Source organism: Gelidibacter salicanalis, from assembly GCF_007997285.1.
Lineage (GTDB): Bacteria > Bacteroidota > Bacteroidia > Flavobacteriales > Flavobacteriaceae > Gelidibacter > Gelidibacter salicanalis.
This window is the reverse complement of record NZ_VORX01000007.1, coordinates 57,672-173,014: the sequence shown is the minus strand read 5'-3', so window position 1 is coordinate 173,014 and position 115,343 is coordinate 57,672. Positions and strand designations below refer to the sequence as shown.

96 protein-coding genes and 1 other RNA gene (2 of these 97 cut by a window edge) are annotated in these 115,343 nt (G+C 38.0%); 50 read left to right on the top strand and 47 right to left on the bottom strand.

The annotated features are described in order from the left end of the window. The 4 genes in view from ES711_RS13975 to ES711_RS13960 are tightly spaced (at most 21 nt apart) and all read left to right on the top strand, a layout consistent with a single transcriptional unit that may run on beyond the window. Positions 1 to 282, top strand: partial view of a sensor histidine kinase gene (locus ES711_RS13975; protein WP_146893917.1) — the final stretch only. Its footprint begins 855 nt before the window's first position; the window shows 282 of its 1,137 coding nt (coding positions 856–1,137); the start codon falls outside the window, past its left edge; the stop codon is at positions 280 to 282. Positions 283 to 284: 2 nt separating this feature from the next. Continuing rightward, complete coding sequence (locus ES711_RS13970) at positions 285 to 725, top strand: response regulator (protein WP_146893916.1); 441 nt, start codon at positions 285 to 287, stop codon at positions 723 to 725. Positions 726 to 746: 21 nt separating this feature from the next. Beyond that, on the top strand, positions 747 to 4,532 hold the full coding sequence (locus ES711_RS13965; RefSeq protein WP_146893915.1) for a PAS domain S-box protein: 3,786 nt from the start codon (positions 747 to 749) through the stop codon (positions 4,530 to 4,532). Beyond that, entirely contained in the window at positions 4,519 to 4,920 is a 402-nt protein-coding gene (locus ES711_RS13960; protein WP_146893914.1) for a response regulator, read from the top strand. The genes ES711_RS13965 and ES711_RS13960 overlap by 14 nt, the downstream gene beginning before the upstream one ends. Positions 4,921 to 5,801: 881 nt before the next feature. Here ES711_RS13960 and ES711_RS13955 read toward each other — a convergent pair. The 5 genes from ES711_RS13955 to ES711_RS13935 form a co-directional block, all read right to left on the bottom strand. Next, positions 5,802 to 6,257 carry an FKBP-type peptidyl-prolyl cis-trans isomerase gene (locus ES711_RS13955; RefSeq protein ID WP_146893913.1) on the bottom strand — a complete coding sequence of 152 codons (456 nt, stop codon included), beginning with the start codon at positions 6,255 to 6,257 and terminating at the stop codon, positions 5,802 to 5,804. A gap of 288 nt (positions 6,258 to 6,545) precedes the next feature. Then, positions 6,546 to 8,252: a potassium channel family protein gene (locus tag ES711_RS13950; protein WP_146893912.1), complete on the bottom strand. Its 1,707-nt coding sequence runs from the start codon at positions 8,250 to 8,252 to the stop codon at positions 6,546 to 6,548. 649 nt (positions 8,253 to 8,901) lie between these two features. Next, positions 8,902 to 9,459, bottom strand: a complete 558-nt coding sequence (locus tag ES711_RS13945; RefSeq protein ID WP_146893911.1) for a DUF4256 domain-containing protein — start codon at positions 9,457 to 9,459, stop codon at positions 8,902 to 8,904. A 155-nt stretch (positions 9,460 to 9,614) separates the two neighbouring features. Then, positions 9,615 to 11,387: an ABC transporter ATP-binding protein gene (locus tag ES711_RS13940; RefSeq protein ID WP_146893910.1), complete on the bottom strand. Its 1,773-nt coding sequence runs from the start codon at positions 11,385 to 11,387 to the stop codon at positions 9,615 to 9,617. A 753-nt stretch (positions 11,388 to 12,140) separates the two neighbouring features. Next, on the bottom strand, positions 12,141 to 13,121 hold the full coding sequence (locus ES711_RS13935) for a helix-turn-helix transcriptional regulator (RefSeq protein ID WP_146893909.1): 981 nt from the start codon (positions 13,119 to 13,121) through the stop codon (positions 12,141 to 12,143). Between the two features lie 89 nt (positions 13,122 to 13,210). On the opposite strand from ES711_RS13935, the gene ES711_RS13930 reads away from it, so the two are divergent. After that, on the top strand, positions 13,211 to 14,476 hold the full coding sequence (locus tag ES711_RS13930; RefSeq protein ID WP_146893908.1) for a flippase: 1,266 nt from the start codon (positions 13,211 to 13,213) through the stop codon (positions 14,474 to 14,476). Positions 14,477 to 14,489: 13 nt separating this feature from the next. Here ES711_RS13930 and ES711_RS13925 read toward each other — a convergent pair whose 3' ends face one another. Then, positions 14,490 to 15,224, bottom strand: a complete 735-nt coding sequence (locus tag ES711_RS13925; RefSeq protein ID WP_317129876.1) for a LytR/AlgR family response regulator transcription factor — start codon at positions 15,222 to 15,224, stop codon at positions 14,490 to 14,492. 56 nt (positions 15,225 to 15,280) lie between these two features. After that, positions 15,281 to 16,273: a sensor histidine kinase gene (locus ES711_RS13920; RefSeq protein WP_146893907.1), complete on the bottom strand. Its 993-nt coding sequence runs from the start codon at positions 16,271 to 16,273 to the stop codon at positions 15,281 to 15,283. Between the two features lie 279 nt (positions 16,274 to 16,552). On the opposite strand from ES711_RS13920, the gene ES711_RS13915 reads away from it, so the two are divergent. From ES711_RS13915 to ES711_RS13905, 3 genes are all read left to right on the top strand, one after another. After that, the gene (locus tag ES711_RS13915) at positions 16,553 to 19,645 is read left to right on the top strand and encodes a SusC/RagA family TonB-linked outer membrane protein (RefSeq protein ID WP_146893906.1); all 3,093 of its coding nucleotides are present in this window, start codon (positions 16,553 to 16,555) and stop codon (positions 19,643 to 19,645) included. Between the two features lie 6 nt (positions 19,646 to 19,651). Beyond that, positions 19,652 to 21,247 carry a RagB/SusD family nutrient uptake outer membrane protein gene (locus ES711_RS13910; RefSeq protein ID WP_146893905.1) on the top strand — a complete coding sequence of 532 codons (1,596 nt, stop codon included), beginning with the start codon at positions 19,652 to 19,654 and terminating at the stop codon, positions 21,245 to 21,247. A 513-nt stretch (positions 21,248 to 21,760) separates the two neighbouring features. Next, positions 21,761 to 23,803 carry a beta-N-acetylhexosaminidase gene (locus ES711_RS13905; protein ID WP_146893904.1) on the top strand — a complete coding sequence of 681 codons (2,043 nt, stop codon included), beginning with the start codon at positions 21,761 to 21,763 and terminating at the stop codon, positions 23,801 to 23,803. Between the two features lie 77 nt (positions 23,804 to 23,880). Here the strand turns inward: ES711_RS13905 and ES711_RS13900 are convergent, their stop codons facing one another. The 3 genes from ES711_RS13900 to ES711_RS13890 all read right to left on the bottom strand — a co-directional run bounded on the left by ES711_RS13900 (position 23,881) and on the right by ES711_RS13890 (position 26,549). Continuing rightward, positions 23,881 to 24,339, bottom strand: coding sequence for a COG2426 family protein (locus ES711_RS13900; RefSeq protein WP_146893903.1), 459 nt, complete (start codon positions 24,337 to 24,339; stop codon positions 23,881 to 23,883). Between the two features lie 367 nt (positions 24,340 to 24,706). Beyond that, entirely contained in the window at positions 24,707 to 25,510 is an 804-nt protein-coding gene (locus ES711_RS13895) for an SDR family oxidoreductase (protein ID WP_146893902.1), read from the bottom strand. Between the two features lie 289 nt (positions 25,511 to 25,799). Next, positions 25,800 to 26,549 (bottom strand): DeoR/GlpR family DNA-binding transcription regulator, encoded by a 750-nt coding sequence (locus ES711_RS13890; protein ID WP_146893901.1) that lies wholly within the window; start codon positions 26,547 to 26,549, stop codon positions 25,800 to 25,802. Between the two features lie 157 nt (positions 26,550 to 26,706). Between ES711_RS13890 and ES711_RS13885 the strand changes: the two genes are divergently transcribed. From ES711_RS13885 to ES711_RS13845, 9 genes are all read left to right on the top strand, one after another. Continuing rightward, on the top strand, positions 26,707 to 27,813 hold the full coding sequence (locus tag ES711_RS13885; protein WP_146893900.1) for an acyltransferase family protein: 1,107 nt from the start codon (positions 26,707 to 26,709) through the stop codon (positions 27,811 to 27,813). Between the two features lie 136 nt (positions 27,814 to 27,949). Continuing rightward, positions 27,950 to 31,141, top strand: a complete 3,192-nt coding sequence (locus ES711_RS13880; protein WP_146893899.1) for a SusC/RagA family TonB-linked outer membrane protein — start codon at positions 27,950 to 27,952, stop codon at positions 31,139 to 31,141. Positions 31,142 to 31,152: 11 nt separating this feature from the next. Next, a complete protein-coding gene (locus ES711_RS13875; protein WP_146893898.1) occupies positions 31,153 to 32,640 on the top strand; it encodes a SusD/RagB family nutrient-binding outer membrane lipoprotein in 1,488 nt (495 codons plus the stop codon). 298 nt (positions 32,641 to 32,938) lie between these two features. Beyond that, positions 32,939 to 34,399, top strand: coding sequence for a sodium:solute symporter (locus tag ES711_RS13870; protein ID WP_146893897.1), 1,461 nt, complete (start codon positions 32,939 to 32,941; stop codon positions 34,397 to 34,399). A gap of 27 nt (positions 34,400 to 34,426) precedes the next feature. Then, positions 34,427 to 35,245, top strand: coding sequence for an N-acetylmuramic acid 6-phosphate etherase (gene murQ, locus ES711_RS13865; RefSeq protein ID WP_146893896.1), 819 nt, complete (start codon positions 34,427 to 34,429; stop codon positions 35,243 to 35,245). Then, a complete protein-coding gene (locus ES711_RS13860) occupies positions 35,245 to 36,936 on the top strand; it encodes a glycoside hydrolase family 3 protein (protein WP_146893895.1) in 1,692 nt (563 codons plus the stop codon). The genes murQ and ES711_RS13860 overlap by 1 nt, the downstream gene beginning before the upstream one ends. A 66-nt stretch (positions 36,937 to 37,002) precedes the next feature. Beyond that, positions 37,003 to 38,220, top strand: a complete 1,218-nt coding sequence (locus ES711_RS13855; RefSeq protein ID WP_246139202.1) for an exo-beta-N-acetylmuramidase NamZ family protein — start codon at positions 37,003 to 37,005, stop codon at positions 38,218 to 38,220. A gap of 156 nt (positions 38,221 to 38,376) precedes the next feature. Further along, positions 38,377 to 40,890, top strand: coding sequence for a glycoside hydrolase family 9 protein (locus ES711_RS13850; protein ID WP_146893894.1), 2,514 nt, complete (start codon positions 38,377 to 38,379; stop codon positions 40,888 to 40,890). 206 nt (positions 40,891 to 41,096) lie between these two features. Continuing rightward, positions 41,097 to 41,420, top strand: coding sequence for a hypothetical protein (locus ES711_RS13845; RefSeq protein ID WP_146893893.1), 324 nt, complete (start codon positions 41,097 to 41,099; stop codon positions 41,418 to 41,420). Between the two features lie 114 nt (positions 41,421 to 41,534). Here the strand turns inward: ES711_RS13845 and ES711_RS13840 are convergent, their stop codons facing one another. Together ES711_RS13840 and ES711_RS13835 are read right to left on the bottom strand one after the other, a co-directional pair. Next, complete coding sequence (locus ES711_RS13840) at positions 41,535 to 42,371, bottom strand: universal stress protein (RefSeq protein WP_146893892.1); 837 nt, start codon at positions 42,369 to 42,371, stop codon at positions 41,535 to 41,537. Between the two features lie 228 nt (positions 42,372 to 42,599). Then, a complete protein-coding gene (locus tag ES711_RS13835; RefSeq protein WP_146893891.1) occupies positions 42,600 to 43,598 on the bottom strand; it encodes a metal-dependent hydrolase in 999 nt (332 codons plus the stop codon). Between the two features lie 256 nt (positions 43,599 to 43,854). On the opposite strand from ES711_RS13835, the gene ES711_RS13830 reads away from it, so the two are divergent. From ES711_RS13830 to ES711_RS13810, 5 genes are all read left to right on the top strand, one after another. Next, positions 43,855 to 44,742 carry an alpha/beta hydrolase gene (locus tag ES711_RS13830; protein ID WP_146893890.1) on the top strand — a complete coding sequence of 296 codons (888 nt, stop codon included), beginning with the start codon at positions 43,855 to 43,857 and terminating at the stop codon, positions 44,740 to 44,742. Between the two features lie 100 nt (positions 44,743 to 44,842). After that, a complete protein-coding gene (locus ES711_RS13825) occupies positions 44,843 to 45,850 on the top strand; it encodes a LacI family DNA-binding transcriptional regulator (RefSeq protein ID WP_146893889.1) in 1,008 nt (335 codons plus the stop codon). A 127-nt stretch (positions 45,851 to 45,977) separates the two neighbouring features. Continuing rightward, a complete protein-coding gene (locus ES711_RS13820) occupies positions 45,978 to 47,270 on the top strand; it encodes a PQQ-dependent sugar dehydrogenase (protein WP_146893888.1) in 1,293 nt (430 codons plus the stop codon). A gap of 6 nt (positions 47,271 to 47,276) precedes the next feature. After that, positions 47,277 to 49,565 carry a TonB-dependent receptor family protein gene (locus ES711_RS13815; protein ID WP_146893887.1) on the top strand — a complete coding sequence of 763 codons (2,289 nt, stop codon included), beginning with the start codon at positions 47,277 to 47,279 and terminating at the stop codon, positions 49,563 to 49,565. A gap of 65 nt (positions 49,566 to 49,630) precedes the next feature. Continuing rightward, positions 49,631 to 49,969 carry a DUF4870 domain-containing protein gene (locus tag ES711_RS13810; protein ID WP_146893886.1) on the top strand — a complete coding sequence of 113 codons (339 nt, stop codon included), beginning with the start codon at positions 49,631 to 49,633 and terminating at the stop codon, positions 49,967 to 49,969. 301 nt (positions 49,970 to 50,270) lie between these two features. On the opposite strand, the gene dnaN is transcribed toward ES711_RS13810, so the two are convergent. From dnaN to ES711_RS13780, 6 genes are all read right to left on the bottom strand, one after another. Then, positions 50,271 to 51,389, bottom strand: a complete 1,119-nt coding sequence (gene dnaN / locus ES711_RS13805; RefSeq protein ID WP_146893885.1) for a DNA polymerase III subunit beta — start codon at positions 51,387 to 51,389, stop codon at positions 50,271 to 50,273. Between the two features lie 232 nt (positions 51,390 to 51,621). Next, on the bottom strand, positions 51,622 to 53,292 hold the full coding sequence (gldG, locus tag ES711_RS13800; RefSeq protein WP_146893884.1) for a gliding motility-associated ABC transporter substrate-binding protein GldG: 1,671 nt from the start codon (positions 53,290 to 53,292) through the stop codon (positions 51,622 to 51,624). Next, positions 53,279 to 53,773: a hypothetical protein gene (locus ES711_RS13795; protein WP_146893883.1), complete on the bottom strand. Its 495-nt coding sequence runs from the start codon at positions 53,771 to 53,773 to the stop codon at positions 53,279 to 53,281. Before ES711_RS13795 ends, gldG begins: the two co-directional genes overlap by 14 nt. A 1-nt stretch (position 53,774) precedes the next feature. Further along, positions 53,775 to 54,485: a gliding motility-associated ABC transporter permease subunit GldF gene (gene gldF, locus ES711_RS13790; RefSeq protein WP_146893882.1), complete on the bottom strand. Its 711-nt coding sequence runs from the start codon at positions 54,483 to 54,485 to the stop codon at positions 53,775 to 53,777. Positions 54,486 to 54,501: 16 nt separating this feature from the next. Beyond that, positions 54,502 to 54,798: a putative quinol monooxygenase gene (locus tag ES711_RS13785; RefSeq protein ID WP_146893881.1), complete on the bottom strand. Its 297-nt coding sequence runs from the start codon at positions 54,796 to 54,798 to the stop codon at positions 54,502 to 54,504. A 153-nt stretch (positions 54,799 to 54,951) separates the two neighbouring features. Then, positions 54,952 to 55,785 (bottom strand): SAM hydrolase/SAM-dependent halogenase family protein, encoded by an 834-nt coding sequence (locus ES711_RS13780; protein WP_146893880.1) that lies wholly within the window; start codon positions 55,783 to 55,785, stop codon positions 54,952 to 54,954. A gap of 210 nt (positions 55,786 to 55,995) precedes the next feature. Between ES711_RS13780 and ES711_RS13775 the strand changes: the two genes are divergently transcribed. From ES711_RS13775 to ES711_RS13765, 3 genes are all read left to right on the top strand, one after another. Then, entirely contained in the window at positions 55,996 to 56,952 is a 957-nt protein-coding gene (locus ES711_RS13775) for a PhoH family protein (RefSeq protein ID WP_146893879.1), read from the top strand. Positions 56,953 to 57,144: 192 nt separating this feature from the next. Then, positions 57,145 to 57,657: a hypothetical protein gene (locus ES711_RS13770; protein WP_146893878.1), complete on the top strand. Its 513-nt coding sequence runs from the start codon at positions 57,145 to 57,147 to the stop codon at positions 57,655 to 57,657. Positions 57,658 to 57,771: 114 nt separating this feature from the next. After that, positions 57,772 to 58,725 (top strand): phosphoribosylaminoimidazolesuccinocarboxamide synthase, encoded by a 954-nt coding sequence (locus ES711_RS13765; RefSeq protein WP_146893877.1) that lies wholly within the window; start codon positions 57,772 to 57,774, stop codon positions 58,723 to 58,725. On the opposite strand, the gene ES711_RS13760 is transcribed toward ES711_RS13765, so the two are convergent. Continuing rightward, positions 58,722 to 59,870, bottom strand: coding sequence for a heparan-alpha-glucosaminide N-acetyltransferase domain-containing protein (locus ES711_RS13760; protein WP_246139201.1), 1,149 nt, complete (start codon positions 59,868 to 59,870; stop codon positions 58,722 to 58,724). The two genes, ES711_RS13765 and ES711_RS13760, sit on opposite strands and share 4 nt — an antisense overlap. A 119-nt stretch (positions 59,871 to 59,989) precedes the next feature. On the opposite strand from ES711_RS13760, the gene ES711_RS13755 reads away from it, so the two are divergent. The 9 genes from ES711_RS13755 (at position 59,990) to ES711_RS13715 (ending at position 69,352) form a co-directional block, all read left to right on the top strand. After that, positions 59,990 to 61,360 (top strand): alanine/glycine:cation symporter family protein, encoded by a 1,371-nt coding sequence (locus ES711_RS13755; protein WP_146893876.1) that lies wholly within the window; start codon positions 59,990 to 59,992, stop codon positions 61,358 to 61,360. 186 nt (positions 61,361 to 61,546) lie between these two features. Beyond that, the gene (acs, locus tag ES711_RS13750; protein WP_146893875.1) at positions 61,547 to 63,451 is read left to right on the top strand and encodes an acetate--CoA ligase; all 1,905 of its coding nucleotides are present in this window, start codon (positions 61,547 to 61,549) and stop codon (positions 63,449 to 63,451) included. Positions 63,452 to 63,459: 8 nt separating this feature from the next. Then, entirely contained in the window at positions 63,460 to 64,560 is a 1,101-nt protein-coding gene (locus ES711_RS13745; RefSeq protein WP_146893874.1) for a sensor histidine kinase, read from the top strand. Positions 64,561 to 64,562: 2 nt separating this feature from the next. Then, the gene (locus ES711_RS13740; protein ID WP_146893873.1) at positions 64,563 to 65,888 is read left to right on the top strand and encodes a sigma-54-dependent transcriptional regulator; all 1,326 of its coding nucleotides are present in this window, start codon (positions 64,563 to 64,565) and stop codon (positions 65,886 to 65,888) included. 176 nt (positions 65,889 to 66,064) lie between these two features. Further along, positions 66,065 to 66,262: a hypothetical protein gene (locus ES711_RS13735; protein ID WP_146893872.1), complete on the top strand. Its 198-nt coding sequence runs from the start codon at positions 66,065 to 66,067 to the stop codon at positions 66,260 to 66,262. Between the two features lie 10 nt (positions 66,263 to 66,272). Further along, entirely contained in the window at positions 66,273 to 67,568 is a 1,296-nt protein-coding gene (locus ES711_RS13730; RefSeq protein ID WP_146893871.1) for a Glu/Leu/Phe/Val family dehydrogenase, read from the top strand. A gap of 20 nt (positions 67,569 to 67,588) precedes the next feature. Beyond that, positions 67,589 to 68,002 carry a GreA/GreB family elongation factor gene (locus ES711_RS13725; protein WP_146893870.1) on the top strand — a complete coding sequence of 138 codons (414 nt, stop codon included), beginning with the start codon at positions 67,589 to 67,591 and terminating at the stop codon, positions 68,000 to 68,002. Then, positions 68,002 to 68,379 (top strand): hypothetical protein, encoded by a 378-nt coding sequence (locus tag ES711_RS13720; protein ID WP_146893869.1) that lies wholly within the window; start codon positions 68,002 to 68,004, stop codon positions 68,377 to 68,379. Before ES711_RS13725 ends, ES711_RS13720 begins: the two co-directional genes overlap by 1 nt. Before the next feature lie 178 nt (positions 68,380 to 68,557). Continuing rightward, the gene (locus ES711_RS13715; protein WP_146893868.1) at positions 68,558 to 69,352 is read left to right on the top strand and encodes an NYN domain-containing protein; all 795 of its coding nucleotides are present in this window, start codon (positions 68,558 to 68,560) and stop codon (positions 69,350 to 69,352) included. 310 nt (positions 69,353 to 69,662) lie between these two features. On the opposite strand, the gene ES711_RS13710 is transcribed toward ES711_RS13715, so the two are convergent. The 9 genes from ES711_RS13710 to ES711_RS13670 all read right to left on the bottom strand — a co-directional run bounded on the left by ES711_RS13710 (position 69,663) and on the right by ES711_RS13670 (position 79,530). Beyond that, positions 69,663 to 71,204 (bottom strand): acyl-CoA carboxylase subunit beta, encoded by a 1,542-nt coding sequence (locus ES711_RS13710; protein ID WP_146893867.1) that lies wholly within the window; start codon positions 71,202 to 71,204, stop codon positions 69,663 to 69,665. A gap of 118 nt (positions 71,205 to 71,322) precedes the next feature. Further along, the gene (accC, locus tag ES711_RS13705) at positions 71,323 to 72,768 is read right to left on the bottom strand and encodes an acetyl-CoA carboxylase biotin carboxylase subunit (RefSeq protein WP_146893866.1); all 1,446 of its coding nucleotides are present in this window, start codon (positions 72,766 to 72,768) and stop codon (positions 71,323 to 71,325) included. Positions 72,769 to 72,876: 108 nt separating this feature from the next. Further along, on the bottom strand, positions 72,877 to 73,362 hold the full coding sequence (locus ES711_RS13700; protein ID WP_146893865.1) for an acetyl-CoA carboxylase biotin carboxyl carrier protein subunit: 486 nt from the start codon (positions 73,360 to 73,362) through the stop codon (positions 72,877 to 72,879). A gap of 48 nt (positions 73,363 to 73,410) precedes the next feature. Further along, positions 73,411 to 74,082, bottom strand: coding sequence for a 3'-5' exonuclease (locus tag ES711_RS13695; RefSeq protein WP_146893864.1), 672 nt, complete (start codon positions 74,080 to 74,082; stop codon positions 73,411 to 73,413). Beyond that, positions 74,079 to 75,998 (bottom strand): DUF294 nucleotidyltransferase-like domain-containing protein, encoded by a 1,920-nt coding sequence (locus ES711_RS13690; RefSeq protein ID WP_146893863.1) that lies wholly within the window; start codon positions 75,996 to 75,998, stop codon positions 74,079 to 74,081. The genes ES711_RS13695 and ES711_RS13690 overlap by 4 nt, the downstream gene beginning before the upstream one ends. Positions 75,999 to 76,026: 28 nt before the next feature. Continuing rightward, positions 76,027 to 76,713: a PrsW family intramembrane metalloprotease gene (locus ES711_RS13685; RefSeq protein ID WP_146893862.1), complete on the bottom strand. Its 687-nt coding sequence runs from the start codon at positions 76,711 to 76,713 to the stop codon at positions 76,027 to 76,029. After that, a complete protein-coding gene (locus tag ES711_RS13680) occupies positions 76,710 to 77,279 on the bottom strand; it encodes an NUDIX hydrolase (protein WP_146893861.1) in 570 nt (189 codons plus the stop codon). The genes ES711_RS13685 and ES711_RS13680 overlap by 4 nt, the downstream gene beginning before the upstream one ends. Next, positions 77,279 to 78,439, bottom strand: coding sequence for an aminotransferase class V-fold PLP-dependent enzyme (locus ES711_RS13675; protein WP_146893860.1), 1,161 nt, complete (start codon positions 78,437 to 78,439; stop codon positions 77,279 to 77,281). Before ES711_RS13675 ends, ES711_RS13680 begins: the two co-directional genes overlap by 1 nt. After that, on the bottom strand, positions 78,439 to 79,530 hold the full coding sequence (locus ES711_RS13670; RefSeq protein ID WP_146893859.1) for a M42 family metallopeptidase: 1,092 nt from the start codon (positions 79,528 to 79,530) through the stop codon (positions 78,439 to 78,441). Before ES711_RS13670 ends, ES711_RS13675 begins: the two co-directional genes overlap by 1 nt. 101 nt (positions 79,531 to 79,631) lie before the next feature. On the opposite strand from ES711_RS13670, the gene ES711_RS13665 reads away from it, so the two are divergent. After that, positions 79,632 to 80,309: a DUF4294 domain-containing protein gene (locus tag ES711_RS13665; protein ID WP_146893931.1), complete on the top strand. Its 678-nt coding sequence runs from the start codon at positions 79,632 to 79,634 to the stop codon at positions 80,307 to 80,309. Then, a complete protein-coding gene (trhA, locus tag ES711_RS13660) occupies positions 80,309 to 80,935 on the top strand; it encodes a PAQR family membrane homeostasis protein TrhA (protein WP_146893858.1) in 627 nt (208 codons plus the stop codon). Before ES711_RS13665 ends, trhA begins: the two co-directional genes overlap by 1 nt. A gap of 2 nt (positions 80,936 to 80,937) precedes the next feature. Here trhA and ES711_RS13655 read toward each other — a convergent pair whose 3' ends face one another. From ES711_RS13655 to ES711_RS13640, 4 genes are all read right to left on the bottom strand, one after another. Next, positions 80,938 to 81,753, bottom strand: a complete 816-nt coding sequence (locus ES711_RS13655; protein ID WP_146893857.1) for an amidohydrolase family protein — start codon at positions 81,751 to 81,753, stop codon at positions 80,938 to 80,940. A 259-nt stretch (positions 81,754 to 82,012) separates the two neighbouring features. Then, positions 82,013 to 82,441 carry a DUF4268 domain-containing protein gene (locus tag ES711_RS13650; protein WP_146893856.1) on the bottom strand — a complete coding sequence of 143 codons (429 nt, stop codon included), beginning with the start codon at positions 82,439 to 82,441 and terminating at the stop codon, positions 82,013 to 82,015. Between the two features lie 83 nt (positions 82,442 to 82,524). Beyond that, entirely contained in the window at positions 82,525 to 83,199 is a 675-nt protein-coding gene (locus ES711_RS13645) for a ZIP family metal transporter (protein WP_146893855.1), read from the bottom strand. Continuing rightward, a complete protein-coding gene (locus tag ES711_RS13640; RefSeq protein ID WP_146893854.1) occupies positions 83,196 to 83,927 on the bottom strand; it encodes a class I SAM-dependent methyltransferase in 732 nt (243 codons plus the stop codon). The genes ES711_RS13645 and ES711_RS13640 overlap by 4 nt, the downstream gene beginning before the upstream one ends. A gap of 57 nt (positions 83,928 to 83,984) precedes the next feature. On the opposite strand from ES711_RS13640, the gene ES711_RS13635 reads away from it, so the two are divergent. Further along, complete coding sequence (locus ES711_RS13635; RefSeq protein WP_146893853.1) at positions 83,985 to 85,142, top strand: THUMP domain-containing class I SAM-dependent RNA methyltransferase; 1,158 nt, start codon at positions 83,985 to 83,987, stop codon at positions 85,140 to 85,142. Positions 85,143 to 85,189: 47 nt separating this feature from the next. On the opposite strand, the gene ES711_RS13630 is transcribed toward ES711_RS13635, so the two are convergent. From ES711_RS13630 to rlmD, 4 genes are all read right to left on the bottom strand, one after another. Further along, positions 85,190 to 85,714, bottom strand: a complete 525-nt coding sequence (locus ES711_RS13630) for a DinB family protein (protein ID WP_146893852.1) — start codon at positions 85,712 to 85,714, stop codon at positions 85,190 to 85,192. A 76-nt stretch (positions 85,715 to 85,790) separates the two neighbouring features. Beyond that, entirely contained in the window at positions 85,791 to 86,528 is a 738-nt protein-coding gene (locus tag ES711_RS13625; RefSeq protein ID WP_246139200.1) for a DUF6048 family protein, read from the bottom strand. Beyond that, the gene (locus ES711_RS13620; protein ID WP_146893851.1) at positions 86,500 to 87,036 is read right to left on the bottom strand and encodes a DUF6452 family protein; all 537 of its coding nucleotides are present in this window, start codon (positions 87,034 to 87,036) and stop codon (positions 86,500 to 86,502) included. Before ES711_RS13620 ends, ES711_RS13625 begins: the two co-directional genes overlap by 29 nt. 90 nt (positions 87,037 to 87,126) lie before the next feature. Continuing rightward, entirely contained in the window at positions 87,127 to 88,536 is a 1,410-nt protein-coding gene (gene rlmD, locus ES711_RS13615) for a 23S rRNA (uracil(1939)-C(5))-methyltransferase RlmD (protein WP_146893850.1), read from the bottom strand. A gap of 485 nt (positions 88,537 to 89,021) precedes the next feature. Between rlmD and rocD the strand changes: the two genes are divergently transcribed. After that, positions 89,022 to 90,272, top strand: coding sequence for an ornithine--oxo-acid transaminase (rocD, locus tag ES711_RS13610; protein WP_146893849.1), 1,251 nt, complete (start codon positions 89,022 to 89,024; stop codon positions 90,270 to 90,272). Continuing rightward, positions 90,272 to 90,727 carry a DUF5362 family protein gene (locus tag ES711_RS13605; protein WP_246139199.1) on the top strand — a complete coding sequence of 152 codons (456 nt, stop codon included), beginning with the start codon at positions 90,272 to 90,274 and terminating at the stop codon, positions 90,725 to 90,727. Before rocD ends, ES711_RS13605 begins: the two co-directional genes overlap by 1 nt. Before the next feature lie 85 nt (positions 90,728 to 90,812). Here the strand turns inward: ES711_RS13605 and ES711_RS13600 are convergent, their stop codons facing one another. Both ES711_RS13600 and ES711_RS13595 read right to left on the bottom strand, forming a co-directional pair. Further along, entirely contained in the window at positions 90,813 to 91,142 is a 330-nt protein-coding gene (locus tag ES711_RS13600; protein ID WP_146893848.1) for a CCC motif membrane protein, read from the bottom strand. 13 nt (positions 91,143 to 91,155) lie between these two features. Beyond that, positions 91,156 to 91,455, bottom strand: coding sequence for a DUF2752 domain-containing protein (locus ES711_RS13595; protein WP_246139198.1), 300 nt, complete (start codon positions 91,453 to 91,455; stop codon positions 91,156 to 91,158). Between the two features lie 123 nt (positions 91,456 to 91,578). On the opposite strand from ES711_RS13595, the gene ES711_RS13590 reads away from it, so the two are divergent. Continuing rightward, positions 91,579 to 91,782 (top strand): hypothetical protein, encoded by a 204-nt coding sequence (locus tag ES711_RS13590; protein ID WP_146893847.1) that lies wholly within the window; start codon positions 91,579 to 91,581, stop codon positions 91,780 to 91,782. After that, a complete protein-coding gene (locus ES711_RS13585; protein ID WP_146893846.1) occupies positions 91,779 to 92,333 on the top strand; it encodes a Smr/MutS family protein in 555 nt (184 codons plus the stop codon). The genes ES711_RS13590 and ES711_RS13585 overlap by 4 nt, the downstream gene beginning before the upstream one ends. A 73-nt stretch (positions 92,334 to 92,406) precedes the next feature. Here the strand turns inward: ES711_RS13585 and ES711_RS13580 are convergent, their stop codons facing one another. Beyond that, positions 92,407 to 93,318: a hypothetical protein gene (locus ES711_RS13580; protein WP_146893845.1), complete on the bottom strand. Its 912-nt coding sequence runs from the start codon at positions 93,316 to 93,318 to the stop codon at positions 92,407 to 92,409. Positions 93,319 to 93,538: 220 nt separating this feature from the next. On the opposite strand from ES711_RS13580, the gene ES711_RS13575 reads away from it, so the two are divergent. Beyond that, positions 93,539 to 94,678, top strand: coding sequence for a cysteine desulfurase family protein (locus tag ES711_RS13575; protein ID WP_146893844.1), 1,140 nt, complete (start codon positions 93,539 to 93,541; stop codon positions 94,676 to 94,678). Positions 94,679 to 94,726: 48 nt separating this feature from the next. On the opposite strand, the gene ES711_RS13570 is transcribed toward ES711_RS13575, so the two are convergent. Next, positions 94,727 to 97,189: a TonB-dependent receptor plug domain-containing protein gene (locus ES711_RS13570; protein ID WP_146893843.1), complete on the bottom strand. Its 2,463-nt coding sequence runs from the start codon at positions 97,187 to 97,189 to the stop codon at positions 94,727 to 94,729. 10 nt (positions 97,190 to 97,199) lie between these two features. Next, complete coding sequence (locus tag ES711_RS13565; protein ID WP_146893842.1) at positions 97,200 to 98,885, bottom strand: M23 family metallopeptidase; 1,686 nt, start codon at positions 98,883 to 98,885, stop codon at positions 97,200 to 97,202. Between the two features lie 344 nt (positions 98,886 to 99,229). Here ES711_RS13565 and ES711_RS13560 point away from each other — a divergent pair, with 344 nt between their 5' ends. The 4 genes from ES711_RS13560 (at position 99,230) to rny (ending at position 101,699) form a co-directional block, all read left to right on the top strand. Next, positions 99,230 to 99,520, top strand: coding sequence for a hypothetical protein (locus ES711_RS13560; RefSeq protein WP_146893841.1), 291 nt, complete (start codon positions 99,230 to 99,232; stop codon positions 99,518 to 99,520). Between the two features lie 17 nt (positions 99,521 to 99,537). Then, the gene (locus ES711_RS13555; RefSeq protein ID WP_146893840.1) at positions 99,538 to 99,831 is read left to right on the top strand and encodes a cell division protein ZapA; all 294 of its coding nucleotides are present in this window, start codon (positions 99,538 to 99,540) and stop codon (positions 99,829 to 99,831) included. 52 nt (positions 99,832 to 99,883) lie between these two features. Continuing rightward, positions 99,884 to 99,991: non-coding RNA, 6S RNA (ssrS, locus tag ES711_RS13550), on the top strand. Positions 99,992 to 100,124: 133 nt separating this feature from the next. Beyond that, positions 100,125 to 101,699, top strand: a complete 1,575-nt coding sequence (gene rny, locus ES711_RS13545) for a ribonuclease Y (RefSeq protein WP_146893839.1) — start codon at positions 100,125 to 100,127, stop codon at positions 101,697 to 101,699. A gap of 39 nt (positions 101,700 to 101,738) precedes the next feature. Here the strand turns inward: rny and ES711_RS13540 are convergent, their stop codons facing one another. After that, entirely contained in the window at positions 101,739 to 102,848 is a 1,110-nt protein-coding gene (locus tag ES711_RS13540; protein ID WP_146893838.1) for a sensor histidine kinase, read from the bottom strand. Positions 102,849 to 103,087: 239 nt separating this feature from the next. Further along, positions 103,088 to 103,999, bottom strand: a complete 912-nt coding sequence (gene xerA / locus ES711_RS13535) for a site-specific tyrosine recombinase/integron integrase (protein ID WP_146893837.1) — start codon at positions 103,997 to 103,999, stop codon at positions 103,088 to 103,090. Between the two features lie 413 nt (positions 104,000 to 104,412). Here xerA and ES711_RS13530 point away from each other — a divergent pair, with 413 nt between their 5' ends. Further along, entirely contained in the window at positions 104,413 to 105,036 is a 624-nt protein-coding gene (locus ES711_RS13530; RefSeq protein WP_146893836.1) for a porin family protein, read from the top strand. A 99-nt stretch (positions 105,037 to 105,135) separates the two neighbouring features. Then, complete coding sequence (gene aroQ / locus ES711_RS13525; RefSeq protein WP_146893835.1) at positions 105,136 to 105,558, top strand: type II 3-dehydroquinate dehydratase; 423 nt, start codon at positions 105,136 to 105,138, stop codon at positions 105,556 to 105,558. Between the two features lie 636 nt (positions 105,559 to 106,194). Here aroQ and ES711_RS13520 read toward each other — a convergent pair. From ES711_RS13520 to msrB, 4 genes are all read right to left on the bottom strand, one after another. Beyond that, complete coding sequence (locus tag ES711_RS13520) at positions 106,195 to 107,397, bottom strand: GAF domain-containing sensor histidine kinase (protein WP_170245275.1); 1,203 nt, start codon at positions 107,395 to 107,397, stop codon at positions 106,195 to 106,197. Positions 107,398 to 107,437: 40 nt separating this feature from the next. Continuing rightward, the gene (locus tag ES711_RS16295) at positions 107,438 to 108,136 is read right to left on the bottom strand and encodes a PAS domain-containing protein (protein WP_211363078.1); all 699 of its coding nucleotides are present in this window, start codon (positions 108,134 to 108,136) and stop codon (positions 107,438 to 107,440) included. A 744-nt stretch (positions 108,137 to 108,880) separates the two neighbouring features. Continuing rightward, entirely contained in the window at positions 108,881 to 110,257 is a 1,377-nt protein-coding gene (gene lpdA, locus ES711_RS13510) for a dihydrolipoyl dehydrogenase (RefSeq protein ID WP_146893833.1), read from the bottom strand. Positions 110,258 to 110,558: 301 nt separating this feature from the next. Beyond that, positions 110,559 to 111,050: a peptide-methionine (R)-S-oxide reductase MsrB gene (gene msrB, locus ES711_RS13505; RefSeq protein ID WP_146893832.1), complete on the bottom strand. Its 492-nt coding sequence runs from the start codon at positions 111,048 to 111,050 to the stop codon at positions 110,559 to 110,561. A gap of 183 nt (positions 111,051 to 111,233) precedes the next feature. Between msrB and glgB the strand changes: the two genes are divergently transcribed. Further along, on the top strand, positions 111,234 to 113,339 hold the full coding sequence (gene glgB / locus ES711_RS13500; RefSeq protein ID WP_146893831.1) for a 1,4-alpha-glucan branching protein GlgB: 2,106 nt from the start codon (positions 111,234 to 111,236) through the stop codon (positions 113,337 to 113,339). Between the two features lie 120 nt (positions 113,340 to 113,459). Beyond that, positions 113,460 to 115,343, top strand: partial view of a glycoside hydrolase family 31 protein gene (locus ES711_RS13495; protein WP_146893830.1) — the 5' portion only. The gene runs 522 nt beyond the window's last position; 1,884 of the gene's 2,406 nt are visible here — the first part of the coding sequence; its start codon is at positions 113,460 to 113,462; the stop codon falls past the right edge of the window.

The window sequence follows — 115,343 nt, the reverse complement described above, 5'->3', positions numbered from 1 at the left end:
TCGGTTCGCAAAAATGGAACTCTTATATATTGTGTTAAGGACAATGGCGCAGGCTTTGATATGCAATATGCACATAAATTATTCGGTGTGTTTCAGCGGCTTCATTCCGTTGAGGAATTTTCAGGCACGGGGGTGGGTCTTGCTATTGTTCACCGGATTATTAACAAACACGGAGGAAAAGTTTGGGCCAAAGGAAAAGAAGGAGAAGGTGCCGATTTCTTTTTTAGCTTAGCATGTAATGAAGCGGAAATAGTAGAAAATAATATGTTTAAACTAAACTAAATATGGACGTTAACAAGGTCGAAATCCTGCTGATAGAAGATAATATGAACGATGCAGAGCTTGCAATTCGTGCATTTAAAAAAGGCAATATTAACAACACTCTTGTTCATCTTAAAGACGGCGCCCAGGCACTCGAATTTCTTTATGGAACTGGAAAATTTGAAGGTAGAGACACGACCAACAAGCCCAAGGTAATTCTGTTAGATTTAAAAATGCCAAAAATGGATGGTCTGGAAGTATTAACACATATCAAGGCACATGAACTTACAAAAGCGATTCCAGTTGTAGTGCTTACGTCTTCTAAAGAACATCCTGATATTGAACGTGCCTATTCCCTGGGTGCAAATAGCTATATTGTAAAGCCCGTTGAGCTCGATGAGTTTACCAAAGTAGTTACAGATCTCGGTTTCTATTGGTTACTGAAAAATCAATCCCCTGTGTAAAGTAATAAAAATCCCTACAAATTGAAGAATAAACTAAGAATACTACATCTCGAAGACGTTTCTACTGATGCTGAATTAGTAGAAAGAGAATTGAAAAAAGGACATTTTCGCTTTGAGAGTTTGGTTGTTGCTAATAAAATAGCTTTCGAACGCGCACTCATAGAATTTGAACCAGACCTGATTATTGCAGACCACACGCTACCTTCTTTTGATTCCGTAGAAGCAATGGGAATTATGAAACAGAGAGGAATAGAGATTCCTATTATATTGGTTACCGCCACAATATCTGATGAATATGCTGTTGAAATAATGAAAGCGGGAGCAGATGATTATATTCTAAAAGACCGCATGCATAGGCTGCCACAAGCAGTATTGAATGCTATGGAAAAATACCGCTTAAAAAAAGCAAAGCAACTTATAATAGATGATTTAATAAACAGTCAGTTACATTTAAAAGAAGCCCAGGAAATTGCTAAGTTAGGAAGCTGGGAAATAGACTTACAAACCTATGAAATAACCTGGTCTGAAGAAACACATGGTATCTTTGAAACCGATCCAAGTACTTATCAAGTAACCTTTGAGGGCTTTCTTTCTTTTGTGCCAGCAGAGTATCGAATACAACTTGACACAGCTTTAGAAAATTCATTAAACAGTACATCTAATGGTTTTATTGAGCACAAGATCATTTTACAAAATGGAAAATTAAAATATATTACACATAATTGGAAAACTTTTAAAGATCTGGATGGCAAGCCTTTACGAGCAGTAGGAACGAGTCAAGATATCACAGAAAAAAAGCTGGCAGAAAAAGAAATAACGAAGTTATCCCTTGTTGCAAGAAAAACGAGCAATGCTGTAATAATCACTGATGCCGAAGAAAAAATTCAATGGGTGAATGATGCCTTTATCAGAATGACAGGATTTGAAATAAATGAAATTCTTGGCAAAACACCTGGTAGTTTTTTACAAGGACCAGAAACAGATCCTGAGGTAGTTCGTTTTATGCACGAAAAAATCAGCAACAAAGAACCATTCAAGTGTGATATAATTAATTATACAAAATCGGGCGACAAGTTTTGGACAAATATAGAATGCCAGCCAAAGTTTGATTCCACTGGCAAACTTACCGGATTCTTTTCTATTCAAACGGATATCACAAAGGAAAAAGAAGCGGAACAAGCCATCTATACATTGACCGAAAGGATGACCCTAGCTACTAAAGCAGCAAAGTTAGGAATTTGGGACTGGGATATTGTAAAGGATACCATGACTTGGGATGATAGAATGTATGAGTTATACGGAATAGAAAGGAAAGAATTTTTCAGTGCGTTAAGTGATTGGGGAAATTGTATACATCCTGATGATTATGAAAAAGCCAACAAAGATTCTAAAGATGCCTTGGCAGGAATCCGTGATTATGAGCCAGAATTCAGGGTTGTTTGGCCAGATAAATCTGTTCACTACCTAAAAGGAAATGCGGTGGTAATATGCGATGCCACAGGGAAACCTGTGCGAATGATTGGACTGAATTTTGATATCACCGAGAAAAAAAGATTAGAGGGCGCAGTAGAAACTGAAAGAAATCAATTTTTCGAAATGTTTTCAAGAGCGCCGGCGGCTATAGGAATGCTCAAAGGACCAAACCATATTGTTGAAATGGCCAATCCATCCTATTTACGATTTATTGGGAAAAGGAATATCGTTGGAAAAACAATGTTAGAACTGCTACCAGGTTTATTACCAAAAGGATTTGATGAGAGCTTTATAGATTTATTAGATAAAGTATACAATACCGGTGAGACCTATTTTGGGACAGAAAGATTTATACAGATAAACAATGAAGGCAAAGGTGAAATGACCGATTTGTATATCAACTATATTTACCAAGCCTTTAGAAATGGTAAGGGAGATATAGCAGGCGTTTTCTTTTTTATAAATGATATTACTGAACAAATTCTATCGCGACAAGATTTAGAAAGGAGCGAACAACAATACCGCCAGATTGTAGAAACAACTCAGGAGGGAATTTGGCAACTCGATGAAAACAACAAAATCACTTTTGTAAATAAAAATATTTGCGAAATTCTTGAATACTCTGAAGAGGAAATGCTGGGGAAAGAGCATTTGTCCTTTATGGAGGAGAGTGAAAAGCAAAAAGCCATTAAGGCAATTGAACGAAGAAAAGAGGGAATACCAGAAAGTTATAAACTTACTTTTATTTCTAAAAGTGGAAAACATATTCTTACTAACGTCTCTGCGACTCCCATTTTTGATGAAAAAGGAAATTATTCAGGGGCTTTAGGAATGGTATCAGACATTACTGATAAAAAGAAATTGGAAGAGCTTTTAGAAGAAGCTTCAAAGTTGGCGAGGATAGGAAGTTTTGAACTAGATTGTAGAAAAGATATCATGTATTGGTCTCTGGTGACTAAAGAAATTCACGAAGTAGCTTTAGATTATATTCCTACGCTTAAAGATGGAATTGCATTTTATAAAGAAGGAGATAGTAGAGATAAAATGAATAAGGCATACAAGAACGCCGTTAATGATAACATCTCATATGATTTGGAATTGCAGATAATCACGGCAAATGGAAATGAACGCTGGATTAGAAAAATAGGCCGACCAACTTTTGTAGATGGAAAGTGCGCTAGAATTAACGGGAGTTTTCAGGATATCACCCCAATTAAGAACTCAGAAATAGAAGCTTTGAAGGCTTCAGAAGAAAAAGAGATTGTTTTGGAAAGTATTGGGGACGCTTTTATTATGGTAGATACTAACTGGAACGTGACCTATTGGAATCAGCATGCAGCCAACTTTTTACAATGCAGTAGGGCAGAAATTATTAACAAAAATATTTGGGAGCGATTTCCAGATGCCATCCAAACAAAATTCTTTAGCAATTATCATAAAGCTGTTTTAGAACAATCCGTAGTAAATTTTGAGGAATACTATGAAGGTGTAAGTAAATGGTTTGAGGTTACTGCTTATCCTTCAAACAGCGGCCTTTCAATATATTTTAGAGATGTTACTTCAAGAAAAGAGACGCAGCTGCAAGTTATTGAGCTCAATAAAAATTTAAAGGGACATACTGAGGAGCTTGTACAGAGAAATAGCGATTTGGAACAATTTTCTTATATTGTTTCGCACAACCTTCGCGCGCCAGTAGCAAATATTCTTGGCCTTGGAGATTTATTAGGGCAGGAAGATTATACTCAGGAGATGAAAAATGATTTCCAGAATGCCCTGCTGGACAATGTAAAGCGTTTGGACCTTGTAATAACCGATCTTAATTCGATTTTACAAGTAAAAGGAAAGATTAATGCCAAGAAACAATCTGTAGTTCTCAATGATCTGGTTGACGCTATTAAAAACAGCATTCAAAATTTAGTTGATAAGGAAAATGTGAACATCACAACAGATTTCAGAATGCCGGTAATACATACTGTGCAAAGTTATATGCATAGTATATTCTATAACCTGATCGCGAACAGTATTAAATACCACCAACCGGAAATTCCAGCCGAAATTGCGATTAGTTCTGAATTGAAAGATGGATTTGTGGTTATCACTTTTAAAGATAATGGCTTAGGAATAGATCTCGATAAAAAACGCGGACAGGTCTTTATTCTATATAAAAGATTTCATCACCATGTGGAAGGGAAAGGGATGGGATTATTCCTTGTAAAAACGCAAGTCGAATTGCTTGGTGGTAAAATCGCAATTGAGAGCAAAGTGAATGATGGTACAACATTTACCGTGACGTTTGAGGAACGAATTTTTAATACTATTAATGAAGATGATTAAAAGACAGCGCTATATGGTTGTAGATGATGACCCTACTAATAATATGATTTGTGAATTTACAATTAAACGTTTTAATAAAGATGCAGAAATAAAAATTTTTACTGAAGCTGAAAAAGCGCTAATTTTTATAAAAGAAAATTACGGCACAAGCGTTGAACCAATGTCCACCTTTCTTTTTCTAGATATTAATATGCCTACCATGACGGGATGGGAATTTTTAGATGCCTTTTCAGAATTTGAAGAATCATTGAAGAAACAATTTAGCATTTATATTTTATCATCTTCTATAGAGGATTTTACTAAAGAAGCAGAGAGTTATACGAGTGTTCAAGGATTCCTTTCAAAACCGTTAAAAGTGAGCAATCTTGAACCATTGGCGAATATTTAAAAGATCAAATTCGTTTGATTGGTTGCCACAGTTCCGATACTTAAACATATAATTGTCCATCCTCAAATAGGGCGAAACTTATCATGACTTTGCAACCTAAACAGCCATTTTAACCGGATAGCCGCTTATGAATAGGTTTGAGATTGAACTCTTATTAAAGCGTTTAAACTTGAGGTCTAATAGAACTGTGCAGTTGATTGACAAGGTCAAAGAAGGGTGATTTATAGGTGGAAATAAAAATAAATTTGGAGGCTGTATTCTTGGAGGAATCGGTCTGTTGTTAGGGATAACACTTCTGATTTTAAAAGATGTTGGAAAAATAAAGTAATAAACGTCAGGTAACAGCTAAGTGTTCGGCTCGCTGCTAATTATTGCTTTCATTATCGGAATCCCATTTCCCGGTTCGCTTTATTTCATATTAGAAGTATGTTATGAGCACATTTTAATATCCCATAAGCAATAGACCAACAATGTAAGATTATCATGTTTGGTATAATGGCATTGATCAGAAAAACGTCTAGACCAGTTGAAAAGAACATTTTTTTAGAGGGATAGTGCATTCAAGTTTTGCCAATTCCGTAGAAATGCTAAAATACCTTTAATTGATAGTTCTACCTTTGCTCTCGTTCATATCTCACATTTCGGATTGATTTTTATAAACCAGCAATGGGAATGCTTGATTGCACCATCTTTACTTTTGAAATATGTTGAGTGTGAGTGTTCTATTTTTTGTATACAGAAAACGTTCAGGTTCAATTTAAGAATGATTTAATGCATTTTTTTGCAATCAGCGGGAATAGAACAACACTACTACTGGTTACCGTTGCACCACGTCATAAAAACACATAGAACAAACTGATTTAAGTGCTTTTGATCTCCAACTAATTAACAGAGATTAAATGAATATCAAAAATAAGTACAGCTCCACCAGGAATACCAGGACGTCCCTGATTACCATAGCCTAAATGCGAAGGAATCAATAGTTTACCTTTACCACCTTCTTTAAAATAGGGAATGCCCTCTGTCCATCCTTTAATGACTTGTTGTAGACCAAACGAAATCCCGTTAGCATCACTTTCATCAAAAGTTTTTCCGTCTAAAAAATAACCTTTATAGGCTACGGTAACATTGGAGGTAGTGGATGGCTGCCCACCAGAGCCAGGCTTATTAATGACATAATAAAGGCCAGAATCAGTTTTTTGGGCATCTAAATTATTCTCGTCAATATATGCTAAAATATCTTCATTATTTTTCGCTTTGTAGTCTACATTGTCATCATTATTATTACATGCTGTTAAGAATGCGATTACCAAAACAAATACTAGGTATTTTTTCATAAAAATCTAATTTTTTAAGGAATCAAATATAGGCCAAATGCTATTATAAACGGTAATAAATTAGTTTGCAATTTTCGACTAATGATATAGCATAAATAGTTGGTCTTTATGATCATCAAGATCTCATTTCGTGTAAAGCTCTGAGATTAGGGAATGCTTAATTATTACAATCGAATAAATCATATTCAATTTCTTATAAATAACAGTTGATAGGATGAATTGGTGCTTTATGGCATCTAACTTCAATTTTTCATTGTCTCCAAACCATAATAGAAATATAAACGACAATCAATTTCCCTTGACATAAATCTTGTTGAATTTATGTTTCATCTCCACGTTCCCTAACATGACTATTTCAGCCCCATGAGGCAGTATAGTTTCTGATGAGAGTAAGGTCATAACCTTTGAGTTTTCTTTAATAGCAATTACCGACAAGCCGGTTTTAGCACCAATATTAGAGGCTGCTAGGGTTTTTCCTTCTAATGATTTTGGTATCGGAATGATAAACAAGGTAAAACCTTCTCCAAGAACGGTCAGTTCCTGCCCTTTAGAAATCGATAATACGGCTTCAGAACCTAATGTAGAGTAGCTCAAAACAAAATTAGCACCTGCTTTTTGTATAATATCCACATTTCGAGCTTCGGATATTCGACTCACTATTCGTACATCGTTGTTTAATTGACGGCAATAGGAGGCGAGATAAATATTCATGGTGTCATCATGGGTAGACAATAAGACGGATGGGGCATCTAAAATTCCAGCACTTTTTAGCAATTGGTAATCGGAGGCATCCCCCAAAAATACTTTATTGCAGAAAGGGGTTACTTTTTTACACACTTCCGGATCTTTATCCACAACATTCACCAAGACGCCATTTTTGTGCAAAGATTTTGCCGCCGCCAAGCCTACTCGGCCCGCTCCGATTAACAATACGGGATGGGGGTTAACTTCGTAATCGTGAAAGAGTTCGTCAATATTTTGAAGTTGCTTTTTATGTCCAATAACGACTAAAATACTTTCCTGGGTGAGCGTTTCAATACCAGCTATAGGTTGCAACCTGCCGCGCTCCCAAATGCCCACAATACTCACCCCAAAACGTTGTCTTAAATCCATCTCTCGGATGCGTTGTGACACAAATGGCGTGTTATAGATTGGTAATTCGGCAATCAAAAGATCTTCATATTGCCCTATGGCATGAGACTCTGCGTGTTGGGTATTGACTCTATTTGCCAACTGCTCACCTAACCACTTTTTTACCGGCAATACGTGGTCCGCTCCACTTAATTGTTGTACATCTACAGATTCAATAAGAGTTGCAATGGCAACAATGGGAACAGTAGGGGCAAGTTCTCTAATGGTGAGTATGATTTTGGTGTTTAAGAAGTCATCTCTATTGATCAGCACCATCTTTGCATCTTCAATATTACCTAGGATAAAGGTTCCCTGGTCGTCCAATTCCCCAAGCAATACGGGCACATTGTCATCATGCATTTTCATCGCTTTTTCCAGATCGTTTTCAATGACAAAATAGGGCGTGTTTTCCTGTTCCAATCGCTCTGTGAGATCTCTAGCGATAACATCATAAGCACATATCAAGATGTGATTTTTAGTTCCTGCAGGAACCTGACGCAGTACCTTGTTTTTCTTTTTTGATTCTAAAAGGGGGATGTAAAAGTGCCTTATAAAGGCAAACGGTAATACAATCATTAACATGACAATTCCAGAAAGTAAGACCACTATGCTGAAAAAACGACCGAGATCAGAAGCAAAGGTAATATCTCCAAAGCCCAGCGTGCTCATGACGGTCAGGGTCCAATAGAAGCCTGTGATCCAAGAGTGGTTTTGACCTTCAGAGGCCATTATAAAATGAAAAAGAACGGAATAGATCACGATGACAATTCCGAGAAGGATTAGATATTTTAGTAAAAGTTTAGAGTTTTTTTTAAAGTCTTTATCGCCTAAATAATACGCTAACTGACTGCCGATAAATTTCATACGTTGTTATTCTTGAAAAATTGCAATGTGTTCATTCCGATTCTTAATCTAATGATTTAATTTGTGTTTTGCGGTTTGTTTAAGAAAAATTGTAAACCTCCAAATGTAAAGATACATATGTGTTTTAGGAATAAAAAAAAGAAAGCGATACCATGAGGCAATCTAAGGATAGCTTATGAAACATAACTATTAAAGGTGAATTATAGCAAACACACATTAATCCACACCATAGGGGCAAGTTGTTAAGGGGTTTATTTCGTGTTTTGTTCGGAATTTAAGTGGCATTAAGGCGTTGTCTCTTCCAAATTATAATGCAGTATTCAACACTACAGCTTTTAAATTTATTATTTTTAGGTTAGACCATTCCAAATGCTCATAGTTTTAGTGGTTATAAATTGCGTTGTGCTAGATTATTAATGGAGGACTGAGCAGATTGTTTTTCTTTGACCAAACTTCATTTATGATAGCACTACGTTATTGAATAGGAGATTATAATCAACTCAGGAATTTAATGACGTAAAATGAAGAAACACCTATTCAAAGTACTAATTGACGTAGGCCTAACCAATGTCAATTCATGGAATATTTCATAATAGGCTGGTGTTTGCTTTATAGTATGTTAAACAGGTTGACCAGGATGGGTTCAAAATCACACCCTTAAGCAGCCTCGGAATCCACGAGAAGCATAGTAGGATTCTGCGCCATTATGATAGACAAAAACAGTATCATAACGCCGGTCACAAAAAATTGCGCCGCCTAATTTTCTAATGGCCTCAGAAGTCTTGACCCAGCTTGAGGTTTTTAAATCAAAATGTTCTGTGTTCTGGATGTCGCGATAGGCGTCTTCGGTTAAGATTTCGATACCCATTGTGGTCGCCAGGTGTATCGCGCTGTTTTTGGGTTTATTTGTCTTCCTTGAGTTTAGGGCTTCATGATCATAACATAAACTTCTGCGACCGGCTGGACTCTCGGGCGCGCAATCATAAAACACATACTCGTCTGTGTTGTTATCATAGCGCAGCACATCTGGTTCGCCTCCGGTAGTTTCCATCTCATTTAGGGACCATAGTTTTCCCGAATTAGACTCCAATCTGGCTTGCACATTTACCCATACCATATTCTTATATCGCTCCATATGGTCTTCAAAACGTTTTTTTAATAGTGCGAGTAATGCAGCGCTCTGTAATTGCGATAACTCCTTTGCCATACAAATAAATTAATGTTTTAGGTGAGGTGCAATCCATTTAATACCCAAAAGTCTTTCTGTTTTAAATAATTAATTACTCGTAAACATTGATGGAATTATATGATTTAACACTCTTAAAAGTAATTAAGATTTGCATATGAACAAGTTTTAACCGCTTATATTTTGGCCTGATAGGTGTAAAGTTCAAAGTAGCGACCTTCTTTGGCAATCAATTGGTCGTGGGTGCCACGTTCTACAATGTGCCCGGCTTCTATAACCAAAATTTGATCTGCTTTTCTGATTGTGCTCAAACGATGCGCAATGACGATTGTGGTTCGGTCTTTGATCAATTCGGCCAAACTCTTCTGAATTAAGGCTTCACTCTGGGTGTCTAAACTTGATGTGGCTTCGTCTAAAATTATGATTTTTGGGTTGGCTAAAATTGCGCGGGCAATCGCTAAACGTTGGCGTTGTCCGCCAGAGAGTTTGACGCCTCGTTCTCCAATTAAGGTGTTTAGACCATCATCAAACCGATCCGTAAATTCATTGACGTAGGCCGCATTGACGGCATTTTGCAATTCTGCTTCCGTCGCATTTGGTCTTGGGAACATGATATTTTTGCGAATAGTCCCTTCAAATAAAAATTCATCTTGTAATACGACGCCTAAATATTGTCGGTAACTGCTTAGCTTCACCTTAGATAAATCTTGATTGTCGATAGTGACCTTTCCAGATTGTGGGGTTAAGAATGTAGCAGAAAGACCCGCAATGGTCGATTTTCCAGAACCGGAACTTCCTACCAACGCGGTAACCGAACCAGCAGGCGCTTTAAAGTTGATGTTGTGCAAAATTTGCTTGCCCTCTTCATATGAAAAGGATACATCGGTGAATTCAATGTCACCTTTAAGTTGCTTTAAGGCAATGGTTCTGTCCTGATTATCTTCTTCCGCGGTGATGTTCATCAGCTCTTCGGTTCTGTCCAAACCGGCTAAAGCCTCAGTCAACTGACTCCCGATATTACTCATTTGCACGATAGGCGCAATCATAAACCCTAGAATAAGCGTAAAAAATAGAAAATCGCCCGTGGTCATTTCTCCAATCATCATATAATAGCCACCCATGCCCATAATACCGGTGGTAGCCACGCCGATTAAAAATGTTGAAGAACTAGTCATCAATGCTGTTGCCGTTAAACTCTTTTTTACATTCTGATATAGTCGTTCTACACCGTTTTCAAAAACAACATTTTCCTGTTCCTCAGCATTAAAAGCTTTAATCACTCGGACGCCAGCAAGGGTTTCAGTTAAACGACCTGTCACTTCAGCATTGATTTTACCTCGGGTTCTAAAAATTGGACGGATATATTTAAAAGCTTTTAAGGCTATATACCCGAAGATTGACAAGGGTACAAACACAAAAAGCGTCATCCATGCATTTATTTTAATCAAAATAACTAAAGATACGATGGCCGTAAATGAGCCACCTACCAATTGTACCAGTCCCGTGCCTATCAGATTTCTGACACCTTCCACATCGGTCATAATTCTTGAAACTAGAGCCCCAGATTTGGTGTTGTCAAAAAAGCTAATAGGAAGTGACAACACTTTTTTCTGCACTTTAGAGCGTAATTCGCTAATTAAAAATTGGGCTTGAACGCTTAAGATTCGAGTGAGTAAAAAGGAAGTTAGCGCTTGTACGGTAATGGCGCCGATCACGATCGCAATCAAGGTATAGAGTTGGGATAAATCTTTATTAGGCACCACTTCATCCAAGAGCACTTTACTCTGCCAAGGCAGAATCAATCCGGATATGCTTTTAATCACAATCAAGATGAGCCCGATAAAAACTAAATTTCGTCGAGGCCAAATAATGGTTTTGAAAGCTTGGACCATCGTCACCTTTGGTTGTGAGTGATCTTTGCGTTTTGGTGTTTCTTTAAAATGCTGCATAATTTATAATCAATAATAGAGATGGCAAAAATACTCATTAAAGTAGGGTTTATGAGATTCTGCCGGCCTAAAGTAGAATATGAAGCTATAGAGGAGTGAAGAATAATGTGATGATGTGATTTGAATGATACCAATAGTAAACTAATTAATCTTAATGGATAAAAAAACCAGAGTTTTTCAACTATGGTTTTAGTTCTATTTTTATAAACGCTCTGTATATCTTGTCTACTTCGTCAAAAGGATTGGAAAACACAGAACTAATTTGCGCACTTAGGCCGGCGTCAATTTACTCACCTTGTACATTTATGCGACGTTTAGAACAAGTCTCAAAACTTGCCATAGTACTTTTTTTCAGAAGTTTTACAAATTAAATCTTCCTCTGAAACCATCTGCCAACTATGAAAAACTACGTCCGTGTCTTTTTCTAAAGCCGTGCAAGTAATGGGTGTATTTAATTGGGAATTTAGGGTGTCGTTTTTATGAATGCCGCATTTGCGACATTTGTAAGTAGCCATAGGGTGGTAGATTTGGGGTTTCTTTTTTACTTCAGTTTCAAAACTAGGTTCCAAACGGACAAAATATGACCATTTGAAAAAACATTTTTGTTAAATTTTAATACCTTAATTCCAAGGAGTTGAGAGAAGACATTGAGAAATATAGTAACCGTGATTTAACAATTTAATCGAAGCGAAGGTGGCGATGTATAAAATTTGAATAAGATAGTAGGGTATAGGCAATGAATGAGCTCTGTGGTTATTCGTAGTAATTCAAGATTCTCACCAAGTGCTCCTTAACATAGTTTTTAACATGCAGTGGACTTTCAATCCGTACCCATAAATTATACCTTAAAATTTCCATGAGAAACTCGTAATTGGGCTCAATAAAAATCTTTAGCTCCCCCCAAATGTCTGGATTGCTATAATCTAATTCATCTGTATCTAATCTTAGTGGTGGGGCAACAATGTGTTGGGAATGGTGCAAGGGATTATTTAATATATATTTAAAATGATGGTTGGACACTTTAATATGAATCCATTCCGGTTTCATTCCGGTTTTTAAAATTCCTATGGCATTTTCAAAATAATCAAATGCATTGAACAGAATGGGGTGCTTAATGTGCTGCTTATTAATTTTAAAAGATTTTATTCTGTCGTCCAAACAAAACGTATAGGTGCCATACTGCTGATTATGGGCAATTAAATACCACGACTTATTAATCTCTTTAAGATGCAGCGGTTGAAAAAAGCCTGACACATTTTGAAAGCCGTTATCATCATACCAACCCTGATAGTCTAATTCTACCATAAACTGCTGTTCAATGGCGTGAATTAAAGGGACCAAATCTACTTGAGCACTTAGCGAGTTTCGCGAAGTACTCACGTACGACTTCCATTTATGGGCGTGATGGTGTAGAAGGTAAATCTCCGTTTTTTCATACACCACCTTTAAAGATTCAGTGACCTCGGTTTCTTCAACGAAATACCCGTAATTACGTTTGTGTAAAATGATGGTTTGGTAATAGGATTTTATTTTTTCTAAATCACGTTTAATCGTTTTTTGCCCATTTTGACTCAACTTATCGTATAACGGATCATCAATATTATTGACTCTTAATTGGTGAAGAGCGTTTTGTAAATCCGTAAGCGGCACAAATCCATTTTTTTCAATGCCGTATACTTTAGGATTTGAAATGATGCGTAAAATATAATAGCGGCGTAGAAACTCTGGAGTCATAGAATGGTTTAGAAAAACGAATGTAATAATTAACTTTCAAACCTCTAAAGGGAATCTCTTTTATATATTTACCCACCCAAATCCAGTTCATGACATCGGTTTTTAGTAAAAGAGATTTTAGCGCGACCAAATGGTTTACGCTCGAAAAAATACTACAACTTATTACGGGTGTTTTTATAATTCCAAAAATATTTAGCGCGCTAGGCACTGTAGATATAGGAAAACTCAAATTTGTAGAATCGGTATTAGGGATGTTCACCCCACTATTTTTTCTTGGCTTATCGGCCATTTGTATCCGCGAGATTGTGTTTCATCCTGAGCGCTATCACCGCATTCTAGCCACGGCATTCTATCTCCGATTAATGAGTTGGGGAGTAATTTTTTTGGGCATTATAATTTATTTTGGTGTGGTTGAGAACAGCGCCTTAAAGGGCTTATATCTTATGATTGCTTTTGGCTATTTGTTTAAGCTCACTGACGTATTCGAATACTATTTGCTGGCCAAGAAATGGACAAAAATTATATTTATAAGTAAAATCACCAGTTTAGGCATTATTGTTGGTCTGCAATATTATGGCGTTACCCAAGAGTTTGATATGTATTACTTTGCGCTATTGATTATTCTTGATTTCTTAATACAGGGGCTCATTTACATCATCATTTTAAAGCACAAAAAACTATTGTTTTTTAAACAGTGGAAATTTTCTAAACGCTTGGCAGCAGCTTTACTACGGATGTCATTTCCTCTGATCATTTCCAATAGTCTGATCATGTTTTACATTACGATTGATGAGCTATTTCTTAAATATTACCACGGAGATCACGCCAACGGAATTTTTGCCACTGTGCAATTTTTGGTGATCATTTTAAGTTGGAATATCGGCTTTTCCATCATTAATGCGCTGTACCCTTCCTTAGCAGAATCCTACCAAACGCATACAGGTCTGTACCATCAGAAACTTAAAGTACTTTTTAAGATCATGTTTATTTTAGGATTGAGTATTGCGGTGTTTTACAACTTATTCGGCGATTTTATTTTAGATGCTTTTTTTAGCGAAGCCTATGCCGAAGCAAAAGATCCGTTGCTTATTTTTTGTTGGGCCCCACTGATCATTTTTATTGGAATGATCTATGAAAAGCATTTAATCAACACTAATAATTTGCAAAAAAATGTTTACCGCTTTGGTTTAGGCTGTGTAACTAATCTAGCGTTGTGCTATCTTTTAATTCCAATCTGGCAAGTAAATGGCGCTGCAATTGCTGTGTTGATCAGCCATTTTATGACCAATATTGCGTATATGTTGATGGATTCTACAGGGAGAAGTGATTTGCGTTTAATTTTAAAAGTAAAGTGATACGGCTTAAGATTTAATCTTCATCTTCGTCATTAATATTAAAGATGCGCTCTTTTGCTTGCTTGGAATAATTACGTCCTATAGGTATTTTTCTATTAGATATTTCTACGTTGTTGCCCTCAAGAGCATTTATTTTATTAATTGAAACTGTATACGATCGATGAATGCGCATAAAATTAAATTGTGGCAACTCTTCAGTGATGGCCGTCAGGGACTTATGAACCACATAATCTCCTAAAACAGTAATAACTTTAATATAGTCCTTCAAACTTTCAATGTAGAGGATGTCATTAAGGTTGGTTTTGATCAGCTTTTTATTAACTCTTAAAAAAATATGAGGTTCTTGCTGTAAATTGGCATCAACTTTAGAGGTGTTTTGATACACGTGTTGGTACACTTTATTTATGGTTTTTAAAAACCGATCAAACGGAATGGGTTTTACCAAATAGTCTAAAATATTCAGTTCAAAACTTTTTACGGCATATTCACGATACGCCGTAGTAATAACGATTAAAGGTCTGTAATTGAGATTTTCAATGAATGCAAATCCAGTAAGTTGGGGCATGTTAATGTCTAAAAAAATGAGATCAATTTTTTCTTTTTCTAAAATGCGATAGGCGTTTAACGGATTGGTAAACGTCTCTACGATCTCAATATAATCAAAATCCTTTAAATGATTTTCAATTACTGAGATTGCTAGAGCTTCGTCATCTATGATAATGCATTTAATTTTCATTTGATCTTTCATTTTTTTAGTATTTGATGGGGGCTCTCAAGTACGATACTTTATACCGTGTTAAAATTTTAAATTGGGATTTTTAAAAATAGGTGATATAGTTTTCCATCAACTTTAGATTCTAATATAAAATTATTGGAAAATAATAGTTTTAAACGTCGTTTCGCATTTTCTAAACCGATACCGCTACTTATGTTTTTAGTTGCCTCCGGATTAAAGTTATTAATAAAAATAACTTCTAAATAGCCTTTGGTGCTTACATTAAAACTCATACTGATTTTTAATTTGTCATTATCCTTCATCCCGTGTTTAAAACAATTTTCAGCAAATGACAGTAAGAGTAGAGGGGGCACATCAACATCTTCAATATTACCAGTAATATCCATTTCAGCTTCTACGCGATCTTCAAATCTTAGGCGTTCAATATCTATAAAATTGTTGATGTGGGTGATCTCTTCCAATAAACTGGCTTTAGAACTTTTAACTTCGTACAGAATATATTGCATCATATCGGACAATTTGATGACCAAGCGTGGAGCATTATCGGATTTGCACAAGGTGAGTGCGTATAAATTATTCAGCGTGTTAAAGAAAAAATGCGGCTGAATTTGGGTGCGCAAATATTTAAGCTCGGTACTCATTTGCAGTTGGGCCAAATCTTCGTTTCTTCTTTTTTCTACAGACCAATCAATCACTAATTTGATTGCGGTTACAAAACCAATCACGTACAACTCTCCTAAACTGACCGCTACAATGTGATTAAGTTCCATAAACTGGCCCGTATCTCCAGCCTCTGGCCAAATATTTTTAGTAACCAAAACATAATTTAAACCTGTTCTTACCAAATAGACTACAGCGAGCATAACAGCTAAGGACGCGATGTAGATGCCGTATCTTTTCCGAAGGATAAACTTAGGGATCAAATAGAAAATGTTAATGTACACAATGATGATATGCAGCGGGAATTCAACCAGATTTGATTTTAAAGAATACCAATAATCACCAAAATAACTACCCCATCGTACCACGTTGAAGAGGAAGTAACCTAGCCAAAATAACACATGATATTGGATAGGAATGGTGTCGCCTATTTTTTTATTGAATAATGAGATGATCTTATGATTTAGATGGAATTTTTAAAAAAACCGTGTTATTATCTCGCAATTTTAATGATATATTCATTAATTAACAATTAATTTACCAAATGTTTATTTGTACGAAAACCTTATCGGCTTTTATCTGTCGTCTGTGTGTAAAATCATGTCGTTCAGATAAATTTTTTTTAATATCTCTTTATAATAAATAGATTGGCTTAATTAAAAAAACGAAATAATCAAATTATGAAACAACATTTACGATCATTTTTCTTGTTTTCTTTTTTATTATGTTCTGCACAAATGCTTTTTGCGCAAGAAAAGGAAATTAAAGGAACAGTAACTTCCAAGGCAGAAGGGATTCCGCTTCCAGGGGTTAATGTGACAATTAAAGGGACTTCAATTGGGACACAAACCAATTTTGACGGTGAGTTTACCTTAATGGCATCCGTAGGTGATGTGTTACACTTTTCTTATATTGGGATGAGTACTACTGAAATGACCGTAGGTCAGGCTTCCGTAGTTAACGTGCAAATGGCTGAAGATGCCGAGCAGCTCAGTGAAGTTGTCATCACCGCGTTAGGAATAAAAAAGGAAAAGAAAGCCTTAACCTATTCAGCCCAAGAAGTGGGTGGTGATGAACTGACCAGAGTAAAACAAACCAACCCTATTAACAGTTTATCTGGAAAATCGGCAGGGGTGACCATTACTAAAAGTTCTTCAGGATTGGGAGGCGCAGCTAAAGTAGTGCTTCGTGGTAATTCATCTACCACCAATAATGATCCGTTATATGTTATCGACGGGATTCCGATGTTGAATAATGGGAATGGCTCTAACGGAAACGAGCCAGGAACCGATATTTTTGGAAGTCAAACCGGAAATCGCGATGGCGGGGATATTCTGTCCTTGATCAATCCTGACGATATTGAAAGTATGACAGTATTAAAAGGAGCATCCGCATCAGCCTTATACGGAAGTCAAGGCGCCAATGGTGTTATCTTAATAACTACTAAAAGAGGTAAAGATGGCGTGTTGACAGTCAATTACAATTCTAGCTTTACGGTAGATAATGTCATGTCCCTGCCAAAATTACAATCGGAATACCAAAGCAGCTCCGTTGGTGAAGCAATTGCTGAGAATGGTAATGTGATAGATCCTTATTCTTGGGGTGCTATAACAAACGGTTTAAGTAATAATCCTAAAGATTTTTTTAACACCGGATATACGTCAATCAATTCCATGTCTTTAACCACAGGAACTCAGAAAGCACAAACCTATTTATCCTATGCCAATACTATAGGAGAGGGAGTTATTCCTGAAAATAGATTAACCCGCAACAACATTACTTTAAGACAAACCGCTAAATTTTTAAAAGATAAGATTGACGTTTCTGCAAGTGTCAACCTTTCTGATCAACGCATTTGGAACCGTCCAACCAATGGTTTATATTCCAACCCGCTTACTGGGTTATACTTACATCCCGTAGGAATTGATAGAGGTATTTATAAAAATCAGTTTGAGTATTTTAACCCGGTTCTCAACCAAATGGATCAGTACGAAGCATCAGGATTCTCTGAAAATATTGAACAAAATCCATATTGGTTAATTTACCGCAGTCCGAGTAAAGATGTCGTGCAACGTGCGTATGCCAATGTCTCCTTAAATTATCAAATTACTGAATCGTTTTCTTTACAATCGAGAGGAAGTTTTGATAAATCATTTTTTACTTTTGATAAACGACAATTTGCCGGAACAGATCCTGTAAATTCTGGCAATAATGGGCGCTATACTTTAGAAAAAACAGAAAACACCCAACAATACGTCGATTTGATTGCTAACTACACTAAAGACTTTTCTGAAGATTGGGCATTTACCGGAATTTTGGGGACGAGTTTAACCAAATACAAATTGGGAGATCAAACCTTTTTAGATTCTGGTAGGGATGGTGACGGATTAATTTATCCGAACATATTTAACATTGCAAATTTTGAAACCACTAATAATATTCGTCAATCTATTGCCAATAGAGAGGTTCAAGCTTTGTTCGGATCAGTAAATTTTGGCTATAAAAACAGAATATTTTTAGATCTTACGGGACGTACGGACTGGTCTTCCACTTTGGTCAATACCAATTCTCAATCGTTCTTTTATCCGTCTATCGGCCTCACAACAATTTTATCAGAAATGTGGGACATGCCAGAAAGCATTTCGTTCGCCAAGATAAGAGCGTCCTATGCTGAAGTAGGGAAAGATATTCCTGTGTATGCAACCATGCCGCTTAACGGAATTAACAATACAAACACAGGGATTGGAACTGCTCCATTTGCACCAATTGAAGGCGAAACCTTAGAGCCAGAACGTCAAAAATCTTTTGAGATAGGAACTGAATGGCGTTTCTTCGGTAATCGTTTAGGAATAGATCTGACGTATTATGATACTAAAACCGTCAATCAGATTTTCTATATTCAGGCTGAGCCAAATCCAAATGGCTATTCACAAAACATAGTGAATGCGGGAGAAATTTCTAATAAAGGGATTGAGCTCGTGTTACACGCAAAACCAGTCTTAACTGATAATGTAACTTGGAATACGGCCTTTAATTTTGCCCAAAATAAAAACAAGGTGGTTGCAGTTCACCCATCATTACAGGACGGAGAAGCTATTATCACCCCAAGAGGAGTCAATGGCTACGAGTTTTCATTGATTGAAGGAGAAGATTTTGGAAGCATCAAAGCCAGAAGCTTGGTTAGAAATGAGAATGGCACCCCGGTTATCAATGAATCAGGAACTTTAGAGTCTACCGGTTTTGAAACTGTTGCGCACGCACAGCCAGATTTCACTTTAGGCTGGAACAATACATTAACCTTTGGAAAAGTGACTTTAAACGTCCTTGTTGATGGAAAATTTGGTGGTGATGTAGTGAGCGTTACAGAAGCTGTAAACGATAAATACGGAGTGTCACAAAACACTGCAGATGCCAGAAACACTAACGGCGGAATGATTGACGTGGTTAATGCTTCAGGAACGGCATCCCAACTAAGCGCTAAGGAGTTTTATAATGCTGTAGGCGGGCGTGATGGTATGTTGGGCGAATATGTTTATGATGCCACCAACGTAAGTTTAAGAGAATTGTCTATCGGTTACAAAATGGATATTAAAAGCAAATTTATCGACAATCTGAATCTGTCATTAATTGCCAATAATTTATTCTTCTTTTATAAAGATGCACCATTTGATCCTAATGTCGCGGCCAGTACAGGTTTGGGCTTACAAGGCGTAGATATCTATAACCAACCTTCTACAAGAAGCATAGGGTTTAACATTAATGTAAATTTTTAAGAAAAAATGAAAACATCTATAATCAAATATGCATTAGCCTCTTTTGCGGCTGTGAGTTTAACAAATTGTACGGACAATTTTGAAGCCATCAACACCAATCCCTATGGCATTTCACAAGAAAGTCTTGAACAACAAAATAACCATATTGGCTCTCGTTTTGCCCCGCTATTTTCAAACATTATCAGAGCGGAACCGGCGTGGAATTACCAATTGCAACAAAACTTAAATGCTGACGTATTTTCAGGGTACATGGCCTCAGCGACGCCGTTTGCAGGAAACATCAACAATCAAACCTATAGCTTGGTAAACGGCTGGAACGGCTTTATTTGGTCAGATGCTTATGATGCCAATGATGGGAACGGGGTCATGCCTTACGCTCGGGAAATCTTTCAGCAAGTAGAATTGTCAGGAGATGAAAACGGACGAAAATTTGTGCACCTGGCAAATATCATTCGCGTGATGGCCATGCATCGGGTTTCTGATGTGTTTGGACCAATCCGCTATTCAAAATATAATGACTACGCCACCACAGGGCAATACGATTCCCAACAAGAAGCGTATACCGCATTTTTTGCGGACTTAGATAGCGCCATCAACGGATTAGAGCCTTTTATTGGGGATCCGCAGTTTGTAGCTTTTGACCAATCCAGCTTTGGGGGTGATATTGCTAAATGGCGCACATTTGCCAATTCGTTAAGATTGCGATTGGCGATTAGGGTTTCAAAAGTAGATCCAGCTATGGCACGGTTAGAAGGTGAAAAAGCCTTGGCCAGCAACGCCGGCTTGCTTGATGCTCAAAACATGACTGTAGATATGGGCGGCTTTGTGCATCCTATTTTAACGATTAGCACAGTTTGGGGTGATATATCCATGAGTGCTGAAATGGAGTCAATTTTAGAGGGTTTCAATGATGGTAGAATTGATGTGTTTTTTAACGAACCATCAAATCCGGCATTGGGCGCCTATAAAGGTATCCGTCAGGGAGTAGAAATAGAATCTAAATCGCAATACGGAAGTCATTCCAGTGTTGGTAAAGTAGTGGAAGGACCTTCAAAAATTTGGATGACTGCCGCTGAAATTCATTTTCTGAAAGCTGAAGCTGCATTGCGTAATTGGGCTGGAGCGGGAGATGCAAAGTCTAATTACGAAAATGGAGTTAAAGCGTCGTTCGCACAATTTGGTGTGGGAGGTGTTGATGCTTATTTGGCTGATAAAACTAGCACGCCTAATGATTTTGTGGACGCTCTTAATAGTAAAAACAACTATGCTTACCCAAGTAATGTGACCATAGCTTTTAAAGAGTCAGGCACCAATGAAGAAAAGCTGGAGCAGATTATCACTCAAAAATGGATTGCCATGTTTCCTGACGGTCAGGAAGCTTGGAGTGAATTCAGACGTACAGGCTATCCAAAAATTTTCCCAGTGGTAGTAAATAATAGTGGTGGTACTATTGACACTAACATTCAAATACGTCGTATCAATTTTGTTGATAATGAAAAGAATACCAACGGCGCCAATGTGTCAACTGCAGTGGGTTATCTTAATGGCCCTGATACTGGTGGCACACGATTATGGTGGGATACGGGAGCAGAAAATTTTTAATTTACATACTTTAGTTTAACGTTATTCTGGCAAGCGGGAAATTCAGGTTTCCCGTTTGTTTTTTGCAAACTTCAGTAAGGTAAAGCAGTTGCCCTTCAAAGTTTTTATACGTAGGCATTGTTGTTCGATAGGGAATTCGCACTTCAGCGCTTCTAGTTTCGATAGTTATCTGGAAAACGATTAAGACGTGCTTACAGCGTACTTACAAATGGCCATCCTAAAAATTAAAATTACCTTAATAATTTCAGAAATAACATTAGAAACAATCTGTCAATTCAAGAATTTCTTAAGGTCTCTTGTCTTGTAAGGATGTGTACATCGATAATTTGTTTTATCTAGAAATCAATGCAACGAGAATTTAAAAAATCAAGCAGGCCAATGTATTAACTATTAAATCTTAATAATTCTATTCATATAGGCATGCTGTTGCCTATATCCAAAGTAGTAATCCGTACAATATTATAGAATGCCAGAAGCGTCATTGACATGCTGCTTTCCTAAACTCTTACTTACATGAACAAATTTATAATTATACTTTCAATTTTTGGCTTTACCCTCGGTAATGCAATTGGTCAAAATCAGGTCACTTCAAATCTAAATGTAATGCCTTGGCCAAAGGAACTGTCAGAGCAACCTGGACGTTTTCATATTGATAGCACGATGACCATTTCAATTACTTCTGAAACTCACGGACGGGTGCACATGGCAGCGACTAACTTTTTAAGACGTCTGAGTATGAGAACCGGCGTATTTTTAGAAGAAGGGTTTCCCTTGCCAGGTAAGTCGGCAAACATTCAAATTGCATTTAATAAGGTAGCAACCCTAGGTGTTGAAACGGATGAATCTTATACTTTAGAAGTTACTGATGATTTGGTGACTATTAGTTCTAACACAGATGTGGGCGCTATGAACGGCTTACAAACCTTATTACAACTAACCCAAAACACGGCAGATTCCTATTACTTTCCTGGAATAAAAATCACTGATGCACCACGATTTGTTTGGAGAGGGCTGATGATTGATGTAGCAAGACATTTTCAGCCAGTTGGGGTGTTAAAGCGGAACTTAGAAGCTATGGCTGCAGTGAAACTGAATGTTTTTCACTGGCATTTAACTGATGATCAAGGGTTTCGAGTCGAATCTAAAGTGTATCCAAAACTTCATGAATTGGCTTCGGATGGTTTATATTATACCCAAGAGCAAATCAAAGATGTCGTAGCCTACGCAGACGCATTGGGCATCCGTGTCATTCCAGAATTTGATGTGCCCGGGCATGCCTCAGCAATTTTAACCGCTTACCCAGAATTGGGCAGTAAGGATGGCTATGAGTATGCAATAGAGCGATATTCTGGTGTTTTTGATCCTACCTTAAATCCCACTAAAGCTATCACCTACGAGTTTTTACAAAACTTATTTTCAGAAATGGTTCCGTTATTTCCAGATGTTTATTTCCACATTGGAGGCGATGAAAATGAAGGGAAACATTGGGATGAAAATCAGGATATACAAGCATTTAAAAATAAACATCATTTAAAAACCAATCACGAGCTACAAACATATTTTAATATCAAGGTTGAAAAAATCCTGAATAATTTAGACAAAAAGATGATGGGTTGGGATGAAATTATGACTCCAAATATGCCTACCACTACAGTTATCCATTCCTGGCGTGGTGCCAATGAAGGATTAGGACAAGGAGGGAGTTTAATTGATGCAGCGAAAAAAGGCTATCAAACGGTGCTTTCAAATGGGTTTTATATTGACAGACTGCAATCGGTGGAGAGTCACTATTTAGTAGATCCTATAGGTGAGGTCACCTTAACGGATGCAGAGCGTCGTCGAATTTTAGGAGGTGAGGCCACCATGTGGAGTGAATTGGTTACCCCGATGACCATCGATTCTAGAATTTGGCCCAGAACTGCCGCCATTGCCGAACGCTTTTGGTCGCAACCCGAAATTACTGATGTGGCAAATATGAAAAAAAGACTCCAACAGGTCTCATTTACCTTAGAAGAATTGGGATTGACGCACATTAAGAACAGAGATGTTATCTTGAGGAGCATGACCAATAATCAGGACATCTCAGCATTGATTACCTTGTCAAAAATTTGTGAGCCTTTAAAAGTATATTCAAGAAATAAAGACGGTATTGAATATAAAACTTATTCGTCGTTCACCTTGTTTGCGGATGCTTGTGTGGTGGACGCGGAAGATGCAGAACCCTTTAACAAAGCAGTTGATAGCTACATTTCAAATTCCAATGGAACTACTGACAAAAACGTTTTAATGTATTTAAATAAATGGGCAACAAATCACGAGGGCTTTAAAACCTTGTCAAAAAACCCGAAGATTTCGCCATTGTACGAAATGTCAGAAAATTTATCTGAAATCGCTGGTTTATTGTCTAAAGCGCTCGAAGCAAAAACCTTCTCAAAAGTGGAATTGGAAACAATTAAAAAGAATTTAGATGTTTTGAATCAACCAATCGCAGATGTTGAGATCGTCATTGTGGAAGCTCTAATAAAATTAAGCAGATTTGTTGAAAACAGGTATTAAAAAGAAGGAGTAGTGAACTCAGTTATAAGCCTACAGTAGGTAATTGTGGGCGTATTGCGACATCAATTTTATACGTGTTAGTTAAACCCCTTCATAGCCAATAGCGTAGTGGTCCATACTATAGCGCAAGAAATGAAAATCCCGATGGTATTGGCTAAAAAAGCGCGTTTGCGTTCCAATCCAAAAAGATACCCCGCGATAGTGCCGGCGTAAACCCCCGTGCCTGGAAGCGGAATCAAGACAAAAACAATCAATCCCCAAAAACCGTATTTTCTGACATTATCGCCTGCGCCAATTTTAGCACGTCGGGCAACAAAAATCGCCGCTTTTTTATAATAGTAATATTTAAAAAAGTAAATATTAATCACTTTCAGAAAAAACATCATGATCGGAAATACCAATACGTTCGCCAAAAAGCAGAACAAAAAAGCTATATAAATATTGACACCATTCAACAGGGCATAGGGAATACCTACTTTAGCCTCTCCCAAAGGGGAAATGCTCCAAAGCACCGCAATGAATAAATCAGAAATCATCTTTTTGTAATTTGATCGGCAAAATTAATCTATTTTAAGAGTGTTTGTTAACGCGGATGTATTAAAGTTTAGCTAAAAAGTGCTACAAGAGTTAGTGGCGGTTAATCAGGTAAAGGCTATTTGTACTCAGATTTTTAATCTGAGAATCTTTAAAAGGTAGGGACAGGTGAAGTATTATTTTGAAATGGTAATGGTAAGGAGGAGATGAACATTTTTCCGCGTTAGATGATAATCGGCGGAGGTATTATAAACGAGCATAAGAGATCACTATTAACCTTAAAACATCATGATGTTACCTTCTTAAGTGCATAAGTGGCTACGCAACGGCTATTTTTCACCGAAAATTTTATAAAATGCTGAAAACCCCTTATTTTTTCCGACCCGTAAAATGTTCCATGGTGCTGTAAATGCCCATAATGCTGCCGGTAAACCAATCGAAGACATTAATAGACATGATGGCTTGACCGAAGCGGGTCAGTCGGTAAATATATCCGGGAATAGTGATCATTTTTTTGTTTTGCTCAATAGCTTTTACAATGGTTAAAGACGCTGCCTCCGGTTCTAGGATCGGAATTTTAGATTGCACACCGTCAAACATGCCAGTATTGATATAATAAGGCATAACGGTAGTCACATGGATGTCCTTTTTCAGCTTCCGCATTTCCAATCGCAAACTATCTGACCATCCGATTAGCGACCACTTACTTGCAGCATATACAGACATTTTAGGGTTAGAAATAAGGCCTCCAGAAGAGGCAATATTGCAAATATGACCAGAGTTGCGTTGCAACATGTCGTTTAAAAATTCGGCTGTAATGAGCATGGGAGCGTTAGCATTTATGTCCATCGTCTTGATAATATCTTCAGTGGAATGCTCATGAAAATATTTGCCTACAATGATTCCTGCATTATTGATCAGGACGTCTACACCGCGAAAATCATGTTTTAGTTTTAGGGCTGTTGCTTTAATTTGTTTAGGATCGGAAACATCAACGTGATAACCCACAATGTCGCCAAGAGTGGAAAACTCGGCAATAGTAGCATCAATACTGGCTTGATTGATATCCCAAATAATGACTTTGGCTTGACGCTCAAGCATTAGTCGTCCCATTATTTTACCTATGCCGGAAGCACCCCCGGTTATTAAAACTGTTTTATTTTGTAACTGCATGTTTTCTATTGATCTGTTATTTAAAAGTTAGGGCGTAGAGATCCTCATAATTATAGCCTAATGTTTCTGTTGTCTCCTGCTCTAAATATAGGGGTAATCCTATAAGTTCTCTAACTTTTAAAATGATTTCACAGCACGTTCGGATAATCATTAAGGGCTGCCCTAAGGAAAAAACTATTGAAGATTTGCAAGTAGATGAGCGCTAAAATAGATCCTGTGGAAATTGGATTCATAAGAAATGCCGCTCCTTACGGTCCTAAATTACAAAAATAAAAATATCAATAGCAGTCTACAGTAACCTTAATCCTGCTTTTGTATAGGTTTTAAACAATGGATTTTCAGAATCTAAATCAGTAACTACAGTGCCAATATTGTTTATGGGCGACACATCATAATTTAGGATGGCATTGAATTTATTAGGGGTGACGAGAAATACCGTTTTCTGAGCGGCATTGATCATTGCCTTCTTGATCATGGCAACTTCATAACCTTCATCCGTCACACCCTGTTCTAAACATAGGGCACTTACCCCTATAAAACAGATATTTGCTCTGACGTTGGAGAGATATTGAATCACATCAATCCCGGTGGTCACCATCGAGTTTCTTTGAATTTTTCCGCCAATAAAAATAGTCTCAATCAAAGGGTGTTCCGTAAGCTGCATGGCAATAGGTAGGCTATAGGTGTACACCGTTGCTTTCAATTTTTTAGGCAGCAATTTGGCCAATATTAAATTGGTAGTACCGCCGCTCATGATAATCACCATCCCATCCTCGAGCAGTTTGATGGCTTTTAGAGCAATTCTAACTTTACTTTCCCTATTGTAAATGACATCTTCATTATAATGATAAAGTTTCTGAACGGTTGAAATCGCGCCACCGTGTACCTTTGCCAATAAACCTTGATCGTGTAACTCTTTAATATCCCGCCTAATGGTGTCTTCAGATACGTCTAATTTTTCAGACAAATACGTGGAACTGACTTTTCTATTGATGCTGACTTCATCAACTATTTTTTGTTGGCGCTCTTTTTTCTTCATATTATTTTTCACTTTAAGACTAGTGCGAAACTCAATGCGATCATTTTAAAAAATGTATGCAGTGTTTTGCATGATTGATCCTTAAATAATGCAATTTATCATAAAAAAGTCTACATTTGAGGGAGTCAATATAGAATTTCGCTAAAACTAATAAATTATGGGCACTTCTCAGAGATTAATTTCGTTAGATGTCTTAAGAGGTATCACCATCTCTTTCATGATTTTAGTAAATACTCCAGGGAGCTGGAGCTACATTTACGCCCCATTAAGACATGCCGCTTGGCACGGATGTACGCCTACGGATTTGGTATTTCCTTTTTTCTTATTTATTGTGGGCCTCTCGCTATTCTTTTCCTTTAAAAAATATAATGCAGTAGCGTCTAAAGCTGCAACCTTTAAAATTTTGAAAAGGACCTTGATTATTTTTCTTATTGGTTTACTGCTCAATCTCTATCCATATTTCAATTTTGAAGGCGTCCGCATTATGGGGGTTTTGCAACGTATCGCTTTAGCCTACGGTGCAGGAGCCTTACTTTGCGTAAATTTTAAAAGACAGAAGTTGCTCCTTATTGCAGCACTTTTATTGCTAGGCTATTGGGCGCTCTTATACTTTGGAGGCAATGCCAACCCGTATTCCTTAGAAGGAAATATCGTGAGACAATTTGATCTCTTCCTATTTGGAGAACAGCATGTATATAAAGGTTTTGGAATTCCCTTCGATCCAGAAGGGGTGCTATCGTCAATTCCCGCGGTGGGCACGGTAATTATTGGTTATCTTATTGGGGATCTGATGGACAGTACAACCTCCATACCCCTCAAAATGAAGAAGCTCTTACTTTATGGGGCGGTAATGACCATCATTGGCTACCTTTGGGGTCTAGTTTTTCCAATCAATAAGCCCTTATGGACCAGTTCTTATGTATTGTATACGGCAGGGTTAGCGACCTTAGTGTTGGCTCTATTAATTTTTATTATTGATTATAAAAAATTCAGTACCTGGTCTAAACCATTCGTGCATTTTGGTTCTAATCCGTTATTTATTTTTGTGTTCTCAGGGGTGTATGCTAAAACCATCAGTTATCTGATCAAAATTCCGGTTTCAGACGGGGAGTCTGTGTCATTATATAGGTATCTCTTTGCGGAGGTGCTTGCACCGCTATTTGGGAATATGAATGGCTCCCTAGCGTTTGCGATCAGCCATATCATTGTATTTTGGTTAATTTGTTACATCCTCTACAGAAATAAAATCTTCATTAAGATTTAAATTCTTTGTCAACAAATTTAAATTTTTAGGCTACAATTCGAGTTTTTGCTAATAAAAGCGCATTATTGTGCTCAATAAGTGCAAGATTTCTAATATTATTACTACATTTATTCCAAATTAACTAAATATTAACTGTATGAAAAATTATTGTTGTCAAGTAATTGCCATATTTTTTCTGTTTGTTGGGCAAATTTCGTTTGCGCAGTCGTCATCAGTTTCTGGTGTCGTCACAGAATTGAATACCGGTATGCCTTTAATGGGTGTAAATGTGGTAGTAGAGGGAACATCAAATGGGAGTGTGACAGATTTTGATGGAAAATATACCATTAGCAGCGCTAGTGATTTACAAGGAAAAAAACTTGTATTTAGCTTTGTAGGGTATAAAACAGTCACTTTAACCATTGGTAGTAATAATCAAGTATTGAATGCTACGATGGAAGAGGATGCGACAAGTTTAGACGAGGTGGTCGTGACTGCCTTAGGAATTAAACGTGAGGCCAAGGCGTTAGGTTATTCGTTGACTACTGTTGACGGAGAAGATATTTCTCAAGTTAAAACTACAAGTGCGGTTAATTCGTTACAAGGTAGAGTAGCAGGGGTAAATGTTTCTACGACCAGTTCAGGAGCTTCCGGGTCTAGCAGGATTGTCATTCGTGGCGCAAGTTCATTAACGGGTAATAACCAACCATTGTATGTGGTAGACGGAATTCCCGTAATTAACAACACAAAAAGTTCTGTAGTGGGACCTACAAATGACGGTACCGGAGATGGGGGTGATGATATTTCATCCATTAATCCTGATGATATCGAATCGATTTCCGTATTAAAAGGAAGTTCAGCCGCGGCATTGTACGGGTCGTTAGCTTCCAATGGGGTCATTATGATTACCACCAAATCCGGAAAAGGGAAGCAGAGTTTAGGGATTGAATACTCAACCTCTTACACTTTTGATCGGGTCAATACAGATCTTCAAGATTTTCAAACCACCTATGGTCAGGGTAACAACAGGTTAAAACCTGGGTATATGTATGATGACGCTAACAATGCGGTAGAAATACCGAACATGGAGAATGCAGTTGATGATTCTTTTGTCAGCACCTTACAATCTTGGGGTGCCAAAATGGATGGGGCAATGGTCTACAATTGGGATGGCGTAAGAAGACCCTATTCCTATACCGGAAATAATTTGGATAAATTCTATAAAACAGGAACTACTGCCATCAACACCCTGGCGCTTTCAAAAGGAGGTGACGATTACGCTTACCGTTTTTCGATGTCTAATTTAGAAAACAGCGATATTTTTCCTAATTCCACATTAAACAGAAAATCGCTTTCGCTGAATGCATCCGCTAAGATCAATCCAAAATTGACTTCAACAGTTAATGCCAAGTACGTCATCGAAAAGGTACACAACCGTATCAATATTGGCGATACCCCGGGGAATGCAAATACCGTAGCCAACGTGCTGCCAAGCAGTTTGGATATTAATGACCTGAGACCAGGATCGAACGAGCAGGGCACAGAGCTCAGATTTCAGCCGAGTGAATTTATCTCCAATCCATATTGGGCCGTCAATAATTTTAATAATGACGACAAAAAAAACAGATTGACCGCGTCTACAACCCTGCGTTATGATATCACCGATTGGTTGTACGCTACGGGTAGAGCGGGAATTGACACTTATGATTTTGCTAGAAGAGCGGTAACGCCTTATGGTACCACCTACCGCCCTGGTGGTGAGCTATCCCAAGCAAAATCGACATATACCTCTTTTGATGCTGATTTTATGTTGGGAGTTTCTAAAAACATCACCAGTAAAATTGGGACAAATTCTATTATTGGTGCCAATACACGTTCTTCGTCTTTTGAACAGTTGAGCGCTATCGGTCGCGGATTTATTGTGATTGGTTTAGAAGACTTGAACAATACCACCTTGCCAGAACCGAAAAATGATTATTTCAAGACCAAAACGAATTCTTTATATGGGTCTTTTGAGGTGGATTACAGCAAGTTCCTATACGTAACCTTTACGGGTAGAAATGACTGGTTCTCCACGCTGTCTTATCCGGGAAAAACAACCCCAAACAATGATTTCTATTGGTCTTTAAGTGGGAGTTTACTGCTGAGCGAAGCCTTTAATTTACCGGAATCTATTGATTATTTAAAACTGCGTACAAGTTACGCTCAAGTAGCGGGTGGTGCTCAAAATGCTTATGCTCTTAACTTAGACTATGCGGTTACGGGTAGTTTTCAGGGACAATCTTTTGGTCAGTTAAATGGCAACTCCATTCCTAACCCTAACTTAATTCCGTTTCAAAAGGATGAAATTGAATTTGGTTTAGAAGGCCGTTTCTTTCAAAACCGGATGAATGTGGATGTGGCTTTTTACCGCAATAAAACCACCAATGATATCGTCAGGGCAGCTGCTTCCCAATCGTCAGGGTTTACGTCGTCCATATTAAATATTGGAGCCTTAGAGAATAAAGGTGTGGAATTATTGATAGGTGGATCCCCAATCCAAACAGAAGATTTTTCATGGAACACCTCCATCAATGTAGGCTATAACGACAGTGAAATTCTTCAGACTGATGATGAAAACACGCCAATTAATGTGGATGGTAGTCAAACACGTTCGAGAACAGCAATTATTTCTCACATCGTTGGAGAACATTATGGTGTAATTTACGGATCATCATACAAGCGGGATGATGCAGGTACTATTATGTATGACGTTTCTGGTAGCATTCCGAAACCAATCCAAGGAGAAAATAAAATATTAGGACAAGGAGTAGCACCGTACACCATTGGGTTTTACAACTCATTTAAATATAAAAATGTGTCCTTAGGATTTTTGATTGATGCCAAATATGGTGGAAGTGTTCACTCTGGTACCAACAGAGAGTTGTTGTTAAGAGGCTTACACAAGAAGACCTTGGAAGGCCGTGAAAATGGTTTGGAAGTATCCGGAATTGATAACGCTACTGGAAATCCATTCACCATGACCGTTGCACCCGAAAATTTAAGAACCTATTACGGTGTTATTTTAGAAGAAAGTAGAGGCATCTCTGAAGAAGTGGTATACAGTACGGATTTTATTAAATTCCGTGAGTTGAGTTTATCCTATAGTCTTCCAAGTGAAATCTTGAAAAACATCTTTATTAACGATTTAAGAATTTCTGTAATTGGTAGAAACTTGTTCTTTATTCAAAAGGATATTGACAACGTCGATCCAGAAGCTGCACTTAACAACTTGAATTCTCAAGGGATTGAACGCTTCGGAATTCCGTCCACCAAAAGCTATGGTTTTTCTGTAAACATGAAATTTTAAAACATATACAAATGAAAAAAATACTAATATTACTAGGCATAGTGGTGATGTTTGGATCCTGTGATGAAGGCTTTGAAGAGCTTAACGTCAACCCAACAAAACCAACGCAACTAGAACCAGCAACAAAGTTGACCTTCATCCAATTGTATACGGGTGGCAGCAGCTATGTGGCAACATTATTTTATAATGTGATCCATATGATGCAGAATGTTCAGCACCTCAACAATACGTCTTATGCTTCTTTTTTATATAAAGAAGGGAATACACACCAGCTATTTGAGGAGCAATTTTCCAATACGGTAAAGAATATTGTCGATTTAGAGGAACAATTGAAAGCGAGTACGAGTCCAACAGCTGAAACGGATTTAGCAATCGCCCGTATACAAAAGGTGCTCATTTTTAGCAGACTGACTGACGCCTACGGTGATATTCCTTATAGCGAAGTTGGGAAAGGCTTTATAGAAGGCATCCGATTCCCGAAATATGACAAGCAAAGTGATATCTATCAAGGCATGTTGGAAACTTTAGAAAGTTCAGCCGCAACTTTGAGTACGGGAACGCCAAGCTCTTACGGCACGGCTGATTTATTATTTGCAGGGGATACCCAAAAATGGAGAAAATTTGCGAATTCTTTAATGTTACGTTTGGCCATGCGCATGGTTAATGTAGACGATGCTGCGGCAAAAACATGGGCAGCGAAAGCTATTGAAGGTGGTGTGATGACCAGCAATGCGGACATTGCATTTACAAAATACGAAAACTCTGCTAGTGATGGTGGCCCTAACGTCAATCCGTTGACTAAAAGTTTCACTTCAAGAGCAGCTACGCAAGTTAAAATTTCTAAAACCTTAATGGATTATATGAAGGATAGAAATGACCCTCGTGTATCCGTTCTATTCTCTACAGTAGATGGCAATACAGATTTTGCCTTACAATCTGGTCAGGACATTAATGACGAATCACGTGGAAACGCCAATTCTAAACCGAATATCAATATTTTTGGAGGTTCTGGAAATGTAGTGTATGATGCGCCTTTATTTTTCCAAACCTATGCTGAAGTAGAGTTTATGTTGGCCGAAGCTGCGGAACGCTGGGGATTAGCCGGTGGCGATGTACAAGCCCATTACAATGCCGGTGTCAGAGCAGCCATGCAGTATCTCTCACTTTATGGGGAGGGTGCTGAAATTACAAACGCTCAAATTGATGCCTATTTAGCCGCAAACCCATTTAAGCCCGCTGAAGCTTTAAAAATGATCAATGAACAGTATTGGGTAGCCACATTTGGGAACGGTTTGGAAACATTTTCAAATTGGAAGAGATCAGGATATCCTGTATTAGTCCCAGCAAATGTTGCCAATCTCCTTACGGATGGCCAAATTCCGAGACGTTTACCGTATCCAGGTTCAGAGAAATTAAACAATCCGGACATGCTTGCTGCCGCAATTGAACAACAAGGTGGCGACGGACTTTTAACCAGAATGTGGTGGGATAAAAAATAAAAAGAGATCAGTCAGTTTAATTTGTTAGCTGAGGTGAGGGGATTAAAAAGGTCACACTGATTAAGACGCTCACCTTTTTTATAATATGACGCTGAAGTCCTATTGTAACATAAAACTCAAAAAGACATAATACATAATTTTAGCAGATGTAGAATTTTGTTGATGTTTTATAAGAATCCTTCAATTTTATAAGGCAGTGAACACACCAAACCATTTAAATATATTACAGTATTTTTGGAAATTCAAAATTTTACAAACCACCAAATCAACCGATTTACATTAAAACCTAAACACACAAATGAGCGCCACCTTAATTCTAATCATCATCGCCTGCTATTTTGGAGTATTGATGCTGATCTCCCACATCGTTTCTAAAAACACGAGTGAGGACTCTTATTATACTGGAGACCGCAAATCGCCTTGGCAAATAGTAGCATTTGGAATGATTGGTGCCGTTTTATCTGGGGTGACGTTTGTATCCATTCCGGGAATGGTAGGAAACAACTATTTCTATTATCTACAGTTCGTTTTTGGTAATGTTGTAGGCTACGTTTTTATTACCTATGTCTTGGTACCCATCTATTATGATTTGAAATTGGTCTCCATCTACACTTATTTAGAAACACGTTTTGGAATAAAAACCTATAAAACGGGTTCGATGTTTTTCTTGATTTCTCAGTCTTTTGGAGCAGCCCTTCGTTTGATGTTGGCGGCAAAGATCCTGCAGTATGCTGTTTTTGATGCCTTTAATATTCCGTTTTTCGTAACGGTGATCCTTATTCTGCTATTGATTTGGTTATATACCAACAAATCAGGAATTAAAACCATAGTGTGGACAGATACTTTGCAGACCTTTTTCCTACTATTAGCCGTTGGCGTATCCATTTACGTGGTTAAAACATCGCTTAATTTGAGTGTTTCGGAAACCATCACGTCAGTGACCAATCACGAGTATTTCAGAGTATTTGATTGGGATTTTAAATCGGGTAACAACTTTTATAAGCAATTTATTTCTGGAGTACTCATTGCCGTAGCGATGGTGGGTCTAGATCAGAATATGATGCAAAAAACCTTAACCTGTAAAACGAAAAAAGAAGCACAGAAAAATATTTTAACCTTCAGTATCTTTTTAGCTGTAACGCAATTCTTGTTTTTAGGTCTTGGAGTAATGCTCTATTTATATGCTGAGAAATTTGGGATTCAATTGGATGTAGAAAATGGCAGTTTCATTAATACCGATAATTTATTCCCTATGTTGTCTTTAAATCATTTTGGAATGATTGCCGGAATCAGTTTTATTTTGGGGATAACGGCAGCTTCATTTTCTAGTGCCGACTCTGCTCTAACTGCGTTGACCACGTCTTTTACCCACGATTTTTTGAACATTAAATCGAAATCTTCAAAGAAAAAAATACAGCTTAAAAATCGTACTTTATTTGGATTCTCAGCCTTTATTTTTTTAATCATCATGGCATTTTCTGAAAGTAAGGGCGATGTGATATCTACCATTTTTAAGGTGGCGGGATATACGTATGGCCCTTTATTGGGCTTGTACCTCTTAGGAATTTTCACAAAAATAAAAGTCTATGACGCCGCAGTGCCGTATATCTGTATTGCCATGCCTCTGGTGACCTATTTCTTAAACTACTTCTTTATAAACTGGTATAACTTCGATTTTGGATTCATGAATATTTTCGTGAATGCTCTTTTAACTATCGTGTGTTTGATACTTGTCAAGAAGAAACCTCTCAAATCTTAATATAATAGTAATTAAAAATAAAATCCTATGGAACGTAAATTGACCACAGAACAGGCGTCGGATTATAATAATCTTGAAAAAATGGACACGTTTGAGTTGCTCTCAAATATGAATACGGAAGATAGAACAGTGCCCTTAGCGCTAGAAAAAGCCATTCCCCAAATTGAAAATTTAGTAGATGCCATATATTCTAAAATGAAAGACGGTGGCCGCTTATTTTATATTGGTGCAGGGACCAGTGGCCGATTAGGTGTGTTGGACGCTTCAGAATGTCCACCAACCTATGGCGTGCCAGATACTATGGTCGTTGGTATTATTGCCGGAGGTGATGGCGCTTTGAGAAAGGCGGTTGAGAATGCTGAAGACAATGCAGAACTGGCTTGGGAAGATTTAAAAAAACACAATATTAGTTCCAAAGATGCCTTAGTTGGTATTGCCGCTTCGGGCACAACACCATACGTAATTGGAGGTGTAAAGGCTGCACGAGACCAAAGCATTATCACGGGCTGTATCACCTGTAATGCCGATTCGCCGTTATCTCATGAAGTAGATTTCCCTATAGAATTGGTAGTAGGTCCGGAATTTGTTACCGGAAGCACTAGAATGAAAGCAGGAACTGCCCAAAAGCTTGCCTTAAACATGATTTCGACCACGGTTATGATCAAATTAGGAAGGGTAAGGGGCAATAAAATGGTGGACATGCAATTGTCCAACAAAAAATTGGTGACTAGAGGTGTGCAGATGATTATGAATGAAACCCATGTGGATGAAGCCACAGCAAAATTGCTTTTAAACGAACATAAAAGCATCCGTAAAGCAATTGATACCTATAATTTTAGCAAGTAATGAGAAAGATTTTACCGATAGTTAGTATTGCCATGCTCATGCTGGCGTCCTGTGCAAAAACGCCTACGAAGCGTATTGTGGAAGTTGATTATAGAGGTCAGTGGGTAGATAGTGTATACGCACAAATGTCGCTTAAAGAAAAAGTAGGGCAGTTATTTATGGTGAGTGCATATTCCAACCGAAACGATGGGCATACAGACTCCATTCAAAAACTCATCAATGACTACCAAATTGGCGGTTTAATATTTTTTCAGGGCGGACCAATTCGTCAAGCAAATCAAACCAATACCTATCAAGCCTTGTCTAAAGTGCCAATGTTTATTGGAGTTGATGGGGAGTGGGGGTTAAATATGCGGTTGGACAGTACGGCACGCTACCCATACAACATGACGCTAGGAGCCATTACGAACAACAAAATCCTGGAAAAGATTGGCCATCAAATAGGAGAAGATTGTAACCGCATGGGCATCCATATCAATTTTGCCCCGGTAGTGGATATCAACACAAATTCAAAAAACCCAGTGATTGGCGTGCGCTCTTACGGCGAAGATAAATATAACGTCGCAAAAAAAGCTTGGGCTTTTACCAAAGGTATGGAAGGCACTGGTGTGATTGGTTCTGCCAAACATTTTCCAGGACATGGAGATACGGATACGGATTCGCACAAAACATTGCCTACGGTTGGCTTTACAGAAAAAAGAATCGACTCGGTAGAATTGTATCCGTATAAAGAATTGTTCAGCAAAGGTGTGGGTGGCGTCATGGTGGCGCATTTAAACGTACCAAGTTTGGAACCTCAAGCGGGTTTGCCATCGTCGTTATCCTATAAAATTGTCACGGAACTTCTTAAGGAACAATTAGGCTTTAAAGGGCTTATTTTTACCGATGCATTGAATATGAAAGGTGCGGCAGATTATGGTCAACCTGGCGATATTGATCTGGCCGCATTTAAAGCCGGAAATGATGTGCTTTTATTTTCTGAAGACGCCCCTAAAGCCATCACGAAAATTGTTGAAGCTTATAATGCCAAGGAGGTTTCGGAGGAACGTCTGGCCCATTCTGTAAAGAAAATCCTTGCGGCCAAATTTGATACGGGATTGAATAACTTTCAACCTATTGAAACAAAAAATCTGATTACCGATTTAAACGGCGAGGTAAACGCTAATCTATATGCAGAAGCGATCAGAAATGCCATTACCGTCATTAAAAATGACAATCAAATGATGCCGTTGAAAACTAACAAAAACGAAAAAATCGCTTTTGTAAAATTAGGAGAAGGCCCTTCTGAGGCGTTTCTAAAGGCATTAAAATCCAGAGCAGAAGTGACGGAAATCTCGAATACATTTGCTAAAACGATGTTGGAAGATCTTAAAATGTACGATAAGGTCATCATCGGCTATCACCGAAAAAATAGTCGTTTAACCTACGCGCTCTCTGACGCCGATAAAAAGTTGATTGAATCCATCGCAAAAGACCATCAAACCCTATTGACGGTTTTTGCCAGTCAGTATAGCTTAAAGGAAACACATCTTGACAATCTAGAAGGAATTCTGATTTCTTATGAAAATTCAGAAATAGCTAACACCGTTTCGGCAGAAATCATTTTTGGCGAAGTTGAAGCGAAAGGGACTTTGCCAGCGTCAATTTCCGCAACCTATCCCGTACATACAGGACTTGTAAATCCTTTATAATTTGAATACAAAGTGCCGGCTATTTAGCCTGTAGATTTTATATGAACCACTTAAAAAATTGACCTTATGAAATATGCTTTTATATGTTTTATGACCCTTTTAGCTTGTAATTCTTCGCCCAAGAAAAATCAAGCTCATAATGACACTGCAGCACATACGCAGATTGAAAATGCTGCGATTGTTACAGGCGCCAATCAAACAGAAGCCTACCTCAAATTGTTAAAAGGCAAAAAAGTGGGGGTTGTAGCCAATCAAACGAGTGTCATCTTTAAAGATGCGAGTGAAGAAACCCATACTCATATTGTCGATTCGTTAATAGCCATGAACGTCAACGTGACTACCGTCTTTGCTCCTGAGCATGGCTTTCGTGGTACTGCGGATGCTGGCGAATATATTAAAGATGATGTGGATGAAAAAACCGGTCTTCCTGTTTTCTCATTATATGGAAAGAACAGAAAACCACCCGCTGAATTTTTAGAAAATATTGAGGTCATGTTGTTTGATGTACAAGATGTTGGGGTCCGATTTTACACCTATATTTCTACCTTACACTATGTGATGGAAATTGCGGCTGAACTGGGCGTACCTGTAATCATCCTCGACCGACCAAATCCTAACGGACATTACATAGATGGACCCATCTTAGAAGAAGATGTAAAGAGTTTTGTAGGGATGCATCCGGTGCCCATTGTGTACGGTATGACCATCGGCGAATACGGAAAAATGATTAATGGCGAGAAATGGTTAGCGAATAACATCCAGTGCGATCTTACCGTGGTGCCTTTACAAAACTACACCTATACGTCGGAATACAATTTGCCAATTTTACCGTCGCCAAACCTTCCTAACGCTAAGTCCATTAATTTATACCCAAGTGTGTGCTTTTTTGAAGGTACAACCGTTAGCTGTGGTCGGGGTACGGAAATGCAGTTCCAAATATTTGGAGCGCCGTATTTACCAAAAGAAGACTTCGATTTCAGCTTCACCCCACAACCCAATTTTGGAGCAAAATCTCCAAAACATGAAGGTGAAGTTTGCTACGGCAAAGATTTGAGAACTGTTGATTCTCTAGACGAAATTCGTTTAGATTGGTTGATTGATGCCTATACTGCCACTGCAGATAAGAAAACATTCTTTAATGACTTTTTTAAGAAATTAGCCGGCACAACTAAATTACAAGAACAAATAGAACAAGGAATGTCAATTGAAGCGATAAAAGCAACTTGGCAACCAGGATTGGAAGATTTTAAAACCACGCGCGCAAAATACCTGATGTACAACTAATAGGTGTGAATAATGACGTTGATGTACTTTAATGAGACATCTAATAAGGGTTACAGCCGATAACAACTACCAATTATCAATGGATGCTACTGCTCAGTAAATTTATGTTTAGCAGCTTAGCATCCATTTTTTTTTAACTAAAAACTCCATAAAAAGATGAAAAAAGTGTTCTTATGTCTTAGCCTGATCATATGCGCTTCAATTACGACCTCATATGCGTCGCCAACCGAAGACAATGCGGTCATCAGAATCAATCAATTGGGATACACACCAGACGCCATTAAAGTAGCTGTTTTTGGTGCTTTGGAGGCGGAGACCCTGAAAGCCTTTTCTTTACACGATGCCAAAACGCACAATCTTGTGTTCAGTTCAAGATCACCAGAAGCCAAGGGTGCATACGGTCCTTTTGCATCATCCTACCGATTAAATTTTAGTGCGTTTCATACCCCAGGTAGCTATTACCTTTTGGCCAATGGTGTAAAATCACCTGTCTTTCGGATTAATGCAGATGTATATGACCATACCGCCGACTTTCTACTGGAATATATGCGTCAACAACGGTGTGGTTACAATCCCTTTTTAACGGCCTCTTGTCATTTGGATGATGGTTATGTTCTTTATAATCCTGACAAAGTAGGGCAGCGTATCGATGCCACGGGTGGATGGCACGATGCCTCTGATTATTTACAATACACGGCCACATCGGCGAATGCTGTGTTCCAATTATTGTTTGCTTACCGCGATAATCCTGAAGCCTTTGGCGATGCTTATGAAGCAGCGGGATTGCCAGGTCCGAATGGGATTCCAGACGTCATTGATGAAGCCAAATTTGGAATGGATTGGCTCAAGCAAATGAATCCATCGTCTATCGAATATTATAATCAAATTGCAGATGATCGTGATCACGCCGGATACCGTTTACCACATAAGGACACGGTAGTTTACGATCCTAATCACAAAGGTCGTCCCGTGTATTTGGCAAGTGGTGAGAAACAAGGTATTCTTAAGTATAAAAATAGATCGACAGGAGCTGCATCAACTGCGGGAAAATTTGCCTCAGCATTTGCTATTGGGGCAGAAGTTTTGGGTGAATTTTATCCTGAATATGCTAAACATCTAGGCAAGCGTGCCGAAGAAGCATATATCTATGGCGAATTACATCCGGGAGTAAGCCAAACGGCACCAGGGCGTTCGCCATATTTTTACGAAGAGGACAATTGGGTGGATGATTTGGAATTGGCAGCAAGTAGTCTATATAAATTGACCGGAAATGAAAACTATAAAAAGAGCGCCTTAAAATATGCGGCTGAAGAAAAAATTACGCCTTGGATTGGCCGAGATACCATCTTACATTACCAGTACTACCCATTCTTGAACGCTGGACATCATGAGTTGGCCACGTCGCTGGTAGCAGATGAGAAAAAGGAAGTGTCTTCCTACTATCAAGAAGGTTTACAGCTGTTGCACGAACGCGGCAAGGATAATCCATTTTACATCGGCATCCCGTTTGTGTGGTGTTCCAATAACTTCGTTACCGCTGCCGTCACCCAAAGTAAATTGTATCATAATCTGACCGCAGATGACACGTATTTAGAAATGGAAGCAGCATTGCGCGATTGGTTGTTTGGCTGTAATATTTGGGGAACCTCCATGATCGTAGGACTTCCAAGTTTTGGTGACACGCCGGTTGATCCGCATTCTTCCTTGACCCTTTTGGAAGGGTATCCAACTAACGGCGGATTGATAGACGGGCCAGTTTATGCGTCTATCGCCAACAGTTTAATAGGTGTAGAACTTCACAATGCCGATGAATACGCTCGTTTTCAATCGGATTTGGTCGTGTATCAGGATGATGTAGGAAGCTATGCTACCAATGAACCTACCATGGATGGAACGGCTTCTTTAGTCTATTATCTAGCGTCACTTGAAAGTGAAAGTAGGGCAAAAGGGCATCAAAAAAAGAGCTATAGCTATGATGAAACCGGAGCTATTGTTAGAGGTGATATATCAAAAAAATCAATAAGCTTACTGTTTTCTGCTGACGAACATGCCGATGGGGCAGAGATGATATTACGCGTTTTAGAAAAGCACGGTATCAAAGGAGCATTCTTTTTAACCGGAGATTTCTACCGAAATGAGACCTTTTCACCTTTTATTAAAAAGGCAAAACAAGCCGGACATTACTTGGGCGCACATTCTGATAAACACTTGTTATATAACGATTGGACAGGAGATAAAAAACGTTTGGTAAGTCAAGAGGAGTTTCAAAACGATCTCAAGGCCAACTATTCTGAAATGAAAACATTTGGAATCCTAAAAGAAGAGGCGCCCTACTTTTTACCACTATTTGAGTGGAACGACAACATCATCACCCAATGGGCAGATCAAATGGGAATCACCATGATTAATTACACTAAAGGCACCTTGTCTCATGCTGACTACACAACCCCAGAACTTAAGAATTACAGGAGTTCAGAGGACATTTTCAACTCTGTATTAAGTTATGAAAAAACCAATGGTATGAATGGGTTTTTATTGCTCTCCCATGTGGGGACGCATCCGGATCGTACCGATAAATTTTATAAAAAATTGGATGAGTTGATTATGACTTTAAAAGAACGGGGCTATGAGTTTGAAAGTTTAGTTGATCTTTTGGAGTTAAAGAAATAACCCCAAATCAATCACTATAACCAAAACCTTGACATACTAAGGAGTCGAAATTCATTTAGTAATGTCAGGGATTATTTAAATTGGTCTTAAAAAATATAAAACTTCTCACTATCTTTGCCGTCTTCCTAATAATCAAAATACAAGGCGTTATATAAGCGCTAACGGTTATAGTAAGTAATCAAAAACATGGTGAAATCACCTTAATTATGAGTCAAAGAATCTATTCCAATACTGAAATCCAAGAGAAAATTTCCAACGCACTTCAAAATTTATCTGATGCTGATTTAGACAAGTTCTGCAAAAAATCGCATTCAAAAGTAGTGTTTGATATTAAAACCCCATTACTTTTAAAAGTACCAACCCATTTTACTGAAGCTGAGAAGGCTGAAGCGATTAAAGATGAAAAAGGTATGGACCGCTACACTTGGGCTTATGAATTTGAGAGAAACGGATTTTTATATGCCATCCATACGCAATGGCATGCAAGGAATGATGTCTTTGTACAACGTTGGTTAACTGAAGTAGCTTAGTTGCACTTATATGACTAACCATTTTATAATATTAAAGCGACCCTTTTGGAGTCGCTTTTTGTATTTTTTAAAAGGGTGTACACCAATTATAATTATTAAAATATTAATATTTCCTTAATCGATTCTTGGAATCACCATAAATGGGATTTTTGAATGGAAGCCTAGTTTTTTGATGATTGGCTCCTTAACTAAATTCTCAATAAAACTATGCTCATAATTAATCATGGTCAGAATGTTGATGTCGTTATCCTTAATGAAATCCGTAATGGCAATCGCTTTCGAGTTGTAATCTGGTAACCAATTAAAATTAAATTCAAAGTCTGCTAATTCGGCCTTTAAACTTTCTAAATTAGAATTTTGCAGATCAGATAACGTATCCTTCTTGTTAATATGAAGAATGTCAATAGACGATCCGTGTAGTTGGGCTAATTGTTTCACGCGCTTAATTTCCTCCCCAAAAAATCTGCTGAACGCATTTGGAAATAAAATCTTTTTAGGCGTTTCAAACTTACTCTTCTTAGGTACAAGCAAAACTGGTGCACGTCTTACTTTATTAATGACGGTTACGGCATTACTTCCTAAAAATATCTTTTTTGCCCCCGTAGCACCTTTAGTGCCCATCACCACTAAATCAATATTGTGTTCTTTATTGGCAAATTCTACAGAGTCCATCAGAGAACCATAACTAAAAATTGTTTCAAACTGATGGTCGCTATTGGTACTTTCCAGTTTTGCTCTATCCTTTAAAGCTTCTAGCTGTTCCTTTGCATTCTCAATCAAAGGCTCTATATAACTTGACGAAATGTGACCTCGTGATCCTGAGTTCAAAAACGTCCAAGCATGCGAAAAATAAAACGTGCAAGGTGTATTGGCATACAATTTTAAAGCGTAAAGCGCGGCACTCCATGCGTTGTCTGAAAAATCTGTTGGTACTAGAATTTGATGTCTCATGCTATTATTTAATTATTTCTATGAAATAAAGTTAAGGTTTTTTAGAGATGTAAATTTAGAGTTTTAAATGTAATGGCAAAATGACATATATCAGCTTAAAAATCGCCTTTTACAATTCTGATTGATATGTTGAACACACAGAAAGGAATCATGATTTTCAATATATATAATGGTTACTAAGCAAAATAGAATCATTTTTTGAAATATGAAGTGTGTGATAGGCCTTAGTTAATTTCCTTTAATCCTAGACCACAAATCGGACATCAACTTTTTGACGTCACGAGGCGATTTTTCCTGTTCAACAAAATGCACCTTGCCTTGATCGTCCGTAGCAATTTCGTATTGAAACACAAAATCTTGAGATCCTGGCGTCATACTCAAGACGCCAAATCGCAAATCGTTATATAAAAGTTTTCCATCCTTTTCAAAAATAGTGTACCATCCTTTTGAAATACCAGTCATCTGCTGCACTTTGGGGTCATTCCTAAGGTCCCCCAAAAGCTGATGATTTTTTTGATACGTTTCAAAAGTGATAGGTTGGGAATCGAAAAAGGAATAATACCCTAATACATAACTGTCTTTCGTTTCAACATTAGCACTCCATAAAATCGTGTTGAGCGGTGCTGGACGGGTGTCTATTTGCTGATACGCAATTTGCTGGGCTTCTAAAGCCGATTCAAATTTTGCAACCGCTATCCATTTCAATAAGAAGGTCAAGAGCAAATAGCAACCACTTAATATCAAACCCGCGTTATTATAAAATCGTCTTTTTTTGGAGCTGTGATTCTGAAGCATCGCCAGAATTAAAAACACTAAAAAAGGTAAGGTGTACAACGGATCAATCACGAAAATGGTTTTAAAAGCAAGGCGTTCTTCTAAAGGCCAAAACAATTGCGTCCCCCAAGTGGTGTGTGCATCTAAAATAGGATGGGTCACGAAAGCCCAGAAGAACAACCACGCCCAACCTTTAAAATCTTTATAGCGTTCATAGCGGGACACCAACCAGCCGAAGACAGGAGCGAAGAGTACAGAAAACACGATGGAATGGGTAAAACCTCTATGGATTTGCAACGCCGTTACAGTATCGGTAAAATAAGATGAAAAGATATCCAAATCTGGAATGGTTCCGGCAATAGCGCCATAGAGCATCGCCTTATTACCAACTTTTTTTCCTAAAACAGCCTCGCCAACAGCGGCGCCCAAAATAATTTGTGTAAGTGAATCCATAATGGCTGCAAAAGTAAGTCAAATAATACAGTTTTTCATTTCAAAATCAGTCCGGATTCGTCTTTCAAAAGAATAGGGTTCCATTATTTTTACATTCGAAATATCAACGGACTGCCACTTATATTACAGCGTCTTGCAATGGTTATAATTAAACTTTAATTGATATTTTTACGCGTTACATTTAGAAGCCCATTGGGGCATGACATTTTATATTGTCACCCACGTTTAAATGAGATATCAAAAGTCCCCAAACATTATGAAGAACTATATATTTTACGTTTTTATTGCTATAACAAGTTTTGTCAGCGCTCAGTCCAACGTTACCACCTATACCTATGCCGTTAAAGGGATAGATACTCTTAAAATGGATGTCTACAAACCTAAAGACATGAAAAAAAATGATTCATTGCCGGTAATGCTCTGGATGCATGGTGGCGGCTTTGTTGGGGGAGCGCGAAATTATCCGAGTGAAGTAAAATTAGGTGAAATGGCGGCCGAAAGGGGATATTTAGCCGTATTTATTTCTTACCGATTAACCCGTAAAGGTCAAGCAACAGGATTTGGTTGTGATTGCCCTAAAGCTGATAAACTGTCCACCTTTAAAAGTGCAACCATCGATTTTTTAGATGCCGCAAAATTTATTTCCGAAAACAAAAAAATATTAGGCGCTGACGTAAGCAAAATAATTGCAGGAGGAAGTAGTGCTGGTGCTGAGGGCATGTTGAATGCCGTATATATGCGCGAGTATTTTGTTGACGATTTAAAAAAGTATAATGATGTCAAATTTGCCGGCGTATTCTCTTTAGCGGGTGCGATGGTCAATGCTGATTATGTAACCAAGGAAAACGCTTTGCCGTCCGTATTTTTTCACGGCACCGCTGACACTATTGTACCATTTGCTAGTGCCGCACATCATATGTGTAAGCCGGAGAGGAAGGGCTACATTATGCTAGATGGTTCAGCAACCATTGTGGATAGATTATTGGAATTGCAAATGCCTTATTACTTATATAAAGTGGTTGGTGGCAAGCATGAGTTGTCTTCTATTCCTTTTGATCAGATGGATGGTGTGTTTGATTTTTTTAAACAAACCATCTCTAAAAAAGAGATTGTACAGACCGTAAGAATAATTAAAAAGTCTTAATGAAAGTAATATCACTCATACTCAATAAATTTAGGGACATAGCAGTAATCTCTTGAAAAGACTGTACATTTAGCAAACATTTTCTTAATTATAATTATCCATGGTAACGCTCAAACAATTAGCAGAACAATTAAATGTTTCTGTATCAACAGTTTCTAAAGCTTTACATAATAGCGAAGAAATCAGTAAAGATACCATTCAACGTGTTCAAGAATTAGCAAAACACCTTGATTATCAGCCCAATCGCATGGCTTTGAGTTTGAAAAGCAATAAGACGAAAACTTTGGGGGTGATCATTCCAAACGTGCTCAACCATTTTTTCGCCAAAGCCTTATACGCTATTGAGATGGAAGCCACCAAGCAAGGTTATAACCTTATCACTTGTGTGTCTAATGAATTACTTTCAAAAGAAATGAGCAGTCTCCAATTGCTGTCTAATGGCAGTGTTGATGGCTTTATTATGTCGATTGCAGAAGAAACTCAAGTAAAAAATAGTATGGATCATATAACCACGATCTTAAAAAAAGATATTCCTGTTGTATTATTTGATCGAGTGGCTGAAGATATTGAATGTGATAAAGTGATTATAGACGATTTTGGCGCTTCTTATGAAGCCACCAAACATTTGTTAAGTGAAGGGCGTAAATATATTGTACTCGTAAGTGAGATTGAAGAGTTGAGTGTTGGTAAACTTAGAACCAATGGCTATCTTAAAGCTTTTGAAGAAAATATCGATTATAAGCAACCGCCAATCGTTATCCATGTTAATAAAGATAATGATGTGGAAGCAAGCATTAAAAACCTTTTTATGTCAAATCCAAAAGTTGACGGCATCCTTTCCATCGACAATACTTCTGGGGTAGTCGCCTTACATAAAGCTTTAAAAAAAGGCTTTAAGGTTCCAGAAGACCTATCGATTATTGGTTTTTCTGATGAGAATGTGCTTGTCTTTACGGATCCCAAACTGTCTACAATATCTCAACATACCATGGATATTGGCAAGGCTACCGTCGAGCTCTTGATTGATCGATTAAATAAAAAAAACACCACTACACACGTTACCAAAACCATTAAAACAAATTTGATTCTAAGGGGGACGACAAAATAATCTTCAACGACTTATGAACTGAAGTTATAAAACTTCAAATAAAAAAAAAGATCATCTCTGCTACAATTTTATCTAATGGAGTTCAGAACTTATACCAGTATTCCTAACTTTATGAAAAACTAATTTTATGAGAATATACATTCAAACATTTAGTATTATTGGCCTGTTCCTTCTGGCGTCCTGTAAATCGGACACAGAAAAAAATATGGAAAAGACCAATGAGGTTCAGCAACAAAAAGTGCACACCGGCGATACTGTTATGACTGCAGTTGGAGAATTAATTCTCGCCGCGCCCTACGCAACGGAATCTGTAGCGAAACAAAACACCTTGGTAGATTGGCCTGAAAACACCCTACCAACCGCACCTGAAGGCTTTACCGTGACTAAATATGCTGACGGTTTTGATAATCCGCGTTGGTCTTATTTTGGTCCCAATGGCGACTTATTTGTGAGTGAAGCTTCTACAGGAAAATCATCCGGTAAAATTTCCGTACTCCGCGATAAAAATAATGACGGTAAATTTGAGGTTAGGGAAACCTTTCTCGACGATTTGAATCAACCTTTTGGTATGTTGATTATTGATAATTTTTTCTACGTAGCTAATACGGATGGACTTTATAAATACCCCTATAAAACCAATCAGACGTCATTGAAAGATGTAAAGGGCGAGAAAATTGTGTCGCTACCGGCGGGTGGGTATAACAACCATTGGACCCGAAACATCATTACTAATGCTGCTCAAGATAAAATTTATATTTCAGTAGGTTCGGCCAGTAATGTGAGCGAACATGGTATGGAGGAGGAAATTAGACGCGCCAATATTTTGGTGGTTAATTTAGATGGTTCTGATGAAAAAATATATGCTAGCGGATTAAGAAATCCGGTTGGTATGGACTGGAATCCTGTCAATGGCGAATTGTGGTCCGCCATTAACGAACGTGATGAACTTGGGGACGAATTGGTACCTGATTATGCCACCAGTGTTAAAGAAGGCGGATTTTATGGATGGCCTTATGCCTATTTTGGTCAAATTGAGGATCCAAGATTAGAAGGAAAAGCTCCGGAAATGGTGGCAAAATCAATTATTCCTGATGTGCCTTTAGGCCCACACACTGCTTCGTTAGGGTTCACCTTTTACGACGCTAAAGCCTTCCCAGAAAAGTATAGAAATGGCGCCTTTGTTGGACAACATGGCTCCTGGAACCGTTCAATACTGTCAGGGTACAAAGTGGTTTTTATTCCTTTTGAAAATGGCGCACCAAAACAGCCTGAAGATTTTTTAACTGGGTTTATCGCGGATAAAAATGGGACAGATGTTTACGGACGCCCCGTAGCCGTAACCGTAACGCCACAAGGTGATTTGCTGGTGAACGATGATTCAGGAAATGCACTATGGAAAGTAAGTTACAAGCGTAAATAGAAAAAGATGAAATTTTTTAAGCTACAAGCGGTTATGTTCTTCATAACCGTTTTTTTTAATGTATTACAAGCACAACAATTAAGGGGCGTCGTCGTATCTGAACGACAGGGTCCCATCCCAGAGGTGGTTGTTATTTATGAAAATCAGATAATTTCAAAAACCAATAGTGAAGGTGTGTTTTATATACCAACGGAGTTGCGTCTGCCGTTACAGATTCGTTTGGAGCATCCTAAATATCAAACCGAAACCTTTCAGTTTACTGAACTTGAGCAAACCTTTTTTCTCAAACAGTTAATTCCGACCGAAGAACTCAGTACTGTGGTGGTCATGGCGCCTTCAGAAACCAAGAGTGAGGTCATTATTCCAACGCAATTTATTACGAATGCAGCCATAGATCAGCAAAGTCCGGTGGCGCTGGTAGATGCCATAAATCAAACTGCCGGCGTTTATATACAAAGCGGCGCCATTAACACCAATCGAATTACCATAAGGGGCGTGGGGTCGCGGACACTCTACGGCACCAATAAAATTAAGGCCTATTTTAATGGGATTCCCATTACCAATGGGGTGGGCGAAACCGCTTTTGATATTTATGACGCTGAAGATTTACAATCTGTTGAAGTTATCAAAGGTCCAAAAGCAACTTTGTACGGCACCAATTTGGGCGGAACGATATTGTTGAATTCCAAAAATGCCAAAACGCAAGGACTTTCGGTTAAAAACAGCATTACAGTAGGCTCTTACGGACTGTTTAAAAACAGCATGTCAGCTGACTATTCTGATAAAAACATCACCCTGCATGTAGCCTATGATCACTTAGAGTTAGATGGCTATCGCGATAACAGTCAATATAATAAAAACTCCTATTTTGTAAATTCCAGTTATAAAATAAACGACAAAACTCAATTGTCTATCGTGCTTAATCATACCAATTATGAAGCACAAATTCCGAGTTCCATTGGAAAGACTGATTTCATGGAAAACCCATCGAAAGCAGCTTTTACTTGGTCTAAAGCTCAAGGTTATGAAGCAGACAAACAAAATTTAGCCGGATTGAGTCTCCAGCATAAATTCTCTAACTCTTTTGAAAACACCACAAGCATATTTTATACCTATACAGATCATTATGAGCCTAGACCTTTTAATATTCTAGATGAGACTACTGAGGGTGTTGGGTTGCGCTCTGTTTTTACAAACACGTTTAAATTTTTAGGACGACCAGCAACTTGGGATTTTGGTACTGAACTTTTTAAAGATGACTATCAATGGAGCACCATTGAGAATCTGTACGCCAGCAACAATGGAAATGGCAGTTTGGAAGGTGACCTATTGAATAAAAACGAAGAGCAGAGGAAAAAGATCAATTTATTTTCTAGCTTGACCTTGCCCGTAGTAGAAAAATTGAATATTCAGTTTGGAGTGAATTACAATAAAGCCACCTACGATTATAAAGACACCTTCAATTTATCCGATACCAATACCACTGCTTCTAGAAGTTTTGATCCCATTGTGGCCCCCAATATCAATCTCTCCTATCAGTTTATCCCGCAGCAACAACTCTTTGCGAATGTGAGTTATGGCTTTAATTATCCGAGTTTAGAAGAGACTTTAACTCCGGAAGGCCTGGTCAATCCTGAAATAGCTCCCGAAAAAGGCTTTAATTATGAATTGGGTACGGAAGCCTACTTTTTTAACCGCCGTTTACACGTCTTAGCCTCTTATTATATTTTAGATATCAAGGATTTATTGGTAGCCCAATGCGTAGGAGACGATCAATATATTGGAAGAAATGCAGGACGGACTTTACACCAAGGTTTGGAAGTGTCAACCGATGTCAACTTTTCAGTGTCAAAAGACTTTAGCGTGTCGCCATTTGTCAATGCGGCCTTTAACTGGCACGAGTTTAAAGAATTTATAAACGAAGATGTCGACTATTCAGGTAAAGCGCTCACGGGCGTTCCGAATATAACAGTAGCTTCCGGAATCGCTTTTAAACTGCAGCAACTGGCCTTGTTTGTAAACCATTTATATGTAGGAGAAATGCCAATGAACGATGCCAATAGTCTGTTTAGTGACGCCTACAGTGTATTGAATTTAAAGCTGCATTATACGGGTAGATTAGTAAAGTCATTGAATTACAAAGTGAATTTTGGTGTTAATAACTTGGCTGATACGGCATACGCATCTTCAATTCTCATTAATGCTACAGGATTTAACAATTCTGAACCGCGCTATTATTACCCAGGAAATCCAAGAAACTATTACGGTGGCTTTACATTGAACTATCACTTTTAAGGTATTGTAACTTTTTTGAGGGTTGTACGTCATATAGGCACATCAATCATCAAAAAATAATCACCATGAGAGAAGACCGACAATTACTCGTTATTACGCATTTAAGTCAATTGGTAACCCTTGTTGCTGGGTTTGGAAGTTTAATTCTGCCCTTAATTATTTGGCTCACCCAAAAAGAAAAAGTCTACGAGATGGACGCACACGGAAAGCAGATTATCAATTTTCAATTGAGCTTAATCATCTATTGTATTATTTGCGTTCCGCTAATCTTATTTTGTGGAATAGGACTCATCGGCTTTCTAGTTTTGGGACTTTTTTCCATTGTATTTCCTATTTTAAATGCCATTAAAGCGAGCAATGGCGAACCAACAAAATACCCTTTATCTTTTAATTTTATTAATTAACAATCATTAGTGTCGGATAAAAATAAATAATAAATTAACAAACTCATTTAAAGCAAGGGAGATTAGAAGATTTCCGAAATGAGACCTTGCATTTTAGAAACTGTTTCTACCGAGAGGGAATGTGCGATTTTAATTTAAATGATCGTTGTTTGTCAGTTAGTTGCAAACAAGTCTTAATTCTTTATTCTAACAGCGCAGCGGTCTTGATTCTTTATCGGACAACAATGATTAACAATCATTAAATAAAGCAAAAACGCCTACTGTATTGGAGTAGGCGTTTTTTATATAAAATAAGGTGGTTCTAATTATTTAACATTACTGGCATTACTAGCATAGTTACGCGCTCACCTTCATCTAAACCATCAATAGGAGTCAAAATTCCAGCGCGGTTTGGTAAACTCATTTCTAATTGTACTTCACTAGCACCAAGATTGTTCAACATTTCTGTTAAGAAGCGCGAATTGAAGCCAATTTGCATGTCGTCACCTTGGTAATCGCAAGTGAGACGTTCTTCTGCCTTATTGCTGTAATCAATATCTTCTGCAGAAATATTTAATTCAGCACCCGCAATTTTTAAACGGATCTGATGTGTGGTTTTATTGGAGAAAATACTCACACGCTTAACAGAATTCAAAAATTGATTTCTGTCAATGGTCAATTTATTAGGATTCTCCTTAGGAATTACCGCCTCGTAGTTAGGATATTTTCCGTCAATAAGGCGACACACCAATACCGAGTTTTCAAACGTGAATTTCGCATTGGAATCGTTATATTCAATAGTCACCGCATCATCATTTCCTGCTAATATTCCCTTTAATAAATTTAAAGGTTTTTTAGGCATGATGAACTCGGCTACCTGATTAGCGGTAACGTCCTCACGCGTATATTTTACCAATTTATGAGCATCTGTTGCCACAAAGGTTAATCCTTCTGTAGAGAATTGAAAAAAGACGCCACTCATCACCGGACGTAAATCGTCATTACCTGCAGCAAAAATGGTTTTACTGATTGCTGTCGCTAAAATATCACCCATGACCATAGTAGTACTAGGATCTTCTAACGCGACTGCTTTAGGAAATTCGTTGCCATCTACATAAGCCAAGGCATATTTACCGTGGTTAGAGCTGATTTCAACAGTATTATTATCTTCAACCACAAAGGTTAGTGGTTGCTCTGGAAACGTTTTAAGAGTGTCCAATAACAAACGTGCCGGCAAGGCGATGCTTCCAACACTTGTACTTTCAACATCAATTATTGAAGACATTGTGGTCTCTAAATCACTTGCAGAAACGGTGAGTTTTGAATCATTCAATTCAAACAGGAAATTATCCAAGATAGGTAAGGTGTTTGAGTTGTTGATGACCCCTCCCAACACTTGCAATTGTTTGAGTAAATAGGTACTTGATACGATAAACTTCATGTATGTGTTTATTTTGTATGTTAGATATTAGACAAAGCAAATATATTTGTTTAAACTGATACTCGTAGGGCTAACTTATACAATTTTATTAACAGTTTGTGCATATGTTTGGCCCTTTAATGGCATTTTTTTGAAGCAATTATTGGCAATAAAAACAGTAAATATTCGGACTTCATTTTTAAAACTAATCAGGTCCATTCACTAATATTCGACAGCTTAACAAGATGTAATACTAAGCGTATTTCTTACGTCGGATATAGTTGAAGACGACTCCAAAAATAGCCAGAAGCACTAAAGGTAGTGCGATTGTAATCAATTGCCATTGCGTTTTATGGTCTGCTGTTGCTTCCGCATCTAAAAAGGCGATTTTGATATCTTTGGTGCGGACATCCAACAATCCGTCATCGTTTAAAAGATAATTTACGGCATTGACTAAAAACTCTTTGTTGCCAAAACTTTGACCCGTCCAACGGTCAAAACCTAATTCTTGAGGTTTGTTTTTGATAACGTCATTTTTAATTACATCACCATCTGCAATTACAATCATTTTGGTCTGGGGGCTGCTGTCTTTGTGCGCTGCCATTTTAAAAGGTTTGATCCGATTTTCGTAAGCCGATGTAAATTGGCCTTCCAACAACACCGCCAAGGTTTGCGGGCCTTTGGTAAAGGAGGCAGGGTCTTGATCTTGAGTGACAATTTCTAAAGAAATTTCCTTGGGCACCCCTTCCAGTTTTGTCAATTTAGAACTTTGTAAAAGGATCGTTTTTTTGGTACTACTCTTTAAAGTGTCCAATTGGCTCGCAAAGTCAAATTTCACCAAATTTAAATTGCTTGTAATAGGGTGTTTCGGATTGCCAGCTGCTAATGGCGAATAGGGCCATTTTAAAGGTTGAAATTGCGCATTGCTGCCTTCGCCCATAGCAATAGTGATAGGAGCGGAGTACAGGTCGTTCACAATAACTGGATTGATACGCACGCCATAGGAGAAGAAGAAGTCATTTAAATTGAGCTCATTTCTCATGGCAATACCACGACCTTCTTCATTGTACAGGCTGTCTTTATCCATTAGGATACTTTCCGTAAGCCATAAACTTTTGCCACCGTTCATGGTGTACTGGTCCAAAACCAATTTTTCCTCTTCTGTAAAGGCTTGGGTTGGTTTTGCAGATATGATCAAATCAAATGCCTTCAATTTATGTAACGTGCCTTCTGCATTCGTAGCAACACTGTCTAAAGTAAACGGCGCCAGAAAGTAATGCTCTTTTATAGTTTGGAGAAAATCGGCGATATACGCGTCGCCTAATTGACCATTCCCTTTTAAGATAGCGATCTTTTTACTCTTTGGGGTTACCAATTTTTGAAAGCCTTCCGCAAAGGCATATTCTAAATGTTGAACGGAATTGGTAACCAGTTCTTGTTGTGAAGCGCCTATCTGATTCTTAATCAGCGGAATTTTTACAGTTTGGTCATTATAGCTCGCCAAAGCCCACGGAAAAATCAATTCTTGTGAAGTTTTGCCATTACTATTCACGCTGAGTTGCAAAGGTGCCAATCCGCGTTGCACCAACTGCTCAATATTGGCATCACGCGATTGCTCATCTTCTAGCGGATTGATGAAATTCACAATAATCTGATCGTTGTTTAAGGCAAACTCGGCTAACAATTGCTTCGTTTCATTCCTTAAGCGTCTAAATTCAGATGGGAAATTCCCTTCCAAAAACACATCGACAATTATGGGTGACTTTACCCCGTCTACCGTAGCCAAAGCGGACTGAGATAACGTGTATCTCTTGTTTTGGGTGAGGTCAAAACGTTGATACACCTTTGTGCCTAGCCAATTAAGAGCGAGAAGCGCCACAAAGAAAACAACAATTTTAATCAGATTTGATTTATTTTTTAGCATCTACTTTGAGGGTAATTTTATAGGTGTTTATTTGGCTGACGGTGTCATTAGTAAATACCACTTCCATCGCTTCAGATTTGCTATTAAAGGCACCAGGTAAAATTCCAAGACCGTAATTCCATCGGTTTTCATCATGTCCTTTTTTGGCGTCATCCCAAGTTAGCCACTCATAGGTTCCTAAAAGTTCTTTAATCTGTGGCTTAGAAACGCCAACTAAAGTATCGGTATCAGTGATATTATCGTACATTTCATAACGAAAAGACGGGTTTTTATGCCAAACTTCTGAATCGAAATATTTTTCGTGATGATAGCTGCTAAAAATATTAATCAACGGATAAAACGCGTAAAAATAAATGAACGGCGTTAAAATGAGGCTCAACGGAATGGTGATCCATTGGCGCTTATCAATTGTATTCACAAACATATAGGTCAGAACAAATACAATAATTAAAAGGACAACAAGGAATGGCGTGATGATCATATTATTTTTTTTGGATGTTGAATTGGGTCAAAGCAATAAAAAAGACGGAAATGCTAACAAAGAAAAGAAGATCTCTAGTATCTAAAACGCCTCGGCTGATACTGTTATAATGGGCTTCCATTCCTAAGGTTTCTAAAGGCCAAGCGCTTAAATTGGACAATCCTTCAAACCCGAAGTAAAAGAAAAAGCAGAGAAATACGGCACTTAAAAAAGCCACTATTTGGTTGTCTGAAAGGGTAGAAGCGAATAGCCCGATGGCAGTATAAGCCGCCACTAAGAAGAACAGACCAAGGTAAGAACCCATGATGCTCCCGTAATCTAAATCATTTGCAGGCATTTTTAAATTGTCGAGCGCAAGGATATACAGTAAGGTGGGCAGTAAGGCAAAAATAATCAACACCAATGCGCCCATATATTTTCCTAATACAATTTCTAAATGGGAGAGTGGTTTGGTTACCAACAGCTCTAAGGTGCCTTGCTTTTTTTCATCAGAAAAGCTGCGCATGGTAACGGCAGGCACCAGAAAGACTAAGATCCAAGGCGCTAAAAGAAAAAACGGAGTTAATTCAGCAAAGCCACTTTCTAAGATGTTAAAATCACCTTTAAAAAGCCATAAAAAGAGACCATTAAGTACCAAAAATAACCCGATGACCAAGTAGCCTATTGGAGACGCAAAGAAGGAATTGATTTCTTTTTTAAGTATTGCAAACATGTATATCTGTTGTAAATTATTTAAGTGATACTATTTTATCAACGCTCCACGCTTCTGGTTTGTCATTAAAAGACTGCTTGGTAGTAGCCCAAACACTTTTAAAGAGATCAGAATTTCTGTAGTTTTCCAAATCCGATTCCGCATTCCAATAACTATAGGTGAAAAAAATGTTGGTGTTCTGCTTGTCTCTATAGAGTTCTAAAAAATTACAGCCTTCAAATCCTCTAATTAGCATTTTTTTAGTTTCAAAATATTCTAAAAACGCTTCAATTTTTGAAGGTTCAAAACTCATTTTCACAATTCGTATAAACATTTTTTTTTCTTAGTATTAAGTTTGAAATAGTGAGTCTTCAGTTTGCAGTTTTCAGTCTTCAGTTTTCAGTTTTCAGTCCTCAGTCCTCAGTCCTCAATAATCAGTCATTCATCAATCACAAATCAACAATCCTCAATTATCAATCAAATCCGGCTACTTCAAAAAATTCACCGTCACCGTGTCCCGCATCTCCAGACCCATAAGGCTCGACGCGCTGCCCACCGTGGCTAAATCACTTTTATAAATGGCGATTTCCAAATAATCGGACGAATTGAAAACCACCAGTCCGCGGCCTTCATCCTGCCGATCTTCTTCGGGCATGTCATAATTGACAATATCGCTATATTTTTTGTGAATTTCCTTAAACTTATAACTGCGCGCTGATACTTCAAAGAACCGTCCTTTTTGGGTCAGTTCAAAAAACTTACGACGAATGTTCGTCACTACATTCCCATAATTATCAATATAGATGACGCTGCCAATAATTTGAGTTTTGTCTTCATTTACAAACGGATTCAAATTTTTGATTGGCTTAATTTCTGGAATGATCTTCCCTACAACTTCTAAGGTGCCGCCACGGGCAATATGACAAGCGACTCTGACAAAAACGTCCAAAACAGGAAAATTAGTCTCTATTTTATCGTGAATGTTGATTTCCACAATTTTCTCAGGAGTTACTTCATTACAAATCATACTCATAATGCCATTATTGGCACAGATAAAGTAATGATCGTTCAATTTAACTGCTATATGTTTGTTTTCAGGATTTAGTTCTGAATCAATTCCAATGAGGTGTATGGAGCCTTTAGGAAAACTGTTGTAAGCGTTTTGTATAATATATGCAGCTTCCAAAACATTGAAAGGCGAGATGGCGTGAGAGATATCAACAATCTTTACATCTTCCAACTCGCTATAAATGGATCCTTTTATGGCCCCTACAAAATGGTCCTTTTCTCCAAAATCAGTAGTTAATGTGATGATTGCCATGTACTTGTGAGGGTTCTTTTTTAGGTTGGATTAAACGGTTTTGATACTTTTAATTCGTAATTCAAAAAAAATCTATTTATTCTATGTTTTAATCAAACATTTGTATATTTTTCAATTAGATTTGAATAGTAGACTGAAATTTGAGCGACTTTTTTTGTCCACACAAAACTAATAAAACTTAAGAGATTAATTTATTAAATCCGACAGCTTTTGAATGAACTTATATTAGAATTAGAAGAAATTGCGCCAAAAGAATTTTTTGGACCCCATAACGTTAATATTGAACTACTTAAAAAATATTTCCCAAAAATTAAAATCGTAGCAAGAGGTAATAAAATTAAAGCCTACGGTGATGAGGATTTGTTGGAAGAATTTGACAAGCGTATGACCATGCTGTTAAAGCATTACGCAAAATATAATAAAATTGACGAAAATGCCATAGAACAAGTGCTGACAAGCGTTTCGAGCGAAGACTATACTACAACCGAGAAAAGTAGTGAAGCCATTCTTCATGGGGTTGGAGGTAAAGTGATCAAAGCCCAAACCGTCAACCAACGCAAGTTGGTGGAGAGCATGCGAAAACATGACATGGTATTTGCCATTGGCCCTGCGGGGACAGGAAAAACTTACACGGGTGTTGCTTTGGCGGTAAAAGCTTTGAAGAATAAAGAGGTTAAGCGTATTATTTTGACGCGACCTGCGGTTGAAGCCGGCGAAAACTTAGGATTTCTTCCTGGAGATTTAAAGGAAAAATTAGATCCGTATATGCAACCTTTATATGATGCCCTTAGAGACATGATTCCAGCGGAGAAATTGGCGCAATTTATTGAGAATGGTACTATTCAAATTGCTCCATTGGCCTTTATGCGTGGACGTACTTTAGATAATGCATTTGTCATTTTGGATGAAGGACAAAATACTACACATAATCAAATGAAGATGTTTTTAACCAGGATGGGTAAAAATGCAAAATTTTTGCTGACGGGAGATCCTGGACAAATTGATTTGCCGAGGCGTACCACTTCCGGATTAAAAGAAGCCCTTTTAATTTTGAAAGATGTTGAAGGCGTGGGGATTGTCTTTTTGGACGAAACCGATGTCATTCGACACAAACTGGTTCGAAAAATTATTGAAGCCTATAAGACTATTGACAGTCGCGAATTATAGCAGCGTAAAATTTAAAAAAAGCTTCATCTGACATGTCTGGCCTAGCCTGACAACAGTGAAGCTTTTTTTTTAAGAGGTAATATTATCACTGTCAATCCTTTAATTTTTTTTTCATATCGTACGTCATTTTAAATGCATTTGTGGTACAGGTTTTGACATTCGCTCATCATTAACTTAAAACTATTTTAAATAATGAAGAAGCTTGTTTTAGTGTTTGCGATGTTCGTGGGGTTGTCCACGTTCGCACAAGAAGTAAAAGTAAAAGATATTACTTCTAAAAATTCGTGGTTAAAATTAGGATTGAATGCTGGTGTTCCAATGGGAGACGCTGATGATTTTGCTTCATTTGCTCTCGGTCTGGATGTCAAAGGCCAATTTTTGGTGACGCCTAATTTCGGAATCGGTCTGGCCACGGGGTACAGCCATTTGTTTGGTAAAGATGGTGCAGATGATTTTGGAATTATTCCTGCCGCTGGTTTTGCTAGATATTATTTCCAAAAGACAGGTTTATTTATTGGTGCCGATTTAGGTTACGGATTCTTAATGAATGTCGAAAATAATGAAGGCGGACTATACGTCAACCCTCAAATTGGCTATCATAATGAAGATTGGAATATTTTTGCCTTTTACCAAAACACCTTTGCTGAAAATGATTTCGATATTCGCGTCCTTGGGATTGGCGCAACCTACAATTTAAGATTTTAGTCCCCTAAAATTAAAAGATTTTAAAAGAGCAGTTTTTACTGCTCTTTTTTTTTGCATTCTAAAGTCCATAACCCTTATTTTTGTGGGAGAGTTAACTGCTAAAATTTCTGCTACATGAACACCATCATAGATACCAATTTTAATTTCCCCGGACAAAAAGGACTTTACAAAGGCAAGGTCAGAGAAGTTTATAACATCAACGACAATTTGTTAGTTATGGTTGCTACTGATCGCTTAAGTGCGTTTGATGTGGTGATGCCTAAAGGAATTCCTTACAAAGGTCAAATCCTTAATCAGATTGCGACTAAGTTTATGAAGCAAACGGAAGATTTGGTGCCTAATTGGTTAATTGCAACGCCAGATCCTAACGTTGCTGTGGGGCATTTATGTGAACCTTTTAAGGTGGAAATGGTGATTCGTGGGTATATGTCCGGACATGCGGCTCGCGAATATAAAGTTGGAAAACGCATCTTATGTGGCGTTCCACTTCCTGAAGGCTTGAAAGAAAATGACAAATTTCCACAACCCATTATTACGCCGGCCACCAAAGCTGAAATGGGAGATCATGATGAAGATATATCTCGGAAAGATATAATAGCACGGGGCATTGTCAGCGAAGCAGACTATCTGGTTTTAGAAGATTACACTAGAAAACTTTTTCAAAGAGGTTCAGAAATTGCCGCAAGTAGAGGCTTGATTTTAGTGGATACGAAATACGAATTTGGAAAAACAAAGGATGATAAAATTGTTTTAATTGACGAAATTCATACTCCAGATTCTTCTAGATATTTCTATGCAGATGGCTACCAAGACCGTCAGGAGGCAGGTGAGCAACAAAAACAATTGTCTAAAGAATTCGTACGCCAGTGGTTAATTTCGAATGGTTTTCAAGGTTTGGAAGGTCAAACTGTCCCTCAAATGACAGATGATTATATTGAGACCGTTTCTGATCGCTATATTGAACTCTATGAAAAAATAATGGGAGAAGATTTTGTAAAGGCTGATGTGGTGCACATACAAGAGCGCATCCAGAAAAACGTAGAGCGTTATCTAGCTGAGCAGGCTTAAACTTGGTCGTTAGTTTCATTCAGATTCTTATCTGAAGGTCTAATTAAATGCAATAATTTTCGGAGGTATTTGTATATAAACGCGTTGGTCTTCCCAATGTGAAATACAATAACGCACACGGCTATTATAAATGCTAAGGCGCCAAATACGGCTTCCCAAGGTTCTAAGGATTTGTAATAAAAGTGCTTAAGACCAATGCCTGTAAAGCTTCCGTAAATGATGATGAAATGCACCACATAAATATTCAGTGTGGTTTCTCCAATGCGGGTCACAATGGATTGCTTCATGAAACGTTCCAACAGGTAAAAGAATCCAAAGTACAACAACACATTACCCAATCTTAAGAAGAGGTAATTGTAGTTTGCCGCTCGTTCAAACAATTCAATATTGGTCATCACAAACAATTGCTGTAGGATTTGTGTCGAGTAGAGCAGGAGAATAATCCCCAACACAAAAAAAGAGCTTACAGTAATCTGTTTAAAATATTTTTTTTGGGAATAGGTAAAGAATAAAGTAGCTAAGAAGCCGCCAAACGCCACATAGCCAAACCAGGGTAAAATGGTAAAGACACTCCCGTTAGATTTACTCAAATAGTTCGCAAATACAGCGGGCACGTTTTCTAAGGTCAAATTTCGATACAGAGGTTCAGTCACAAAAATAACACAGCCAATAGTCAGTAATACGATAGATAGGATGGTGCTATTTCGTCGGCATAATAAATAGAGACCAATCAACATCAATAAGGACAGACCGATGCACTGCAGCACATCAATGACCAAGAAATAGGAATCAAAATCGCCTTTTAGCCACGAGAAAAACGGGATCCGTAGGGCGTACCCAATGCCAATCAGCATCACCCCTCGGGTAGCACCTTTTCGCAAACGCTGTTTATCACTGCCTTTTGCGTGGGCTTTTAAAAGTAAATAGAGAAAGACAACTCCTGAAATAGTAAAAAACGTAGGTGCGGTAATCCCTCTAAAATAGGACCAAACCGTATAGGCCGTATAAGAATCGTCTCTGTAAATAGGGTTGAGTAGTGTGTCCACGAAGTGACCCTGAAGCATCATTAAAATGGCAAACGCGCGTACAGCGTCAATAAAATAAAGTCGGTTTGCTTTCAATGAGGTTTTGGCTAGTAAATGCAAATATAATGTTAAAACTCAAAATTAATAACTTTTAGGTGTAAACGGGATTTTTTATAGGACATTCTTAAAATTTGTAAACCGAAAACTATATCTTTAAAATCGCTAACCAGATTTCACAAATGAACACTTTAGATTCAATCTTTCAAACCTTTGCTGACTACGCATGGGGATTACCTTTATTGATTATTTTAATTGGAGGCGGCCTGTATTTATTGGTACGCTCTGGGTTTTTACCCTTTCGCTATTTTTTTCATGCTCTAAACGTGTTAAGAGGTAAATATGATGACCCAAATGCCCCTGGTGAAATCACTCATTTTCAAGCCCTTTCTACAGCTTTGGCTTCAACCATCGGCATGGGGAATATTGCCGGTGTAGCAGTTGCCATTCATATTGGTGGACCTGGCGCCATGTTTTGGATGTGGATCAGTGCCATTATTGGAATGTCGACCAAATTTTTCACCTGCACCTTAGCCATTATGTATAGAGGTAAAGATAGCAATGGCGATATTCAAGGAGGCCCGATGTATTTTATCATAGAAGGCTTGGGCAAATCATGGAAACCTTTGGCTATATTTTTCAGTATTTGCGGACTTATTGGCGCATTGCCCGTTTTTAACGTGAATCAGTTAAAGCAGGCCATCAATTTTATATTATTAGAACCCAACGGTGTTGAAGTAACTACCACCTCTAACATCATCATTGGGATTATCCTTGTAGCCATTACGGCAGTGGTTATCTTAGGTGGATTGGACCGGATCAGTAAAACCGCTTCAAAGTTGGTGCCTAGTATGGTGGTGCTTTATTTTGTATTGGTCCTGATTATTTTGGGAGTCTATATTGAAGAAGTTCCTCGTTATCTTGCTTTAATGTTTACCGATGCTTTTGCTGGCGATTATTTTAAAGGCGATTCCTTCTTAGGAGGCATTGTTGGTGGACTGATTCTATTGGGCGTAAGACGTGGTGCATTTTCAAATGAAGCGGGTATCGGTACAGCACCTATGGCTCACGGCGCGTCAAAAACCAATGAACCTGTGCGTGAAGGCTTGGTGGCTATGTTAGGGCCTGCCATTGATACTTTGGTGGTATGTACCTTAACCGCACTCGCTATTTTGGTAACCGGCGTGTGGCAAACCAGTGAGGCTAATGGGGTGAGCTTAACGGCAGCAGCTTTTAATAATGCCATTCCCGGATACGGTAATTACTTGCTATTAATTTGTATTGCTACATTTAGTATTTCGTCTTTATTTACCTATTCCTATTACGGAACAAAATGCATGTCCTTCTTGTTTGGCGCACACAACCAGCATTATTACAATTATTTCTATATCGCCAGTATTATATTTGGGGCAGTTACGCCATTAAGTATGATGTTGAATCTGATTGATGGCACATTTGCGTTGATGGCCATTCCAACCATGACGGCAACTATTATATTGGCACCAAAAGTAATTAAGGAGATGAAGGCGTACGCAAAGCGGATGAAATTGTAATTTAAAGCTAAGATATTTTGAACACCATAGACTAGACCGAATGGTGCGAGCTAAATAGATATTTCTTCAGCTATTGTTAACATGAGGGCAAATTTTAAAAATAAATTGATATTTTTGAGAAACAAGCATTTTGCTTAGAGTAACTAGCAAGCAGCGGCATCACTAATAACACAACAAACAAAATATATGAGTCATTATAGTATCAAAAACTTAGAGGAGTATTACCAAGTGTATCGGAAATCCGTCAGGGAGCCTGAAAATTTTTGGGAAGAGATTGCAGAAGAACATTTCCTATGGCGCAAAAAGTGGGATAAAGTTCTTAGCTGGGATTTTAGCTCCCCAGAAGTCAAATGGTTTGAAGGCGCAAAATTAAATATTACAGAAAATTGTCTAGATCGCCATTTACTCAGCCGTGGTCATAAGACTGCCATCATTTTTGAACCTAATAATCCTGAAGAGGAAGCACAACATATCACTTACAAACAATTGCATGAACGGGTTTGTAAAATGGCCAACGTGCTCAGGGATCAAGGCATCAAAAAGGGTGATCGGGTTTGTGTGTATTTACCAATGATTCCGGAATTAGCAGTTACTTTATTGGCCTGTGCTAGAGTTGGTGCCATTCACAATGTGGTATTTGCGGGATTTTCATCTAAAGCGCTCTCTACAAGAATCGTTGATAGCGATTGTAAAATTGTCATTACGGCAGATGGCTCTTACCGAGGCAGTAAAAGTATTGACCTAAAAGGGATTGTCGATGAGGCGCTGCAGGACTGTGACATTGAAAAAGTATTGGTGGTTAAACGCACCAATTCTGATATTACCATGGTAGAGGATAGAGATGTGTGGTTGCAACCATTACTCGATGAGGCTTCTTCAGATTTTGAAGCAGAACTTATGGATGCTGAAGATCCATTATTTATTTTATACACTTCCGGTTCTACAGGAAAACCGAAGGGCATGGTGCATACCACCGGTGGATATATGGTGTACACGGCCTATACGTTTAAGAACGTTTTTCAATATAAGGAAAACGATGTCTATTGGTGTACTGCGGATATTGGATGGATTACGGGTCATAGCTATATTGTTTATGGACCGTTGGCCAACGGTGCAACGACATTAATGTTTGAAGGCGTGCCGCATTATCCCGATTTTGGAAGGTTCTGGCAAATTGTTGAAAAACATAAAGTCAATCAGTTCTATACCGCTCCAACTGCTATCCGCGCCTTGGCGAAACAAAACTTGTCCTTTGCTGAAAATGTCGATTTATCCTCAATTAAAGTCTTGGGTTCTGTTGGAGAACCGATTAACGAAGAAGCTTGGCATTGGTATAATGATATCATCGGGAAAGGTAAAAATCCGATTGTGGATACCTGGTGGCAAACCGAAACTGGAGGCATTATGATTTCTCCCTTGCCATACGTAACCCCTACCAAACCTACCTACGCTACCTTGCCATTTTTAGGGGTACAACCGGCTTTGATGGATGAATCCGGAGAAGAGTTAAAAGGCAACCAAGTAGAAGGACGCTTGTGTATCAAATTTCCTTGGCCAGGCATGGCGCGTACCATTTGGAACAACCACGAACGCTATAAAGAAACCTATTTTTCTACTTACAAAAATATGTATTTTACTGGGGATGGCGCGTTAAGAGACGAAGTGGGCTATTACAGAATTACCGGTAGGGTAGATGATGTGGTCATCGTATCCGGCCATAATTTGGGCACGGGACCTTTAGAAGATGCTATTAATGAGCATCCTGCGGTTTCTGAGAGTGCCATTGTTGGTTTTCCTCATGAGATCAAAGGAAATGCTCTTTATGGCTATGTGTCCTTAAAAGAAACAGGCGAAAGTAGGGTACACGACAATTTACGTAAAGAAATTAATCAGTTGATTTCTGAACGGATCGGACCCATTGCAAAACTCGATAAAATACAATTTACCGAAGCCTTGCCAAAAACAAGAAGCGGAAAGATTATGCGTCGTATTTTGCGCAAAATTGCCGAAAATGATATGTCCAATTTAGGCGATACCAGTACATTATTGAATCCTGAAGTGGTTCAGGACATCATCGATCATAGGATTTAAATAACAATATGGGAGCTTTAGTTTCAACAGAAGATCAATTAAAAGAACGCATTAAGGAACTGACCTGTCTATACAATGTCAGCTCCTATATTGCCAATTGTAATTTGTATGATTTAGACCCCACATTTAAAGCAATAGCTGCCAGTCTTAAGGCAGCTATCCTTTATAATGAGGAAGCTTTTGTTGAAATGAAATTGGGAGATGAGTTGGTGTGTTCTGGGGTAAGGCTACTTGATCAGGTATTTATTTTATCGGCTATAAAAGTTTTTAATTTGCCTTATGGCTCTATAAAAATAGGATATTCTAAAGCTAAGTATAATGAAAATGCATTTTTGGAGGAAGAGCGACAGCTTTTAAAAACTATTGCTGCCGAAATAGGTAATCTGATTGAGCGCAAGCAAATTATTGATAAGGAAGAACTGACCAAGCGTCAAATGGAACGTGCAGACCGCATGGCCATTTTGGGAGAAATTACGGCCGGAATTGCACATGAACTCAACACCCCGTTAGCAAGTATTTTAGGTTTTTCTGAATTATTGCAGGAACGCTTTATACACGATAAAGACGCTTTAAAAGATTTGGATAAAATCATGAACAGTGCCATTTTTTCTCGAGAAGTGGTTAAAAAATTGATGTTCTTTTCTTGCGAAATGCCTCATCATATGGAGCTGGTCAATATCAACCCAATTATTACGGATGCCATACATTTATTACAACCGAGTTTTAATAAAAAGAATCTTGAATGTGTTTTAGAATTTAGTGAGGCGGATATTACCCTTAGAGTTGATGCTATCCAACTGACCCAAGTTATTTTTAATCTGGTTATTAATGCCATCTATTTTTCGCCAGAGGGCGGCAAAATTGTGGTGAATGTCAGCAATCAATTTAAAGAGGTTGTTTTGCTTATCAGCGATGAAGGTAAAGGCATTTCTAAAGACATTGCCGAGTTTATTTTTAATCCGTTTTATACCACAAAACCCGTTGGTGATGGCTCCGGATTAGGTTTGAGCGTTGTACACGGCATCATGAAGAGCCATCGCGGGACCATTTCGCATAGTAGCAATAAACCAAACGGAACCTTATTTACTCTCACATTTCCTAAACTATAAATATGCCGTTGGAAAAGGAAAACATATTAATTGTTGATGATGACGTGCAGATCTTGGAGTTGATTCAGAGGCATCTGAAATCGTTGAACTATCACACCTATAAAGCCATTTCGGTAAAGGAGGCGATCTGTATTTTACAGGACCAAACCATTGATCTTTTGATTACGGATCTTCAGATGCCAGGTGTTGACGGCTTACAGTTGGTGAAATATGTGTCCGAGCACTTTCCTGAAATCCCCAAATTGGCGGTTACGGGTTATCCCTCAATTGACGGCGCATTAAAAGCGATGAAGTCTGGGGTAATGGATTATCTTACCAAACCATTCACCAAAGAGGAACTCAAAAATGCCGTCGAAAAATCCATTGCATTACGCCCGATATCCCATTCAAAACCCGGAGCTGCCTCCTTACGCAATCCAGTTTTTGGAGAATTAATTGGGCAATCTGAAGCTTTTAAACACGTATCGAATATCATTGAAAGAGTTAAAGAAAACAAAGCCACCGTTTTTATTCAAGGCGAAAGCGGGACAGGGAAAGAATTGGTAGCACGCGCTATCCATTATATGGGGAAATTTGCGGCAGCACCTTTTGTTGCAGTCAATTGTGGGGCGATTCCGGAGAACCTGTTGGAAGCTGAATTGTTTGGCTACACTAAAGGGTCTTTTACCGGAGCCAATGACGATCGGAGCGGATTTTTTCAAGCGGCAAATAAAGGCACTCTGTTTTTAGATGAAATCGGAAATGCTTCCATGGCTACCCAATTGAGTCTGTTAAGGGTTTTGCAAGAAAAAGAAATTATGAGGGTGGGCTCACAAAAAGTTGAAAAAATTGATGTTCGGGTAATTGCTGCGACCAACGTCGATTTAAAAGAGCTTATCAAAAACGGTCGTTTCAGGGAAGATTTATATTACCGTCTTACCGTGGTTCAGATTGATGTGCCCCCGTTGAGAGATCGGAAATCTGACATTCCGCTCTTAGTGGATAAATTTTTATTTAAGTATGGGGTGGAATATAAGGACCGTATTGTTAAAATATCAGACGATGCCTTATTGGCATTAGAACGTTATGATTGGCCTGGAAATATCAGGGAACTGGAAAACAGCATCCAACGCGCGGTGATTATGTGCGATAAGCAAGTGGAAATTGAAAATTTACCATCTTATTTAAAGTATCAAATAGAATTTCCAAAACAAGATGTTTTTTTACCCCTCAAGGAAGTTGAAAAACGACATATTTTAAAGGTTTTGGAGGCTATGGATAACAATAAAACCAAAGCTGCTGAAATTCTGCAGATCGACCGAAAGACTTTGCGGGAAAAAATAAAATAACCCATATATGGGTGTAATTTACCCGGTGAGTAAAAGCACCCCAGGTATATGGTGACCATACAATAATAATAATTTTATAACTTACTGATTTCCAGTTAATTATTTAAAGTGACGGATCTATTTCTGTTTAACGGCACAGCTATTGCACTAACATGCTAAGCTTTAAATATTTAATTATGAACACTCTCGAAAATAGTTTATGTGGCTCGTGTGAGCATCTGATCTATTGCTGTTTGACCAATGATAAAAGCGCGATTTGGTCTTGTAGTGAATACGAGGTGTCTGGGGATCATGATCAAATTTTTCAAGAAAAATTATTGAATCAATCCAAAGATATATCTGCTTCCAGCACAACGGAAGAGGTGTTCTTTTAAATATAAACCCATGACCTTAACAAAAAAGATAATTAAAAAAGAAGCTCCCAAACAAGGGATGCTTCAAAACGTGATGCAACAATTTGAAGCTGCTGCTGAACGGATGAACCTGAATCCAAACATCAAAAAAATCCTTGCGGTCACCAACAATGAATTGATTATTCATTTTCCGGTGCGTATGGACAATGGCGAAGTTGAGATTTTTAAAGGCTACCGTGTACAACATAACAATGCGTTAGGACCTTATAAAGGAGGCTTGCGCTATCACCCGACAATTGATATTGATTCAGTAAAAGCATTGGCCATGTGGATGACCTGGAAAACATCATTGGCAGGTTTGCCTTACGGTGGTGCCAAGGGAGGAATAGAAATGGATCCTAAAAATTATTCTATTTCAGAATTGGAACGCATTACCAGACGTTTCACTTATGCATTGGGAGATAACATTGGTCCTGAACACGATATTCCAGCACCTGATGTCAATACCAATGCGCAAACCATGGCTTGGATTGCAGACACGTATATGTCTACAAAAGCGCCATCTGAGCGTTCTAAAAACCAACACGTGGTTACTGGGAAACCTGTAGGATCTGGAGGTTTGGAAGGGCGTGATAGAGCAACAGGATTTGGTGTGTTTTTGACCATTAAATATTGGTCTGAATATAAAAATATCGATTTAAACGGTAAATCGTTTATTGTTCAAGGTTTTGGAAATGTAGGGTATTGGGCGTCCCATTTCTTACAAGAGGTAGGAGCGAAGTTAGTGGGAGTACAAGATGCCTTTGGAACAATCGTCAACCCAAATGGCTTGGAAGTAGAATCCCTATTTAATTATACAACTACGAATGATGGTAGTATTTTAGGATTTCCTGGATCTGAGGTTTTAGATAAGGATCTCTTTTTTGAATTGGATTGCGACATCTGCATCCCAGCCGCCTTGGGCAATCAAATAACCGAAGATCGGGCAGGTAAGATAAAAGCCTTTTTAATTGCTGAAGGTGCCAATGGGCCAACCACAGTAGAGGCGGAAGCGATTTTGAAGGAACGCGGTATTGAAATTATACCGGATATTCTATGTAACTCAGGTGGTGTTGTAGGGAGTTATTTTGAATGGTTACAAAATCGGAATGGCGAACTATGGGCTCTTGATGAGATCATGGTTAGAATAGACAAAAGAATTAAAGAGGTGTTTAAAAAAGTATATGAAACCTCTCAAATAAAAGATCTTGATATGCGCTCAACGGCGTATATAATTGCGATTGAGCGTATTGAAAGAGCGTATATACAACGTGGTATTTTTCCTTAATTATTAATAAATATGTAAACATGAAGTACGGTAATTTGATATTAGAAAAGAAAGAGTATGTGATGATCAAACGTTTGTTGACCCTCACAAATGATTATAAAGATTCCACCCAAAAGGTCTCGCTCACCAAATTCGCCAAGGAAATGGAAAGTGCAGAAATTTTGGATGACGATAAAATGCCAGATGATGTGGTCAGAATTAATTCTGAAATAACCATAGCAACCAATGATGGCTGGTCTTACACGTTTCAGGTGGTTTTGCCTGCAGAAAGTAATAATTCTCAAAAGAAAATTTCTTTGTTATTACCAATGGGTGCGGCAGTTTTAGGCTACGCTAAAAACGACAGCATCAGTTGGACGTTTCCAGGTGGCGACAAGGACATTACAATTTTAGATGTCAAACAGAATAACATAACAAAATTAAATATTGCGTAATGGAATCTTTAGTTAATTACGGTCATGAGACGGATGATGAAATTGTGAAAAGACACATGCATCGTGAGCTTCATACGTGGATTTCCCATTTGGATGCCATGAACGTTGAGGCTGACCAACTCGCAAAAATTGTCACCCATCGCATTGGGGATAAAGAATTGCGGAATGCCTTGTTGGATGATATTAATGAAAATATCAACCTGTTGAATGAGTTTTACACCTATAGAAACTTATTTAATAATGTTAGGGAATGTGATGAAACGGAATGTGATCAATTTTACATTCAAAAGCACGACTTCATTTTTGAAAAATATGTGGCTTGTGTGTCCCAAAACCAAGCAATAAAAAACAGTGTTTATAAAAAATTGCTCGTTTAGTTGTTCTTATTAGTTGAATACTATAATATTTGGTTGAGCAAGAAACCATAGTCGATTCGGCTATGGTTTCATTTTTTTTAACGCCCTCTTAAATCAGGTTTGACGCGAAATTTCCTATTTAAATAGTATCTTTAACTTTTTAATTCAATTTTATTTTTTAACAATTACAATATCACAGATGGATATAAAACTTGCAGTATTAATAGATGGGGATAACATCCCTTCAGCCTATGTAAAAGAGATGATGGAGGAAATTGCCAAATACGGCAACCCGACAATTAAGCGTATTTATGGAGATTGGACCAAGCCGCACCTTTCAAAATGGAAGAATATGCTCTTGGAAAATGCCATTACGCCAATTCAGCAATATGGATATACCGTAGGTAAAAATGCTACAGATTCGGCCATGATTATTGATGCGATGGATATTTTATATACCGCTAAAGTAGATGGCTTTTGTATTGTATCCAGCGACAGTGACTTTACACGTTTGGCAACACGTTTACGTGAAGCAGGTATGAAAGTTTACGGGATTGGCGAAAAGAAAACACCAAATCCATTTATCGTGGCTTGTGACAAGTTCATTTATATTGAAATTCTTAAAAACCAGAGTTCAGACGAGGAAGTGGTGTCTACGGAAGAGTCAAAAACGGCGAAGAGCAACGTGGATAAAATCACCCAAAAGGAAATAAAGTTTATTGCCGCAACCATTGAAGATGTGGCGGATGAAGATGGCTGGGCTTTCTTGGGAGATGTTGGTGGACTGATGCAAAAGAAACAGCCTAACTTTGATTCCCGTAATTATGGCTTTCAAAAATTGACCCCATTAATCAAGTCGCTAAAAGAATTTGAAATCGACCGAAGAGAAGATTCCAAAGGGCATTTTAAGCTAATTTATGTACGTATTAAAGAAGCACAAATAAAACCTAAAAAGCAAACCCGAAATAAAAGAAAATTGATCTCTAAAACCTAATAGGGTTTAAAACGTAATTCTAATAAAAATGCCTTCAATAGTTTTCATTGAAGGCATTTTTTTGATTATAAATCATTAGTGTCGGATAAAAATAAATAATAAATTAACAAACTCATTTTAAGCAAGGGACATTAGAAGATTTCCGAAATGAGACCTTGCATTTTAGAAGCTGTTTCTACCGAGAGGGAATGTGCGATTTTAATTTAAATGATCGTTGTTTGTCAGTTAGTTGCAAACAAGTCTTAATTCTTTATTCTAACAGCGCAGCGGTCTTGATTCTTGATCGGACAACAATGATTATAAATAACAATTATAACGGAATATTCCCGTGCTTGCGTTTTGGTGCATCTACCTTTTTGTCTTTCAACATGGCAAAAGCTCTAATCAATTTGCGTCGTGTATCTTTAGGTAGGATCACTTCGTCAATAAAACCGCGTTCTGCCGCACTATACGGATTGGCAAAAAGTCGCGCGTATTCCTCCTCTTTTTCCTTCAATTTGGCATCTTTATCTTCAGCCTTATTGATTTCTTTCTTAAAAATAATTTCAGCCGCTCCTTTAGCACCCATCACGGCAATCTCAGCACTTGGCCAAGCAAAATTCATATCCGCACCAATGTGTTTTGAATTCATAACATCATAGGCGCCACCGTACGCTTTTCTGGTAATTACTGTTACTCTCGGAACAGTAGCTTCACTAAACGCATAAAGCAACTTGGCGCCGTGAACGATAATCCCACGCCATTCCTGATCAGTTCCTGGTAAGAAGCCCGGAACATCTTCTAAAACTAATAATGGAATGTTGAAACAATCACAAAAACGTACAAATCGCGCTGCTTTTTTGGAACTATTCACATCTAACACTCCTGCTAAATACATCGGTTGGTTGGCCACAATTCCAATACTTCTGCCGCCTAATCTGGCAAATCCGACAATAATATTTTCGGCATAATCTTTATGGATTTCGTAAAACGAATCGGTGTCAATAATCCCATTGATCACGCTGTGCATGTCATAAGGCTTGTTAGCGTTGTCTGGAATAATATCAGAGAGCACATCTCTCACTTCATCCTTTAATTCAAAAGGTAAAAGGGGCGTGGTTTCTGTATTGTTTTGAGGTAAATAACTGATCAACTTTTTAATATCCTCCAAACATTCGATATCATTGGAAGCAGTAATATGGGCAACACCAGATTTTGTGGAGTGCGTACTGGCGCCACCCAGTTCTTCAGAAGTCACATTCTCATTGGTTACCGTTTTTACTACGTTAGGCCCCGTTACAAACATATAGCTTGTGTCTTGTACCATAATTGTAAAATCAGTCATGGCAGGGCTGTATACGGCGCCACCAGCGCAAGGCCCCATGATGGCTGAAATTTGCGGAATCACACCAGAGGCTTGCACATTGCGGTAAAAAATATCCGCATAGCCGCCTAAACTTCTCACGCCTTCTTGAATCCGTGCCCCGCCCGAATCATTAAGTCCGATAATTGGAGCCCCAACTTTCACGGCCAAATCCATCACCTTACATATTTTCTCCGCGTGGGTTTCTGATAAAGAGCCTCCAAATACGGTAAAATCCTGAGCAAAGACATATACCAATTTGCCGTGCACCGTGCCGTAGCCCGTAACCACACCATCGCCGTAGAATTGCTGATCGGCCATTCCGAAATCCTTGGCCCGATGGGTGACTAAGGCACCAATTTCTTCAAAAGAACCTTCGTCCATTAAATAGAGCACACGTTCTCGCGCCGTTAGTTTCTTTTTTTCGTGTTGTTTGTCAATACGATCTTGACCACCGCCAAGATAAGCGAGCGCTAGTTTTTCGTTAAGGTCTTTTATTTTTGATTCCATAGTATTCAATTTCACTTACAGAGGCAATTTATGTGTATTGCGTGTTATTATTTGTAATTTTTGATGCTGGCGTAGCATCGCTTTGCGGTCAATCGTAGGCACTCAATTCCTACTTTTTTTAATCAGCTTTCGGGATGCGCAATACTTTTTGATCTTCTAGATACTGTTTTACAGCAATAAGGGCCGCCAAGTGCGCTTCTTCCTCGCGATGTGCTTTAATTTTTTCCGGTGAAAAATACTTCTTTACAAAGTGCGTGTCAAAATTGCCAGAACGGAAGGCTTCATGTTCAAATACAAACGTTCCGAAGGGAAGTGTTGTTTCAATACCTTCAATATGATAATGAGCAATGGCTTTCAGCATTTCCTCGATTGCCTCGGCTCTAGTAGCACCATAGGTAATCAGTTTAGCCAGCATCGGATCATAATAAATAGGAATATCCATTCCTTCTTCAAACCCATTATCTACCCGGATATTGTCGCCTACCGGCAAGCGGTACACTTCTAAATTTCCAACGCTAGGAAGGAAGTCATTTAGTGGATCTTCCGCATAGACCCGCAATTCCATGGCGTGTCCTTTAATCTTGAGGTCTTCTTGTTTGATGGGTAGTACTTCGCCACGAGCTACACGAATTTGCAGCTCTACCAAGTCCGTATTAGTAATAAACTCCGTTACCGGATGTTCTACTTGTAGTCGCGTATTCATTTCTAAAAAATAGAAATTGAGATGTTCATCCAATAAGAATTCGACTGTTCCTGCACCGACATAATCACAGGCTTGGGCCACCTTGATCGCTGCTTCCCCCATTTTATGACGCAATTCAGGTGTTAGCACAGAAGATGGCGCTTCTTCAATCACCTTTTGATGACGGCGCTGAATGCTGCATTCCCGTTCAAAAAGGTGAATGGTATTGCCGTGAGTGTCCGCCATCACTTGAATTTCAATATGACGTGGACTGCTCACGTATTTTTCAATAAATACGGAGCCGTCACCAAACGCAGAAGTTGCTTCACTAATGGCACGTTTCATTTGCGATTCCAATTCGGAAGCTTTTTCAACCACCCGCATGCCTTTACCACCGCCACCTGCAGAGGCCTTGATAAGGATGGGGAAACCAATCTCCTTAGCAATGGCCTGCGCTTTATCAACATCAGTTATGGCTTCATCAATGCCAGGTACCATAGGAATATCGTAGTGTTTCACCGCTTCTTTGGCGGCTAATTTGCTGCCCATAATTTTAATAGCCTTCGATTTTGGACCGATAAAAATAATGTTATTGGCTTCACAAGCCTCGGCGAATTCAGCGTTTTCACTTAAAAAACCGTAGCCTGGGTGAATCGCATCCACATCTAAACGCTTTGCGACCTCTATAATTTTGTTTCCTAACAAATAGGACTGATTAGACGGTGCTTCGCCAATTAAGACGGCCTCATCTGCAAATCTAACGTGAGGGGAATTCCGATCAGCCGTTGAATAGACCGCGACGGTTTTAATCCCCATTCGTTTTGCCGTTTTCATAACGCGAATGGCGATTTCTCCTCGGTTTGCAATTAATATTTTTTTCATTCAAAAATGTATTTTTATTCCCGCGTAAGCGCGAATCTCATGTTTTAGTTAACGAAAACCTACTTTAGAGGAGCTTTCGATAGGTAATGGTCATTGTGAAAAACTAGCTTATTCAAATTCCACCAACAACTGATTTTTATCCACCGCAGCGCCTTTAGTAACAGCAATAACCTTGATAATACCTTCTCTGGGGGAGGTAAGGACATTTTCCATTTTCATGGCTTCTAGGATTAATAAGGGGTCATTCTCCTTGACTTCATCGCCTATATTGACATTAATTTCCAAAATTAATCCGGGCATTGGCGCGGTAATTTTATCCACTTTTTTAGAGCTTCCAATCTCAAATCCAAGCTCTTTTATTAACTGATCTAAACTATTGTTTATGCTGATATTATAGGTGTTATTGTTAATCTTTACTTTATATGATCTTTCGTTGAATTTGTGATCGATAATTTCAGCGTTGTATGATGTCCCACCATGGAGTATGTGGAATTTTTTATCCGATGTCTTGACGGCATCTAACGATTCTATATCCTGATGGGATAGAGACCGTTCCTGTTCTCCATTGATCAGTACTTGGTATTGTTTATGCATAGGGTTATTTCATTAATGGTGGAAAAGTTACGAATATTATGAGGGATATTAAAACATTGTTGATTTAAGAAAATAGCGCTCCAATTTAAAGAATTTTGATTTTTTGAGGAGCGCTGTGGTTTTAAGGAATATGAGTGCGGCAATCAGCGCATCCCCAGGTGCCGTATGCCGATCCATTAAATTAATGGCGTAGGCCTCTGCAATTTCATCTAATGAGTAATGGGCGTTTTGATCTATAAAATTGGATTTGATGCGCGTGTTGGCATAAAGATCCATGGTATCTATTACTTTATTTTTTAAATTGGGTAAACCCATTCGTTTCAATGCGGCATTGATCATAATAATATCGAATCTGGCATGGTGGGCAACTAATACGGCATCTTCTATATACTTTAAAAATTGCTTTATGGCAGTTTCCTCAGAACACTTCGCCAATTTTCCATGTTGAAGAATACCGTGGATTGGAACACTATCTGGATTGAAATGTGTCTGCTTAACATAGATTTCCAAAGAATCGGCAACGGCAATTTCATTTTTAAGAATTGATACCGCACCGATAGATAATATCCGATCGATGTAGAAATCAAATCCCGTAGTTTCACAATCCAAAGCAACAAACCTTGAAGAATCCAAGGTCTTTTTTTCCTTTTTCTCAAAATGATGCAGATACGCTTCCCAAAAGTCGGGATAGGTTTTTTTATTGAAGTTCCAGAGCCTCATTTAAAATTACTTAGATTGTACTTTAGTTTGATGGATTCCTGAATCTGTGCTATGGTATTAAAGCACCGTTTCAATTTCATTTTCTCCTCTTTGCTTAATGCGGCAATTTCAATAAACCGACCGTTATCGTTATGGAGCAAGCCATGTTTTGTTCGGAATTTGAGCAGGGCTTTGGATGCATAAGAACAGGATAGATACAGTTCTTCATTCGCGGGAAATATTTCGGCCATTTTTTCAAATCGTTCTGCTGTGTTATTTATGTTTTTAATTTGATTGGAAAGCGCAAACAATCTACCGGCATCCACAATGGGCGTGATGGCACGTTTTTTAATGTCGAAAAAATCTTTGTATTCCCCATCTTTTTCAACTAAAAATCGTCTAAAAAAACCAAGTGGAGAAGCGCTTCTCAAGGCACTTGCCGCAAGTTTAGACAAGAACATGTGGTTGTTTTTTGTAATGTCAAAAATGTGGTCTGAGAGTTGGCTGGTAAGATTGGCATCGCCATAAGTGATGTCAAAGTCAAAAAAAATGGAAGATAATAATATTTCATCATCACCTGTGTTTGAGGTCCAGTGGTTAAACTGAAGTTTCCATTCATCCAAACTTAAACACCATTTGGGGTTTTTTGCCATAATATCGGCGGGACAAAAGTCAAAACCCACTTCATTCAACCGTTTATTCACTTTCTTTGAGAGCAACAGAAAATAGGCTCTTACATCTTCCAACTCTTCCGCATCAACATTTTCAAATACGATGGCATTGTCCTGATCAGTCTGTAATAATTGCTCCTTTCGCCCTTGGCTGCCCATGGACATCCAGGCAAACTTAACTGGAGGCTGTTGACCCATTTTTACAATACAGCGCTCAATAATGCGCTTAATGGTAGCGTCATTCAGTTCAAATATTATTTTGCTCGTTTGAGTTAAAGGGATGTTTTGTTGTACAAACCCCTTTAAAAGCACCATTATTTTTTTACGGATATGCTTCAGTTGTTTGGTAGACTGCGAGCGTTTGATGGCCTTCATCAAAACCGTTGGATTGCTGCCCCGCATTACATTGATGTCGTTTTGGGAAATGACTCCTATGATTTTTGAATTGGGAGTACCGTCTGCAGTGATACATAAATGACTGATATTGTGTTTCATCATCGTGAGTTGTGCCTGACTAATGGACACGCCTTTTGGATAACAGAGCACCGGTGCACTCATGATGTGTTGCACTTCAGTATCAATAGGGTATGCGCCAGTGATGACCTTGTTGCGTAAGTCTACGTCAGTGACAATTCCAACAGGAATCATATCCGCTTCAATTAATATTGAACCAATGTGGTGTTTCTGCATGAGTAGTGCAATGTCCTTGATTTTAGTGTTCGCCTTGGCGGTAATCACTTTTTTTATGTAGCGGACAGGTTGCAGTTCAAAAAGCTCTTTATCATTAGCTAAAACCTCCAAGCGATGCTCATATAAAGAGCCATGTATCTCTTTAGAGAAAGGATTTTCAGTATTGGAAGCGAAACTTTCTATAAGAAAGTCAACAACAGCTTTGTTGCGGGTTATTAAGGGCTTGAAGGTGACTAAGGGAATGCCATAAAGGATGCTTTCTTCTTCAGTAACGGCATTGGTGGCATAGTTTTCTTTAGCAAAGAGTGGTCGGAGTCCAAAAACATCACCTTCATCAAATCGATCTATCGTCTCCACCTTAGCGTTAATATCTTTAGTAAGTGCAATAGCGCCTTTGTGAATGATGTAGAATTTATCGTGCAACGTCTCGCCCACAGCATACACCAAATTGTCCCTTTCTAGATAGGTAATGGTTACTACTTGTGCAATGGCGTATAAATCCTCTTTTGAAAGTTGGTCAAAAGGAGGGAAGTTTTTGAGGAAATCGGCAATCCTTTCGGCTATAGTATTTTTCATTCCGATAAAATTAAGCAAAGTTTAGTGTTTATCGTTCTTTCTGAGTGTTGAAATGAGAATTCACCTGATGGTTCTTGATCGCTTTTTTTGCTAAAATAATTCCAATAAACAAAGAAATAAAAGCACCTATCCAAATACCTGGAATAAAATCAATAAACAAAAAGAAATCATAAGCGCCATGGAATAGGGTAGCGAGAAAGAGCCCGGTCAGATTTAGCAGCTTCTTATTTTTGGAAAATTTTGCTTTCCCCATAAAATATCCCATCAAAATGGCGAACGTAGCATGCGCGGGAACTGCGGTAAATGCTCTGATGATGGCTACTTCCATGCCGCCCTGTAGCACATACATCACATTTTCAGTTGCTGCAAACCCCATAGAAACCATGACGGCATACACGATACCGTCAAAAGGCTCATTGTATTCTACATGAGGCTGCGCATAATAGCGCACAATAACATACTTGCTGAATTCTTCCGTTAGTCCAACCACAAAAAAGGCCTTTATAAATTGTTCTAAAACACTGGTATGGTTTTCAAGTTTTAAGGGGATGTCGATGATCATATACAGCATTGTGGTTATGATTATGCTGACAATGGCGCCCAGTATAAAATTGTAAACTAATAGTCGTGGCGGCTCTTTCTCGTACTTGTCTTTTATATAAATATAAATGATAATGATGAGCACAGGTGAGATGGCTAGCAGTAATAAGGTCATGCGTCTGTGTTTGTAATTTGGTTCTCAATGGCCTTAATTACTTCCAAATAATAATTGGTGTTGCTCTGTACGAAATGGCTATTATTGGCACTATTGTTTAACAGTTCTAGAAATTCTGGTATACTGACAAACTTAGCCTGTTGTACTTCTTCAGGATCTAATTTCAGATCATTTATAGTTTTGTTAATTTTAGCGATATAGGTATGGTGGAATTCGTTGTCGACAATGCCGTTGGGGTAACTTTGAAAACAGTCATAAACGCCAACTTTTAGGAGATCTTGTTCAGTAATTTCTAGTCCAATTTCCTCTCTCGTTTCTCTGATAGCCGCTTGGGCAATGGTTTCGCCCGCATCTACATGGCCAGCCACGGAAATATCCCAGAGTAAGGGGTAAATGACTTTATTGGCGGCACGTTGGGCTAATAGTATCTCGGCATGGTCATTATAAAACCAAACATGTGCTGTATTGTGGTAATAACCTTTGTGGTGAATTTCAGATTTAAGGCAGGTCTTGCCAGTAGGAGAGCCGTCTGCATTCAAAATGGCGATATATTCTTCAGCTTCCATTATCTTAAAGCTAATTTTAAACAGGTTATAAACGTGTCAAAATCGAGTTTTGTGTTAAAAAGGTGACATGACAATCGCACATAAGCACCTCTAAAAGATACAAATACGCCGTGATCTGCCAGGATTTTTTTAAACTCCTCAATGTCAACGGAAACAGGTAATTCGAGTCCGAACAAATGATGGCTCCTATAGGCATCAATTTCAATATAACATCCCAAGTTTCGCAATTCCTTCGCCGCCTTTATGGAAAGTGTTCTGCAGTGGTCTTGAATGGCTTCAGGGGTCCATAACAGCACTTGTTTTAGAGCTGCCAGTTGCATTTTGACATGGATGAAGCTTCCGCTTTCTCCCATAACATACCTATTAGCAAAGGGCTTATACTCGTTTTGGTATTTTGTGAGGTCCGGTAAATTATGACTGTCCAATCGATTGGTCCAATTTTCTTCTAAAGGTTCACCGTGATCAAAATAGGGCCCGTAGTAGGCATACCCGCAACCGTAAGGTCCGAAAAGCCATTTATAGCCCGCGCAAATTAGAGCATCTGGCTGAATTTCTTTAACGGAAAAGGGGAGTGCACCCACGGATTGGCTGCCGTCAATAATTAATAAAGCCTTATGCTGAAAGGTTTTTTCTCGTATAGCTTTCAAATTAAAAAGTGTGCCACTGGACCAATGTATGTGCCCCATGGCGACCACGGCAGTGTTGTCATCAATTGCCTCTAATATGGCTTTATTCCATAATTTACCGCGATTAATTTTGGTTTTTGGAGCCTGAACTATTTTTAATTCTGCTTGATAGTGATCAGTTAATTTCTTCCAGGAATAATAATTACTCGGGAATTGCTCCTGCATCAAGATTACATTTTGCCCTGGCTCTAATTTGATGTTATTGGCTACTGTTGCAATGCCGTAAGATGCGGATGTTATTGTAGCAATTCGCTCATATTCATCTACTTCAATAAGTTTAGCGAACTTTTGCTTTAACTCAATGACGGGGTCAAAAAAATCAGATGAGGGGATGAGATACGGTCTGCTTTTTTGTAATACCGCATCAATTCCTGCTTGTTCTACTGCTTTAAACGACGGCGATAAACTCGCCGTGTTTAAAAAGCAGATGTGCTCAGGGATATCAAATAAATCTTTTTGTTTCGAGATATCCATTAGTCTTCAAAATAACTGAACGTATCGTTTTCTTTAATGTTCAATAGTGTTTCGTAAATTAATTTGATCACGTTTTCCACATCGTCTCTATGCACCATTTCTACTGTTGTATGCATATATCGTAATGGAAGTGAAATAAGAGCGCTAGCAACGCCCATACCGCTGTAAGCAAACGCATCCGTATCAGTGCCTGTAGCTCTTGAACATGCGGAGCGTTGGAAAGGGATTTTCTTTTCTTCGGCGGTTTCCGTAATTAAATCGCGAAGTTTCTGTTGTACGGCAGGGGCGTATGCCACTACAGGACCTAAACCGAGCTCCAGATGACCTTCTTTTTTCTTATCGATCATTGGTGTAGTCGTATCGTGCGTCACATCTGTAATAATAGCAACGTTAGGTTGGATGCGCTCTGCAATCATCTCTGCACCACGTAATCCAATTTCTTCTTGTACCGAGTTGGTGATGTAAAGTCCGAAAGGCAAGGTTTTTTTATTTTCGTGCAGTAAACGGGCGACTTGAGCAATCATAAAGCCTCCAATACGATTATCGATAGCACGACATACAAATTTATCATTATTTAAGATATGGAAAGTGTCAGGGTAGGTGATGACGCATCCAACGTGAACCCCCATGTTCTCAACTTCTTCTTTGTTTTTGGCACCTACATCAATGGTTATATTATCTGGTTTTGGAGCTTCTTCCTTAGTTTTATCTCTGGTGTGGATGGCTGGCCATCCAAAAACACCTTTTACGATGCCATTTTTGGTATGGATATTTACAATCTTACTCGGTGCAATCTGATGGTCACTACCACCGTTCCGGATCACGTAAATAAGTCCGTTGTCTGAAATATAATTAACGTACCAGGAAATTTCATCAGCGTGACCCTCAATGACGACCTTGTACTTAGCTTTTGGATTGATAACCCCTACAGCTGTTCCGTAAGTGTCCGTAATAAATTCATCCACATACGGTTTTAGGTACTCCATCCATAATTTTTGTCCGGTCCATTCGTAACCTGTCGGTGAGGCATTGTTTAAATAATTCTCTAAAAATTCTAATGATTTGTTGTCTAAAATGTTCTTATTGGGCATGTGTTATTATTTTTTATAAAATTAGCAATATTAATAGTATTTTAAGGGTATTGCAGGTCTAAATTCTTAATTTTGGAATGATTTTAGCGCTAGTGCAACAGATGAAGTTATTGACCTACATTTTTTTAGTTTTCCCAGTTCTGCTCTTTGCACAAACAGCTCCTGTGGAGAAAGATTCTACCGCGGTGGAGTATTATTATATTGATGGCGATTCGATACCAGTGACGACCATTGATTTGGATGCTGTGGTAGTTCTAAACCGGTTAAAGTTTGCTGATAAAGAGGCCAGAATCCGCTATTTGATTTTAAAACGGAAAACCATCAAGGTATACCCTTATGCAAAATTGGCGGCAGAGCGCTTGGTGGAGTTGACCAACAGGTTGGAAACCTTAGAACGCAATAGCCAAAAGCGGCAGTATGCTAAAATTATTCAAAAATATATTGAGGAAGAATTTTCGGCTGAACTAAAAAAATTAACCCGTACGGAAGGTCAGATTTTGGTCAAGTTAATCCACAGGCAAACCGGAAAGACCACTTTTGAACTCATAAAGGAGTTGCGCAGTGGTTGGCGTGCCTTTTGGTTTAATAACACCGCGAGAGTGTTTGATATCTCTTTAAAAGAAGAATTTAATCCTTTAGAGGTCAGTGAAGATTATTTGATTGAGGATATTTTAGAACGCGCATTCCAAAATGGACATTTAGAACGGCAACAATCGGCATTTCCTGTTGATTATTTCGAACTTAAAGCCAAATGGACGGCTAAAACAGTTAAAAAGTAATGCGAATACAATCAGAATTTGAAGAAAAATTAAATGCATGGACGCATGGCTTTGGAGCGCTTTTAGGTGTTGCTGGGTTGGCCTTGCTGATTAGTTATAAAGAGCATAACACAGACTGGAGTTTGTTTAGCGTCATTATCTACGGCATCTCTATAATTATTCTTTTTTCCGCCTCTGCTATTTATCATTCTGTTTCAAGCGAACGGAAAAAACATTATTTCCGGATTGTAGACCATATCAGCATTTATCTACTCATAGCTGGAACTTACACGCCGGTTACTTTAATTGCTCTTAACAACAGCTTAGGTTGGCCATTGTTTTGGAGTGTTTGGGCCATTGCCGGGTTTGGGCTGATTTTAAAACTATTTTTTACCGGTAAATTTGAAATTATATCCACACTACTTTATTTGGTAATGGGTTGGTTAATTATTTTTGATTTCAGCAACCTTTCCCAATTGATTGGGCCAAACGGCGTTGCACTTTTATTTGCAGGAGGCGCATTTTACAGCATTGGAATCATTTTCTATGCGGTACCTAAGATACCCTACAACCACGTTATATGGCATCTATTTGTGTTGGGAGGAGCCATTTGCCACTACTTGCTTATTTTTCTTTACGTTTTATGATATTACTTTTTGAGTTTACTGATATCGATTTTAAATAGGTCAGCAGCATTTTTCCACATGATCAATTCTTTCTTATCATCGGCCAAATCTAATTGATCCATAAATTTGAGGTAAGACTTCATGTTACTAATAGGCCAATCCGTACCGTATAATAAATATTTAGGATCGCCAGCGTAGGTTATCATTTCTTCGATTTCCTTTTTCATGTAGCGTTCAAACTTCTCGTTGAAATCGCCCAAAACCAAGCCGGAAATATCTGCATGCACATTTTCATTCTTATAAACCACCTCCATACAATCCTTAATCCAAGGGTTACCTACATGGCAGATAACAATCTTTAAATCAGGATAGTCTACCGCCAAATCATCAATATGAATGGGGTGGGAGAATTTGATTTTCCCATTAGGGGCATAGGTGTCACCGGAGTGAAACATTACGGGCACATCAAACTCAATGGCCATATCATACATCACCTTAAAGCGAATATCGTTAGGGTAAAAAGGCTCGTAACCTGGATAGAACTTAAGACCTTTTATAAGTCCAGCATCTAGAAATTCGCTGAGTTCGCGTAAATCCTTATAATCATAATTTAAATAACTAACGCCAGCCACAACACCAAGATTGTCTCTATTGCTGATAGCTTCCACAACACTTTTAGTGCTCGGGCGGTGTTCATTCACTTTATAGGATGACAATACCAGCGAATAATCCACGTTATTTTCCGCCATGGTGTCTGTTAACTTGTTGAGGCTGTCATCTAAAGAAACAACTCGGTCTTCATGATAATTATTAATATGGGTGTGAACGTCTATAATCATAATGTGTTTTAACTTTTAACTAAGTAATATTTTGGCTAAGCTAACAATATCTGACAATTTGAGGAAAGGAGCAAGGGTTTTCGGGCTTCAGTATTCAGTAGGCAGTATTCAGTCTTCAGTCTTCAGTAAACAGTATCGAGTATTTAGTATTAAGTATTAAGAATTTAGTATGAAGAGTTTATTTTAATCTGAACTGCTAACTGACAACTGTTGACTGACAACTGTTGACTGCCAACTGAAGACTGCCTACTGCTAACTATTAAGTGTCAATAAAATCCTTATAATCTTCAAAGAAAGTTTCAAATAAACTCATTTTTTCAACAAAAAATTCCATGACGTCTCTCCAAGTGTTTTTATTGTGAATGGATACGTTTGCATTTAAAGGCACATGGATCCTTGAGATTTCTTTGCCGTTTTCTAAAAAGTATTCCTCTTCAAAAATGGCTTCGGGTAAAAACTCCTCAGTTAATATCGCTTTAAGGGACTGCAGTTTATCCCAATAGTTGATCCGGTTTTCCAAATCGTCCTCTAAGTCTAAAGTGACCATGGCGGACTTTGTATCAAAATGAAATTTGAAGGCAAACCCTTTGAGCTTCGTATCATAAAGGATCCATTTTCTAGGAAATGACTTTCCGAAACTGATCCAGAATTCTTCTCTTAATTTCCGTGAATCTTCTTTACTAAACATATTATTTGTCGCGAAAGCGGGACTCTTTTTAAATAAAATTTATATTTTCTAAAACCTAAAACCTAAAACCTCAAACCTCAAACCTAAATCATATACGCCACTACAATTCCCAGGACAATCACCACAAGTTTGGAAAGGTTGAATTTATGACCTTCACTACTTTCAAATAAAATAACTGTTGAGATGTGGAAGAAAATACCAATAACAATGGCATTAATGTAAAACACATACCCTTCAACTAAGGTCACGGTATTGGAAATGAGTGTGCCAATGGGCGTCATGGCGGCAAAAACCACTAGAAATCCAACTACTTGCATTGTGGTGAATTTGGATTGTATGAGGTAAGTGGTAATTAAGGCCGCAATGGGTATTTTGTGAATAAGGACGCCATACACCATATCATTGTGTTGGTGAATGGGAAAGCCTTCCAAAAAACTATGGATGCTCAAACTGATAAACAACACCCACGGAAACGCTGTGTCATCCTCTTGCACATGAACATGGCCATGTTCCGCACCTTTGGAGAAAAACTCTAACAAAATTTGAATGAGTATACCAAACATGATGAACAGCCCGGTTTCCTTAGCGTCTAAATGCTCATAAACTTCTGGTAACAGTTCAAAAAGGGTTAAGGCTAGTAAAAAAGCACCGCTAAACGATAATAGTAATTTTGTGTACTTGGGTTTGCGTTGCTTAAAAATTAAGACTAACAAAACACCAATAACAACGGCAAGAATCGGTAATAAATAGTGTATCATTTAAAGATCATTATTAAACGCTCTGAGGTAGCTTTATGGAATTTTCGCAGTTTGTAATCGCCAAAAACATCCAATAAATACACACCGGCTTCTTCAAATAGTGCTTCAAAATCAGCGAGTGTCTTTGCTTTAACACGCTCTTGATACTGAAAATCTTCACCCTTGTCTGTAAAACTAATATCTTTAACAATGTAACCGTCTTCCACATAGCGTTTTTGATGAAAATCAATATTACCTACCGTTTTCACATCTTCAGGCACTAAATTTTCAATGACATAGTCGCTGTTCATAAAGTCAATGACTCCAAAGCCAGATTCATTTAAATCATCCCTTATGGCTTTAATGGTGTTTAAGTTGTCTTCCGTTCGATCAAAATATCCAAAACTTGTAAATAAATTAAATACGGCGTCAAATTGATCATTAAACGGTCTGCACATGTCATGCACTTCAAAGTGAAGTTTTTCATTTTCGTGCTGTTTAGCGTAAGCAATACTATTCACGGAGAGGTCAACGCCAGTAACATCATAGCCCAATGAGCTGAGATATATGGAATGACGCCCTTTGCCGCAGGCAAGATCGAGTATTTTACCGTTTTCGGGTAAATTTAAATACTGGGTCAAATTATCCATAAATTGGTGTGCTTCGGCATAGTCTCTATCTTCATAAAGTATGTGGTAATACGAGGTGTCAAACCAGGAAGCGTACCACTGTGTTGTGTCTTTTATCATTATAAATTCGTCTGACTGCAAAAATACTTTATTTTTGTAATCTATAGGATGAGAATAATGGATAATAATTTTAATATGGTTGCCAAAACCTTATTTGGTTTTGAAGAATTACTGGCAAAAGAATTGACCCAATTGGGGGCACGAGACGTAAAAGTTGGGGTGCGAAATGTAAGTTTTGCAGGTGATAAAGGATTTATGTACAAAGCCAACTTAGCGCTGAGAACCGCCATTAAAATTCTGAAGCCTATCAATAGTTTTAGAGTCAACAACGAAAAAGATTTATATGACCAACTTTATAAAATGGATTGGTCGCAATATGTAAAGCCAACTGGCACCATTGCAGTAGATGCTACAGTACATTCGCACTTGTTTACACATTCATTATACATTGCCCAAAAAACCAAAGATGCCATTGTAGACAAGTTTAGGGATACGGTGGGCGAACGTCCAAATGTCGATTTAAAATTTCCTGATTTGAAAATTAACGTGCATATTGATCGGAATATGTGCAATATCTCCTTAGATTCTTCGGGAGATTCTTTACACAAACGTGGTTATAAAACTGCAACAAATATTGCGCCTATCAATGAGGTGTTGGCTGCGGGTCTGATTATGTTGTCTGGATGGGATGGGCAATCTGATTTTATGGATCCTATGTGTGGTAGTGGAACAATTTTGGCTGAAGCGGCGATGATTGCTTGTAATATTCCACCAAACTTGATGCGTAAGGAATTTGCTTTTGAGCGCTGGCAAGATTGGGATGTCGATTTATTCGAGAAAATTGAAGAATCACTATTGATAAAAACCAGAGATTTCCATCATAAGATAATAGGTTATGATAAATCGCCAAGTGCCGTAACAAAGGCGAAGGAGAACATCAGTAATGCGCAATTGGAAGATTTTGTAGAAGTGCGTCACGAAGATTTCTTTAAAACCCAAAAAGCCGGCAATGAAAAACTACATATGGTGTTCAATCCACCCTACGGTGAGCGTTTGGATATTGAAATGGAATCTTTTTATAAAAGTATTGGCGACACCTTAAAACAAAACTACCCAGGAACGGATGCATGGTTTATCACTTCTAATCTTGATGCCTTAAAACACGTTGGACTTAGACCTTCGCGAAAAATTCATTTGGTTAACGCCAAATTGGAAGCGCGGTTGGTTAAATATGTGATGTATGAAGGTAGCAAGAAAGGGAAATACATGGACTAGAATGTCGTGAAACCCTTCTAGATTTAAGGACTTTTTTACTAGCCTAATTAATACGATTCTTGGAGTTGCTTGGTATGGTGTTCCGCATGATAGGCCGTCCACATAAGCAGCTCACGTACTGGCATTTTGCCCATAATGGGGTGGGGAAGTACCAAGGTGTCCAAATTCTTGTCTGAGATGCGTCGGGTTTTGTATTGGAGTTTTTTGCTTTCTACCTGCAACCGATTAAGAATATAGCGTTTGTCTTTAATTTTTGGAATTCTTAATGTTTTGGAAACCTTTCTTGGATTTTTCTTATAGTCTTCCAAGCGTTGGAGATAGCGTTGCACAATGGTATCATAATCGCGCAATTCACGATCGTTGAGTCCATAGGCATATTTATACCAAAATCGGGGTAAACTTAAGACATCATTTAAAGGTTTGATACTTTGTAACATGTGCAGAGCTTGTTGACCTGATGTCCATTTGCCTTCCGGACCTTGTATCCATTTTTCATCGTCTTGAACTTCCAGACAATTGAGTAGGGTACGATATTTCTCCTCTAATAAATCAGCAATCTCATCTTTGTGCATAGGTTGGGATTAGTATGCAGAAGTTAAGAAAATTTCGCTAACAATAGGTAGAAAAATTAAAGGGATTTGGAGGATTTTAATCCTCTATACTGATTTTTTTATTTTTCTTGTAGATAGGAATCAAGTACGAGATATTGTAGCCAAACCCGAAACCGAATCGACCACTGTCAAAGGTTCTATTAAACCCCGGTACGTATAGGTTTTCAAAATTTGAAGGTTGATCCTGAGAAATCATGCCTTTAACTTGCACATTGGCGCCAATAAAAAGATTGGTGAACAATTCTGCTTTTGCGCCAATCACCATTTCAATCCAAATGGCAGAAAGACCTTTGTATTCTTGTACATCTGATGATGTAAACGGGGTGTCATAATATTGGTCTGTTGTATACACCGTATAACCGTTTAAACCTTGACTAAAGGTGCTGGCACCCACACGAATACCTGTATAAATCAGGTTTTCCATATCGAGCCAATTTCTGTAGAGATTATAGTCGATACCCGCTTTAAAATAACTGCCTTTTGCAGTGACGTCTAAATAATCATTAATAACGGTGTTTTCTTCAGAACCCAATTCTCCTGCGAGATAGAGTTTTTGGGTGAGCCTATAATCGGCAGCAATTTCAAATCCTTTATAATCGTCATCCACAAATGAGCGTACTAATTTTCCGATATCGCCACCCAATCGCAAACCGTATTTTTGTTTGACCGTAATGGTATCGTTCCGATTATCGTCTTGTACCGTTTGGGCCAATGATGTTAGGGGTAACACCATCAAAATAATCAGACTAGTGATAAATGTTGATATGCGCAGCATCTTCATTATTTAGAGTGGAGTTTATTACTTGAACGTCAATCATCCAATTGTCGTCATCTTTTTCACGGTTGGCTACGACATTATTAAAGACACTTTTATAACCGCAAGCGCGAGAAACATAAATTAGTTCTGAGGTGTAAGTGACTTCCAAGATGTCTATATTCGATTGTGTTTCAGGGTCTTCGTCCAATTCAAAATCACCGTCTCTTTCAATAATGAATCGCGTTGTATTGGAAGCATCTAAAACATCAATTCGCAATGGCAACACAATAGAGTCGAGCGTTTTGTCTAATAAAAGGTATTTTGAATTGGTTTCTTCATACACATTCATTCGTCTCACTGTTTTAGTTTCCGTTCTCTCATTGATATTGTAAAAACGAACAATGAGGTGAGGCGTCGTTGGCGTTGCCGTTGCACAGATATCATCACGTTCACAACCCCAAAGCGTTGCAATCATAACCAGCGAACAGATGATTTTAGTGTACTTATAGAGGGTGTTTCTTTTCAAGTGTCTTTATTTTTCTAGTAATTCCGTATTTCAACATCAGCAATCAACAATCAGCAATCAAAAATCAGCAATCATCAATCATCAATCATCTCATCTTTTTTCCAAAAGTACAACATTTTCAACGTGATGCGTTTGCGGAAACATATCTACTGGTTGCACTTTGGTCACTTTATACATGGCGTCCATCAGTTGCAAATCTCTAGCTTGCGTCGCACTATTACAGCTAACATAGACCACTTTTGCTGGTGCAATGTTTAAAATTTGTTCCACCACATCTTTATGCATTCCATCTCTTGGAGGGTCTGTAATAATGACGTCCGGATGCCCATGTTGGTTAATAAAATCTGCATTGAATACATTTTTCATATCACCCACATAAAATTCAACGTTGTCAATACCGTTTAATTGTGCATTTTCGTTTGCAGCGGTAATAGCATCAGCTACAGCTTCTACGCCCACCACTTTTTTGGCGTTTTTGGCCACAAATTGGGCAATAGTTCCGGTGCCAGTGTATAAGTCATATACTAATTCATCACCTTTTAAATCGGCAAAATCTCGGGTAATTTTATAAAGTTCGAACGCTTGTTCAGAATTGGTTTGGTAAAAGGATTTGGCGTTGATTTTAAATTTCAAGCCTTCCATCTCTTCAAAAATATGATCTTCGCCTTTATAGCAAATCACTTCCTGATCGTAAATAGTGTCATTCGCTTTCCCATTGATAACATATTGCAATGAGGTAATTTCTGGGAATTTGTCACCAATATAATCCATCAATAAAATACGATTGGCTTTATCCTCCTTGTAAAATTGGAAAAGTACCATAATATCACCGGTAGAAGAGGTGCGGAGCATCATCGTTCTTAAAAACCCGGTTTGGTTGCGGGCATTGAAGAATTCCATATTGTGTTTTACGGCAAACTCTTTTACGGAGTTACGAATGGCATTAGACGGATCAGCTTGTAGCCAACATTTCTCGATATCCAATATCTTGTCCCACATTCCAGGAATATGGAATCCGAGGGCATCTTTATCGCCAAAATCCTCTTCAGATTTAATTTCTTCCAAAGTTAGCCAACGGCTATCGCTAAACGAAAATTCCATTTTATTTCTATAAAAATAATCTTTGGCTGAACCTAAAATAGGCGTGATCGGAGGCAGTTCTAAATGTCCAATACGCTTCAGGTTTTCTTCAACTTCTTTCTGCTTGTAGAACAATTGGTGCTCATAAGCCATATCCTGCCATTTACATCCGCCACAAACGCCAAAATGCTGACATCTCGGTTCCGTGCGTTTATCGGAATACTCGTGGAATTTGATAGCCTTGCCTTCGTAGTAGGATTTACGTTTTTTAAAGGTTTCAACATCCACAACATCACCAGGAACCACATTTTGCATAAAAATAACCGCGCCATCTGGCGATTTTGCAACTGATTTTCCCTTAGCACCAGCATCCACCACTAGAACATTCTCAAAGATTTGTTTTTTATTTCGTCTTCCCATGCCGCAAAAATAGTGAAACCAAATGCGATTTACGAATTACATTTTGTCATTTTATTCATGATGTTTTGATTTTATGTTGGATTGTAATTCCATGGTATTCTAAAGAACGAGAATTGTCTTAGATTTTCGAGGTCATTCAGGAAATGATCCACCTTATGGGATGCTGTGTGTGGAATGAAAGTATATGGATCAGTGTGCGTGAAATAAAAATGCGCTTTAGTCATAAAAATCTAAAATTGCACCTCGAAATTAGTCTTAAAATTTTTCAGAGGCTTAATTATTTCATAATTTGCAGGCCCTAGGGATGATTTCTCTCCCACGCTGCTTTTTCGCACCCGCAAACTTACCGGGATATCGAAAGAATAAAGGTACAGTAGGAATGGTTATTTTCCTCGCCTAGCGAGACTTAATTATTAATGTTTACCGCTTTAATACGTGGTTAAACCATGTCTTAACAAAGACATAAAACCTTAAATTCTTATAAAATGGCTGTTTTAGACCAATTAACTTCGCAACAAGCGATCGATTTAGAAAACAAGTATGGTGCACACAATTACCATCCGTTACCAGTAGTGCTGAGTAAAGGAGAAGGTGTGTTTGTTTGGGATGTTGAAGGGAAGAAATATTACGATTTTCTTTCTGCGTACTCTGCGGTCAATCAAGGGCATTGTCATCCAAAAATTGTCGATGCTATGGTGGATCAGGCAAGAACTTTAACCCTAACTTCACGGGCGTTTCACAATGATATGTTAGGTAAATATGAAGCCTATGTGGCAAAATACTTTGGTTTTGATAAAGTATTACCGATGAATACAGGGGCTGAAGCTGTAGAAACTGCTCTTAAAATTTGTAGAAAATGGGCCTATGAAGTCAAAGGTATTGAGAACCATCAGGCTGAAATTATTGTCTGTAAAAATAATTTCCATGGCCGTACGACTACCATCATTTCATTTTCGAATGATCCTGTAGCACGTGAACATTTCGGACCATTTACCGATGGCTTTATTAAAATTGAATACGATAATTTGCAAGAATTGGAGGCGACATTAAAATCGAACCCTAATGTTGCAGGATTTTTAGTAGAACCAATTCAAGGTGAAGCGGGCGTTTACGTACCAAGCGAAAATTACCTCTCTAAAGCCAAGGCTTTATGTGAAGAGCATGACGTCCTATTTATTGCCGATGAAGTACAAACGGGGATTGCAAGAACCGGAAGGTTATTGGCAGTTGACCATGAAAACGTCAAACCAGATATTTTAATTTTAGGAAAAGCCTTAAGTGGTGGTGCTTACCCAGTAAGTGCGGTGTTGGCTAATGATCCCGTCATGAACGTCATCCAACCAGGTAATCACGGAAGTACTTTTGGTGGGAATCCTGTTGCTTCTGCGGTAGCAATGGCTGCTTTAGAAGTTGTTAAAGACGAAAGTTTAGCTGAAAATGCTGAAAAATTAGGTCAGCTTTTTAGAAGTGAGTTGGATAAATTTATTGAAACCAGTACCATTACAACATTAGTAAGAGGTAAAGGTTTACTTAATGCTATCGTCATTAATGACAGTGAAGATGGGGAGACCGCTTGGAACATCTGTTTGGCATTGCGCGATAACGGCTTATTGGCAAAACCTACCCACGGCAATATCATCCGTTTTGCACCTCCATTAGTGATTACGGAAGCGCAATTATTGGATTGTGTGAGTATCATTATCAAAACTTTAAAACAATTTGAATCGAAATCCTAATGATAGAACAAAAATCTGCTTTTGATACCTTTGAACTGAATCTGCCTCCGGCAATTTTGGGCTTTTTAAAAGAAACGTCCAGTTGGACTTATTTTCTCTCCATTTTAGGATTTATAGGCATAGGCCTGATGTTGCTCTTTGGAATTTTCTTTAGTGTGGCTATGGGGTTGATGCCAGGTGGAAATCCTTATGAAGCTATGGGGATGAATATGAATATGTCATTTTTCGGATGGATTTATGTAGCCATGGCTTTGGTGTACTTTTTCCCTGTGCTGTACCTTTTTAATTTTTCCAGAAAAATGAAGAGCGCTTTAGCCTCCAACAATTCTGACGATTTAACGGCAGCATTCTCAAACTTAAAATCACATTATAAGTTTTTAGGTATTTTTACCATTGCCATTGTCAGTCTATACCTCTTGATATTTATTGGCGCCTTATTTACTGGCTTAATGTAGTTAAACATTAGTAGATGGGATAGTTTCATTAAAAATTATCATAAAAAAAGCGGCCGTAAAGCCGCTTTTTTTATGATAAATTGAATTATTCCGGTACTTCAAGTCCGTAACCCTCCATCATTTCACGTGATTGTTCCATGATCACATCCCATCCAATTGTTGAGATTCTGTAAACTGTGGCACCTAAATACACAAGATTTAGGATTAAGATGACTAAGGCAACCGTTTTGGCAGTCTTCATACCAGAAATATTTGTGTATTGCTCTGGGTTTAAATATGCTTCGTTAAGTTTTGTATGCGCCATATAGTAAGCAACTCCGGCAAGTATAAATCCTAAACCTCCAAAGCAGCAGCAAAATAAGCCTAAAATAGCAAGTACATAAATAATTGTGGTGTTCAGTTTTTGTTGTTCCATATATAAAATTGAGTTAGTTGGTTATTTTTAAGATATAGCTGATTATAATGATACCGACACTTAAGATGATCAAGGCGATTTTTAGTTTTTCATCATACTTAAATTTGATAAACAGGTTAAATATAAGAAAAAGTGCCAATAAAATAAGCGCGTAAATTGCGGGATACGTTTTAAAAGCCAGTACAAAGTCCCCTTTAAAAACTAACAAGGTAGCACGCTGAATCCCACAGCCTAAGCACTCCATACCAAACAATTGCTTGTTGATGCATGGGAGCATAAAATCTTCAGGCTTGATATAGTTGAATAGCATCATAGGCAAATGTATAAAAAGATTGCAAGCCATTCTCAGAATTTTTCAACCTAGATTTGTGCAGAACCGCTGATTTTTTAGTTCTAAATGTGTAATTTCGTAGTTCATAATTTAATCATTGAACGCATGAAATTGTCACGACTCATAAACTTTTTGCTCATTCTTATTGGTGGCATTATTGCTATATACGCAAAGGCTGGAACGGAGCAAAATGAATACATTCTTATTGGAGGTATCGTTATCTTGATGATTGGGGTCTACCGACTTTCGAAAAACATACCTAGCAAAAATGATTCAGAAATGACCTCTGATAATACTGATAAATCATGAACTTAAAAGTAGGGGATAAGGTTACTGTGTTGGATGAAGCCATTTCCGGTACGGTTTCAAAAATTGAAGGAAAAACTATTTTTATCGATACTGAAGATGGATTTTTGATGGATTTTCAAGAATCTGAGTTGCTGAAAATGGCAGAAAAGGATACTATGAGATCTAGTATTTTTGCGGACCATTCTTTTGACGAAGTGCTTTCAGAGAAGGAACAACCCGGCAAACGAAAGTCTGTACGTGTAAAACCCAAAGAACGCAGTCAGCCCGCTATGGAAGTGGATTTGCACATTCATAATCTCACCGAAAATCAACGCCATTTATCCAATTATGATATGTTAACCCTGCAACTGGATACTGCGCGCCATAAGTTGGAATTTGCGATCAATAAACGCATACAAAAGATTGTGTTTATACACGGTGTGGGAGAAGGCGTGCTAAAAATGGAGTTAGAAACACTCTTTAGTCGTTATGACAATGTCAAATTTTATGCTGCCGATTTTCAAAAATATGGATTAGGGGCTACAGAAGTTTATGTTTATCAGAATATGTAAATATTAAAGTTTTATCCCAAGTTTTTTATATTGGATAAAAGTTGAATAGCAACGATCGAAGTAAATGAAAATATTACTCAGTTTCAATCGTATAAGTCTGTGTAAAAGTTCCAAAATCGATATCCGTTAAACTGATAATGTCCAAGTTGACATTTTTAATTTGAAATTTTACGGTGATGATGCGTTGGTAAGTGTTTGGGTTAAACTCCTTGTAATCAAAATTATCTTTGGAAACTTTATTTAAATACCTCGGAACTGATGGTGTGTCAGTAGCTTCATCAAAATCATCTCTAGGGTTACCGTTGCGATTTTCATCTTCTAAATTAGTCAATATACCGTCGCCATCATCGTCATTATCTAAGTAATCTGGTATGCCATCCCCATCTGTATCTTGTGCCTTTGATAAGCCGTCAGCTTCGGAATAGTTGTGACCTTCATTTTTGGTCAATACATTATCATTGTCATCGTCAGCGTCTAAATAATCCGGTATCCCATCACCATCTGAGTCGGTAGGATTGGTTGCAGGATTGTTATCACCATCTGAATTTTCATCTTCAAAAGCTGATGGGATTCCGTCAGCATCATCGTCGATAAACGTCGTCAAAGTAGTCACAATGCCTGATGTGGCAGCGTAATCATTAATTATGTTGGTGTTGGCATCTGGCAACAGATTACAAATCAAATTTTCAGGGTTGCCATCGTAAGTTCTATAATTAAACTTTGTGCTCGACCCGTTAATTTCGAAAGTACTGGCGTAATTATTCGTTTCCGGATCAAAAATAAGTCGGGTTGTGGAGTTATTAGGGAATATTAAGCTCAACGATTCTGATGGATCTGTTTTCGTGTCATATAAAAAATAAACCGATGCATCCAAACCGCACATGGCGAGTTGTTTGTCAAAATCCAATTCTACATTAATAATATCGCCATCGTCACACGCTACCAATAGTAGGCTCAAACTTAAAAAGTAAATAATTCTTTGCATTTCCATCAATTAAGCCACAAAAATAAGGCATTCTCTAATTTATAACGTCTCATCTCTCAAATAATTTTATTTGGAGTATTTTTGCATATCACAAGCGATTCTCCGGCTTACACATATATATATTTAGTACGAACACAAAACTCGAATATGTGTAAAAGGATACTTAGAATCTCAAGTAATTTTAAGAGCTACACCCCAATATTCACTACAAATTATAGTTATGACACAGGTTTATTTTGATAATGCAGCAACAACACCCATGCGAGATGAAGTTATTGAAAAGATGACGGAAGTGATGCGCCAATATTATGGTAATGCTTCTTCTACACATGGATTGGGACGGTCTGCTAAATCGTTAATTGAAACCTCAAGAAAGACCATTGCTTCATTTTTTAATGTCCATGCTTCAGAAATCGTATTTACGGCCGGAGGCACGGAAGCGGATAATTTAGTGTTGCGGAGTGCTGTAAGAGATTTGGGAGTTACCACAATCATTACGAGTAAATTGGAGCATCATGCGGTATTGCATACGGTGGAGCAGCTTCAAAAAGAATACAATATCTCCGTAAAGTATGTTAAGTTATTAAAACACGGGGTGGTCGATTTACAAGATCTTGAGGGTCTTTTGCAAACGTCAGACCAAACATTGGTGAGCCTGATGCACATTAATAATGAGATTGGCAATACATTGGACCTTCAGAAAGTTGCTGTTTTATGTAAAGCACATCAGGCCCTATTCCATAGTGATACCGTCCAATCTGTAAGTCATTATCAGTTAAATCTACAGTCTATTCCTGTCGATTTTATCGCGGCTAGCGCCCATAAATTCCACGGTCCAAAAGGGGTTGGTTTTGCCTTTATACGTAAAGGATCTGGCATTAAAGCCTCCATATTTGGTGGGGAACAAGAACGGGGCTATCGCGCGGGTACTGAAGCCATCCACAATATAGTAGGGATGGAAACTGCCCTTAAACTCAGTTATGAAAATCTTGAGGCTGAACGCAAGCAAATTTCTGAACTAAAAGCCTATTTTATTGAGCAGTTGAAAAACTTATCACCAGACATAACTTTTAATGGTAATTGCGAAAATGCAGAGAATAGTACTTATACGGTTATTAACGTGTGTTTGCCCATTGCCCCGGAGAAAGGAGGGATGCTGCATTTTCAATTGGATTTGAAAGGGATTGCCTGCTCAAAAGGATCGGCTTGTCAAAGTGGAAGCAATCAAAATTCGCACGTCCTCTCTGAAATATTAACGGCTGATTATTTAATGAAGCCTTCAGTACGGTTTTCATTTTCGCGTTTTAATACCCAAGCAGAAGTTGATTATGTGATTTCAGTATTAAAGGATTTTATTTAAAATGTTTTGCTGAAATTATTCTTAAACCGAAGTTACGGGAGAAACAACTTATAACTTCATCGCTAACCGCACATTAAAAACACGCGGACTCAGGTAATTGGGGATGGCATATTGGCGTTTGCTGTACACATCTCTCACCCAGGTGTTGGTGATCGCGTTCTGAACATCGAACATATTAAAAACTTCAACCCCAATGGTTAACTCTTTAAGCTTGTTCTTCCATTGGGAACTGTAGGTTTTGTTCCGATCAATAATGGCATAGGAAAACCCAACATCAGCACGCTTATAATCGCGCAATCTATTTTGGTAGTCATATGGATCAGCATAACTCGGAGATCCTCCAGGAACACCGGTGTTGTACACCAAATTGAGATACACTTTTAACTCCGGAATGTTTGGTACGTAGTCTTGAAACAACACACCAAATTTTAAACGCTGATCCGTAGGTCGGGAGATATAACCGCGATCTCCAATATTCTCTTCGGTTTTAAGATACCCAAAACTGAACCAAGATTCCGTGCCCGGAACAAATTCGCCGTTCAATCGTAAATCTACCCCGTAAGCATAAGCCTTTGCATTATTAGAGGCGCGATACCGAATACGGACATTCTCTAAGGTGTAGGGATTGACATCTGTCATATGTTTATAATAGGCTTCAGAAACCAGTTTGAACGGGCGGTCCCACATTTTAAAGCTGTATTCATTCCCTAAAACCAGATGAATGGATTTCTGGGCTTTGACATCTGGTCTGACAATTCCGGACGAATCGCGTAGCTCCCTATAGAAAGGGGGTTGGTAATACACGCCGCCTGCAATTCTGAACAATATATCTTTGTCCCAATCAGGTTTAATAGCAAATTGTCCTCTCGGACTAAACACCGTTTGTGCACTGCTTTTAATGCCGTCGCCATTGACGGTCCAATGATGTGCTCTCACTCCAAAATTATAAAACACGTCATTCGAGCCCAATTCTGAACGTTTGCTCCATTGCGCATAAGCCTGAAAGCGATCAATTTGGACCTGGTTTGTAGCGCGTACATTTTGAAATGCTACTAACGGTCCCTGATACGGTTGGTAAGGTTGGTCTTTGACAATATTCAAATTAGGCGGATTGATTGAAAATCCTGCCGAGTCAATAACTTCCCATTCCACCAAGCGATCCCGAATATCTTCATGGGTGTATTTAATGGACCACTCAAAAGTATGATTATTCAGTTTATAATCGCCCTTATGTTCAATTGTGCTTATTAAAGCGTCCAAGTCATTTCTAGCGTGGGTCAGCTGCGATCCGATACCTTCACTAAATTCTACTTCACCTAAATTTTCATCGCCTATATTACTGTTGACTTCCCCTAAACGGTATTGGGCCAATATATCAAAATACTCTTCTTCAGTGGTGTGATATGTAGCTGCGATAAGTTTAAGAGTGAGTGCATCACTGGCAAAATAATTGGCCTTAAATGCTCCAAAGTAAGTGTTGTAATTATCTTTTTCCTGACCTTCATAATAGACTAATAATGCTTTGGGATCGTCAATAGTTCCAAAATTAGTCTGTCGGTTTTGAGGCTGAAAGGTATAGGAGTTGCTAGAAATATTTCCTAAGAAATTAAGCTGAAATTTATCAGAGAACTTATAGGTTATATAAGTCTGAGCATCGGCAAAAACAGGTTTAACAGTGCCTTCTGTTTCTAAAGAATTTAAAATTAAACTGTTGTCTCTATAACGCAATCCTATAATGCCCGATAGCTTTGAATCTTTCGTTACTGCTTCCGCAGAAACACTGCCGCCCAATAAGGAAGCTTCCGCATTCAACCCAAATTTGATGGGATTCTTATAGGTAATATCTAAAGCTGAAGACAGTTTGTCGCCATATTTGGCTTGAAATCCCCCAGCGGAGAATTCGATATTCTGCACTAAATCTGTATTGACAAAGCTTAGACCTTCTTGTTGTCCTGAGCGTACTAAAAAAGGGCGGTAGACTTCAATTTCATTAACGTACACCAGATTTTCGTCAAAATTTCCACCGCGTACGGAGTATTGAGTGCTCAGCTCATTTGAAATGTTGACCCCAGGTAAGGTTTTTAAAATGTTCTCAACCCCAGGTTGTGCACCTTTAATGTTTCTGAGCACATCCGGTGCTATGCTTGTAACTCCGGCTACTGATTGGCGTTGGTTGCTATTGATGACAACGGTAGCAATTTGCTCTACATTCAAGTTCATGACCGGATTAAATTCTATAACCTGTCCGTTCTTAAGGTTGAAGTTAACTAGGACACGTTTATATAGAAGATGCGTAAAAATCACGGTTACATCGCTTTCTGCAAGGATTTTAAGTTCGTAAAAACCGTATGCGTTCGTGGTTGTACCGGTACCGTTTGCCGTAACGTTAGCATTATCAACGGGTACATTGGCAGCATTCAACACTACTCCTTTTATAGTTGCAGTTTGTGACCACCCCAAAAAGGGCAATAACAGGATGACGAGGCGCAACAAGTAAGAATCTAGTTTCAAAGAATGCGTGTTATTTTCTAAAAAATGTTGCTTCAAATGTAGAGCTATTTCCTACGTTATCAGTAACGACAAGTTTTACTTCATTTTTAGTATCGGTGACCACATTATCGTTAAAATCGAAGGTTAAGGTGTTGGTCTTGTACTCATATTCAACTAAAATGAATTTCCCGTTAATAGTTGCTCTGTAATTACTGATTCCTGATAGGTTATCTGTGATTTTGAATTTAAGATAGCGAAAATTGCTCAACCATTTTCCATCCTGAAAGTTTGTTGCTGATATATTTGGGCCTTGAGTGTCCATCACCAAAGCATAGGTGCCTAATGCGTTGGAAGAAGCCGTTAGTATATCGCCGTTCCTTTTTGTATTTAGGTAACTAGGGTAATTTCGAGAGCCGATGAGTTCAGCAATATATAATTTATCCTTTTCAGCATTTTTGTATTTACTGACATCGTAGGTAATGGTAATATTTTTTTGAAGCGGTATAATGTCTTTATGTAAATATAAGGTGTCATTACGCACTTTAAAATCGATAAAGGCATCCTCATAAAAGCTGTTTGCCGGAATAAAGACACTAACGTTGGACTCGTTAAGATTGGTAGGTTGGTCCGAAAATATGTAGGTTTTAGCAGTAGTATCCACAAGGGTTGGGGTTGTGGGTGTTGTTTTTCCGTTAATAGGAATGGTAACCCAGGATTCATTGTCATGAAAATCCTTGATGCGAATCTTGTACACAGAAGCAGTACTGTCTTCAATTATCACATAGCCGTTATTATCGAGGTTTTGATACATACTGAGCACGTTGCCTTGCTCGACAAACAGCTTTTGAATACGATTTCTTTTGGTTTTAAAAAATTCATAATCTAAAAACCTATTGATATGTCTGGATTCTGTGAATGAAAATCGGTTAAAATCCATTTCAAACTTTTTATGCCCATTAAAGAAAGTTTCCAATCCGTTAATACCGTTTTGGTTGACCGCCAAATCCTGCGAATCATAACTGACAATTCCAAACCCGATGGTGCCATGCGCAGTCACACTTTCTACAGTATAATCTTTTGTTTTAGTAGGGATCAGTCGCAATTCCACCCGGCCTGTTTTCCCGTTTACGGATGATTGATCATCTTTGGTATACGCATAAATGCCTCTGACATAAGGTGTCTTTTTATCCTGAACTTCTAGGCCGAATAATAAAGGGTTGATGGTACGTTCTTGCTGGTCCCGAATTTCAAAATGTAAATGCGGGCCGCCAGAACTTCCAGTATTTCCTGAATACGCTATGATTTCGTCCTGATTTACTTTTAACTCATCCACGGCAGGAAATAATTCCACTTCATAAGATTCGTTTTTATATTGCGCCGCTTTTACATAAGCTTCTAATATAGGCGCATAACTGGAAAGGTGTCCGTATACACTGGTGTAGCCATTTGGGTGGGTGATGTAAATCACCTTTCCATATCCATAATGTGATACTTTAATTCGGCTGACGTAACCCTCTGCAACTGTGTATACATTGTGACCTTCACGTTGCTGGGTTTTGATGTCCAAACCTGCGTGAAAGTGGTTGGTTCTCAATTCGCCAAAAGTACCAGAAGGAATGATTGGAATGTCTAAAGGACTTCTAAAATAATCCGTAGGATAGTCTACTTGAGCAAATGCAAAAGAGCTGATAAGAAGAGGGATAAATAAAAATTTCATAGTTAAATTTAAAAAGCTAAAATTATTAAAAAAAGTTAGGAGTGCCTAAAGTAATGCGGTTTATCGTTGCCCCATGTTAAAGCATAATTGGCAAGGATGTCCTATTGAATTTATTCTATTTATTAACTCTAATTTCTAATTTTTCGTACTGTGTTTTCAACAACTCAGTTATAGTAAAGTGTTGTCTGGTTTATTTTTTGGGAAAAGCTGTAATGCATAGTTAACTTTAACAGAGGTAAGTGGTTTAAAATTATGACTTTAAAAATTTTCAAAATTTATGACAAAACAATTGCGATTTTTGATAAGGTATGTTAACTTTGTTACATCAGTATTGAAATTTGTAAATGAGTAAAGTTGAAGATATCGTTGATGCTTTAGAGAATAAAATCAGCAAAGTTTTACACAAGCAGGAGGTTTTAAACCAGACCAATGTTAAGCTTTCTGAAGAATTGGCTAGTTATCAGCAAAAAATCATTCAGCAGCAAGAAGCTTTGAGCTCTTGGGTTGAAAAATATGAAGCCCTCAAAATTGCGAATTCAATGTTGGGCAGTGATGAAAATAAACGAGAGACAAAGCTCAAGATAAATACATTAATAAAAGATATAGATCATTGTATAGCACAATTATCTGAATAATGTAAGCATAGTATTTGATGTCAGAACAGCTAAAAATTAAGCTATCCATTGCTAACAGAGTGTATCCGCTAACGATTGCACCAGGACAAGAAGAAGGATTGCGTAAAGCCGCTAAGAAAATTGAATCTATGATTGGTCAATTTGAGCAAAATTATTCCGTGAGGGACAAACAAGATGTTTTAGCCATGTGTGCTTTACAATTTGCTTCTCAAGTGGAACAGAAAACAATAGATAAAGACAATGTTAGTGAAGATGTCAAAAATAGATTATCCGCTTTAGACGATCTTCTTCACTCACATTTAAGCTCTTGACGTTCTTTAAAATAAAATAGGTTACTGCCTACATTAGTTATTTATTTGATAAACTCAACATTATTTCTTTAAAAAGGGTGAGTTTAAGTTGTAAAATCGAGCTGCCTTTGAGCAGATTTTTGATCAGCTTGTTAGCCCTATACTTGTTTTTAAGGAGTTTATACTAAATTCGAAGCTGATGTAGGCTTTTTTTTTGCTTAGACTGAACATTTTCAACCAAATGTTTTGTTATGCTAAGCCTGTTGATATCCGGGTCTTAATTGATGTCAGAATTTTTATAAACTAAACTAAACATGGAAAATACAATTTTATTAATTGTTGGAGGGGCAATACTGGGCATCATACTCGGCTTTATTATTGCAAAAACACTTGAAAAGAATAATGCTTCTAAGCTGATTAAAAACGCACAGGACGAATCTAATTCGATCATAAAACAAGCTAATTCTGAAGGCGAATCGATAAAAAAAGACAAACTTTTACAAGCAAAGGAAAAATTTATTGAATTAAAATCTGAACACGAGAAGATTATTCTTTCCCGTGATAAAAAAATAGCAGAAGTTGAAAAGCGCACCCGTGATAAAGAGTCTCAAGTGTCTAATGAATTAGCCAAAAACAAAAAGCTTTCCCAAGAAATAGAAGAGAAAATCAAAGATTATGACTTTCGTCTTGAGTTTTTAGAAAAGAAGAAGGAGGAAGTTGATAAAGCACATAAGAGTCAAGTTAAGCAGCTTGAAGTCATTTCAGGATTGTCTGCTGAAGAAGCTAAATCACAACTTGTGGAGTCGCTCAAAAATGAAGCTAAGGCTGATGCTATGGCCTACATTCAGGACACTTTGGAAGAAGCGAAGCTAACGGCCCAGCAAGACGCAAAGAAAATTATCATTAATACAATTCAGCGTATTGGTACGGAAGAAGCTATTGATAACTGTGTGTCAGTATTCAACATAGAGTCTGACGATGTTAAAGGCCGTATTATCGGTAGAGAAGGTAGAAACATTCGCGCCATTGAAGCTGCCACCGGCGTAGAGATTATTGTGGATGATACTCCAGAAGCGATCATATTATCCTGTTTTGACTCCGTGAGACGTGAAGTTGCCCGTTTATCGCTTCATAAATTGGTCACTGATGGACGTATCCACCCGGCCAAAATTGAAGAAGTCGTTCAGAAAACGCAGAAACAAATCGAGCAAGAAATCATTGAAGTTGGAAAACGTACAGTGATCGACTTAGGAATTCACGGATTGCATCCAGAATTAATTAAGTTGGTCGGGCGTATGAAATACCGTTCTTCTTATGGTCAAAACTTATTACAACATTCACGTGAAGTTGCAAAACTCTGTGGGGTGATGGCGGCAGAATTAGGCTTGAATCCGAAAATTGCCAAACGTGCCGGTTTACTTCATGATATTGGAAAAGTACCAGATTCTGAAGCGGACATGGAAACACCTCACGCTATTTTAGGAATGCAATGGGCTGAGAAATACGGTGAAAAACCTGAAGTGTGCAATGCTATAGGTGCCCATCACGATGAGATTGAAATGACCACCTTGCTAGCGCCTATCGTTCAGGTATGTGACGCTATTTCAGGAGCTCGACCAGGCGCAAGACGTCAAGTGTTAGATTCTTATATCCAACGACTGAAAGATTTGGAAGATGTAGCCTTTGGGTTTAATGGCGTCAATAAAGCTTATGCTATTCAGGCAGGACGTGAGTTAAGAGTAATGGTAGAAAGTGAGCGTGTCTCTGATGAGCAGGCAGCAAATCTATCCTTCGAGATCTCACAAAAAATACAGACTGACATGACTTACCCAGGTCAGGTAAAGGTTACTGTGATACGAGAAACGCGCGCAGTAAACATTGCAAAATAGAAATTAAACTAAAGTTTTATAAGAAAGTCTGGCCCTGTGCTAGACTTTTCTGTTTTTACCGGTAATGGTAAAAGTGGTTCCAACATTCACTTCACTGGCCACTGTTATAGTTCCACCATAACTTTCAATTTGATTTTTAATCAAATATAATCCAACTCCTTCAGCATTTTCATTGTTATGAAAGGTTTTGTACAATCCGAAAATATCGTTGCTATACTTTTCTAAATCAATACCAATTCCGTTATCAGAAATAGAAAGTTCAAATTTATTTAAGTCATACATAAAGTCGATGGAGATTATAGGATCGCGTTCTGGGTGCTTATACTTAATAGCGTTCGACAATAAATTCTGGATGATACTTTCAAAATAGGAATAGTTGTAATACAGGAATAGTTTTTTTGGGATGTTATTATGGATGGTTGCATTATTTTCCGTAATTACAATTGCCAGCAGTTTCAAAATATGATCTATGGCATCTGAAACGTAAATTTTAGTCGTTTTCATTGTTTTGCTGTTCTGAACATTCACCACATCGTGAAGGTTTGAAATGGTTTTTGAGAGAGAGGTCGATAATGAACGCAGATGTATAATAATTTCCTTTTTCTCCATAGCAGTGCTCGCATCTTCATAAAAATCCATTAAACTTTCAAAATTAGCTGTGTGTTGTTTTAAATTATGCGTAACAATATGGGCGAAATTCATCAATTTGTTATTGTGCGCTGTAGTTAATACTAATGATTCGTGAATGATATTTTCATTGAGCTTATGTTTGGTGATGTCCGTGTGGGTTCCTATAATGCGCTTAGGATTGTTGTGACTGTCCCATTCTACAATTTTCCCTCTATCGCGAATCCATTTGTAGGAGCCATCTTCACAACGCACACGGTGTTCGTTTTCATACATTGGGACCAATCCTCTTAAATGATTCTGAAAGTCGCTTAAATAGCGCTCGCGATCGTCTGGATGCACACGGTCATTCCATGCATCCCTATGTGATCCAAATTTGGGATCCGTAACTCCGATTATATTTTTGGAACCTGAAGAAAAATGTATTTGATTGGCAATCGCGTCAAATTCCCAGACCCCAATACCTGAGAACTCCAATGCCAATTGCCATTTATGGTGATCCTCAGAGGCAGCGTGGGTCATAGCGTTTTAGTTAGGATTTGAAATCATTTTTTCAAGTAATTTATGGGGAGAAATTACTTATTCCGAAAAAAATCTAATCATCTTATTATAGGGGAATTAAGAGTAAGTTAAGAAATATATGACGGAACAGAAAATTTAATTTGTTTTGAACTAAAAATTTGACTTTATGGACGCAAGCGCGTAGCTATTATCTATATTTCGAAATCTGGAAATTAGCTACAGACTTTAAAACAGCTCAATTATTTTCTGGGATGATATTTTAAAAGCACTTCTTTCAAATGACTTCTATCCACATGCATATAAATTTCAGTGGTTGTGATGCTTTCATGTCCGAGCATTAATTGTATAGCCCTTAAATCAGCGCCATTGGCCAATAGATGCGTGGCAAAAGAATGTCTGAAGGTATGCGGAGAGATGGTTTTGTTCAGTTCGATGTGCTGGGCGAGTCGTTTTACTATGGTAAAAACCATGGCTCGGGAGAGTTGGCGGCCTTGGTGGTTTAAAAATAAAGTGTCCTGAAATTCTTTTTTGACATTGATGGCGGTGCGGACTTCATCTTTGTAGAGCGTAATATAGTTTTGGGTTGATGGTCCAATCGGAACAAAGCGTTGTTTATCTCCCTTTCCGTTCACCTTAATAAAACCTTCATCAAAAAATAAATCGGAAATTTTCAGTGCGGTCAACTCACTTACACGTAAGCCACAACTGTATAAAGTTTCCAGAATTGTGCGATCGCGCTCACCAATACGTACACCGTTGTATTCCTTGGTTAAGTCTATGGCTGAAATTAAATTATTAATATCCTCTAAACTCAATGTATCAGGAAGTTTTCGACCCGTTTTTGGTGATTCTATATGATCTAGAGGATTGATTTTTATATAATCTTCAAAAATCAAATATCCAAAAAAGCTTCTTAACCCTGAAATAATTCGCGCCTGCGATCTTGCGTTGAGCGTTTTGGAAACCTCATAAATAAATTCTTGAAGCGTGGTGTGTTTTATGGTGATTGGTGAAGCTTGGATGCTATGATTTTCTAAAAATAGAATTAATTTCTTAATATCATAAGTGTAATTAGCAACCGAGTTGGCCGATAATCCGCGCTCAATTTTAAGATACGATTGAAAATCATTTAGGGCATCAATCCATTTCATTGGATACTAGAAAAATTTGGTGTCTAAAAAGTGATAGACAATAATAAACTATTTGTCCCACAATAACGCAATATGTGCGTTTAATAAACGCCAATTTAACTCGAATAACGAATTTATTCAAGAGTCATTTACGACTCATGCGGATTGTAAAAATTTCCAACTAAAAAAGTATCAAACATGGAATTCTTAAATGATTACATTTGAAGAATAGTCGAAATCTGTAAGATTTTTACAGTCAGCATCTTGCCTTATTAACATCATCAAAATTAGCTTAAGTCAGGGTATACGGGGCTTAAACGACCTAATTCATAATAATTGTTAAAAAACTCAAATTTCAGTTAAACTGTGTTAATCTAAAATGTGGTAAGTCTTTACCTACTTATCTTTGTCAAACAATTTTTAAAACAAAACCTATGAAAAATTTATTTTTAGCAGCGACGGTGGGACTTTTTAGTGTCACTTCAATTTTTGCACAATCAGATGTTATTTCATCTCAGTTTGGTGTAAAAGGTGGTTATAACCTATCCAATATTACCAGTGATGATTTTGGGGATTCTGACCAATTATCAAGCTTTCATTTAGGATTATTTATGGAAATCCCAATTAGCGAGCGCTTTTCAGTTCAGCCAGAAGTGTTGTATTCAGGTCAAGGATTTGCAAGTTCAATAGGAAACGCTGAAATAGAGCATAAGGTAGATTATATTCAGGTCCCATTAATGGCTAAATTATATTTAGTTAAAGGATTGTATGCAGAGGCAGGACCACAATTTGGCTTTAAAGTTAAAGAAGAGATTGATTACAAGCCTAATTCTGATGGTGGCGAGACTACAATCGATCCTGATGATTCTCAATTAAGAGGTTTTGATACCAACTTAGCTTTAGGAACGGGATACAAATTTAACAACGGATTCTCTTTATCGGCGAGATACAATTTTGGATTAAACAATATTTACAAGGACGATTCTGCAATTGCAAATTTGACAAATATTGACGCTAAAAATTCAGTATGGCAATTTGGTGTAGGCTTTTCATTCTAATCCATTAGCTTGCATTGCACATCATAAATCTTATAAAAGGAAGCCATTGGCTTCCTTTTTTTGTACGCTATTCTCCCTATTTTTTAATACTTTTAACTTATGAAAAAATTAATGATCATTAATGGTCCCAATTTAAATTTATTGGGCACCAGAGAACCTGATGTTTATGGAAGTCTATCTCTACACGAGTTTTTAGATACGATAGCAGAAAAGTATCCTACTGTGGAAATTTTTCATTTTCAATCGAACATTGAAGGCGAATTGATTTCTAAAATTCAAGAAGTTGGATTTACTTATGATGGGATTATTTTAAATGCAGCCGCCTACACTCATACTTCAGTGGGCATTGGCGATGCGGTTAAAGCCATTACTACTCCGGTGATAGAAGTCCATATCTCCAATACTTTTGCTCGAGAGGAATTCAGGCATCATTCGTATATCGCTCCCAATGCCAAAGGCGTGATTCTTGGGTTTGGGTTACAAAGTTATGAATTGGCCATACAAAGTTTTTTAAACAAATAGGGATAAAATATTTTAGATTAGTTTTAGTTGTGCTTTTGTGACACTTGTAATAATTTAAAGGCTCAAAATTACGAGACAAGATATTGAATGAAAGCCGGATGGAATTTGATATTTTTAATTATTATTCAGCCAAATTACAGGTCCTATTCCAAGACTGAAAGGAGGATTTTATAGCGCTGCCTTTGTACAATTTCCTATATTGATAATTTTCTGTCCATTTAGCTTGAAGCATTGAACATATTTGTTGTGGATTTCAACTTTTTGAATGTGCTCATTTATGCTTAAGACCAAGTTGCTAAAAAACTTCACCTATTGGCAGGACCAAGTCTGACTTATTTTTTTGATTTTTATAGCATCAAATTAAAATTTGGTGCGGATATCAGTTCACATTATAATATTACGAATGCTTTAGATGTGCACGTCAAATATGCCTAAGGTTTAAATGAATTGGAGCCAAACGGTCTGTTTTTGGGCTTAGCATAAGACTTCAGATGTAGTTATAAACTTATTGCCTCATCAAGTATTACTAACATGATTCGCGGTCAGGTTGGCGCTATAAATCAGATTCAAAATCTTAAGGCGTCTTAGTTCATATTGTTGTAGTGGGTTATTATTAGAAATGCTATTTTAAAACAATTATAATGGAATAGTGAATGTAAAAATGGAACCTTTTCCAATTTTGGAAACAACATTTATTTCACCTCCCAATAGTACAACCAACTCTTTGGCAATTTTTAGTCCCAAGCCACTTCCTTCGTGACCACGAGTCATGGATGAATCTTCCTGAGAAAACATTTCAAAAATCAATTTTAGTTTATTGGTTGCAACACCTTTGCCAGTATCCTGTACTAAAAACTCAATATGTTTAGATGTTACTTTATAGGTGCAAGTTACGCTTCCTTCATTTGTGAATTTAATAGCATTATCCAAAAGCTTATATAGTATTTTTTCCAACAACATAGGGTCTGAAGTCACTTTCAGAGCATTATGATCTGCTGGAAATAAAACATCAAAGTGAATGTTCTTTTCTGAAAACAAATCCTTTGCTTTTTTAGTTATATACTCAAACCAAGGTTTTAACAGGAATTCCATTTTATCCACTTTCACAGCATCTGAAAAAATCATGGACATGTCCATATAATCCGTAATAGTGTTCATGAGGCGGTTACTTGAAGTGGATAGACCGTTAAACAATTCAGCTCGTTCCTCAGAAGAAAAATCGGTCTCAGCAAGCATTTGCCCAATACCCAAAATGCCATTTAATGGGGTTCGTATTTCATGGGAAATAGTGTTTATGAAAGCAGTTTTTATTTTATCGGATTGTTCTGCCTTTTCCTTCTCAAGTACCAATAAATTTTCCTGAGCTTTCCGGTTTTGAATATTTACCATTAGTTCAGAAAAAAAAGTAAGAATCACTTCTTCTCTTTTGGAGTATCGATGAAAGTTCCTAACACTATCGAAACCTATGAAACCTATACATTTGCCAGATTGCATGAGGGGCAAAGTAAATAAGCTTTTTACACCTTGAGGCTCAAGGATCTTTTTTACACCATCGTCTGGTTTTAAGGCATTAACATCAGAAATAGCTAGTTTATTACCTTTTTTATGGGCATCTACCCACCATGGAATGTCATCAATGGATACGGCCTGCAGCTGTTTTATTTCAGGAGTAATACCTTCATTACACCACTCATAGGTATTTCTGCAAATCTGTTTTTCCCAGTCATAATCAAAAATATAAACTCGGTCGGCATCAACGAAATTACCCATAGTCTCCAAAGTCTTTTCAATTTCTTCTGAAATATGATTAAGGGGTATATTGATAAATAATTTGGCCATATTGGCGAGCAAGGTAAGGGTGTGTTGAAAATTTTTAACATTACTTATATTCAATGCAGTACCTACGTTGCGTACAATCTTTCCTTTGGCGTTTTTTACAGGAACGGTCTTTATCCTCTTGATATACGGAATCAAAAAAAGACTCAGGGTTATCGTACAAGCTCTGGCAGCTGCGGCCCCAAACTTTCTCATAGGCTGGGTTTACATAAATCATCTTTGTATAATCAGCACTACTGAGCCAGAAAACTTCGCTTATATTTTCAGTAATCTCACGAAATTTTTTTGCATTATCTATAGCTTCTTCTTTGGCTATTATTAACTCTTCCTCTTTATTCTTTATATCAGATATATCGTGATGGGCACCCAACATTCTGATAGGTTTTCCATCTTTATTGCGAACTGCCATTCCACGGCAACGTATCCATACGGTAGAACCGTTTTTATGGGTATATCTTACAATCTGTTCATAAGGGTGGTTTGGATCCTCGAAGTGTCGGGTGAGAATTTCTGTGGTAAGCTTTAAATCATCTTGGTTTATAATGTCCTGCCACGCACTGGTTTTATGTGGCATCCCATTGGGATCATAACCTAAAGCCGTCCAAAATCTGGCATTCATCCATTCGTTCTCCGGATTTTCCAAATCCCAATACCATAAACCATCTAACGCACTTTCCTGTATAAAATCAAAAATACTTTCATCAGTTTTTATTAGATTATAGAGTTCTTTCTTTAAGTACATATTCAAGATATTAATTTAATTATGATAGGTTATAACATCCTTGCAATGGTAAATGATCATTAAGGAAACTAAAAGTAATGAAATGTGGATGAAGTACTTAGGTCACACTTTTAATTATTAATCATTAAGGTTTAATAAAAGCAAGAATTATTTAATTATATTTTATTTACTACTAATTTAAGATTAGTATTTTTTTAAATAGTCGCTCTTTAAAAATAAGCTACCAATTAAATAATCAGTGTTTCTTTTCTGCACTGTCAATTGTCGAACCATTTTTAGGAATTTTCTATAAATTTCATCAGAATTAGATATTACAAATGTCCTTAAGACCAAAACCCTCTTTTCTGCTATGCAGATCAAATTGAGCCAAAGCTCTGATATTTCACTAAGAGATACACACTTTAAAAAAGAACAAAAAGCTGACTTGATCAATGGGCCTTTTGGTCAACTGTATTGTGTGGGTTCTGAATCGTGTTTTTTAAAAGCCTATTAAAACATTGAATCCGGCTGTTGCAAATAAGTTTTAATAGACAATAACTACTTTAATCCATCCTGTTTTAGGTAGCGCAGCTTAAATTTACGTTGTATTTAAGAAGTGAATTTATATTTGCTATTTTTTCGCGAAGAACAATGCTTTAAACATATAGTTTCAATAAGAAAAGCGATTCAAAATTTTTGAATCGCTTTTACGTAAATTTATAAATCTATATTCAATCTTAGATCAGTAAGGAATAATTACCAATTTTATAAATGAATCACTTCATCATAAGCAGCAGCAACCGCTTCCATAACGGCTTCGCTCATCGTTGGGTGCGGGTGTACAGTTTTTAACACTTCGTGACCTGTTGTTTCCAATTTACGTCCTAAGACCGCTTCTGCAATCATGTCCGTTACGCCTGCACCAATCATGTGGCAGCCTAACCATTCGCCGTATTTGGCATCAAAGATTACTTTTACAAAACCATCTTTTGCACCAGAAGCACTTGCTTTACCTGAAGCCGAGAATGGAAATTTGCCAACCTTAATATCGTATCCTTTTTCTTTGGCTTGTTTTTCAGTCATGCCAACGCTGGCAATTTCTGGAGAGGCATAAGTACATCCCGGAATGTTACCATAATCTAACGCTTCTACATTTTGACCTGCAATCTTTTCGACACATAAAATGCCTTCAGCGGATGCGACGTGCGCTAATGCTTGACCAGGAGTAACATCTCCAATGGCGTAATAGCCAGGAATATTGGTTTGGTAATAATTATTCACCAAAATTTTATCTCTGTCTACCGCGATGCCCACATCTTCCAATCCAATATTTTCGATGTTAGATTTGATTCCAACAGCGGAAAGAATGATATCTGCTTCAAGGGTTTCTTCACCTTTGGCAGTTTTTATTGTGGCAATAACACCATCTCCAGAAGTATCAACTTTAGTCACTTCAGAAGAGGTCATGATTTTAATACCACTTTTCTTGAATGATTTTTCCAATTGCTTAGAAACGTCTTCATCTTCAACGGGAACAACGTTTGGTAAAAACTCAACAATAGTTACATCCGTACCCATTGAATTATAGAAATAGGCAAATTCAACGCCAATAGCGCCTGAACCTACAACAATCATCTTTTTAGGCTGCTCTTTTAAAGTCATCGCTTCTCTATAACCGATCACTTTTTTACCGTCCTGTTTTAAACTTGGCAATTCTCTAGACCGAGCGCCAGTAGCAATGATGATATGGTCTGCACTGTATTCTTTACCATCTACTTCAACTTTTTTACCGGTTTTTAGGGTTCCAAAACCTTCAATGACGTCAATTTTATTTTTCTTCATCAAAAATTGCACGCCTTTGCTCATGCCTTCAGCAACACCACGACTGCGTTGTACAACCGCACCAAAATCTTTGTCAGCTTCTTTTACAGAAAGCCCATAATCTTCAGCGTGTTTAAGATATTCGAAAACTTGTGCTGATTTTAACAAGGCTTTTGTTGGGATACACCCCCAGTTTAAACAAACGCCACCAAGACTTTCTTTTTCAATAACAGCAGTTTTAAATCCTAATTGTGATGCTCTAATAGCAGTTACGTAGCCACCAGGACCACTTCCAAGAACAATGATATCGTATTTACTCATGAGTATTTTTTATTCGTGATTAGAAGCTACGAAGTTACAAAAAGTAAATTTCAAATTGCAAATTACCAATTCCTAAAATGCCAATAGTTATTAAGACCTGTTGGTATTTCTTATTTGTGAGGAGGAGAACAACCAAAATACTGAATTTTGAACAAGCATTGCGGAAGAACAAAGATGGTATATCTTTCTACATGAATACGCGGGCGTTAAATGAGCTTCTAAATTAGAGATCATAAAAAGCATAAAAAAACCTCAATGGAATGAATTCCAATTGAGGTATAAATTTCTTAAATACTCCATGCTATGATTTAGCAGGCACAAATTCTAAAGCATCTCCATTGATACAATGACGCTTTCCGGTGGTAGCTCTAGGGCCGTCATCAAATACATGACCTAAGTGGCCGCCACATGTTGCACAATGCTCTTCATTGCGCATATAGCCAATTGTTGTATCCGTAGAAAAAGCAACATTGCCTTCTATCACACGGTCAAAACTTGGCCATCCGGTACCCGAATCAAATTTGTGTTCACTTTTATACAAAGGCGTTTTACAGGCTGCACACACATAGGTTCCTTTTGAATGGTTGTTATTTAATGGACTTGAAAAGGGGCGTTCCGTCGCAGCCTTTCGCAACACTTGATACTGGTCATCCGTCAACTGTGCTTTCCATTCGGCGTCCGTTTTAGTGACTTTAAAAGCGGTTTTATTTTGGAGTTGATCATCTTTCTTTTGTGCAGATGTGTTACAACTGAAAACCATACTGAGCAATACTATTAAAGAGAGTGATTTCATATTAATTGAGAGATTAGATTTAAGAGTAAGTCGAAAGTACATCTTTTTCCTTTCTAGATGAAGCGTTAAGAAAATCACAAGGATTATAAAACACGTTCACCTAGTATTTGTACGTAATTTTACTACTTTAGGTTTTTATTTTATCATATCTTAACACTCTTTAATCTTTTTATCCTTTTGAATATGGCAGAAGTTACGCCTTGTAGTCGGTTTACCGATTTTGATATCAATCTGTTTTTAGCAGGAAAACACTACAGGCTTTATGAAAAGTTTGGTTCTCACCTTATGGAACATGATGGTGTTAAAGGCACTTATTTTGCGGTGTGGGCACCAAGCGCAAAAAATGTTTCTGTAGTTGGCGATTTTAATGGCTGGAATGACACTAAAAACGTTTTAAATGTGCGTTGGGATAAAAGTGGCGTTTGGGAAGGTTTTATTCCGCAGGTCACGCAAGGTCATATCTATAAATATAAAATTACCAGCCACCATAACGACATCAAAACTGAGAAAGCTGATCCTTATGCGCGTCGGGCTGAACATCCGCCAAAAACAGCGTCCATCGTCTGGGAAGATGCCTACGCTTGGAAGGACAAGAATTGGATGGCAAAACGCAAGCAAAACAATGCTTTAGATGCACCACATTCAGTTTATGAGGTGCATTTAGGCTCTTGGAAACGGCATGCAACGGAAGACCGATTTCTTTCGTATGTTGAGTTGGCAGAAGATCTTGTAGCTTACGTCAAAAAAATGAACTTCACCCATGTAGAGTTGATGCCCATCATGGAGTTCCCGTACGATCCGAGTTGGGGCTATCAAATCACCGGTTATTTCGCCCCCACTTCGCGCTTTGGATATCCTGAGGAATTTAAATATTTAGTAGATACGCTTCATAAAAATGATATTGGCGTGTTGCTGGATTGGGTGCCTTCGCATTTTCCTGAAGATGCCCACGGATTGGGATATTTTGACGGTTCCTGTTTATATGAGCATCCAGATAGACGCAAAGGTTACCACCACGATTGGAAAAGTTTGATTTTTAATTACGGGCGTAACGAAGTGAAATCGTTTTTAATTAGTAATGCCTTATTTTGGTTAGATCAATACCATGCGGATGGTTTGCGGGTGGATGCTGTAGCGTCGATGTTATTTTTAGACTATTCAAGAAAAGATGGCGAATGGGAACCGAACATTCACGGTGGACGAGAGAATTTAGACGCCGTAGCTTTTATCAAGGAAATGAATGAGGCGGTGTACGCCAACTATCCAGACGTTCAGAATATTGCGGAGGAGTCCACCGCATTTCCAATGGTGTCTCGGCCTACTTTTTCTGGGGGACTTGGTTTTGGAATGAAGTGGATGATGGGCTGGATGCACGATACGCTCGATTATTTCAGTAAACCTCCAATATACCGTCAGTACCATCAAAATGATTTGACTTTTTCAATGACCTATGTCTTTTCAGAAAACTTTATGTTGCCGTTAAGCCACGATGAAGTTGTGTACGGTAAAAAATCCATTTTAGGACGGATGCCTGGCGATGAGTGGCAGCGTTTTGCGAATTTAAGGTTGTTGTACAGTTATATGTTTACCCATCCAGGTGGAAAATTATTGTTTATGGGCTGTGAATTTGGTCAGCAAAACGAATGGAATTTTAGCCAAGGGTTGGATTGGCATGTGTTAGATTCTGAATACCATCAAGGCATTCAGCACTTAATTACGGATTTAAATGGATTATACCAATCAGAGCCTGCACTGTACGAAAAACAATTTTCCGGTGATGGCTTTGAGTGGATTGCTTATGATGATCATAAAAATTCAGTGCTGGTTTACATTCGGAATGGGAACGATCCTAAAGATCAAGTAATTATTGCTTGTAATATGACCCCAACACCTATGGTCGATTACGGAATTGGAGTTCCGTCAAAAGGCAAGCTCAACGAAATTTTTAACAGCGATGCCAAAGTTTATAATGGGACGGGCGACTTTAAGAACACTAGCATTAGCACTAAAAAGATAGCCATGCATGGTCGCGATTTTTCCGCCCAAATAACTATTCCACCATTGGGGATGGTGGCTTTTAAATACGCCAAGAACACGAAAACCTCAGTAGTTTTAAAGAAAGCTTCTGAAGTGAAAGTTTCGTCTTCTGAAAGCGCTATTAAGCCAATGTCACAAAGGAAAGCTTCTACCGCTTCTAAAAAGGCGGGTCTTGCACGTAAATCGACTACATCATCAGCAACAGTGTTAAAAAATAAAGCGACTTCCAATAGTTCAATAAAAAAGACCTAAAGAGCATTTCATTTTCATCATTTTTTAGATAAAAACAAACGCGATAGTTAATAATTGCTCTTAACTAAAATTTTATTTTATGAAACTTATGCGTTTTTTTGTGCATTATATTATAAAACTATGATTGTAAATACCGAGTTAGAAAACAAAGGGAATTTGTTCCCATCAAAAATAATATCTTATAAAAAAGACGTTGATACCTTTTATTTTACGACAGATAATGACGTCGTATTGGCATTGACTATCTTAAGGGACAGTGTCATCAGATTCAGGTATACTACAACGGGAACTTTTGAAAAGGATTTTTCTTATGCCATTACAAAACATGCTAGTAAGGGTTACAACAAATTGGAAATAGAGGAGGAGGCTGAATCCTACAAAATAACGACTTCAAAGTTGATTTGCCATATCAAAAAAGACAATCTCAAAGTTTATATTTTTGATGCCAAAGACCATAAACTGATTAATGAAGATGAACTGGGGTTTCATTGGGAAGAAAGTTATGAGTACGGTGGCAACATTGTTAAAATGAGTAAGACTTCTCATGATGGGGAAAGTTTTTTCGGATTAGGGGATAAGCCAGTGGAACTTAATTTAAAAGGCAAACGCTTTGAAAACTGGGTGACAGACAGCTATGCGTACGGCAAAGGGACTGATCCTATTTATAAGGCGATCCCGTTTTATACGGGTCTACATAATAAAAAGGCCTACGGAATTTTCTTTGACAACAGTTTCAGATCTTATTTTGACTTTTGTCAGGAGAGACGCAACGTGACGAGTTTTTGGGCACAAGGGGGTGAAATGAATTACTATTTCATCTACGGTCCAAAAATGGAAGACGTTGTAGCTAATTATACGGATCTGACCGGAAAACCACAGCAATTACCACCTTTATGGGCGCTAGGCTTTCACCAATGTAAATGGAGTTACTATCCAGAATCGAAGGTCAAGGAAATCACTTCAAAATTTAGAGAACTAAAAATACCTTGTGACGCCATTTATTTGGATATTGATTATATGGATGGTTTCAGGTGTTTCACTTGGGATAAGACTCATTTTCCTGATCCCAAACGAATGGTTAAGGAATTGTTGGACGACGGCTTTAAAACTGTTGTAATTATCGATCCAGGAATTAAAATCGATAAAGACTACTCCGTGTTTACCGAAGCTTTAGAAAAGGATTACTTCTGTAAACGTGCCGACGGTCCGTACATGAAAGGTAAAGTGTGGCCGGGCGAGTGTTATTTCCCAGATTTCACCAATAAAGAAGTGCGTGATTGGTGGTCAGATTTATACAGAGAATTGATTGAAGATATTGGCGTAAAAGGGGTGTGGAATGATATGAACGAACCTGCAGTAATGGAGGTGCCTAATAAAACCTTTCCTGATGATGTGCGTCACGAATACGACGGCAATCGCTGTAGCCATAGAAAAGCACATAATGTTTACGGGATGCAAATGGCCAGGGCGACCTATCAAGGAGTTAAGAAATTTGCCTATCCAAAACGTCCCTTTGTGATTACCCGTGCGGCCTATTCTGGGACGCAACGGTACACCTCCACTTGGACGGGAGATAACGTGGCCACTTGGGAGCATTTATGGATTGCCAATATTCAGGCGCAACGTTTGGCAATGTCAGGATTTTCTTTTGCCGGAAGTGATATTGGAGGCTTTGCAGAACAGCCACAAGGCGAATTGTTTACGCGTTGGATTCAATTAGGTATTTTCCATCCGTTCTTTAGAGTCCATTCTTCAGGAGATCACGGTAATCAAGAGCCTTGGGCATTTGATGAGGATGTGACAAATATTGTGCGTAAATACATAGAACTGCGCTACAAATTGTTACCTTATCTATATACCACGTTTTGGAAATATGTAGAGGAGGGCATCCCAATGTTAAAGTCGTTGGTCATATTTGATCAGGAAGACGTGCATACGCATTACCGATCTGACGAATTTGTTTTTGGCGATCATATTTTAGTTTGTCCAATTTTAGAACCTAAC

Excerpts from the sequence above, each read along its gene's own strand:
- ES711_RS13970 (WP_146893916.1), top strand. The coding sequence starts at position 285 with ATGGACGTTAACAAGGTCGAAATCCTGCTGATAGAAGATAATATGAAC.
- ES711_RS13960 (WP_146893914.1), top strand. The coding sequence starts at position 4,519 with ATGAAGATGATTAAAAGACAGCGCTATATGGTTGTAGATGATGACCCT.
- ES711_RS13955 (WP_146893913.1), bottom strand. The coding sequence starts at position 6,257 with ATGAAAAAATACCTAGTATTTGTTTTGGTAATCGCATTCTTAACAGCA.
- ES711_RS13950 (WP_146893912.1), bottom strand. The coding sequence starts at position 8,252 with ATGAAATTTATCGGCAGTCAGTTAGCGTATTATTTAGGCGATAAAGAC.
- ES711_RS13945 (WP_146893911.1), bottom strand. The coding sequence starts at position 9,459 with ATGGCAAAGGAGTTATCGCAATTACAGAGCGCTGCATTACTCGCACTA.
- ES711_RS13940 (WP_146893910.1), bottom strand. The coding sequence starts at position 11,387 with ATGCAGCATTTTAAAGAAACACCAAAACGCAAAGATCACTCACAACCA.
- ES711_RS13935 (WP_146893909.1), bottom strand. The coding sequence starts at position 13,121 with ATGACTCCAGAGTTTCTACGCCGCTATTATATTTTACGCATCATTTCA.
- ES711_RS13930 (WP_146893908.1), top strand. The coding sequence starts at position 13,211 with ATGACATCGGTTTTTAGTAAAAGAGATTTTAGCGCGACCAAATGGTTT.
- ES711_RS13925 (WP_317129876.1), bottom strand. The coding sequence starts at position 15,224 with ATGAAAGATCAAATGAAAATTAAATGCATTATCATAGATGACGAAGCT.
- ES711_RS13915 (WP_146893906.1), top strand. The coding sequence starts at position 16,553 with ATGAAACAACATTTACGATCATTTTTCTTGTTTTCTTTTTTATTATGT.
- ES711_RS13910 (WP_146893905.1), top strand. The coding sequence starts at position 19,652 with ATGAAAACATCTATAATCAAATATGCATTAGCCTCTTTTGCGGCTGTG.
- ES711_RS13905 (WP_146893904.1), top strand. The coding sequence starts at position 21,761 with ATGAACAAATTTATAATTATACTTTCAATTTTTGGCTTTACCCTCGGT.
- ES711_RS13900 (WP_146893903.1), bottom strand. The coding sequence starts at position 24,339 with ATGATTTCTGATTTATTCATTGCGGTGCTTTGGAGCATTTCCCCTTTG.
- ES711_RS13895 (WP_146893902.1), bottom strand. The coding sequence starts at position 25,510 with ATGCAGTTACAAAATAAAACAGTTTTAATAACCGGGGGTGCTTCCGGC.
- ES711_RS13890 (WP_146893901.1), bottom strand. The coding sequence starts at position 26,549 with ATGAAGAAAAAAGAGCGCCAACAAAAAATAGTTGATGAAGTCAGCATC.
- ES711_RS13885 (WP_146893900.1), top strand. The coding sequence starts at position 26,707 with ATGGGCACTTCTCAGAGATTAATTTCGTTAGATGTCTTAAGAGGTATC.
- ES711_RS13880 (WP_146893899.1), top strand. The coding sequence starts at position 27,950 with ATGAAAAATTATTGTTGTCAAGTAATTGCCATATTTTTTCTGTTTGTT.
- ES711_RS13875 (WP_146893898.1), top strand. The coding sequence starts at position 31,153 with ATGAAAAAAATACTAATATTACTAGGCATAGTGGTGATGTTTGGATCC.
- ES711_RS13870 (WP_146893897.1), top strand. The coding sequence starts at position 32,939 with ATGAGCGCCACCTTAATTCTAATCATCATCGCCTGCTATTTTGGAGTA.
- murQ (WP_146893896.1), top strand. The coding sequence starts at position 34,427 with ATGGAACGTAAATTGACCACAGAACAGGCGTCGGATTATAATAATCTT.
- ES711_RS13860 (WP_146893895.1), top strand. The coding sequence starts at position 35,245 with ATGAGAAAGATTTTACCGATAGTTAGTATTGCCATGCTCATGCTGGCG.
- ES711_RS13855 (WP_246139202.1), top strand. The coding sequence starts at position 37,003 with ATGAAATATGCTTTTATATGTTTTATGACCCTTTTAGCTTGTAATTCT.
- ES711_RS13850 (WP_146893894.1), top strand. The coding sequence starts at position 38,377 with ATGAAAAAAGTGTTCTTATGTCTTAGCCTGATCATATGCGCTTCAATT.
- ES711_RS13845 (WP_146893893.1), top strand. The coding sequence starts at position 41,097 with ATGAGTCAAAGAATCTATTCCAATACTGAAATCCAAGAGAAAATTTCC.
- ES711_RS13840 (WP_146893892.1), bottom strand. The coding sequence starts at position 42,371 with ATGAGACATCAAATTCTAGTACCAACAGATTTTTCAGACAACGCATGG.
- ES711_RS13835 (WP_146893891.1), bottom strand. The coding sequence starts at position 43,598 with ATGGATTCACTTACACAAATTATTTTGGGCGCCGCTGTTGGCGAGGCT.
- ES711_RS13830 (WP_146893890.1), top strand. The coding sequence starts at position 43,855 with ATGAAGAACTATATATTTTACGTTTTTATTGCTATAACAAGTTTTGTC.
- ES711_RS13825 (WP_146893889.1), top strand. The coding sequence starts at position 44,843 with ATGGTAACGCTCAAACAATTAGCAGAACAATTAAATGTTTCTGTATCA.
- ES711_RS13820 (WP_146893888.1), top strand. The coding sequence starts at position 45,978 with ATGAGAATATACATTCAAACATTTAGTATTATTGGCCTGTTCCTTCTG.
- ES711_RS13815 (WP_146893887.1), top strand. The coding sequence starts at position 47,277 with ATGAAATTTTTTAAGCTACAAGCGGTTATGTTCTTCATAACCGTTTTT.
- ES711_RS13810 (WP_146893886.1), top strand. The coding sequence starts at position 49,631 with ATGAGAGAAGACCGACAATTACTCGTTATTACGCATTTAAGTCAATTG.
- dnaN (WP_146893885.1), bottom strand. The coding sequence starts at position 51,389 with ATGAAGTTTATCGTATCAAGTACCTATTTACTCAAACAATTGCAAGTG.
- gldG (WP_146893884.1), bottom strand. The coding sequence starts at position 53,292 with ATGCTAAAAAATAAATCAAATCTGATTAAAATTGTTGTTTTCTTTGTG.
- ES711_RS13795 (WP_146893883.1), bottom strand. The coding sequence starts at position 53,773 with ATGATCATCACGCCATTCCTTGTTGTCCTTTTAATTATTGTATTTGTT.
- gldF (WP_146893882.1), bottom strand. The coding sequence starts at position 54,485 with ATGTTTGCAATACTTAAAAAAGAAATCAATTCCTTCTTTGCGTCTCCA.
- ES711_RS13785 (WP_146893881.1), bottom strand. The coding sequence starts at position 54,798 with ATGTTTATACGAATTGTGAAAATGAGTTTTGAACCTTCAAAAATTGAA.
- ES711_RS13780 (WP_146893880.1), bottom strand. The coding sequence starts at position 55,785 with ATGGCAATCATCACATTAACTACTGATTTTGGAGAAAAGGACCATTTT.
- ES711_RS13770 (WP_146893878.1), top strand. The coding sequence starts at position 57,145 with ATGAAGAAGCTTGTTTTAGTGTTTGCGATGTTCGTGGGGTTGTCCACG.
- ES711_RS13765 (WP_146893877.1), top strand. The coding sequence starts at position 57,772 with ATGAACACCATCATAGATACCAATTTTAATTTCCCCGGACAAAAAGGA.
- ES711_RS13755 (WP_146893876.1), top strand. The coding sequence starts at position 59,990 with ATGAACACTTTAGATTCAATCTTTCAAACCTTTGCTGACTACGCATGG.
- acs (WP_146893875.1), top strand. The coding sequence starts at position 61,547 with ATGAGTCATTATAGTATCAAAAACTTAGAGGAGTATTACCAAGTGTAT.
- ES711_RS13745 (WP_146893874.1), top strand. The coding sequence starts at position 63,460 with ATGGGAGCTTTAGTTTCAACAGAAGATCAATTAAAAGAACGCATTAAG.
- ES711_RS13740 (WP_146893873.1), top strand. The coding sequence starts at position 64,563 with ATGCCGTTGGAAAAGGAAAACATATTAATTGTTGATGATGACGTGCAG.
- ES711_RS13735 (WP_146893872.1), top strand. The coding sequence starts at position 66,065 with ATGAACACTCTCGAAAATAGTTTATGTGGCTCGTGTGAGCATCTGATC.
- ES711_RS13730 (WP_146893871.1), top strand. The coding sequence starts at position 66,273 with ATGACCTTAACAAAAAAGATAATTAAAAAAGAAGCTCCCAAACAAGGG.
- ES711_RS13725 (WP_146893870.1), top strand. The coding sequence starts at position 67,589 with ATGAAGTACGGTAATTTGATATTAGAAAAGAAAGAGTATGTGATGATC.
- ES711_RS13720 (WP_146893869.1), top strand. The coding sequence starts at position 68,002 with ATGGAATCTTTAGTTAATTACGGTCATGAGACGGATGATGAAATTGTG.
- ES711_RS13715 (WP_146893868.1), top strand. The coding sequence starts at position 68,558 with ATGGATATAAAACTTGCAGTATTAATAGATGGGGATAACATCCCTTCA.
- ES711_RS13710 (WP_146893867.1), bottom strand. The coding sequence starts at position 71,204 with ATGGAATCAAAAATAAAAGACCTTAACGAAAAACTAGCGCTCGCTTAT.
- accC (WP_146893866.1), bottom strand. The coding sequence starts at position 72,768 with ATGAAAAAAATATTAATTGCAAACCGAGGAGAAATCGCCATTCGCGTT.
- ES711_RS13700 (WP_146893865.1), bottom strand. The coding sequence starts at position 73,362 with ATGCATAAACAATACCAAGTACTGATCAATGGAGAACAGGAACGGTCT.
- ES711_RS13695 (WP_146893864.1), bottom strand. The coding sequence starts at position 74,082 with ATGAGGCTCTGGAACTTCAATAAAAAAACCTATCCCGACTTTTGGGAA.
- ES711_RS13690 (WP_146893863.1), bottom strand. The coding sequence starts at position 75,998 with ATGAAAAATACTATAGCCGAAAGGATTGCCGATTTCCTCAAAAACTTC.
- ES711_RS13685 (WP_146893862.1), bottom strand. The coding sequence starts at position 76,713 with ATGACCTTATTACTGCTAGCCATCTCACCTGTGCTCATCATTATCATT.
- ES711_RS13680 (WP_146893861.1), bottom strand. The coding sequence starts at position 77,279 with ATGGAAGCTGAAGAATATATCGCCATTTTGAATGCAGACGGCTCTCCT.
- ES711_RS13675 (WP_146893860.1), bottom strand. The coding sequence starts at position 78,439 with ATGGATATCTCGAAACAAAAAGATTTATTTGATATCCCTGAGCACATC.
- ES711_RS13670 (WP_146893859.1), bottom strand. The coding sequence starts at position 79,530 with ATGCCCAATAAGAACATTTTAGACAACAAATCATTAGAATTTTTAGAG.
- ES711_RS13665 (WP_146893931.1), top strand. The coding sequence starts at position 79,632 with ATGAAGTTATTGACCTACATTTTTTTAGTTTTCCCAGTTCTGCTCTTT.
- trhA (WP_146893858.1), top strand. The coding sequence starts at position 80,309 with ATGCGAATACAATCAGAATTTGAAGAAAAATTAAATGCATGGACGCAT.
- ES711_RS13655 (WP_146893857.1), bottom strand. The coding sequence starts at position 81,753 with ATGATTATAGACGTTCACACCCATATTAATAATTATCATGAAGACCGA.
- ES711_RS13650 (WP_146893856.1), bottom strand. The coding sequence starts at position 82,441 with ATGTTTAGTAAAGAAGATTCACGGAAATTAAGAGAAGAATTCTGGATC.
- ES711_RS13645 (WP_146893855.1), bottom strand. The coding sequence starts at position 83,199 with ATGATACACTATTTATTACCGATTCTTGCCGTTGTTATTGGTGTTTTG.
- ES711_RS13640 (WP_146893854.1), bottom strand. The coding sequence starts at position 83,927 with ATGATAAAAGACACAACACAGTGGTACGCTTCCTGGTTTGACACCTCG.
- ES711_RS13635 (WP_146893853.1), top strand. The coding sequence starts at position 83,985 with ATGGATAATAATTTTAATATGGTTGCCAAAACCTTATTTGGTTTTGAA.
- ES711_RS13630 (WP_146893852.1), bottom strand. The coding sequence starts at position 85,714 with ATGCACAAAGATGAGATTGCTGATTTATTAGAGGAGAAATATCGTACC.
- ES711_RS13625 (WP_246139200.1), bottom strand. The coding sequence starts at position 86,528 with ATGCTGCGCATATCAACATTTATCACTAGTCTGATTATTTTGATGGTG.
- rlmD (WP_146893850.1), bottom strand. The coding sequence starts at position 88,536 with ATGGGAAGACGAAATAAAAAACAAATCTTTGAGAATGTTCTAGTGGTG.
- rocD (WP_146893849.1), top strand. The coding sequence starts at position 89,022 with ATGGCTGTTTTAGACCAATTAACTTCGCAACAAGCGATCGATTTAGAA.
- ES711_RS13605 (WP_246139199.1), top strand. The coding sequence starts at position 90,272 with ATGATAGAACAAAAATCTGCTTTTGATACCTTTGAACTGAATCTGCCT.
- ES711_RS13600 (WP_146893848.1), bottom strand. The coding sequence starts at position 91,142 with ATGGAACAACAAAAACTGAACACCACAATTATTTATGTACTTGCTATT.
- ES711_RS13595 (WP_246139198.1), bottom strand. The coding sequence starts at position 91,455 with ATGATGCTATTCAACTATATCAAGCCTGAAGATTTTATGCTCCCATGC.
- ES711_RS13590 (WP_146893847.1), top strand. The coding sequence starts at position 91,579 with ATGAAATTGTCACGACTCATAAACTTTTTGCTCATTCTTATTGGTGGC.
- ES711_RS13585 (WP_146893846.1), top strand. The coding sequence starts at position 91,779 with ATGAACTTAAAAGTAGGGGATAAGGTTACTGTGTTGGATGAAGCCATT.
- ES711_RS13580 (WP_146893845.1), bottom strand. The coding sequence starts at position 93,318 with ATGCAAAGAATTATTTACTTTTTAAGTTTGAGCCTACTATTGGTAGCG.
- ES711_RS13575 (WP_146893844.1), top strand. The coding sequence starts at position 93,539 with ATGACACAGGTTTATTTTGATAATGCAGCAACAACACCCATGCGAGAT.
- ES711_RS13565 (WP_146893842.1), bottom strand. The coding sequence starts at position 98,885 with ATGAAATTTTTATTTATCCCTCTTCTTATCAGCTCTTTTGCATTTGCT.
- ES711_RS13560 (WP_146893841.1), top strand. The coding sequence starts at position 99,230 with ATGAGTAAAGTTGAAGATATCGTTGATGCTTTAGAGAATAAAATCAGC.
- ES711_RS13555 (WP_146893840.1), top strand. The coding sequence starts at position 99,538 with ATGTCAGAACAGCTAAAAATTAAGCTATCCATTGCTAACAGAGTGTAT.
- rny (WP_146893839.1), top strand. The coding sequence starts at position 100,125 with ATGGAAAATACAATTTTATTAATTGTTGGAGGGGCAATACTGGGCATC.
- ES711_RS13540 (WP_146893838.1), bottom strand. The coding sequence starts at position 102,848 with ATGACCCACGCTGCCTCTGAGGATCACCATAAATGGCAATTGGCATTG.
- xerA (WP_146893837.1), bottom strand. The coding sequence starts at position 103,999 with ATGAAATGGATTGATGCCCTAAATGATTTTCAATCGTATCTTAAAATT.
- ES711_RS13530 (WP_146893836.1), top strand. The coding sequence starts at position 104,413 with ATGAAAAATTTATTTTTAGCAGCGACGGTGGGACTTTTTAGTGTCACT.
- aroQ (WP_146893835.1), top strand. The coding sequence starts at position 105,136 with ATGAAAAAATTAATGATCATTAATGGTCCCAATTTAAATTTATTGGGC.
- ES711_RS13520 (WP_170245275.1), bottom strand. The coding sequence starts at position 107,397 with ATGGCCAAATTATTTATCAATATACCCCTTAATCATATTTCAGAAGAA.
- ES711_RS16295 (WP_211363078.1), bottom strand. The coding sequence starts at position 108,136 with ATGTACTTAAAGAAAGAACTCTATAATCTAATAAAAACTGATGAAAGT.
- lpdA (WP_146893833.1), bottom strand. The coding sequence starts at position 110,257 with ATGAGTAAATACGATATCATTGTTCTTGGAAGTGGTCCTGGTGGCTAC.
- msrB (WP_146893832.1), bottom strand. The coding sequence starts at position 111,050 with ATGAAATCACTCTCTTTAATAGTATTGCTCAGTATGGTTTTCAGTTGT.
- glgB (WP_146893831.1), top strand. The coding sequence starts at position 111,234 with ATGGCAGAAGTTACGCCTTGTAGTCGGTTTACCGATTTTGATATCAAT.